Annotated in this window: 108 protein-coding genes, 2 tRNA genes and 3 pseudogenes (2 of these 113 only partly in view); 88 read left to right on the plus strand and 25 right to left on the minus strand. The window is 64.7% G+C overall.

The features are described from left to right. The 15 genes from J2S71_RS09260 to grdD form a co-directional block, all read left to right on the plus strand. On the plus strand, positions 1 to 627 hold the end of the coding sequence (locus J2S71_RS09260) for a V-type ATP synthase subunit I (protein WP_307391152.1). It extends 1392 nt beyond the left edge of the window; 627 of the gene's 2019 nt are visible here — the last part of the coding sequence; its start codon lies off the left edge, out of view; it ends in the stop codon at positions 625 to 627. 1 nt (position 628) lies between these two features. Then, positions 629 to 1102, plus strand: a complete 474-nt coding sequence (locus J2S71_RS09265; RefSeq protein ID WP_021726609.1) for a V-type ATP synthase subunit K — start codon at positions 629 to 631, stop codon at positions 1100 to 1102. A gap of 80 nt (positions 1103 to 1182) precedes the next feature. Further along, positions 1183 to 1779 carry a V-type ATP synthase subunit E gene (locus tag J2S71_RS09270; RefSeq protein ID WP_307391157.1) on the plus strand — a complete coding sequence of 199 codons (597 nt, stop codon included), beginning with the start codon at positions 1183 to 1185 and terminating at the stop codon, positions 1777 to 1779. A 4-nt stretch (positions 1780 to 1783) separates the two neighbouring features. Then, a complete protein-coding gene (locus J2S71_RS09275; RefSeq protein ID WP_307391161.1) occupies positions 1784 to 2755 on the plus strand; it encodes a V-type ATPase subunit in 972 nt (323 codons plus the stop codon). Further along, positions 2748 to 3071 carry a V-type ATP synthase subunit F gene (locus J2S71_RS09280; RefSeq protein WP_021726601.1) on the plus strand — a complete coding sequence of 108 codons (324 nt, stop codon included), beginning with the start codon at positions 2748 to 2750 and terminating at the stop codon, positions 3069 to 3071. The genes J2S71_RS09275 and J2S71_RS09280 overlap by 8 nt, the downstream gene beginning before the upstream one ends. Before the next feature lie 18 nt (positions 3072 to 3089). Further along, the gene (locus J2S71_RS09285; RefSeq protein WP_307391166.1) at positions 3090 to 4862 is read left to right on the plus strand and encodes a V-type ATP synthase subunit A; all 1773 of its coding nucleotides are present in this window, start codon (positions 3090 to 3092) and stop codon (positions 4860 to 4862) included. A 2-nt stretch (positions 4863 to 4864) separates the two neighbouring features. After that, positions 4865 to 6238 (plus strand): V-type ATP synthase subunit B, encoded by a 1374-nt coding sequence (locus J2S71_RS09290; protein WP_021726627.1) that lies wholly within the window; start codon positions 4865 to 4867, stop codon positions 6236 to 6238. 74 nt (positions 6239 to 6312) lie between these two features. Continuing rightward, positions 6313 to 6972, plus strand: a complete 660-nt coding sequence (locus J2S71_RS09295) for a V-type ATP synthase subunit D (RefSeq protein WP_307391170.1) — start codon at positions 6313 to 6315, stop codon at positions 6970 to 6972. 234 nt (positions 6973 to 7206) lie between these two features. Then, positions 7207 to 7584 carry a GrdX family protein gene (locus J2S71_RS09300; RefSeq protein ID WP_021726569.1) on the plus strand — a complete coding sequence of 126 codons (378 nt, stop codon included), beginning with the start codon at positions 7207 to 7209 and terminating at the stop codon, positions 7582 to 7584. Between the two features lie 105 nt (positions 7585 to 7689). Then, positions 7690 to 8970, plus strand: a complete 1281-nt coding sequence (locus tag J2S71_RS09305; protein ID WP_307391174.1) for a glycine/sarcosine/betaine reductase component B subunit — start codon at positions 7690 to 7692, stop codon at positions 8968 to 8970. Positions 8971 to 8979: 9 nt separating this feature from the next. Then, positions 8980 to 10293 (plus strand): glycine reductase complex selenoprotein B, encoded by a 1314-nt coding sequence (grdB, locus tag J2S71_RS09310; RefSeq protein WP_307391177.1) that lies wholly within the window; start codon positions 8980 to 8982, stop codon positions 10291 to 10293. A gap of 128 nt (positions 10294 to 10421) precedes the next feature. Further along, positions 10422 to 11786 carry an alanine/glycine:cation symporter family protein gene (locus tag J2S71_RS09315; protein ID WP_021726593.1) on the plus strand — a complete coding sequence of 455 codons (1365 nt, stop codon included), beginning with the start codon at positions 10422 to 10424 and terminating at the stop codon, positions 11784 to 11786. 283 nt (positions 11787 to 12069) lie between these two features. Beyond that, positions 12070 to 12549, plus strand: coding sequence for a glycine/sarcosine/betaine reductase complex selenoprotein A (grdA, locus tag J2S71_RS09320; protein WP_084620917.1), 480 nt, complete (start codon positions 12070 to 12072; stop codon positions 12547 to 12549). Positions 12550 to 12764: 215 nt separating this feature from the next. Then, positions 12765 to 14312 (plus strand): glycine/sarcosine/betaine reductase complex component C subunit beta, encoded by a 1548-nt coding sequence (gene grdC, locus J2S71_RS09325; protein ID WP_307391182.1) that lies wholly within the window; start codon positions 12765 to 12767, stop codon positions 14310 to 14312. 8 nt (positions 14313 to 14320) lie between these two features. Next, the gene (grdD, locus tag J2S71_RS09330; protein ID WP_021726611.1) at positions 14321 to 15472 is read left to right on the plus strand and encodes a glycine/sarcosine/betaine reductase complex component C subunit alpha; all 1152 of its coding nucleotides are present in this window, start codon (positions 14321 to 14323) and stop codon (positions 15470 to 15472) included. A gap of 140 nt (positions 15473 to 15612) precedes the next feature. Here grdD and J2S71_RS09335 read toward each other — a convergent pair whose 3' ends face one another. From J2S71_RS09335 to yedE, 3 genes are read right to left on the minus strand one after another with little or no spacing between them, the layout of a single operon-like run. Then, on the minus strand, positions 15613 to 15855 hold the full coding sequence (locus J2S71_RS09335; RefSeq protein ID WP_021726607.1) for a putative Se/S carrier protein: 243 nt from the start codon (positions 15853 to 15855) through the stop codon (positions 15613 to 15615). A gap of 5 nt (positions 15856 to 15860) precedes the next feature. Then, positions 15861 to 16067 (minus strand): sulfurtransferase TusA family protein, encoded by a 207-nt coding sequence (locus J2S71_RS09340; protein WP_021726603.1) that lies wholly within the window; start codon positions 16065 to 16067, stop codon positions 15861 to 15863. Between the two features lie 4 nt (positions 16068 to 16071). Then, entirely contained in the window at positions 16072 to 17187 is a 1116-nt protein-coding gene (gene yedE, locus J2S71_RS09345) for a YedE family putative selenium transporter (protein WP_370873240.1), read from the minus strand. Between the two features lie 95 nt (positions 17188 to 17282). Here yedE and J2S71_RS09350 point away from each other — a divergent pair, with 95 nt between their 5' ends. The 11 genes and pseudogenes from J2S71_RS09350 (at position 17283) to J2S71_RS09400 (ending at position 29721) form a co-directional block, all read left to right on the plus strand. After that, positions 17283 to 18449 (plus strand): aminotransferase class V-fold PLP-dependent enzyme, encoded by a 1167-nt coding sequence (locus J2S71_RS09350; protein WP_307391189.1) that lies wholly within the window; start codon positions 17283 to 17285, stop codon positions 18447 to 18449. Positions 18450 to 18563: 114 nt separating this feature from the next. After that, entirely contained in the window at positions 18564 to 19616 is a 1053-nt protein-coding gene (selD, locus tag J2S71_RS09355) for a selenide, water dikinase SelD (RefSeq protein WP_084620918.1), read from the plus strand. 126 nt (positions 19617 to 19742) lie between these two features. Then, positions 19743 to 20213, plus strand: coding sequence for an HAD family hydrolase (locus J2S71_RS09360; protein ID WP_021726562.1), 471 nt, complete (start codon positions 19743 to 19745; stop codon positions 20211 to 20213). Positions 20214 to 20220: 7 nt separating this feature from the next. Continuing rightward, positions 20221 to 21462, plus strand: coding sequence for a glycosyltransferase family 4 protein (locus tag J2S71_RS09365; protein ID WP_307391192.1), 1242 nt, complete (start codon positions 20221 to 20223; stop codon positions 21460 to 21462). Continuing rightward, the gene (locus J2S71_RS09370) at positions 21459 to 23084 is read left to right on the plus strand and encodes an ABC transporter permease (RefSeq protein ID WP_307391196.1); all 1626 of its coding nucleotides are present in this window, start codon (positions 21459 to 21461) and stop codon (positions 23082 to 23084) included. The genes J2S71_RS09365 and J2S71_RS09370 overlap by 4 nt, the downstream gene beginning before the upstream one ends. A 1-nt stretch (position 23085) precedes the next feature. After that, positions 23086 to 24045 carry an ABC transporter ATP-binding protein gene (locus tag J2S71_RS09375; protein WP_307391199.1) on the plus strand — a complete coding sequence of 320 codons (960 nt, stop codon included), beginning with the start codon at positions 23086 to 23088 and terminating at the stop codon, positions 24043 to 24045. Continuing rightward, positions 24035 to 25144 carry an ABC transporter substrate-binding protein gene (locus tag J2S71_RS09380; RefSeq protein ID WP_307391202.1) on the plus strand — a complete coding sequence of 370 codons (1110 nt, stop codon included), beginning with the start codon at positions 24035 to 24037 and terminating at the stop codon, positions 25142 to 25144. The genes J2S71_RS09375 and J2S71_RS09380 overlap by 11 nt, the downstream gene beginning before the upstream one ends. Positions 25145 to 25890: 746 nt before the next feature. After that, entirely contained in the window at positions 25891 to 26616 is a 726-nt protein-coding gene (locus tag J2S71_RS09385; RefSeq protein WP_307391205.1) for a DUF5058 family protein, read from the plus strand. A 2-nt stretch (positions 26617 to 26618) separates the two neighbouring features. Beyond that, a complete protein-coding gene (locus tag J2S71_RS09390; protein ID WP_307391208.1) occupies positions 26619 to 27344 on the plus strand; it encodes a hypothetical protein in 726 nt (241 codons plus the stop codon). Further along, positions 27344 to 28528, plus strand: coding sequence for a M20 metallopeptidase family protein (locus tag J2S71_RS09395; protein WP_307391211.1), 1185 nt, complete (start codon positions 27344 to 27346; stop codon positions 28526 to 28528). The genes J2S71_RS09390 and J2S71_RS09395 overlap by 1 nt, the downstream gene beginning before the upstream one ends. Positions 28529 to 28579: 51 nt before the next feature. Continuing rightward, positions 28580 to 29721: pseudogene (locus tag J2S71_RS09400) on the plus strand (M20 metallopeptidase family protein). 211 nt (positions 29722 to 29932) lie between these two features. Here the strand turns inward: J2S71_RS09400 and J2S71_RS09410 are convergent. Beyond that, entirely contained in the window at positions 29933 to 31666 is a 1734-nt protein-coding gene (locus J2S71_RS09410; protein ID WP_307387966.1) for an IS1634 family transposase, read from the minus strand. 273 nt (positions 31667 to 31939) lie between these two features. On the opposite strand from J2S71_RS09410, the pseudogene J2S71_RS09415 reads away from it, so the two are divergent. The 7 genes and pseudogenes from J2S71_RS09415 to J2S71_RS09445 form a co-directional block, all read left to right on the plus strand. After that, a pseudogene (locus J2S71_RS09415) lies at positions 31940 to 32188 on the plus strand (hypothetical protein); the annotation flags it as partial. Positions 32189 to 32528: 340 nt separating this feature from the next. Continuing rightward, positions 32529 to 32623: transfer RNA gene (locus tag J2S71_RS09420), tRNA-Sec, on the plus strand. Positions 32624 to 32707: 84 nt separating this feature from the next. Beyond that, positions 32708 to 34117, plus strand: coding sequence for an L-seryl-tRNA(Sec) selenium transferase (gene selA, locus J2S71_RS09425; protein WP_307391219.1), 1410 nt, complete (start codon positions 32708 to 32710; stop codon positions 34115 to 34117). Continuing rightward, on the plus strand, positions 34114 to 36009 hold the full coding sequence (selB, locus tag J2S71_RS09430; protein ID WP_307391222.1) for a selenocysteine-specific translation elongation factor: 1896 nt from the start codon (positions 34114 to 34116) through the stop codon (positions 36007 to 36009). The genes selA and selB overlap by 4 nt, the downstream gene beginning before the upstream one ends. 52 nt (positions 36010 to 36061) lie before the next feature. Beyond that, the gene (yedF, locus tag J2S71_RS09435) at positions 36062 to 36679 is read left to right on the plus strand and encodes a sulfurtransferase-like selenium metabolism protein YedF (protein WP_021726616.1); all 618 of its coding nucleotides are present in this window, start codon (positions 36062 to 36064) and stop codon (positions 36677 to 36679) included. 11 nt (positions 36680 to 36690) lie between these two features. Next, positions 36691 to 36930, plus strand: coding sequence for a putative Se/S carrier protein (locus J2S71_RS09440; protein ID WP_021726553.1), 240 nt, complete (start codon positions 36691 to 36693; stop codon positions 36928 to 36930). 103 nt (positions 36931 to 37033) lie between these two features. Beyond that, positions 37034 to 38179, plus strand: a complete 1146-nt coding sequence (locus tag J2S71_RS09445; protein ID WP_021726558.1) for an aminotransferase class V-fold PLP-dependent enzyme — start codon at positions 37034 to 37036, stop codon at positions 38177 to 38179. A 24-nt stretch (positions 38180 to 38203) separates the two neighbouring features. Here the strand turns inward: J2S71_RS09445 and J2S71_RS09450 are convergent, their stop codons facing one another. Continuing rightward, complete coding sequence (locus tag J2S71_RS09450; RefSeq protein ID WP_307391226.1) at positions 38204 to 38878, minus strand: TetR/AcrR family transcriptional regulator; 675 nt, start codon at positions 38876 to 38878, stop codon at positions 38204 to 38206. Positions 38879 to 39144: 266 nt separating this feature from the next. Between J2S71_RS09450 and J2S71_RS09455 the strand changes: the two genes are divergently transcribed. The 3 genes from J2S71_RS09455 (at position 39145) to J2S71_RS09465 (ending at position 41443) form a co-directional block, all read left to right on the plus strand. Then, entirely contained in the window at positions 39145 to 39756 is a 612-nt protein-coding gene (locus tag J2S71_RS09455; RefSeq protein ID WP_307391229.1) for a DUF3841 domain-containing protein, read from the plus strand. Continuing rightward, a complete protein-coding gene (locus J2S71_RS09460) occupies positions 39734 to 40384 on the plus strand; it encodes a DUF3841 domain-containing protein (protein ID WP_021726633.1) in 651 nt (216 codons plus the stop codon). The genes J2S71_RS09455 and J2S71_RS09460 overlap by 23 nt, the downstream gene beginning before the upstream one ends. 153 nt (positions 40385 to 40537) lie before the next feature. Further along, complete coding sequence (locus J2S71_RS09465; protein ID WP_021726567.1) at positions 40538 to 41443, plus strand: selenium metabolism-associated LysR family transcriptional regulator; 906 nt, start codon at positions 40538 to 40540, stop codon at positions 41441 to 41443. Between the two features lie 37 nt (positions 41444 to 41480). Here the strand turns inward: J2S71_RS09465 and J2S71_RS09470 are convergent, their stop codons facing one another. Continuing rightward, the gene (locus J2S71_RS09470) at positions 41481 to 41717 is read right to left on the minus strand and encodes an RDAC family protein (RefSeq protein WP_021726556.1); all 237 of its coding nucleotides are present in this window, start codon (positions 41715 to 41717) and stop codon (positions 41481 to 41483) included. 833 nt (positions 41718 to 42550) lie between these two features. Here J2S71_RS09470 and rimP point away from each other — a divergent pair. The 9 genes from rimP (at position 42551) to rpoD (ending at position 53798) form a co-directional block, all read left to right on the plus strand. Further along, the gene (gene rimP, locus J2S71_RS09475) at positions 42551 to 43006 is read left to right on the plus strand and encodes a ribosome maturation factor RimP (protein ID WP_307391239.1); all 456 of its coding nucleotides are present in this window, start codon (positions 42551 to 42553) and stop codon (positions 43004 to 43006) included. 61 nt (positions 43007 to 43067) lie between these two features. Next, positions 43068 to 44312, plus strand: a complete 1245-nt coding sequence (gene nusA / locus J2S71_RS09480) for a transcription termination factor NusA (protein WP_307391242.1) — start codon at positions 43068 to 43070, stop codon at positions 44310 to 44312. Between the two features lie 49 nt (positions 44313 to 44361). After that, positions 44362 to 46992 carry a translation initiation factor IF-2 gene (gene infB, locus J2S71_RS09485; protein WP_307391245.1) on the plus strand — a complete coding sequence of 877 codons (2631 nt, stop codon included), beginning with the start codon at positions 44362 to 44364 and terminating at the stop codon, positions 46990 to 46992. Between the two features lie 2 nt (positions 46993 to 46994). Next, positions 46995 to 47444, plus strand: a complete 450-nt coding sequence (gene rbfA / locus J2S71_RS09490; RefSeq protein ID WP_021726584.1) for a 30S ribosome-binding factor RbfA — start codon at positions 46995 to 46997, stop codon at positions 47442 to 47444. After that, entirely contained in the window at positions 47441 to 48478 is a 1038-nt protein-coding gene (locus J2S71_RS09495) for a DHH family phosphoesterase (RefSeq protein ID WP_307391249.1), read from the plus strand. Before rbfA ends, J2S71_RS09495 begins: the two co-directional genes overlap by 4 nt. Then, positions 48456 to 49403, plus strand: a complete 948-nt coding sequence (truB, locus tag J2S71_RS09500) for a tRNA pseudouridine(55) synthase TruB (RefSeq protein WP_307391251.1) — start codon at positions 48456 to 48458, stop codon at positions 49401 to 49403. The genes J2S71_RS09495 and truB overlap by 23 nt, the downstream gene beginning before the upstream one ends. A 3-nt stretch (positions 49404 to 49406) precedes the next feature. Next, positions 49407 to 50474, plus strand: coding sequence for a riboflavin biosynthesis protein RibF (ribF, locus tag J2S71_RS09505; RefSeq protein ID WP_307391254.1), 1068 nt, complete (start codon positions 49407 to 49409; stop codon positions 50472 to 50474). Continuing rightward, positions 50471 to 52381 carry a DNA primase gene (gene dnaG / locus J2S71_RS09510; RefSeq protein ID WP_021726596.1) on the plus strand — a complete coding sequence of 637 codons (1911 nt, stop codon included), beginning with the start codon at positions 50471 to 50473 and terminating at the stop codon, positions 52379 to 52381. Before ribF ends, dnaG begins: the two co-directional genes overlap by 4 nt. Before the next feature lie 52 nt (positions 52382 to 52433). Further along, positions 52434 to 53798 carry an RNA polymerase sigma factor RpoD gene (rpoD, locus tag J2S71_RS09515; protein ID WP_021726586.1) on the plus strand — a complete coding sequence of 455 codons (1365 nt, stop codon included), beginning with the start codon at positions 52434 to 52436 and terminating at the stop codon, positions 53796 to 53798. Positions 53799 to 54037: 239 nt separating this feature from the next. Here rpoD and J2S71_RS09520 read toward each other — a convergent pair. Then, positions 54038 to 54112: transfer RNA gene (locus tag J2S71_RS09520), tRNA-Asn, on the minus strand. A gap of 239 nt (positions 54113 to 54351) precedes the next feature. Here J2S71_RS09520 and J2S71_RS09525 point away from each other — a divergent pair. The 18 genes from J2S71_RS09525 to holA all read left to right on the plus strand — a co-directional run bounded on the left by J2S71_RS09525 (position 54352) and on the right by holA (position 71083). Then, a complete protein-coding gene (locus J2S71_RS09525; protein ID WP_040651950.1) occupies positions 54352 to 54999 on the plus strand; it encodes a hypothetical protein in 648 nt (215 codons plus the stop codon). 108 nt (positions 55000 to 55107) lie between these two features. Beyond that, positions 55108 to 55920 (plus strand): ABC transporter permease, encoded by an 813-nt coding sequence (locus tag J2S71_RS09530; RefSeq protein WP_021726623.1) that lies wholly within the window; start codon positions 55108 to 55110, stop codon positions 55918 to 55920. 17 nt (positions 55921 to 55937) lie between these two features. Further along, entirely contained in the window at positions 55938 to 56723 is a 786-nt protein-coding gene (locus tag J2S71_RS09535; RefSeq protein ID WP_021726572.1) for an ABC transporter ATP-binding protein, read from the plus strand. A 3-nt stretch (positions 56724 to 56726) separates the two neighbouring features. After that, positions 56727 to 57797: a glycosyltransferase family 2 protein gene (locus tag J2S71_RS09540; RefSeq protein WP_021726629.1), complete on the plus strand. Its 1071-nt coding sequence runs from the start codon at positions 56727 to 56729 to the stop codon at positions 57795 to 57797. Further along, entirely contained in the window at positions 57794 to 58867 is a 1074-nt protein-coding gene (locus J2S71_RS09545; RefSeq protein WP_021726606.1) for a glycosyltransferase family 2 protein, read from the plus strand. The genes J2S71_RS09540 and J2S71_RS09545 overlap by 4 nt, the downstream gene beginning before the upstream one ends. 213 nt (positions 58868 to 59080) lie before the next feature. Then, a complete protein-coding gene (pyrR, locus tag J2S71_RS09550; RefSeq protein WP_021726612.1) occupies positions 59081 to 59662 on the plus strand; it encodes a bifunctional pyr operon transcriptional regulator/uracil phosphoribosyltransferase PyrR in 582 nt (193 codons plus the stop codon). A gap of 1 nt (position 59663) precedes the next feature. Continuing rightward, positions 59664 to 60599 (plus strand): aspartate carbamoyltransferase catalytic subunit, encoded by a 936-nt coding sequence (locus J2S71_RS09555; protein WP_021726595.1) that lies wholly within the window; start codon positions 59664 to 59666, stop codon positions 60597 to 60599. Then, complete coding sequence (locus J2S71_RS09560; protein ID WP_307391260.1) at positions 60583 to 61878, plus strand: dihydroorotase; 1296 nt, start codon at positions 60583 to 60585, stop codon at positions 61876 to 61878. The genes J2S71_RS09555 and J2S71_RS09560 overlap by 17 nt, the downstream gene beginning before the upstream one ends. Further along, complete coding sequence (locus J2S71_RS09565; RefSeq protein ID WP_307391263.1) at positions 61869 to 62663, plus strand: dihydroorotate dehydrogenase electron transfer subunit; 795 nt, start codon at positions 61869 to 61871, stop codon at positions 62661 to 62663. Before J2S71_RS09560 ends, J2S71_RS09565 begins: the two co-directional genes overlap by 10 nt. An 11-nt stretch (positions 62664 to 62674) precedes the next feature. Continuing rightward, complete coding sequence (locus tag J2S71_RS09570) at positions 62675 to 63583, plus strand: dihydroorotate dehydrogenase (RefSeq protein ID WP_307392471.1); 909 nt, start codon at positions 62675 to 62677, stop codon at positions 63581 to 63583. Beyond that, positions 63577 to 64302 (plus strand): orotidine-5'-phosphate decarboxylase, encoded by a 726-nt coding sequence (gene pyrF / locus J2S71_RS09575; RefSeq protein WP_021726571.1) that lies wholly within the window; start codon positions 63577 to 63579, stop codon positions 64300 to 64302. The genes J2S71_RS09570 and pyrF overlap by 7 nt, the downstream gene beginning before the upstream one ends. 199 nt (positions 64303 to 64501) lie before the next feature. Then, a complete protein-coding gene (gene mihF, locus J2S71_RS09580; RefSeq protein WP_040651952.1) occupies positions 64502 to 64810 on the plus strand; it encodes an integration host factor, actinobacterial type in 309 nt (102 codons plus the stop codon). Further along, the gene (gene gmk / locus J2S71_RS09585) at positions 64811 to 65374 is read left to right on the plus strand and encodes a guanylate kinase (protein WP_021726599.1); all 564 of its coding nucleotides are present in this window, start codon (positions 64811 to 64813) and stop codon (positions 65372 to 65374) included. A gap of 9 nt (positions 65375 to 65383) precedes the next feature. Beyond that, positions 65384 to 65677 carry a DNA-directed RNA polymerase subunit omega gene (locus J2S71_RS09590; RefSeq protein WP_021726614.1) on the plus strand — a complete coding sequence of 98 codons (294 nt, stop codon included), beginning with the start codon at positions 65384 to 65386 and terminating at the stop codon, positions 65675 to 65677. Further along, positions 65677 to 66954, plus strand: a complete 1278-nt coding sequence (gene thiI, locus J2S71_RS09595) for a tRNA uracil 4-sulfurtransferase ThiI (RefSeq protein ID WP_021726561.1) — start codon at positions 65677 to 65679, stop codon at positions 66952 to 66954. The genes J2S71_RS09590 and thiI overlap by 1 nt, the downstream gene beginning before the upstream one ends. Positions 66955 to 67064: 110 nt before the next feature. After that, on the plus strand, positions 67065 to 67706 hold the full coding sequence (locus J2S71_RS09600) for a helix-hairpin-helix domain-containing protein (RefSeq protein WP_051332980.1): 642 nt from the start codon (positions 67065 to 67067) through the stop codon (positions 67704 to 67706). Position 67707: 1 nt separating this feature from the next. Next, positions 67708 to 70098: a ComEC/Rec2 family competence protein gene (locus tag J2S71_RS09605; protein WP_307391267.1), complete on the plus strand. Its 2391-nt coding sequence runs from the start codon at positions 67708 to 67710 to the stop codon at positions 70096 to 70098. 28 nt (positions 70099 to 70126) lie between these two features. After that, positions 70127 to 71083 carry a DNA polymerase III subunit delta gene (gene holA, locus J2S71_RS09610; protein ID WP_307391270.1) on the plus strand — a complete coding sequence of 319 codons (957 nt, stop codon included), beginning with the start codon at positions 70127 to 70129 and terminating at the stop codon, positions 71081 to 71083. A gap of 39 nt (positions 71084 to 71122) precedes the next feature. Here the strand turns inward: holA and J2S71_RS09615 are convergent, their stop codons facing one another. From J2S71_RS09615 to istA, 4 genes and pseudogenes are all read right to left on the minus strand, one after another. Continuing rightward, positions 71123 to 71782 carry a transposase gene (locus J2S71_RS09615; protein ID WP_051332981.1) on the minus strand — a complete coding sequence of 220 codons (660 nt, stop codon included), beginning with the start codon at positions 71780 to 71782 and terminating at the stop codon, positions 71123 to 71125. A gap of 125 nt (positions 71783 to 71907) precedes the next feature. Beyond that, on the minus strand, positions 71908 to 72102 hold the full coding sequence (locus J2S71_RS09620) for a hypothetical protein (RefSeq protein WP_307391273.1): 195 nt from the start codon (positions 72100 to 72102) through the stop codon (positions 71908 to 71910). A gap of 1 nt (position 72103) precedes the next feature. Beyond that, complete coding sequence (locus tag J2S71_RS09625) at positions 72104 to 72868, minus strand: ATP-binding protein (RefSeq protein ID WP_307391276.1); 765 nt, start codon at positions 72866 to 72868, stop codon at positions 72104 to 72106. A 379-nt stretch (positions 72869 to 73247) separates the two neighbouring features. Then, a pseudogene (gene istA, locus J2S71_RS12360) lies at positions 73248 to 74396 on the minus strand (IS21 family transposase); the annotation flags it as partial. Positions 74397 to 74742: 346 nt separating this feature from the next. Here istA and J2S71_RS09635 point away from each other — a divergent pair. From J2S71_RS09635 to J2S71_RS09645, 3 genes are all read left to right on the plus strand, one after another. Continuing rightward, complete coding sequence (locus tag J2S71_RS09635) at positions 74743 to 75816, plus strand: PTS transporter subunit EIIB (RefSeq protein ID WP_307391279.1); 1074 nt, start codon at positions 74743 to 74745, stop codon at positions 75814 to 75816. 128 nt (positions 75817 to 75944) lie between these two features. Then, positions 75945 to 78251 (plus strand): 5-methyltetrahydropteroyltriglutamate--homocysteine S-methyltransferase, encoded by a 2307-nt coding sequence (gene metE / locus J2S71_RS09640; RefSeq protein ID WP_021727035.1) that lies wholly within the window; start codon positions 75945 to 75947, stop codon positions 78249 to 78251. Between the two features lie 154 nt (positions 78252 to 78405). Continuing rightward, positions 78406 to 78738: a CAT RNA binding domain-containing protein gene (locus tag J2S71_RS09645; protein ID WP_021726947.1), complete on the plus strand. Its 333-nt coding sequence runs from the start codon at positions 78406 to 78408 to the stop codon at positions 78736 to 78738. Positions 78739 to 78805: 67 nt separating this feature from the next. On the opposite strand, the gene rpsT is transcribed toward J2S71_RS09645, so the two are convergent. Further along, positions 78806 to 79069 carry a 30S ribosomal protein S20 gene (gene rpsT / locus J2S71_RS09650; RefSeq protein WP_021727013.1) on the minus strand — a complete coding sequence of 88 codons (264 nt, stop codon included), beginning with the start codon at positions 79067 to 79069 and terminating at the stop codon, positions 78806 to 78808. Between the two features lie 135 nt (positions 79070 to 79204). Here rpsT and lepA point away from each other — a divergent pair, with 135 nt between their 5' ends. The 6 genes from lepA to amrS all read left to right on the plus strand — a co-directional run bounded on the left by lepA (position 79205) and on the right by amrS (position 86781). After that, on the plus strand, positions 79205 to 81016 hold the full coding sequence (gene lepA, locus J2S71_RS09655; protein WP_307392475.1) for a translation elongation factor 4: 1812 nt from the start codon (positions 79205 to 79207) through the stop codon (positions 81014 to 81016). Beyond that, positions 81013 to 82068 carry a tRNA dihydrouridine synthase DusB gene (gene dusB / locus J2S71_RS09660; protein WP_021726970.1) on the plus strand — a complete coding sequence of 352 codons (1056 nt, stop codon included), beginning with the start codon at positions 81013 to 81015 and terminating at the stop codon, positions 82066 to 82068. The genes lepA and dusB overlap by 4 nt, the downstream gene beginning before the upstream one ends. Beyond that, positions 82055 to 83368 (plus strand): coproporphyrinogen-III oxidase family protein, encoded by a 1314-nt coding sequence (locus J2S71_RS09665; RefSeq protein WP_021726983.1) that lies wholly within the window; start codon positions 82055 to 82057, stop codon positions 83366 to 83368. The genes dusB and J2S71_RS09665 overlap by 14 nt, the downstream gene beginning before the upstream one ends. Positions 83369 to 83563: 195 nt before the next feature. Next, positions 83564 to 84367 (plus strand): YwaF family protein, encoded by an 804-nt coding sequence (locus J2S71_RS09670; RefSeq protein WP_021726991.1) that lies wholly within the window; start codon positions 83564 to 83566, stop codon positions 84365 to 84367. Positions 84368 to 84493: 126 nt separating this feature from the next. After that, positions 84494 to 85933: an AmmeMemoRadiSam system protein A gene (gene amrA / locus J2S71_RS09675; RefSeq protein ID WP_021726933.1), complete on the plus strand. Its 1440-nt coding sequence runs from the start codon at positions 84494 to 84496 to the stop codon at positions 85931 to 85933. After that, positions 85930 to 86781, plus strand: a complete 852-nt coding sequence (gene amrS, locus J2S71_RS09680; protein ID WP_021726943.1) for an AmmeMemoRadiSam system radical SAM enzyme — start codon at positions 85930 to 85932, stop codon at positions 86779 to 86781. The genes amrA and amrS overlap by 4 nt, the downstream gene beginning before the upstream one ends. A 70-nt stretch (positions 86782 to 86851) precedes the next feature. Here amrS and J2S71_RS09685 read toward each other — a convergent pair whose 3' ends face one another. After that, entirely contained in the window at positions 86852 to 87247 is a 396-nt protein-coding gene (locus J2S71_RS09685) for a flavodoxin family protein (protein WP_021727032.1), read from the minus strand. Positions 87248 to 87430: 183 nt separating this feature from the next. On the opposite strand from J2S71_RS09685, the gene J2S71_RS09690 reads away from it, so the two are divergent. Then, positions 87431 to 88423, plus strand: coding sequence for a YdcF family protein (locus tag J2S71_RS09690; protein ID WP_307391293.1), 993 nt, complete (start codon positions 87431 to 87433; stop codon positions 88421 to 88423). 15 nt (positions 88424 to 88438) lie between these two features. Here the strand turns inward: J2S71_RS09690 and J2S71_RS09695 are convergent, their stop codons facing one another. Beyond that, positions 88439 to 88882 (minus strand): YunG family protein, encoded by a 444-nt coding sequence (locus tag J2S71_RS09695; protein ID WP_021726980.1) that lies wholly within the window; start codon positions 88880 to 88882, stop codon positions 88439 to 88441. Positions 88883 to 89237: 355 nt separating this feature from the next. Between J2S71_RS09695 and J2S71_RS09700 the strand changes: the two genes are divergently transcribed. Both J2S71_RS09700 and J2S71_RS09705 read left to right on the plus strand, forming a co-directional pair. After that, a complete protein-coding gene (locus J2S71_RS09700; RefSeq protein ID WP_021727005.1) occupies positions 89238 to 89579 on the plus strand; it encodes a hypothetical protein in 342 nt (113 codons plus the stop codon). 113 nt (positions 89580 to 89692) lie between these two features. Continuing rightward, the gene (locus J2S71_RS09705) at positions 89693 to 90271 is read left to right on the plus strand and encodes a sugar O-acetyltransferase (protein ID WP_021727018.1); all 579 of its coding nucleotides are present in this window, start codon (positions 89693 to 89695) and stop codon (positions 90269 to 90271) included. A 404-nt stretch (positions 90272 to 90675) separates the two neighbouring features. Here J2S71_RS09705 and J2S71_RS09710 read toward each other — a convergent pair whose 3' ends face one another. The 3 genes from J2S71_RS09710 to J2S71_RS09720 form a co-directional block, all read right to left on the minus strand. Continuing rightward, positions 90676 to 91758: a B12-binding domain-containing radical SAM protein gene (locus J2S71_RS09710; protein WP_307391302.1), complete on the minus strand. Its 1083-nt coding sequence runs from the start codon at positions 91756 to 91758 to the stop codon at positions 90676 to 90678. Then, positions 91683 to 92189 (minus strand): cobalamin-dependent protein, encoded by a 507-nt coding sequence (locus J2S71_RS09715; RefSeq protein ID WP_307391305.1) that lies wholly within the window; start codon positions 92187 to 92189, stop codon positions 91683 to 91685. The genes J2S71_RS09710 and J2S71_RS09715 overlap by 76 nt, the downstream gene beginning before the upstream one ends. A 335-nt stretch (positions 92190 to 92524) precedes the next feature. Next, positions 92525 to 94114: an IS3 family transposase gene (locus tag J2S71_RS09720; RefSeq protein WP_307387982.1), complete on the minus strand. Its 1590-nt coding sequence runs from the start codon at positions 94112 to 94114 to the stop codon at positions 92525 to 92527. 81 nt (positions 94115 to 94195) lie between these two features. On the opposite strand from J2S71_RS09720, the gene J2S71_RS09725 reads away from it, so the two are divergent. After that, positions 94196 to 94702, plus strand: a complete 507-nt coding sequence (locus tag J2S71_RS09725; RefSeq protein WP_021727016.1) for a LabA-like NYN domain-containing protein — start codon at positions 94196 to 94198, stop codon at positions 94700 to 94702. Between the two features lie 273 nt (positions 94703 to 94975). Here the strand turns inward: J2S71_RS09725 and J2S71_RS09730 are convergent, their stop codons facing one another. Further along, positions 94976 to 95821, minus strand: coding sequence for a DeoR/GlpR family DNA-binding transcription regulator (locus tag J2S71_RS09730; protein WP_021726944.1), 846 nt, complete (start codon positions 95819 to 95821; stop codon positions 94976 to 94978). Positions 95822 to 96080: 259 nt separating this feature from the next. Between J2S71_RS09730 and J2S71_RS09735 the strand changes: the two genes are divergently transcribed. The 3 genes from J2S71_RS09735 (at position 96081) to J2S71_RS09745 (ending at position 98453) form a co-directional block, all read left to right on the plus strand. Continuing rightward, positions 96081 to 96530 carry a PTS sugar transporter subunit IIA gene (locus J2S71_RS09735; RefSeq protein WP_021727025.1) on the plus strand — a complete coding sequence of 150 codons (450 nt, stop codon included), beginning with the start codon at positions 96081 to 96083 and terminating at the stop codon, positions 96528 to 96530. A gap of 77 nt (positions 96531 to 96607) precedes the next feature. Next, a complete protein-coding gene (ulaA, locus tag J2S71_RS09740) occupies positions 96608 to 98071 on the plus strand; it encodes a PTS ascorbate transporter subunit IIC (RefSeq protein WP_040652285.1) in 1464 nt (487 codons plus the stop codon). 94 nt (positions 98072 to 98165) lie between these two features. After that, positions 98166 to 98453, plus strand: coding sequence for a PTS sugar transporter subunit IIB (locus tag J2S71_RS09745; protein WP_021727009.1), 288 nt, complete (start codon positions 98166 to 98168; stop codon positions 98451 to 98453). 6 nt (positions 98454 to 98459) lie between these two features. Here the strand turns inward: J2S71_RS09745 and J2S71_RS09750 are convergent, their stop codons facing one another. Together J2S71_RS09750 and J2S71_RS09755 are read right to left on the minus strand one after the other, a co-directional pair. Further along, on the minus strand, positions 98460 to 98897 hold the full coding sequence (locus tag J2S71_RS09750) for a flavin reductase (protein WP_021727001.1): 438 nt from the start codon (positions 98895 to 98897) through the stop codon (positions 98460 to 98462). Positions 98898 to 99034: 137 nt separating this feature from the next. Further along, the gene (locus tag J2S71_RS09755) at positions 99035 to 100528 is read right to left on the minus strand and encodes a hypothetical protein (protein WP_051333004.1); all 1494 of its coding nucleotides are present in this window, start codon (positions 100526 to 100528) and stop codon (positions 99035 to 99037) included. Positions 100529 to 101191: 663 nt separating this feature from the next. Between J2S71_RS09755 and J2S71_RS09760 the strand changes: the two genes are divergently transcribed. The 5 genes from J2S71_RS09760 (at position 101192) to J2S71_RS09780 (ending at position 105905) form a co-directional block, all read left to right on the plus strand. Beyond that, a complete protein-coding gene (locus tag J2S71_RS09760) occupies positions 101192 to 101416 on the plus strand; it encodes a beta-eliminating lyase domain protein (RefSeq protein WP_021727011.1) in 225 nt (74 codons plus the stop codon). Between the two features lie 153 nt (positions 101417 to 101569). Next, the gene (locus J2S71_RS09765; protein WP_021727028.1) at positions 101570 to 102628 is read left to right on the plus strand and encodes an NAD(P)-dependent alcohol dehydrogenase; all 1059 of its coding nucleotides are present in this window, start codon (positions 101570 to 101572) and stop codon (positions 102626 to 102628) included. A gap of 81 nt (positions 102629 to 102709) precedes the next feature. Further along, on the plus strand, positions 102710 to 103705 hold the full coding sequence (locus J2S71_RS09770; RefSeq protein WP_021727019.1) for a CobW family GTP-binding protein: 996 nt from the start codon (positions 102710 to 102712) through the stop codon (positions 103703 to 103705). Positions 103706 to 103918: 213 nt separating this feature from the next. Beyond that, on the plus strand, positions 103919 to 105490 hold the full coding sequence (locus J2S71_RS09775) for a DUF438 domain-containing protein (RefSeq protein ID WP_307391320.1): 1572 nt from the start codon (positions 103919 to 103921) through the stop codon (positions 105488 to 105490). A gap of 124 nt (positions 105491 to 105614) precedes the next feature. Further along, the gene (locus J2S71_RS09780; protein ID WP_021726945.1) at positions 105615 to 105905 is read left to right on the plus strand and encodes a type II toxin-antitoxin system Phd/YefM family antitoxin; all 291 of its coding nucleotides are present in this window, start codon (positions 105615 to 105617) and stop codon (positions 105903 to 105905) included. Positions 105906 to 105972: 67 nt separating this feature from the next. On the opposite strand, the gene J2S71_RS09785 is transcribed toward J2S71_RS09780, so the two are convergent. Both J2S71_RS09785 and J2S71_RS09790 read right to left on the minus strand, forming a co-directional pair. Continuing rightward, positions 105973 to 106581 (minus strand): HAD hydrolase family protein, encoded by a 609-nt coding sequence (locus J2S71_RS09785; RefSeq protein ID WP_021727029.1) that lies wholly within the window; start codon positions 106579 to 106581, stop codon positions 105973 to 105975. A 16-nt stretch (positions 106582 to 106597) separates the two neighbouring features. Next, positions 106598 to 106777 carry an HAD hydrolase family protein gene (locus J2S71_RS09790; protein ID WP_021726981.1) on the minus strand — a complete coding sequence of 60 codons (180 nt, stop codon included), beginning with the start codon at positions 106775 to 106777 and terminating at the stop codon, positions 106598 to 106600. A gap of 288 nt (positions 106778 to 107065) precedes the next feature. Here J2S71_RS09790 and J2S71_RS09795 point away from each other — a divergent pair, with 288 nt between their 5' ends. The 3 genes from J2S71_RS09795 (at position 107066) to J2S71_RS09805 (ending at position 111853) form a co-directional block, all read left to right on the plus strand. Further along, the gene (locus tag J2S71_RS09795) at positions 107066 to 108871 is read left to right on the plus strand and encodes an ABC transporter ATP-binding protein (protein WP_307391326.1); all 1806 of its coding nucleotides are present in this window, start codon (positions 107066 to 107068) and stop codon (positions 108869 to 108871) included. Beyond that, the gene (locus J2S71_RS09800; protein WP_307391330.1) at positions 108872 to 110614 is read left to right on the plus strand and encodes an ABC transporter ATP-binding protein; all 1743 of its coding nucleotides are present in this window, start codon (positions 108872 to 108874) and stop codon (positions 110612 to 110614) included. It begins immediately after the preceding gene. 330 nt (positions 110615 to 110944) lie between these two features. After that, entirely contained in the window at positions 110945 to 111853 is a 909-nt protein-coding gene (locus J2S71_RS09805; protein WP_307391333.1) for a CPBP family intramembrane glutamic endopeptidase, read from the plus strand. Between the two features lie 150 nt (positions 111854 to 112003). Here the strand turns inward: J2S71_RS09805 and J2S71_RS09810 are convergent, their stop codons facing one another. Next, positions 112004 to 112645, minus strand: coding sequence for a transposase (locus J2S71_RS09810; RefSeq protein WP_307389112.1), 642 nt, complete (start codon positions 112643 to 112645; stop codon positions 112004 to 112006). Between the two features lie 7 nt (positions 112646 to 112652). Then, positions 112653 to 113090: a transposase gene (locus J2S71_RS09815; protein WP_307389114.1), complete on the minus strand. Its 438-nt coding sequence runs from the start codon at positions 113088 to 113090 to the stop codon at positions 112653 to 112655. Between the two features lie 350 nt (positions 113091 to 113440). Here J2S71_RS09815 and J2S71_RS09820 point away from each other — a divergent pair, with 350 nt between their 5' ends. Next, positions 113441 to 114298: an NAD(P)H-dependent amine dehydrogenase family protein gene (locus tag J2S71_RS09820; protein WP_307391337.1), complete on the plus strand. Its 858-nt coding sequence runs from the start codon at positions 113441 to 113443 to the stop codon at positions 114296 to 114298. A gap of 133 nt (positions 114299 to 114431) precedes the next feature. On the opposite strand, the gene J2S71_RS09825 is transcribed toward J2S71_RS09820, so the two are convergent. Continuing rightward, positions 114432 to 114702, minus strand: partial view of a DUF3592 domain-containing protein gene (locus tag J2S71_RS09825; protein WP_307391340.1) — the final stretch only. Its footprint extends 494 nt past the window's final position; only the last 271 of its 765 coding nucleotides appear in the window; its start codon lies beyond the right edge, outside the window; it ends in the stop codon at positions 114432 to 114434.

Raw genomic sequence — 114702 nt, forward strand, 5'->3', positions numbered from 1 at the left:
CTCTTTGGTGTCATCCACCTGTTTGTGGGCCTGGGCATCAAGGGGTACGAACTGCTCAAGGATGGGGACGGGCTGGGGTTCGTGGGCGAGGTCCTCTCGTGGTACCTCCTGCTCGTCGGCCTCATCTTCATGCTGCTGCCCACCGACCTCTTTGCCTCGATCGCGGGGTTCTCGGTGGCGCTTCCCGGCTGGGTGGCCACGCTGTCCAACGCGTGTGCGGCCGTGGGTGCCATCCTGGTGGTCCTCCTGGGCAGCCGCGACTCTGCCAACTGGGGCGTGAGGATCGCGTCGGGCCTCTACGACCTCTATGGGGTCACCGGCTGGCTCTCCGACCTGCTGTCCTACTCGCGCCTTCTGGCCCTGGGCCTTGCGACGGGCGTCATCGCCAACGTCGTCAACATGATGGCGGCGATGATGGGGCCCACCCCCCTGGGCATCGTGGCCTTCGTGCTCATCTTCGTCCTGGGGCACACGCTCAACATCGGCATCAACATGCTCGGTGCGTACGTGCACACCAACCGACTGCAGTTCGTCGAGTTCTTTGGCAAGTTCTATGACGGTGGCGGTGAGGCGTTCGCGCCCTTCGGCACCAGCCATAGGTATGTAGAGATTCGAGAGGAGTCATAACATGAGTCTGGGAATGGTTCTCGCTTTGCTTGGCGCCGTGCTGGCGACGGTGGGAGGCGGCATCGGCTCCGCTTGGGGCGTCGGGCTGGCCGGACAGGCCGCCTCGGGCGTGACGGCGGAGGATCCCGAGCAGTTCGCCAAGGTCCTGATCCTGCAGCTGCTGCCGGGCACCCAGGGCATCTACGGCCTGCTCATCACGTTCGTGACGCTCACCAAGATCGGCGTCCTGGGTGGCACTGCCGTCACCGACACCAACACGGGCCTGCTGCTCATGCTGGCCTGCCTGCCCATCGCCATCGTGGGCCTCATCTCCGCCTATCACCAGGGCAGGACCTCCGTCGCCGCCATCGGCATCGTGGCCAAGCGCCCCGACCAGTTCGGTAAGGCCATGCTGTTCCCCGCCATGGTCGAGACGTACGCCATCCTGGCCCTCCTCGTGAGCATCCTCGCGATCTCGAACATTGCCGTCATCTAGCCAGCGTGCTGGAGCGCGCCGGCACGGCGTCCCCATCCGTGGTTTCTGACAAGGCCTACGCAGGAGAAGAAGGTTTATACATGGCAGGAATTGAAGCGATTGTCGCGGCTATCGCCCAAGAGGCGGATGAGTCCGCTCTGCACATCGTGGCTGACGCCGAGGATGCCGCGCAAAAGACGCTCGATGCCGCCCATGCCTCTGCCAAGGGGGAGCTGGAGGCCGAGCGTGCCAGGCTTGCCGATGATGCCGAGCTGGCACGGCGAAGGACGAAGTCCAAGTGCGACATGATCGTGGGGCAGCGTCGCCTTGCCAACAAGCAGGCCCTCGTCCAGTCCGTTCTGGAGAGGGCCAAGGACGAGCTGCGCTCCCTGGAACCAGACGCCTACTTTCCCATGCTGTTGCAGTTGGTTGGGCGCTATGCGACGTCGGGGACCGGCACGCTGCTGCTCTCGGTCGCCGATGAGGCGCGCATGCCACCCGACTTCGAGGAGCGCGCGAACGCCCTCGTGCGTGAGAGGGGCGGCTCCCTCAAGGTGGAGGGCGTGGACGAGGACCTTGGCGGCGGATTCATACTGCGCTACGGACTCGTCGACGTGAGCTGCACGCTGGACGCCCTCTTTGCCGAGCGTGCGGACGAGCTACGCGATCGTGTGGCGCAGCTGCTCTTTCAGGAGTGAGGCCATGAGGGACTCTGACTACATATTCGCGGTCGCCAGGATTCGCGTCCTGGAGAAGGGGCTGCTGTCTCCGGAGGACATCCGGCAGCTGGTGGCACTCAAGGACACGAGCGCGGTGCTCTCGTTCCTGAGGGGCCGCGGCTGGGGGGACGGCTCACAGGATGCCGATGGCGCCCACATGCTGAGGACCGAGGAGGCCAAGGTGGACGCCTCTATACAAGACCTCGGTCTCGACCAGCGCCTTCTGGAGGTCCTCGACCTGCCCGAGCGCTACCACAACCTCAAGGTTGCCATCAAGGAGCTCTCGTTTGGCACCGTCGTCCCGGAGGCCTACTATTCCCTCGACGGGTTTGGGAGGGGCGAGCTCACGCATGCGATCTCCGCGCAGGAGTTCTCGCTGCTGCCGGATGACATGGCGCGCGCTGCGCGCCGGGCCCTGGATGTCATGGCTGCGTCATCGGACGCCCAGTGGTGTGACGTCATCCTGGACAAGGCCTGCCTCCAGGCGATGGCTGCCGCCGCGGCCTCCTCGGGAAGCGATCTGCTCGTCTCATATGTGCAGATGTTTGTGCAGAACGCAGACCTCAAGATCGTCCTGAGGGGGGCACGCACCGGCAAGGGGCGGCGCTTCCTCGAGGAGGCGACCTGTCCCGTCGAGGGCATGGACACGAGCGCCCTCATCCGCCATGCCCTGACAGGGGAGCAGGAGCTGTTGGACTATCTCGACGATTCCGATCTTGACGCCGCCGCATCGGCCATCAGGAAATCCTCGGCCTCGTTCGAGCAGTGGTGCGAGTCGCGCCTCCTGGACGTGCTGAAAGGGCAAGGCTCCAACATCATGTCGCCCGGTCCCATCCTCGCGTTCGTCCTGAGGAGACATGCGGAGATTCGCAACGTGCGCATCCTGTTGACGGCGAAGGCGAATGGCTTTGGGGATGACGCGGTTCTCGAGAGGATGTGCATAGCGAATGGATAGGATTGCCGTGCTAGGTGACTACGACAGCATCTATGGCTTCGGCGCCCTTGGGCTGGAGGTCATTCCCGTCTCTCCGGACGACCCTGACGCCTCATCGAAGCTCGAGGGCCTCGTGGAGGCTGGCTACGGCATCATCTATGTGACCGAGGAACTGGCACAGGTGCTGTCTTCGACGATCGCGGCCTATCGGGAGCGGCCGCTCCCGGCAATCGTGTCCATTCCTGGCATCAAGAACAATACCGGCAGCGGCGTCGAGGCCGTTCGGCACAGCGTCGAGCAGTCGGTTGGCAGTGACATTCTGTTTGGCAGCAAGTAAGAGGAAGGCGGCCACCCTATGGGTAGCACGGGTGTAATCAAGAAGGTTGCGGGCCCCCTCGTCGTCGCGTCGGGCATGCGCGACGCGAACATGTTCGATGTCGTGCGCGTGAGCGAGGAGAAGCTCATCGGCGAGGTCATCGAGATGCACGGCGACGAGGCGTCCATCCAGGTGTATGAGGAGACGCAGGGGCTGGGTCCCGGCGAGCCCGTCGTCTCGACGGAGCGCCCACTCTCCGTCGAGCTCGGTCCCGGGCTCATCGGCTCCATCTACGACGGCATCCAGCGCCCCTTGGACAAGCTCATGGAGACCACCGGCAGCAACCTCCTGGGACGTGGCGTGAGCGTGCCGGCCATCGACGAGGAGAGGCTCTGGGAGTTCGTGCCCACCGCCAAGGTGGGCGATGAGGTTCAGGAGGGCGACGTCATCGGCACCGTCCAGGAGACCAAGGTGGTCTCTCATAAGATAATGGTCCCTACTGGAAGGCGGGGCACGGTTACCGAGATCCAGGCTGGATCGTTCACCGTGCGTGACGTCGTTTGCACCCTTTCGCGCGATGGCGTGCAGGAGGGCCTGACGATGGCCCAACACTGGCCTGTGAGGCAGGGGAGGCCCTACGCCACGAAGCTCCCGCCGAACATGCCCCTCATTACCGGCCAGCGCGTCATTGACGCGTTCTTTCCCATCGCCAAGGGCGGCGTGGCCGCGGTTCCCGGCCCCTTCGGGTCGGGCAAGACGGTCATCCAGCACCAGCTGGCAAAGTGGGCCGAGGCGGACATCGTCGTCTACATCGGCTGCGGGGAGCGCGGCAACGAGATGACGGACGTCCTCAACGAGTTTCCCGAGCTCAAGGATCCCAAGACGGGCGAGTCGCTCATGGAGCGCACCGTGCTCATCGCCAACACCTCGGACATGCCCGTGGCGGCGCGCGAGGCGAGCGTCTACACGGGCGTCACCATCGCCGAGTACTTTCGTGACATGGGCTACTCCGTTGCCCTCATGGCCGACTCCACCTCGCGTTGGGCCGAGGCCCTGCGCGAGATGAGTGGCCGCCTCGAGGAGATGCCAGGCGAGGAGGGCTATCCCGCCTACCTGGGCAGTCGCCTGGCACAGTTCTATGAGCGCGCCGGCCGTGTCATCTCGCTCGGTTCCGAGGGACGTGAGGGGCAGCTCTCTATCATCGGCGCCGTCTCGCCCCCGGGCGGTGACATCTCCGAACCCGTCTCCCAGGCCACCCTGCGCATCGTCAAGGTGTTCTGGTGCCTCGACAGCGAGCTTGCCTATCAGCGCCACTTTCCGGCCATCAACTGGCTGAGCAGCTACAGCCTCTACCTTGACAACATCGGGCCCTGGTTCTCGAAGAACATCGCGGAGGACTGGATGGACATCCGGCAGAGGCTCATGAGCCTGCTGCAGGACGAGTCCTCCCTCAACGAGATCGTCAAGATGGTGGGCATGGATGCCCTGTCACCCCAGGACCGCCTCAAGATGGAGGCCGCCCGCAGCACGCGCGAGGACTTCCTGCACCAGAACTCCTTTGACGAGGTCGACACCTACACCTCGCTTCCGAAGCAGTACTACATGATGAAGCTGGTCCTGGCATTCTACGAGGAGGGCGTTCGTGCCCTTGAGGGTGGCATGGACATCGAGCGGCTGGTGCACATGGATGTGCGCGAACGCATCGGGCGCTACAAGTACACGCCCGAGAAGGATTGCGAGCTGGAGTTCGAGGCCGTCAGGGATGCCCTCTCCACGGAGATTCAGAGCATCGCCAACGAGCAGGAGGATTAGCCATGGCCACGGAGTATCGCACCATCCAAGAGGTTGCCGGCCCACTCGTCCTGGTGAGCGGCGTCGAGGGCGTCACCTACAACGAGCTGGGCGAGATCACGCTCGCCGACGGCCAGACGCGCCGTTGCAAGGTCCTTGAGGTCGATGGCACGAACGTTCTCGTGCAGCTCTTCGAGTCTTCTACGGGCATCAACCTCTCCGACAGCAAGGTGCACTTCCTGGGCAGGGCAATGGAGTTGGGCGTCTCCGGCGACATGCTCGGACGCGTCTTCGATGGCGTGGGCGGGGTCATCGACGGGGGTCCGGAGATCCTTCCGGAGACACGCATGGACATCAATGGTCGACCCATGAACCCCTATGCGCGCTCGTATCCCTCCGAGTTCATCCAGACGGGCATCTCTGCCATCGATGGCCTGAACACGCTGGTCCGTGGCCAGAAGCTGCCGATCTTCTCGGCCTCGGGCCTGCCCCATGCGCAGCTTGCCGCACAGATCGCGCGACAGGCCAAGGTACTTGGCACCGAAGAGGAATTCGCCGTCGTCTTTGCCGCCATGGGCATCACCTACGAGGAGGCACACTACTTCGAGGAGTCCTTCAAGGAGACGGGCGCTATCGATCGCACGGTCCTGTTCGTGAACCTTGCCAACGACCCCGCGGTCGAGCGCATCTCCACGCCGCGCATGGCCCTGACGGCCGCGGAGTACCTTGCGTTCGAGAAGGACATGCACGTCTTGGTCATCATGACCGACATCACGAACTATGCCGACGCCCTGCGTGAGATCTCCGCGGCGCGCAAGGAGGTTCCGGGAAGGCGTGGCTATCCCGGCTATATGTACACTGACCTTGCGCAGATGTATGAGCGGGCGGGACGTCAGCATGGCAAGAGGGGGTCAATCACGATGATCCCCATCCTGTCCATGCCCGAGGATGACAAGACGCACCCGATTCCCGATCTGACGGGCTATATCACCGAGGGTCAGATCATCCTGAGCCGCGAGCTCTACCGCTCGGGCGTGACGCCGCCCATCGACGTCCTGCCCTCGCTCTCGCGCCTGAAGGACAAGGGCATCGGCGGGGGGAAGACCCGTGCCGATCATGCTGCGACCATGAACCAGCTCTTCGCCGCCTATGCGCGCGGCAAGGAGGCCAAGGAGCTCATGGTAATCTTGGGTGAGGCCGCCCTGACCGACATCGACCTCATCTATGCCAAGTTCTCCGAGGAGTTCGAGGCGCGCTACGTCTCGCAGGGCAACGAGACGGATCGCGGCATCCAGGAGACCCTCGACCTCGGCTGGGATCTCCTGCGCATACTTCCTCGCTCCGAGCTCAAGCGCATTCCCGATGCCATGCTCGACGAGTACTACGAGAAGGACTAGAAGGACTAGGCCCTCGCGTACCGACCACCGAGGGGCGGTACCGGGAGTCTCACGAGGCATGAAGGAGGTGGAGGATGCCCGGAGCACAGGTCAACCAGACGCGCATGGAGCTCTCGCGCCAGAAGGGGCGACTGGCGACGGCCGTCAAGGGCCATCGTCTGCTCAAGGACAAGCGTGACGAGCTGATGCGCGAATTCCTCGATCTGGTGCGTGTGAACATGGAGCTGCGGCGGAGGGTGGAGGACAAGATCGCCGATGCCAACCGCAATCTCGCCTTGGCCAAGTGCACCATGTCGGAGGAGGTCCTCAAGGAGGCCTTGATGGCCCCTAGGCAGGAGGTCTATCTCACGTCGAGCACACGCAACATCATGAGTGTGAACGTGCCGGTGTTCTCGGTGCAGACGAGGACCTCGGACGAGAATGACATCTACTCGTACGGTTATGCGTTCACCTCGAGCGACCTTGACGGCTCGGTGCGCATGCTCGCAGAGATCCTGCCCGACCTGCTCAAGCTCGCCGAGGTGGAGAAGTCGTGCCAGCTCATGGCTGCCGAGATCGAGAAGACGCGCCGTCGCGTGAACGCCTTGGAGCACGTCATCATCCCAGAGGCGCAAAAGAACATTCGCACGATCGGCATGCACCTCGATGAGAGCGAGCGCAGCACCCAGGTGCGCCTCATGAAGGTCAAGGACATGGTGATCAAGGATGCCCGCCGCGACAAGCACGTTGCCTGACGGGTCGGCTTCGTGACGGCGTGAGATGTGCAAGGCCTACCACCGTGCCCGACTTCGTGCCCTGTCGTGTGGCCCCCGCTTTGGCGGGGGTTTGCGCACCCACTCGGCCATGCGGCGCTACCGCTCGTCGACTCAAATGGAAATATGGTGGCAATCGATTAGAAATGCTTCTATACATTTTCTATTCTAATGACAGTGAAGATTTCTAATATCCAAGGAGCGCACTGCAGGCAGATGGGATATGTCGTGGTCACGAACAATCCACTGGTCTTGTTGGAGCTTTCGGGAGACCATACGGTTGACTTTGCTGAGCAGACCTACCTCGAGCTGCTTGAGCGGGTACGTAGCATGGTGCACGAGGGCTCAAGGATCCTGAGCCATCCCCAGGCGGGAGGCGTTCAGTCCGGAGAGACCCCGTATCGCTCCATCCTTGTCCAACCGGTGCATGGCCCGGTGGATGTGGACTCGCTCAAGCTGATCGAGTCGGCCATAGCCGCGACGCGCAAGTTCCAGAACAAGACGCCACTCTACAAGGAGGGCGTGAGCAGGGATTTCCAGGTTGTTGACCTTGCGCTCATCAGAAGCGGAATCGAGTCGGCCGATGCCATGTAGGAAGCGTGCGCCTGGCCATCCCACCCGCTCGCGCGGCCACGAGCCAACCGGCCCACCTTTTTTCGCATGTGCCCATAGGCTCCCATAAAGGAGGAGGTAGTCAGAGTGAAGTTAGAGTTGGGAAGGATACACGTCGAAGACGTGGTCTTCGCAGACAAGTCAAGGATTGACGCGGGTGTGCTGTACGTCTCGAAGGATGAGCTTACGCCTATCGTGCTTTCGGACGAGCACCTTGAGGCCGTCGAGTTCGACATAGCAAAGCCCGGCGAGTCCGTGCGCGTCACTCCCGTAAAGGACGTCATCGAGCCTCGCGTCAAGGTCGAAGGTTCCGGTGGTATCTTCCCTGGGGTCATCGCAAAGGTCGACACCGTGGGAAGTGGCAAGACCTACGCCCTCAAGGGCATGGCGGTCGTGACGGCAGGCCCCATCGTAGGATTCCAGGAGGGCGTCATCGACATGAGCGGCCCTGGTGCCGACTACACACCGTTCTCCAAGACGCTCAACCTGGTCATGGTCTGCCAGCCGGTCAAGAACATCGAGCGGCACGAGTACGAGCAGGCAGTGCGCTTTGCCGGCCTCAGGGTGGCCACCTTCATCGGTGAGCTTGCGCGCGAGCTCACGCCCGACGAGACCGAGACCTACGAGACGCCCGACATCGTGGAGGGCATGAAGGCCTACCCGGATCTCCCACGCGTCGGCTACGTCCAGATGCTCCAGAGCCAGGGTCTCCTCCACGACACCTACGTCTATGGGGTGGACGCCAAGAAGGTCCTTCCCACCATGCTGTATCCCACCGAGGTCATGGATGGTGCCATCGTCTCGGGCAACTGCGTGAGCGCGTGCGACAAGAACCCCACCTATGTCCACGAGAACAACGGCGTCGTGGAGGAGCTTTACAAGCAGCACGGCAAGACCATCAACTTCGTGTGCCAGATCGTCACGAACGAGAACGTCTACCTTGCCGACAAGGAGCGCTCGTCCAACCAGACCGCCAAACTGTGCCACATGCTGGGCCTGGATGGTGTGGTCATCTCGCAGGAGGGCTTCGGCAATCCCGACACCGACCTCATCATGAACTGCAAGAAGATCGAGGCCGAGGGCATCAAGACCGTCATCATCACCGACGAGTACGCAGGCCGCGACGGCAAGTCACAGTCCCTTGCCGACGCCGACCCGGCGGCTGACGCCGTGGTGACGGGCGGAAACGCCAACGAGGTGATCGTCCTGCCAAAGATGGACAAGGTCATCGGGACCCTCGCTTACATCAACAAGATCGCCGGCGCCTCGGAGAGCACGCTGCGCGAGGATGGGAGCCTTGAGGTCGAACTACAGGTCATCACCGGCGCAACCAACGAGACGGGCTTCGGCTACCTGAGCGCCCGATAGGAGGTAGGCATGGCAAAGTTGAGGATAGTTCACTACATCAACCAGTTCTTTGCCCAGATTGGCGGTGAGGAGAAGGCTGACTACCCCCTGGAATACCGCGATGGCAAGTACGTGGGTCCGGGACTGGCGTTCATGCAGGCATGGGGTAACGAGGCCCAGATCGTCGGCACCATCGTATGTGGCGACAGCTACTTCGGCGAGAACATCGACAAGGCGACGTCCGAGGTCGTGGAGATCGTCAGAAAGGCCAAGCCCGACCTGTTTCTGGCTGGTCCCGGCTTCAATGCCGGACGCTACGGCGTAGCCTGCGCCACGGCCTGCGCCGCCGTCGAAGAGCGGCTGGGCATCCCCACGCTCACGGGCCTCTACGTGGAGAACCCTGGCGTCGACATGTTCCGCGACAAGATCTACATCGTCTCTACCAAGAATAGTGCCGCCGGCATGCGCGGCGCCGTCAAGGTCATGGCGCCGCTCGCGCTCAAGCTTGCCCGTCACGAGAGGATCGGCGCCTCGGTGGAGGAGGGCTACATCCCCCGCGGGCAACGCGTCAACTTCTTCGAGAGAGAGCGTGGCGCAAGGCGCGCTGTCGACATGCTCATCAAGAAGCTGGGCGGGCGTCCGTTCGTCACGGAGTATCCCATGCCCTCCTTTGACAGGGTGAATCCTGTCTCTCCCGTCACGGACCTCTCGCACACAAAGGTGGCCCTCGTGACCTCGGGTGGCATCGTGCCCAAGGGCAACCCCGACCACATCGAGAGCTCAAACGCCTCCCACTTTGGTGAATACGATATCACGGGCGTCATGGACCTCACGTCCGATGCCTATGAGACCGCCCACGGCGGATACGATCCGGTCTGCGCCAACGAGGACGCCGACCGCGTCTTGCCTGTCGACGTCATGCGCGACCTCGAGCGCGAGGGGGTCATCGGCTCTCTTCACAACAAGTTCTACACTACGGTCGGTAACGGCACCGCCGTCGCATCCGCAAAGAAGTTTGGTGGGGAGATAGCCCAGAGGCTCAAGGAGGACGGTGTCCAGGCCGTCATACTCACCAGCACTTGAGGCACCTGCACTCGTTGCGGCGCAACGATGGTCAAGGAAATCGAGCGTGCGGGCTTCCCCGTGGCTCATATGTGCACGGTCACGCCAATCTCGATGACGGTTGGGGCAAATCGCATCGTCCCGACGATTGCGATTCCCCATCCTTTGGGCGACCCCTCCCTGGATGCCGACGACGAGAAGAAGCTCCGTCGCGAGCTCGTCGAGAAGGCCCTGGGGGCGCTTGGGACCCCCATCGACAAGCAGACGATCTTCGAGGACTAACAGGGCCTACGGGCGGCGCATCGGACAGCCTGGTGCACCGCCCGCAAGCTCTGGGCTGACCCTGACGCGTGCCCCCAAAGCTCAGCCATGTCCTGGCATGGGAGGCACAGACCTAGGAAGGAACCCACATGGATGCACTTAACAGCACGGTGCTTCAGATTTCCGATGTGATCTGGAACGGCCTTCTGCTCTGGCTGCTTGTCGGAACGGGCGTCTTCTACTCCATCCGCACCAGGTTCGTCCAGGTGCGGCGCTTTGGGGCCTCCATGAAGAGGGCGTTTGGCGACCTCAACCTCCACGGCGAGAAGGCGGGAAGCGAGGGCATGAGCTCGTTCCAGGCGCTTGCGACGGCCATTGCCGCCCAGGTGGGGACTGGCAACATAGCGGGATGCGCCACGGCGCTCGTCTCCGGCGGCCCAGGCGCCATCTTCTGGATGTGGATTGCCGCGTTCTTTGGCATGGCGACGATCTTTGGTGAGGCGGTCCTCGCACAAAGGACCAAGACGCGCGATGCCAGCGGAAGCGTCATCGGCGGACCGGTCTATTACATAGAGAAGGCCTTCAAGGGCGGGTTCGGAAAGTTCCTTGCGACGTTCTTTGCGGTGGCCATCATCCTTGCTCTTGGCTTCATGGGCAACATGGTTCAGTCCAACTCCATCAGCGCGGCGTTCAACTCCGCGCTCGACGTCCCCACGTGGATCGTGGGCGTCATCGTGGCCGCCATCGCCGCGTTCATCTTCGTCGGCGGCATCGGCCGCATCGCGTCGTTCACCGAGAAGGCAGTCCCCCTCATGGCGGGACTCTACATTCTGGGTTGCGTCGTGGTCCTGGCCCTCAACTGGCAGGCCCTGCCCGGTGCCTTTGGTTCCATATTCGTCTGTGCCTTTGACCCCCAGGCCGCCGGCGGTGCCGTTGCGGGCATCACGGTTCGCCAGGCCATCCGCTACGGCGTCGCACGCGGCCTCTTCTCCAACGAGGCCGGCATGGGCTCCACCCCTCACTCGCACGCCATCGCAAAGGTTGACAGGCCACAAGACCAGGGCGAGGTCGCCATGGTCGGCGTGTTCATCGACACCTTCGTGGTCCTTACCCTCACGGCGCTTGTCATCCTGTCGTCCGGCGTACTCGACTCCATGATCGCAAGCGGCGTGACTGGCGTCGCCGTGGCGCAGGGCGCCTTCGACAACACCTTCGGGAGCTTTGGCAACATCTTCATTGCGGTGTGCCTCTTCTTCTTTGCCTTCTCGACGATCATCGGCTGGTACTTCTTCGGCGAGCAGAACATCAGGTGGCTGTTTGGTAACAAGATGGTCAAGATCTATGCCGCCATCGTCACCGTCCTCATCTTTGTGGGCTCGCTGCTCAAGGTTGAGCTGGTGTGGAACCTCGCGGACCTCTTCAATGGCCTCATGGTCTTCCCCAACCTCCTGGCCCTGCTTGCGCTTTCGGGAATCGTGACGAAGATCGCCCACGACAGGGACGCAAAGCCGTAGTACCGTTCGCCGCCAATCATGTTTCTTGAGCCGGTGGCAAAAGGTTTTATAATCGCGATAGGTATTTTTTGGGATAGAATGTGCGCAAAGCAGAGGAGGGGGAGTTTTCGCAGGTTTTTTGGTGCATGGGGCGCATGAGACAACGGGACGGACACATGTGCCAGAGGACTGCGATTTGTGTCCAAGATGGGCAGGTTCTCCGCTCAGTTTGGGCTCTAGCCGGTCTGCCTGGGCTGGCTTAGGCATAGTTAACAGCAGGCTTGGTCTATGAGAGGAGGAAAAGATGGGCAAACTCGATGGTAAGAAGGTCGTTGTCATTGGCGATCGCGATGGCGTTCCCGGCGAGGCAATTTCTGCCTGCGCCGAGACCGCTGGTGGCGAGATTGTGTTTTCCTCGACGGAGTGCTTCGTTTGAACTTCCGCTGGCGCAATGGATCTTGAGAACCAGAAGAGGGTCAAGGAGTTCGCAGAGAAGTACGGTCCCGAGAACGTTGTCGTTCTCGTTGGTGCCGCAGATGGCGAAGCTGCCGGACTCGCCGCAGAGACGGTTGAGAATGGCGACCCCACGTTCGCAGGTCCATTGACGGGAGTCCAGTTGGGACTCGCTTGCTACCACGTGGTTGAGCCGAACGTCAAGGCATGGTTTGACGCCGATGTCTACGACGAACAGGTCTCCATGATGGAGATGGTCCTCGATGTTGACGATATCGTCAGCGAGATGACCGACATTCGCTCTGAGTTCTGCAAGTATCCTCTGGATTAAGCAGGGATGGGCGTGTGCTTGTCATCCGAGGTCTGAGGGGGGTGGCGGTGCGTGCCGCCGCCCCCTCGTATTAGGTGTTTCAGGCTCCCCAGGGCTCGCACGACGCGGGGGCCTTTGCACGTTTGGCACGACGGTTCTGTTCGCATTGGAAGTCAAGTCCTGAGTCTCGCGTGCGGGCATGGGGCCCACGGCGGGAGAGGGGAGCGGAGGAGTAGATGAAGAGCGTCATCAAGGGAGTGAGCTATGTCTTGGCCCACACGCCTGGCATGGTTGTCCACAACGGCACCACGCAGACGACCGAGCGTGTGGTCAACCCGGAGAGCGAGTATCTCAAGGAGCTGCCCAGCCACCTGCGATCCTTCGAGGACAACCTGAGTTACTGGCCCAATCAGGTCTACATCGGCAACAAGAACCCCAAGGAGCTCGAAGGCGTCGAGTTCCCCTACTATGACAAGCGCTGCGACGTCACGGACCGCTACGGCAAGTACGGCCAGATGATGCCCGAGGCCGAGTTCTATCTCCTCATGCAGTCCGTGGACATGTTTGACCTCATCGAGCTCGACCGCGACTTCGTTGCCGCCCACAAGGACGAGCTCGCTGCCAACCAGGTCATCGACGAGGGCGTCATGAGGCGCGTCAAGGAGGGCGTCGAGCTCTCCAAGGTCCAGGAGATCGTGGGCAACGGCGAGGGCGAGGGCCTCTACATCGATGACACGCTCGTCGGCTGCGTGAGGCGCGCCCACGACATCGACAACAACCTCTCCGCCGAGTACATGCTCGAGAACCTCGCCACCAAGGCCAGCGATGTCCTCGCCATGCTCACCGCCATCAAGAACGCCGGCATCTCCAAGGATGACGTCGAGTACGTCATCGACTGCTGCGAGGAGGCCTGCGGCGACGAGAACCAGCGCGGCGGCGGCAACTTCGCCAAGGCCGCGGCCGAGATCTGCGAGTTCAACAACGCCACCGGCTCCGACGCCCGTGGCTTCTGCGCTGGTCCCACCCACGCCATGATCGAGGCTGCCGCCCTCGTTGCCTCCGGTGCCTACAGGACCGTCATGGTCTCCGCCGGTGGCTGCACCGCCAAGCTCGGCATGAACGGCAAGGCACACGTCGAGAAGGGCCTGCCCATCCTCGAGGACATGCTCGGTGGCTTTGCGGTCGTCCTCACCCAGGACGATGGCGTGAGCCCCTACATCGACCTCGAGCACCTCGGCCGCCACACCGTGGGCACCGGCTCCGCCCCCCAGAGCGTCATGCAGTCCCTGGTCTACGACCCCCTGGATGCTGCCGGCCTCTCCGTCACGGACGTGGACAAGTACGCGCCCGAGATGCAGAACCCCGACATCACCAAGGCTGGTGGCGCGGGTGACGTGCCCCTGGCCAACTACAAGATGATCGCGGCCCTGGGCGTCAAGAAGCAGCAGCTCGAGCGCAAGGACATCCCCAGCTTTGCCACCGACCACGGCTTCATCGGCTGGGCCCCCACGCAGGGCCACATCCCCTCCGGCGTGCCTGCCATCGGCGTCGCCCGCGACGAGATCATGGCCGGCAACTGGAAGCGCCTCATGCTCATCGGCAAGGGCTCGCTGTTCCTCGGTCGCCTGACCAACCTCTTCGATGGCGTCTCCTACATGATCTGTGCCAACGACGGCCAGGCCGAGGAGAGCGGTGCCGTCTCCGAGGACGAGGTCAAGCAGCTCGTCGCGAAGGCCATGAAGGACTTCGCCGCCCAGCTCATGGCCGCCTCCGATGCTGAGTAGGTGATCAGATGAGCAAGCTTGAGAAGCAGGTCGCCGAGGCCTTCCTCGAGATGGCCAATGGCCTCGAGAGCGGCCAGTTCGGCAAGAGGCCAAAGATCGCCCTGACCGGCATGGGCAGCGAGCACGGCGAAGAGAACGCCATGGCCGCCGCCGTCGAGGCCGCGGGCAAGGGCGTGGACGTGTACTACATCGGGAGCCTCGAGCACGAGGGCGTCACCACCGTGCACGTGGCCAACGACGACGAGGGCCACGAGAAGATGGACGAGCTGCTCGCCTCTGGCGAGGTGGATGGTGGCGTCACCATGCACTACCCGTTCCCCATCGGCGTGTCCACCGTCGGCCGTGTCGTGACCCCGGGCTTCGGCAAGGAGATGTTCGTGGCCAACACCACAGGCACCTCGAGCGCCGACCGCATCGAGGGCATGATCCTCAACGCCATCGCCGGCATCGCGACCGCCAAGGCGACCGGCATCGAGGATCCCACCGTGGGCATCCTCAACGTGGACGGTGCCCGCCAGACCGAGATGGCGCTCAAGGAGCTCCGGGACGGGGGCTATGGCATCACCTTCGCCGAGTCCTCCCGCGCCGACGGCGGTGCCGTGATGCGCGGCAACGACGTCCTGCGTGGTACCCCCGACATCATGGTGACGGACTCTCTCACGGGCAACGTCCTCAACAAGATGATCTCCGCCTTCACGACAGGTGGCTCGTTCGAGTCCACGGGCTATGGCTATGGCCCGGGCATCGGCCGCGGCTACGACAAGCTCGTGATGATCGTCTCGCGTGCATCCGGTGCCCCCGTTCTCGCCAACGCCCTGGTCTTCGCCGCGCAGCTCGTGCGCAACAAGGTCTTCAGCGTGGTGGCAAAGGAGTTCGAGGCGGCTGACAAGGCGGGCCTCAACGACATCCTTGCCAAGCGCCGCGAGGCCGCCAAGCCCAAGGCCGAGGAAGAGGAGGTCAAGGCCCCCGAGAAGGAGCCCTGCGGCGCCTCCATCCTGGGCGTCGAGGTCATGGATCTCGAGGATGCCGTCAAGGTCCTCTGGAAGAACGGCATCTATGCCGAGAGCGGCATGGGCTGCACCGGTCCGGTGGTCATGATGGCCGAGGCCAACCACGACAAGGCCTATGACCTGCTGAAGCAGGCGGGCTACGTGGGCTAGGCTCACCGTATCGCAGTTCGCTTGGAGCCCCCGTCATCACTCGATGGCGGGGGCTCCCTCTGTCCGTTGGTGACCAGAGGCGCCGCTTTCGGATGCCTCCAGGAGCGGCGCTCGTGGGTCCTTGCGGGGGCTGGGCCTTGCTAGTCCTCGCGGGCGAAGACCTTGCGGTAGCCCTCCTCTTCCTCCTCGAAGATGCCCTCCACCTCCTCGGGCATGGTGGGCACGGGACAGGGCCTCTCCCCCTCATAGCGCACGCAGGTGCCACAGCTGCTGCTGAGCGCCCGAGGGACGGGGCCCATCCTCGCCGACCACCCAGCCTTCTGGCACAGGCCATGAAAGCGGATTGCCCCGAAGTGGGAGTAGAAGAGGGCGACGTAGCGCATGGGCGCTACTTGGTGAGGGTGAGGGTGGTCGAGCCGTCCTCCTCGGTGGCCTCGACCGCATAGCCCTGGCTCGTGGCGAAGCGTGTCACGTTCTCCTTGGCCGCCACGGCATCGACCAGGACGGTGAGCTGGGCGGGGGAGGACTTGAGGGCGTTCCTCGTGAGGACGACGGGCTCGGGGCAGGACAGGCCGCGTGCATCGATGACATCCATGGGGCTACTCCTTGGCTTTGCCGTAGGTGTTCGCCACGCCGATGAGCGCGACGACGACGATTCCGATGATGACCGCCACCATGCCGTTGGGGGTGGGACCCTTGCCGCTGGCGGCGAGGCCAAAGTTGTGCGCGAAGGCGGCGCCCACGAAGAGGCCGAGGATCGCCGTGGCGCTGTCGGTGTTGCCCTCGCCGGAGAGGACGAGCTGGCGCAGAGGGCAGCCGCCGAGCAGGACGCAGGCGAAGCCGGCGAGGAACATGCCGAGGGCGTTCCAGAGACCGTCGGTGTGGGCGACGGGCTGGTCGGCAAAGCCGGGGTTGAAGAGGGGCGTTCCCGTCGCAGCGCCGATGATGAGGTTGCACACGAGGGCGCTCACGAGGATGGCCACGAAGCCGAGGATGAGCTTGGTCTCGCGGAAGAGGACGAGGTCCCTGATGCCGCCCACCATGCACAGGCGCGTACGCTGCGCGAGCGCGCCCACGACGAGGCCGGCGACGAGGCTGATGGCGATGGCGGCGTGGAGGGCACCCGGGCCCTCACCGGTCGCGGTGAAGTGGATGAAGTCGGGGGCAACCACGAGCAGGACGAGGAGGGCGATGACGGCGATCGGCAGAAGACCGCCCTCCAGCTGGGGCATCCTGTGGCTGCGTCCGAGCGAGTACCCCTTGTTGAGGAAGAACACGCCACAGAGGATGCCGCAGACGAAGCCGACGAGGCCGAGGATGGCGTTGAGGTCGCCACCTGCGAGGCGCAGGATCATGCGGAAGGGGCAGCCAAGGAACATCAGGCAGCCCACCATGGCGAAGAAGCCAAGCGCGAACCTCGTGATGGGCGCGGAGCCGCCGCGCGGGGCGAACTCCCTGTGCGCGCAGGCCATGGCCAGGCTGCCCAGGATGAGGCCGATGATCTCGGGCCGGATGTACTGCACGGCGGCAGCCTGGTGCAGGCCCACCGCACCTGCCGTGTCGCGCAGGAAGCAGGCGATGCAGAAGCCCATGTTGCGGGGGTTCCCGAACAGGACGAGCAGCGCCGCGATGATGCCAATCACGATGCCCGCGCCGACGATCGCATACCTCTCCCTCTTTGCCGTTTCCACCGTTCCCTCCTTCGATCGAAGAATTTCAACCTTGTATCAATTCTATACCTTTATTATGGATATGATTACTTTTCGTGTCCGCAGGCGGTGAGTGGGGGAGAAGCGGGGGTGGAGTGCCCATGAGCATCTATCTTGACAATGCTAGCACAACATTTCCCAAGCCCGAGGTGGTGCCCCAGGCGGTCGTGGACTACATGACGCGGATGGGCGCCAACGTGGGACGCGGGTCATATGGGGAGGCCTATAGGGTCGAGTCGATGGTCTACGAGACGCGCGAGCTCATCGCAGGGCTCTTTGACGCGTCCGACTGTCGCAACGTGGCCTTCACGCGCAACGTGACGGAGGGCCTCAACGCCCTCATCAAGGGCTATCTCCACGCGGGGGATCACGTGATCGTCTCCTCCATGGAGCACAACGCCGTCATGAGGCCCCTCGTCCAGGTGGGGCGCTGGGGCGTCTCGTTCACACGGGCGCCCTGTGACGGGACGGGTGCCCTCATCCTGGATGAGCTGGAGGGCTGCCTGCGTCCCAACACAGTGGCCGTCATCATGCTGCACGCGAGCAACGTGACGGGCACGGTCATGCCCGCCGCCGAGGTAGGCGCCTTCTGCCATGCCCATGGGCTGCGCTTCTTCCTGGATACGGCACAGTCGGCGGGGGTCATTCCCGTGGACATGGGCTCCATGGGCGTCGATGCCGTTGCCTTCACGGGCCACAAGGCGCTGCTGGGTCCCCAGGGGATAGGCGGCCTCGTGCTCGCCGAGGACCTGGTGGGCCAGCTCGAGCTGCTCGTGACGGGTGGCACGGGGAGCATGAGCCACAGGGAGGAGACACCCAGCTTCATGCCCGATCGCATGGAGGCCGGCACACCCAACCTCCCGGGCATCGCCGGCCTGCACGCCTCGCTGGGCTGGCTGCGCACGCGGGGCATCGACTCCGTGCGCGGGCACGAGCTTGCGCTGGTGGGACGCTTCCTCGAGGGCGTCCGGGCACTTGAGGCGAAGGGCCTCGTGCGTCTTGTGGGCAGGCACGACTGCGAGGGCAGGGTGGGCGTCGTCTCCGTGGCGACGCCCCAGGCGGACGCGGCCGAGGTGGCGGGTCTCATGGAGGAGCGCTTTGGCATCCTCACGCGGGTGGGTCTCCACTGCGCCCCTTCGGCGCACAGGACCTGTGGCACCTACCCCGCGGGGACCATCCGCTTCTCCTTCGGCTTCGCCAACGACGAGGACGACGTGGATGCCGCCCTCGCTGCGCTCGAGGCGTGCTGTCGGGATCAGGGCAGGTAGACGGTGGCCCCTCGTGGGGGAGCTGTGTGGGATTGGGGGTAGGGGTAGGGTTCAGAATGTATCGGGTATTATAAATGTGATTAGTAGTATTTATAGAGGGAGGTGGGGACAGGTATGTCCACAAAGGAAGTCAGGCTCACCGAGCTGACCAAGGCGGCCGGTTGAGCCGCCAAGCTGGCACCTGGTGCCCTTGCGCAAGTTTTGCGCAACCTGCCCAACCTGCGTGATGACCGCATGCTCATCGGCTACGACACGGCGGATGACGCCTGTGTGTATCAGGTGAGCGATGACCTCGTCCTCATCAACACCGTCGACTTCTTCCCGCCCATGGTGGATGACCCGTTCACCTTCGGCCAGATCGCGGCGGCCAACGCCCTCTCCGACGTGTGGGCCATGGGCGGCACGCCCACCATGGCCATGAACCTCCTCTGCTTCCCCAACTGCCTTGACGTGGAGGTGGCGGGCGAGATCCTCGCTGGCGGCTCCGACAAGGCCATGGAGGCGGGCTGCACCATCGCCGGAGGGCACACCATATCGGATGACGAGCCCAAGTATGGCATGTGCGTCACGGGCTTCGCCAAGCCCGAGGAGATCCTCGCCAACGCCGGCGCCCATGAGGGTGACCTCCTCGTGCTCACCAAGGAGATCGGTACGGGCGTCCTCACGACGGCCATCAAGGGCGGCGAGATCACCGACGAGCGCCTGGAGCGCCACGTGGTCGACAACATGCGCACACTCAACAAGTACGGTGCGGAGGCGGCTCGTGGGCTCAAGCTCCACGCCTGCACGGACATCACGGGCTTTGGCCTAGCCGGTCACCTCTGTGAGATGGCCGAGGGAGCGGGGCTCACGGCCACGCTCCATGCGAACAGGGTGCCCCTGCTGCCGCGTGCCCTCGACATGTCGCGTATGGGCATGCACCCCCAGGGCACCTATAACAACCGTGGCTACTTCATGGACCGCGTGACGTTCGACGAGGGTGTCGACCAGGCGCGTGCGGACCTCATGTACGACCCGCAGACCTCGGGTGGCCTGCTCTTCGCCCTTCCCGAGATCGATGCCAACCTGCTGGTGGACCGCCTGGGCCTGCAAGGCATCCGCGGCGCCATCGTGGGCGAGTTCGCGCCGCGCGAGGAGGGCGCTCCCTTCGTGCGTGTGGTGCGGTAGCGCGTAGCATGTCTTGAGCAGGTGGAAAGGCCTGCTTGCGTTGCATGGGGGTCCCCGGGCGCTGACAACGCCCGGGGACCCGTGACGCTTCCTATTTCGGGGGGACGTGGCTAGGAAGGTGAGGGAGTGATCACGATAGAGGTCCCCGCACGAGGGACGCTGAGGATTTCCAAGCTGGTCCTCGACTACAACGGCACGATTGCCATGGATGGTGCCCTTGCGCGTGGCGTGAGCGAGAGGATCCATCGCCTGTCTCGTGCCATTGGGGACATCGTCGTCGTGACCGCTGACACCTATGGTACGGTTGCGCGCGTATGTGCGGAGCTCCCGGTACGCGTCGTCACCTTCCCATCTGGGGAGGCTGCGGGCGAGAAGGCTCGCATCGTGCAATCCCTGGGCGGCGAAGTCTGCTGCATGGGCAATGGCTATAATGACAGGCTCATGTTCGACGCGGCGGCGCTCTCGATTGCCGTCATGGATGCGGAGGGGACGTCTGCGGCGCTTCTGCCCCATGCCGACATCCTGGCGCGCAGCGCAGCGGAAGCGCTCGATCTTCTGCTCAACGTCGACAGGATGCGGGCGACGCTCAGGGGGTAGGAGGCCCATGCGCATACTCAACGTGACGGCCCAGAAGCCGGACAGCACGGGAAGTGGTGTCTACCTCTCCGAGCTGGTGCGAGCCGAGGTCGCCTTGGGCCATGAGACGGCCGTGCTCTGTGGCGTCGCCGCCACCGACGAGGTGACCTCGCTGCCCACACGGACGGCGCTCTCCTGCGTGCGCTTCGAGACCGAGGGGCTGCCCTTTTCCGTCTGTGGCATGTCGGACACCATGCCCTATTCCTCGACGCGCTACCGCGACCTCACCGAGGGGCAGGCCGAATGCCTTGAGCAGGCGTTTCGCAGGGCGATCCGCAGGGTCGTGGGCTCCTTCCGGCCGGACCTCATCGTCTGCCACCACCTCTTCCTCGTGACCTCGCTCGTGCGCGAGGAGGTGCGCTCCTGCCCGGTGGTGGGCATCTGTCACTCCACGGGCCTCAGGCAGCTGGCCCACCACGCCCTCGCCTCACGGGGCCCCTGGGGCGAGGCGCTCGAGGGGCGCATCCGCCGCGACGTCGCTGCGCTCGACGCCATCTGCGCCCTGCACCAGGAGCAGGCGAACCAGATCCAGGCCGCCTTCGACTGCGAGGCAGGCCGGGTGTACGTGATCGGCACGGGCTACAACGCCCACATATTCTCGCCGGACGCGTCCGTCGAACGCCGAGCCGGTGCCGTGGTGTATGCGGGCAAGATCTGGCGGAAGAAGGGCGTGGCCTCCCTGATCGAGGCCTGCTCCCACATCGCTCCCCACGAGCCTGCGGCGCCGCTCTCGCTGACGCTCTGCGGTGGCCGCAGCAACAACGAGGGGGAGTACGAGGGCATCGTGCGCGCCGCCGCGGTGGCACCCTGGCCCATCGAGCTCGTCGGACGGCTGAGCCAGCGGGACCTGGCCCGGCGCTATCGCGAGGCCGAGGTCTTCGTGCTACCCTCCTTCTTCGAGGGCCTGCCTCTGGTGACCATCGAGGCTCTGGCTTGCGGCTGCAAGGTGGTCATGACCGACCTTCCCGGCATCAGGCCCTGGGTCGCGGAGAACCTTGTGGATGCGCCCATCTGGTGGGTGAAGCCACCGCGCATGGCCAGCGTGGACGAGCCCGTGCCCGAGGACCTTCCTGCCTTTGCGGGAAGGCTCAAGGCAGCGCTCCTCGCGGCTCTGGCGACACCATCCACGCCCTGTGACACCACGGCCCTCTCGTGGGAGAGCGTCTGCGAGCGCCTGCTGGGCATCGTGGGAGAGGGGCAGTCCTCATGAGGGAGCGACGGATCCCCTCGCGTCTGCTCTCGGTCCTCGCCTGCCTGGTTGCCGTCGGCAGCGTGCTCCTCTTCGTCGCCTACCCGCTCCTGCGCATGGTTGCGCAGGTGTTTGCGGGGGGCCTCAGCCTTGCGGACTGTGGCGAGGTCCTCTCCTCCCAGTTAGGCGTGATAGGGGGGAGCGTGGGCGTGGCGGCGCTTGCCGCCTGTGCCTCCACGGTGCTTGCCTTGGCAATCGCCCTGGTCATTGCCTTTGGCAACCGCATGCTCGGCCGCCTCATGGTGGGCGTTGCCACCATGAGCATCATCTCACCGCCCTTCGTGGCATCGCTCGCCTACATCATGCTCTTCGGGCGGCGCGGCCTCGTCACCCACGGCATCCTCGGCCTCGACGTCTCCCCCTATGGCTGGCAGGGCGTCGTCGTCATGCAGGTGCTCTTCTTCTCGGCGATCAACGTCCTCATGCTGGCGAGCGTCCTGCGGCGCCTCGACGGCCGCCTGCTCGATGCCGCCCGCGACCTCGGTGCGTCGGCGGGACGAGTGCTGATGGACGTCGTGCTGCCGCTTCTGGCTCCCACGATGCTCTCCTGCGCCCTGCTCACCTTCGTGCGGTCGCTCTCGGACTACGGCACCCCGGTGGTCATCGGTGGCAGCTTCGAGACGATCTCGTCCGAGATCTACCTGCAGGTCGTGGGCTACTCCGACCTCGGCACCTCGGCTCTGCTCAACCTCCTGCTCATGGTCATCGCCATCATCGTCTTCATGGGCTACGGCAGGCTGGGCGTGCGCTCCGAGCGGCTGGTCGCGCCGGCGGGCGCCCGCTCGGCAGGGGAGGGGCGACCCCTGCGCCTGGGTGGCCCCCTGGGCGTCCTCGCCTACGTGCTGGCCCTCCTCTTCCTCGCCTTCATGGCCGTGCTCTATGCGACGATCGTCCGCACTGCCTTCTCGAGCGGCATAGGCTGGGCTGCGCAGCCCTCCCTGGCCAACCTGGAGCACCTGGCGAGCTTCAACCTCGCAAGCCTGTGGCGCAGCCTCGCCTATGCGGGCCTTGCGGCCGCCCTTGCCACCCTGCTCGCCATGGTGATCGCCTACTTCGTGCACCGCCGCAAGGTGGTGGGCGGGGGTGTGCTGGAGTTCCTCGTCACCCTCCCCTACCTCATCCCAGGCACCTGCTTTGGCCTGGGCTACCTGCTCGCCTTCAACTCGCTGCCGCTCAAGCTCACGGGCACGGCGGCCATCATCGTGCTCGTGCTCGTCTTCAAGCAGCTTGCCATCTCGGAACAGACCTTCTCCCAGTCCATGGCGCAGATCAGCCCCGAGCTCGACATGGCCGCACGCGACCTGGGAGCCTCGCGCCTGGGGGTCTTTGCGGACGTGATCGCCCCCAACCTGAGCGGCGCCACCCTGGTGAGCCTCGTGAACGTGTTCTCCTCGTCCATGGTCGCCTACGGGGCGGTGCTCTTCCTGGTGAGCGCTGGCCACAAGATCGCCGTGTTCGAGCTCTTCGATGCCCTGAGCGGGGGCAAGTACGGTGCCGCGGCCATGATGTCGGTGGCCATCCTGGCCGTGACCCTTGCCGTGAACGCGGGCCTCACGCTTTCCGTCGGCACAAGGAGGAACTAGCATGCTCTTGGAGATACGCGGCCTCAGGAAGGGCTTCGGCGAGCGCACCGTCATCAGGGACCTGGACCTCTCCGTCGAGCGGGGCGAGCTCGTGTGCCTGCTGGGCTCGTCGGGCTGTGGCAAGACGACCACCCTGCGCATGGTGGGCGGCTACCTGGACGCGGATGCGGGGTCCATCCGCCTCGATGGGCAGGACATCACCCGTCTGCCCCCGGAGGCGCGCCCGGTGTCCACCGTCTTCCAGTCCTACGCACTCTTCCCTCACCTCAACGTGGTGGAGAACGTCGCCTATGGCCTCAAGTTCCAGAGGCTGGGGAAGGCGGAGGCGCGCAGGCGTGCCCTGGGGATGCTCGAGGCGGTGGACATGGCAGCCTATGCCGAGGCGCGCGTGAGCGAGATCTCCGGCGGTCAGCAGCAGCGCGTGGCCCTGGCCCGCTCCCTGGTGCTCAATCCCAAGCTCCTCCTTTTGGATGAGCCCCTCTCCAACCTGGATGCCGCCCTGCGCACCCGCATGCGCGCCGAGATCAAGGGCATCCAGCGCTCCTTCGGCGTGGCCATGCTCTTCGTGACCCATGACCAAAAGGAGGCCATGACCTTGGGAGATAGGGTGGCCATCCTGCACGATGGTAGGCTCGAGCAGGTCGCGTCTCCCGAGGAGGTCTACAATCATCCAGCCACCGAGTACTGCGCCCGCTTCCTCGGAGCGCTCAACTCGCTGGTATGGCAGGGAGAGGCCGTCCACTTCCGCCCCGAGGACGTGTGCGTGCGGACGGGTGGCTCCCTTACGGGGACGGTCGTCTCCAGCGTCTTTCTGGGCGACCGGCGCGAGTGCACGGTGGACGTGGCGGGGTCGCTCGTCATGCTGCGTACGGACAAGGACCTAGCGCCTGTTGTGGGAAATGGCATCTCCTTCGACATAGTACGGGAAACGACATGGAAGGATGGGACGCATGAGGACTGACATCTCCAGGAGGGCGCTCGTTGCTGGTGCCGTGGCGCTTGTCCCCACCCTGGGACTGGCTGCCTGCGGTGGCGCCACGACGACAAGCCCCAAGGGGGAGCAGGGCAGCGAGGATACGGGTGGCAACCCCCTCGGTCTGCATTCCGACTCGGGCAAGACCCTCAAGGTGGTTTGCACCAACGAGACGTACAAGAAGCTCTTCGACAAGTTCACCGCCGAGGTGGGCCCGGCCGTGGAGTTCGTCTCCATGTCCTCGGGCGAGGTGCTCTCCAAGATCAAGGCCGAAGGCGGCGCTCCCACGGCCGACCTCTGGTTTGGCGGTGGCATCGACTCCTTCATGAGTGCCAAGGACCAGGGCCTTCTCGAGAAGGTGGACTTCGACGCGGCAGCCGACTTCGCCACGGGCTTCAAGGACGAGGGCAACCATTGGTTCTCCAAGGGCCTCACCATCGTAGGCTTCATCGTGAACGATGACATCCTCGCCGAGAAGGGCATGGACAAGCTCAGCTCATGGGCGGACCTCACCGACACGAGCCTCAAGGATGAGATCCTCATGTCCACCCCGGCCGTCTCGGGCACCAACTACGCGGCGGTTAACGCCCTCCTGCAGAACATGGGCGAGGATGCGGGATGGAGGTATCTCGCTGCCCTCAACGAGAACATCCCCTACTACACCAAGCGTGGCTCCGATCCCTCCACGCGCGTCGCTGCCGGCGAGGCCGCGGTGGGCATCACCTATATCGATCACACGCTCGATGAGACCCTTGCGAGCGGCAGCCTCGAGCTCGTCTATCCCAGCGAGGGGCTCCCATACATGCCCGACGGCGTGGCGGCCTTCGCGGGTGCCGACGACCTGGACGATGCCAAGCTCTTCATCGAGTGGCTCTTCTCGAGTGACGAGAACCTCCAGACCCTCGTGGCGATCGACCAGAAGAGTACCATCCTCTCGGTGCTGCCCAAGACCTCGGGCATCGAGGCGGACTACAGCTCCGAGCAGCTCATGCGGGAGGACCTCTCGCTCTTTGGGTCACAGCGCGACGACATCCTGGCCAAGTGGTCCGAGATGACCTCGGGCAAGGAGGTCAGGAGCGACACGTAGGGGGGCGATTCCGAGCGGGGAACACCCTCAACCCTGATGTAGGGACCGGCCACACGAGCTGTGGTCGGTCCCTTCTTTGCGGGTCCGTAAAACAAGAACAAAGAACAGATCTAGTCACATTCTTCTTCTCGCTGCCCAAACTACTGCTATCTGAATTCTATCCTGGTCATTTTCGATGTTGAGGGCTTCTGGGACTACTGACATTATCGCCCCTGCTGCCATACCCATAATGGCTCTGCCATCCGGTCCCGCGACTCCGGGGGCGCAGGGTCCGGGTCGCTTGATGTGGCTACTGCTAGGTATGTAATGGTTTGGATTATAAAACAACAGCTATAAATGTATATCGTGTGGAGAGCAGTCATCATTCAGGCACCGTTGAGGTGAGATTTCACCCACGCTTGGCGCGAAGCTCCAGCTCACAGGACAGAGCTTTGGCAAGTTGATTTAGAGTATCTATGACGATTCGAAAAAGCTATCTGTCCGTCTTGGCCCTGGGCGGGTTTCCGCAATGAGAGGGCGTCGGGCACATCAGCTCTGACTCGCCAGCGGCCCGTTCGGTCGACGGGCGCCACGAGACGGATCTGACGGAAACCCCAGGCGCACCTGTCCGCCAAAAGGCGAGAGAGGTCAGCATCCGATTGTCTGTCGTGTCGAGAGAGACGGAAGGGGGGCGCGGCCAATCCAGACGCTATCGAGATGCATCCTTTGAGCATGCAGCCTATGGAGAGAGTCAGGAGGAGGAATCAATGGACTATAAGGTGCTTGCAAACTCATGGCCACTATGGCTTGCCGTGATTCCTGTTGCGCTCATAGAGATCTATCAGGCATATATGTTTGCGAAGAGGTCGCGCGAGGCGGGTCCGGCAGTGGGACTCTCGAAGAAGGAGGCCGACGAGGCGTTCAAGGTCGGCATGCGTTCTGCCATCGGGCCTGCACTGGGTGTCTTTGCGGTCATGCTTGGTCTCATGGCCGCCATCGGTGTGCCGCTTGCATGGCAACGCCTGTCGATCATAGGTGCCGCACCGACCGAGCTTGCCGCCGCAACGATGGCCGCAAAGGCCCAGGGCGTCGAGCTTGGCAGTGAGGGCTACAGCGCCATCAACTTCGCAAATGCCGCCTGGGTCATGGCACTTAACGGGAGCGCATGGCTTCTCACCTCCGGGCTCTTTGCTGACAAGCTGGACAAGGTCTCCAAGAGGGCTATGGGCAACAATGCCAAGACACTTGGCATCTTTACTATCGCCGCAACGACGGGTGCCTTCAGTTACATGTGCTTCAGCCAGGTTATTACCGGTCTGGATCCGGCGAAGCGCGAGGTCCTTGCCTCGGCGGTTGCAAGCTTCTTCATCATGATAGTGCTGGAGAGGATCGCCAAGAACCATCCCAAGCTCGGAGAGTGGACGCTTGGCATAGCCATGTTCTCCGGCATGGCCATCGCCGTCATCTTCAAGCATCTCGTGATGGGAGCTTAGATATGGACGAGAAGAGTGTGACCACCCAAGCGGGCGGTGCCGACGATTCTGTGGGGAGTACGTTCGACGAGCAGTACACGCGGTCAATCATTCGGTATGGCCGTGCGACGAACCTCATAGCCATCGCGCTATGCTTCATACCTGCCATAGTCATATGGTTATACTACGGCTATCTTCCGCCCCTCAATGACATACTCTCGGGCTGGGGTCTTATCGCATCAATTTATCTGGTGTTCTCATTCATCGAGCCCATATCGTACTATCCGGTCGTCGGTCTCTCCGGTGTGTACATGGTGTGTCTCTCGGGCAACATAGCCAACGTGCGGATCCCCTGTGCGGCCATGGCACAGAAGGTCCTCGGCACCACGCCGGGGACGCGTAAGGCCGAGTTGGTGTCCACCTTGGGCATCGCGGGGTCGATTATCACGAATCTGCTCCTCACGACGCTTGCCGCGATTGCGGGCGCAGCCATAATGTCAGTGCTCCCGTCCGTCATCATCGAGGCGCTTGGCTATGTGGCACCGGCGATTTTTGGCGCGATGTTCGGCATGCAGGCCGCGAAGAACATCAAGTATGCCGCCTTTGCCGCCATTGTCGCCGTCGTGGCGCTTGGGATTCTTAACGTACCAGCTTACGTCGCAGTTCCTCTCCTGGTTTTTGGGACGGTTGCCTTTGCGATGCTTACCGACAACAGAAAAGGGGAGAGCGTGGGGAAGGGGGCAGTATAATGCTTCGGGCCGAGGAGATCAGGCAAGAGGCCAAGGATGTGATGAAGGAGGTCATCAGGTGGCGCAGACATCTGCATGAACGCCCGGAGGTGGGGTTTGATCTGCAGGGTACCATCAGATTCGTCTGCTCGGTGCTCGATGACAATGGCATTGAGTACGATGCATGCCCAGAACGCTCGTACGTCGTTGCCTACGTCAACAGAAGCGGCAAGGGCAAGGTGGTTGCTGTCCGTGCCGACATGGACGCCCTCCCCGTGCAGGAGGAAACGGGGCTGGCCTTTGCGTCCAAGGTGGCCGGCAGGATGCATGCCTGTGGCCATGATGCGCACACCGCGTGCCTGCTAGGGCTGGCAAAGCTCCTCAACAAGCACAAGGACAACCTGAATGGGTGCGTCAAGCTTCTGTTCCAGCCTGCCGAAGAGCTGGGCACAGGCTCTCCCGTCCTCATCGAGGATGGCGTTCTTGATGACGCCGATGAGATCATTGGCATGCACAACGGGAATCTCGGTGATGGGGCGACACCGGGTGACATGATCTTCTCGGATGGCCCAATGATGGCGACGATGGACAAGTTCACTCTGACCGTCAAGGGGCAGGGTGCCCACGGGTCGACGCCCCAGCACTCGGTTGATCCCATCACTATCACCTCGTATGTCATCGCGGGGCTGCAGGAGATCGTCTCGCGCGAGATTGACCCGCGCGATCCGGCTGTCATCTCGGTGTGCTCGATACATGCCGGGAAGACGTTCAATGTCATTCCCGATTGCTGCGAGTTGGCAGGTACCACCCGCGTCTTCACGAACGAGATACGCGACTACGTCGAAAGAAGGATCGGCGAAGTGGCCGAGACGGTAGCCAGGGCATATCGGGCAGATGTCGAGTACAGGTTCTTCCGCCAGCCGCCTCCCCTCGTCAATGACAAGGGGGTTTCAGACAGGCTCATCGAGGTATCACGCGAGCTGTATCCGGATAATACCCTCACCATGCAGAGACTCTGCATGGCGGGAGAGGACTTCGCCTGGTACCTGCAGAAGGTGAGGGGGTCGTTCTTCTTCCTCTGCAATCCGCTGTCGATTGAGGGTAAGTGTTGGCCGCATCATAGCTCGAAGTTTGCCATCGACGAGCAGTACCTCGATAGGCCTTTGGGCGTCATGGCCGGCTTCATCATGAGGGAACTGCAATAGGCCTCGGGGAGATGATATGGCATGGATGTCAAGTCAGAGGTACGGGACGTGATGAGCGAGGTCGTCAGCTGGAGACGCCACCTCCACGAGCATCCCGAGACGGGGTTCGATCTGCAGAGCACCCTACGATACGTGCATGAGCAGTTGGACGACATGGGCATAGAGAACGCGGTGAACGCGGGGCATTCGTATGTCATAGGTTGGATAAACAAGGATAAACAGGGTAAGACCGTAGGGCTCAGGGCCGATATGGATGCCTTGCCCGTGCAGGAGGACACGGGGCTCCCCTTTGCCTCCAAGGTGGCCGGCAAGATGCATGCATGTGGGCATGACTCCCACACTGCAATGCTGCTCGGTGTCTCCAAGGTGCTCAATATGCACAGGAACGAGCTCGATGGTCGTGTCAAGCTGATCTTCCAACCAGCAGAGGAGCTGGGCACTGGGGCCAAGGTCCTTTGCGAGGATGGCGTCGTGGATGATGTGGACGAGATCATCGGCCTGCATGGCGGCAATATAAGCGAGGAGGCCGCTCCCGGTGACCTGGTTTTCTCCACGGGTCCCATGATGGCGACGATGGATCGCTTTACCATCAAGGTGATGGGTAGGGGCGCGCATGGATCCACTCCACAGGACTCTGTCGACCCCATCGTGGTTTCTGCGCACATCATCATGTCCTTGCAGGTAGTCATCAGCCGCGAGAAGGACCCACGCAACCCCGCAGTCATCTCGCTTGGCGTCATCAACGGCGGCACTGCGTTCAACATCATTCCCGACATCGTGGAGATCGAGGGCACGGCACGTACGCTCACAAACGAGGACCGCGACTTCATCGAGAGGAGGATAGGCGAAGTCGCGGAGGAGGTTGCGAAGGCCCTTCGTGCCCGGATTGAATACACGTTCTTTCGTCAGCCGCCTCCCGTCATCAATGACCGGAAGTCGCCCAGAAGCTGATCGACGTCTCTAGGGATCTCTATCCCGATGATACGCGCATCATGTCCCGCCCAGTCATGGGTGGCGAAGACTTCGCGTGGTATCTAGAGAGGAAGCCGGGCGCGTTTTTCCTCCTTGCGAATCCTCTGGAGGTGAATGGAAGACTCTGGCCGCAGCACAGCTGCCACTTTGCCCTCGACGAGAGCCTATTCCACAGGGGAATGGAAGTGATGGTCGGTTTTGTAGAGAGGGAGTTGACTTAGACGCCACCTTATGCATTACCTTTTGTCAACTTTGTCGCCGGAAGCACGCTCGTGCCTGATGTGATCGATACGCATGGAAGTGCTCACGCCACCGGCGAAGAATCTGCTCGATTGTCGTCGCAGGGCTTATGATGACCATGGTAACCCATTTTCCGCAGCTAGATAGCAAAGACAGTACTGGTTAGCTGCGGTTCTGTTGATGGGTGGCTGACTATCCTCTGTGTTGGAGCGTTAGCCTATTTGCCTTAGCTAAGACCTGTTTGGCCTGCTTGGTTGTGAGGAACTTGAGCTTGAGCTCCTCGAGGCCACAGGAGGCGGCCAGGGCGTCAGACTCGTCCGTCCTGTGGTCGAACACCCACCAGTTGGAATCGAAGTTCGTGGCTGACATGGCCTTGATCTCACGTCTTATGTGGGCCGCGGGGACACCCGTCTGGCACTGCAGGATCCGAAGGATCGTGAGGGCCACGAAGCACGTGAGGAAGTGGGCCTCTATATGGGCGTCCGTCCAGACGTAGACGGGCCTGGTCCTGAGCTCTGACTTGGTGAGTTTGAAGGACTCCTCTATCCGCCAGAGCTCCCGGTAGGCATCGAGTATCTTCTCGTCCTGCCAGTCTGTCTCGCTTGTGACGACGAGGTAGTAGCCGTCCAAGTCCTCTGCCTCCCTGATGGCATCCTCATCCAGGGAGAGCTTGCGGGCATCGGCAATAGTGCCCGTGTCCCTGTCGAAGGTGAGGCCCCTCACGTACTTTGCCGCCCCATGGGCCTCATGGGCGCTGAAGGCGGCGGGGCTTTTAATGAGCGTGCGTGCCCTCTCGATCACCTTGGCCCTGTCGTGGCGGGCACGCTCCTGGTACTTCCTTGACCAGAAGCCGACGTACTTCACGGGAATCCTTATGTCCTTGGGCTTTCCGCCCTTCGTATCCCCTGCCTTGATGTGGCAGGCCTTGAAGCCCTGCTTGCTCTTGATCTTGAAGTCGTCTCCCATGTGGCGGTAGCCCTGGTCGTCCGTGAGCCACCTCTTCAGGGCGGCGTCCGACTTGGTGCCGCGTGCCGACTGGGAGAAGACGAAGCCGTCCCCCCTGGCCACGGCCGCCGCTATGTTGTCCGACGAGTTGAGGCCCTTGTCGGCGACGGCTATGAGCCTGTCCATCCCGTAGTCGCGCTTGAGGTCGGAGAGCACGGGGATCATGGTCTGGGCGTCTGGGGTGTTGCCCGAAAACTTCCTGTAGCAGATGGGGATGCCCCTCTCGTCCTGCAGGAGCCCCATCTGCACGATCGGGCTCCTCCTGTTCTCCTTGGAGACCCCGCGCTTCCTCAGCTCGTCCTGGGCGTCGCTTTCGAAGTAGTAGTTGGTGACGTCGTAGTAGACGCAGGACATGTCCCTCATGCCCGCGGCCGCTATCCGCCTGTTCATGGAGGAGACGACCTTGTCCTTGGCCCTCGCGAGCTCGTCTAAGGCCCTGTAGAGATCATCGTCCGTGAAGTCGCTCTTGAAGAAGTACCTCTCCCTGTTCTGCCAGGCTGCGCGCTTGGACCCTGGCCCTAGGATCCGCTCTGTCACGAGCAGCCTCGTTACGCTGTTGAGGTCGTATGCCACGCTCCTGCCGCGCAGGTAGTTGCGCAGCACTTGCTCGATCCCCAGGGCGCTGTAGACGGCAAGCGCGATCGCGCACCCCAGGTTCTTCCTGTTGGTCCCCCTCCTGTCGATCTTCTCCAGGGGGTGGATCTCGAGGGGAAGAGCCTGCTCGCCCTCTTTCTTCTCGCGAGTCATCTCAAGGGCCTGGGCCCGTCCCCACTCGATGGGGTCTTGATGCTCCTCCTCGAGCTCGTCGATATAGCCCAAAGACCTCACTTGGCGCTGCTTGGTCTTCTTGCCGACCCGGTAGCTCTCACATACAGAGAGCTTCACCCGTCCGTTCCTCTGTGGGGTCCTCTTCAGAAACATCTTCCGCCCCTCCGCTCTCGAAGGCCACCCCATATATTAGCACATACAACACAATACAACGCGCATAACATTCTATAAACTTGACAAAAAAGTAAAGCCCATCCGGGCTGCTTGGAGTAGGTGTCCTGCGCTCTATTCAGGATTTGTTGCTGCGGAAGAGTGGAGGAGGATAGGCGAAGTCGCGGAGGAGGTTGCGAAGGCCCTTCGTGCCCGGATTGAATACACGTTCTTTCGTCAGCCGCCTCCCGTCATCAATGACCGGAAGTCGCCCAGAAGCTGATCGACGTCTCTAGGGATCTCTATCCCGATGATACGCGCATCATGTCCCGCCCAGTCATGGGTGGCGAAGACTTCGCGTGGTATCTAGAGAGGAAGCCGGGCGCGTTTTTCCTCCTTGCGAATCCTCTGGAGGTGAATGGAAGACTCTGGCCGCAGCACAGCTGCCACTTTGCCCTCGACGAGAGCCTATTCCACAGGGGAATGGAAGTGATGGTCGGTTTTGTAGAGAGGGAGTTGACTTAGACGCCACCTTATGCATTACCTTTTGTCAACTTTGTCGCCGGAAGCACGCTCGTGCCTGATGTGATCGATACGCATGGAAGTGCTCACGCCACCGGCGAAGAATCTGCTCGATTGTCGTCGCAGGGCTTATGATGACCATGGTAATATTATTATGACGGATGGATTTCAGAACAGTTCGGAAGGGAAACCGTAGGGGCGTGCCGCTGGCCACGTCATGAAGAGGTTGACCGTCGGCGAACCTGGTTCCATTCGTTCCCCTTTCTTTGGGCCATTGGTGGATTGACAGTGTCAAAGAGCGTGAACTACCATTTCGCCATGGCCTAAGGCAGCAAGGCTGACTGGGAGTAGATGGGTGACTGGTGTGCCCTCTGGTCTTCAAAACCAGTATGGGCAGGAAACTGCTCGGGTGGGTTCGATTCCCACATGCTCCCGCCATATGCGAAGGGGACGCTGAACGCCTGGGGTTCGGCGTCCCTTGCTCTATCCCGACACGTCCGTCACGAGATGAGGGGTACACGGATGGTGGACCACAACCTATTGCGCAGGATTCCCAAGATGGACGTGGTGTTGGGGCAGGAGTGCATCGCCCAGCTCCTTACGGAGGCCTCCCCGGAGCAGGTCAAGGCCTTCGTACGTGACGAGCTCGAGGGTCTGCGCAGGCGAGTGCTCGCAGGTGAGGTCACCTCCGTGTCCGAGCCCGACGACCTCTGCGAGGTCATCGCCCGTGACTTCAAGCGCAGGGGACCCTATCACCTGCGTCGCGTCATCAACGCCACCGGCATCGTGCTGCACACCAACCTCGGTCGCGCTCCCCTCGGCCGCGAGGTGGCCGAGCACGTGGCGGATGTCGCCTCGGGCTACTCAAACCTCGAGTACGACCTCGACGCCGGCGAGCGCGGCTCGCGCTACACCCACCTCGAGCGCCTCATCTGCGAGCTCACAGGTGCCGAGGATGCGATGGTCGTCAACAACAACGCCGGTGGCGTCTTCCTCATGCTCGACACCCTCTGCAAGGGGGAGGGCGTGGCCGTCTCCAGGGGCGAGCTCGTGGAGATCGGCGGCTCCTTCCGCGTGCCCGACATCATGGCTCGCAGTGGCGCCCGTCTCGTGGAGGTGGGCACCACCAACAAGACGCACCCGACGGACTACGAGCACGCGATGGCCGAGCAGGGCGTCACCACCCTGCTCAAGGTTCACACCTCGAACTTCGTGATGCGTGGCTTCACCGAGAGCGTCTCCGTGACCGAGCTCGCGGACCTGGCACGGCCCTCCGGCGCCCTCGTCCTCTACGACGTGGGGTCCACCTTCCTCTTCCCGGGCGAGGCCTTCGGCATCCCGGGCGCCCAGACGGTGCGCGGCGCCCTCTCCGAGGGGGCCGACCTGGTGAGCTTCTCGGGCGACAAGCTGTTGGGCTCTGCCCAGGGCGGCCTCATCGTCGGCCGCCGCGCGCTCATCGAGAGGATCAAGAAAAACCCCCTCACGCGCATGCTCAGGATCGACAAGCTCTCGCTGGCCGCGCTTGAGATGACGCTGCAGCTGAGCCGCAGCGAGCGCAGCGCCAAGGAGCAGGTGCCCACCCTCAGGATGCTCGCGATGACGCGCGAGGACTGTCACCGGCGGGCGCGCGCCCTCGCCGAGGCGCTTGAGACGGGGGTCCCTACCGCCGAGGTAGAGGAGGTCGAGCTCGAGGACGAGGCGGGTGGCGGGTCGCTCCCGGGCGTGGAGCTGCCCGGGGCTGGTGTGGCCGTGAGCCTCCCGGGCCTCTCCGCCCGCGAGCTCGAGCTGCGTCTGCGCGGGAGCGCCACGCCCATCATCGTACGCGTGAAGGATGGGCGCGTGTGCCTGTCGGCGCGCACCCTCCTTTCGGGCGACGTGGAGGAGGTCATCCCCGTGCTCGCCGACATCGCCCAGGGGGTGGAGCGGCCATGAAGCACGTCATCATCGGCACGGCGGGCCACGTGGACCACGGCAAGACCTGGCTCACGAAGGCGCTGACGGGCACCAACACCGACAGGCTCAAGGAGGAGCAGGAGCGGGGCATCACCATCGACATCGGCTTTGCCCAGCTCATGCTCCCCAACAACCAGAGCGCAAGCATCATCGACGTGCCGGGGCACGAGGGACTCGTGCGCAACATGATCGTGGGCGCCACGGGCATGGACCTTGTGCTCCTCGTGGTGGCCGCCGACGAGGGCTTCATGCCCCAGACGCAGGAACACCTGGAGATCCTGCAGCTCCTTGGCGTGGAGACGGGCATCGTCGTGCTCACGAAGTGCGACGCCGTGGACGGGGAGTGGCTCGAGGTCGTGGAGGCCGACGTTCGCGACCATGTCGAGGGGACCTTCCTTGAGGGGGCGCCCATCGCCCGCGTCTCCGCGCTCACGGGGGAGGGCATCGATGACCTCAGGCAGCTCATCGCCCAGATGGTGGAGCACGCCGTCCCCAAGAACACGGAGCGCGCCTACCGCCTGCCCATCGACCGGAGCTTCTCGAAGAAGGGCTTCGGTACGGTCGTGACGGGCACGCTCGTGGATGGCACGCTGCGGGTTGGCGACAAGCTCGAGGTCTATCCCACCCATGTGATGACGCGCGTGCGCGACCTGCAGAACCACAACGAGTCCGCCCGAGAGATGTATGCGGGGATGCGCGTCGCGGCAAACCTCACGGGGGTCGAGCGTGCCGACGTGCGTCGCGGACGCATCATCGCACAGCCTGGCACCGTTGAGGTCACCAGGCGTGTCACCGTCCAGCTGCAGCTTACGAGCGATGCCCCCTTCTCGGTCAAGAACTCCTCGTCCCTGCACTTCTTCACGGGCACGCAGGAGGTCGTGGGCAGGGTGCGCCTGCTGGAGACGGACGAGATGCAACCGGGTGAGACGGGCTTTGCCCAGCTCTCGTTCGACGAGGACGTCTCGGCTCGCAACCATGACCGCTTCATCGTGCGCTTCTTCTCGCCCATGGTGACCGTGGGAGGCGGCAGCATCCTGGACATGGCCTCCGGGAGGCTGAAGCGCAACAACGAGGATGTCATCGCACGCCTGCGCTCCCTTGCGGGAAGCGCCACGCAGCGGGTCGAACAGCGGGTGATCGACGCCCGTCTCGCGCCCCTGCCACGGCAGGCGCTGTCGGTGATGGAGAACCTCTCTGCGGCCGAGACCGACCAGGTCCTTTCGCCCCTGCTCGACGAGGGCCGCATCCTTGCGGTGGGAGAGGGGCTCATCTCGGCCGTCTGGTTCGATCGCCTGAGGGACAACGTGCTCGACGTCCTGCGTGGCTACCATGCCGCCCACACCCTCGAGAGGGGCATCCGCCTGGGCGAGCTGCGCGAGCGTGCGTTCTCGAGCTGTCCCGAATCCGCGGATGCCCTCATCGCCCGGTTCAGGGACGAGGGCCTCATCGAGATGGGCGGTGGCTGCGTGTGGCTGGCGGGCTTCGCGCCGAGCTTCAGTGCGGAGCAGAGCAGGCTCTACGAGCGTGTGAAGGCGGCCTTTGACGAGACGGGGTACGAGGCGCGGGGCAACGACGAGGTCAGGGTCGCGCTGGGCGTTGACGCGCAGCCCTTTGCCGAGGTGTTCGCCCGGTTGCTGGCCGATGGGACCATCGTTGCCGTGACGAGCGACTCCTCGGTGGGTGGCGATGCCTATCGCCGGGCGCTCCAGACGTTCCGCTCGATGTTCGAGTCCGATGATCGGGTCACCATCGCCCAGTTCAGGGATCGCCTGGGCATCTCGCGCAAGTTCGCGCAGCTGCTCTTGGACTCCTTCGACAAGGCGCGCATCTCCAAGCTCGTGGGGGACGCCCGCGTCCTGTTGGGCTCATAGGTGCTAGCGTGTCATAGGCTGCCTGCGGGCAGCATAACGAGAGGAGAATGGTATGGCACAGAAGATTTCGGTTGACGCGATGGGGAAGGAGTGCCCGATTCCCGTCGTCATGACCCTCAAGGCCATGAAGGGGCTCACCGAGGCCACGACGGTCGAGACGATGGTCGACAACAGGACGGCGGTGGGGAACCTGCAGCGCCTCGCCGAGGAGAAGGGCTGCACCTGCTCGGTCGAGGGGGACGATGGCGCCTTCACCGTGAGCATCGAGGTGCCCGAGGGCGGCATCAGCGAGGGCGACGACCAGGCCTTCGTGGCCTCCTGCACCCCCCAACGCAAGAACGTCGTGGTGCAGATCGCCTCCGACACCATGGGCATCGGCGCCGATGACCTGGGCAAGCAGCTGCTCAAGGGCTTCATCTACGCCCTCGCCCAGCTCGATGATCCTCCCGCGACCGTCCTGCTGTACAACGGCGGCGCTCACGTCTCCTGCGAGGGCTCCGACTCCCTCGAGGACCTCAAGGCCCTCGAGGATCGTGGTACCGAGATCCTCACCTGCGGCACCTGCCTCGACCACTACGGCATCGCGGACAAGCTCAAGGTGGGTGGCGTGACCAACATGTACACCATCACCGAGAAGCTCGCCCAGGCGAGCCTCATCATCCGCCCCTAGGCGGCCGCCGCATGGCGATACGGAGAAGGCCCCAGCTGGTGATCTCGTTCGCGACCACGACGGCCGCCATGGCCGCCGAGGCGTACTTCAAGGAGCAGGGGCTGCCGGGGCGGATCATCCCGCTTCCCCGCGAGGTGTCCGCAGGCTGTGGCCTCTCCTGGAAGGCCGACCTCGCCGACGAGGCCACGCTCACCGAGGCGCTCGATGTTGCGGGCATCGCCTTCTCCGGCGTGCACCACGTCACCATCTAGCTCGCCCATGGTGCCGGCTGCCTGCGGTCTTTGCAGGCAGCCGGCACGTCCCTCGTGCCATCGGGCGCGCTGGTGCTCTCACCCAACCTGAAAGGTGGATCCCATGATCTATCTCGACAACGCCGCGACCACGATGCGCAAGCCCGATTGCGTGGTTGAGGCCGTGACCAGGGCGCTCACCACCATGGGAAATGCTTCGCGCGGGTCGCACGGCGAGGCCCTCGCCGCCTCGCGGGTTGACTTTGCCTGCCGCCAGCAGCTTGCGCGCCTGTTCGGCTGTCCCCGTCCCGACCACGTGGCCTTCGCCCCCAACTCCACCGAGGCCCTCAACGTGGCGCTCATGGGCACGCTGAGGCCGGGCGATCACGTGATCACCACGGTGACGGAGCACAACTCGGTCCTGAGGCCCCTCTACCGCCTGCAGGCGGAGCGCGCGGTCGAGCTCTCCTTTGTGGGCGTCGACGAGTTGGGGCGGGTGCGGCTGGAGGAGTTCGAGCGGCTCGTGCGTCCCAACACGCGCGCCATCGTGTGCAATCACGCCTCCAACGTGACGGGTAACCTGCTCGACCTCGCACCCGTGGGCCGGGTGGCCCGCGAGCACGGACTCCTCCTCATCGTCGACGCCTCCCAGACGGCCGGCGTCATCCCCATCGACATGGATGCCATCGGCATCGACATCCTCTGCTTCACGGGCCACAAGGGGCTCATGGGCCCCCAGGGCACCGGTGGCCTCTGCGTGAGGGAGGGCGTGGAGATCGAACCCCTCAAGGTGGGTGGCACGGGCGTGCAGTCCTACTCCAAGATCCAGCCCAGGGAGTATCCCACCCGCCTGGAGGCCGGCACCCTCAACAGCCATGGGTTGGCGGGCCTCTCGGCAGCCCTGGACTACCTCGAGGAGGTGGGGCCCGACACCATCGCGCGCCACGAGCGCGCCCTTGCGGAGTCGTTCTATGAGGGCGTGCGCGCCATCGAGGGCGTCCGGGTGTACGGGGACATCGTGCTGCCCGACCATGGGCCGCGCTGTGCCGTGGTGGCCCTCAACGTGGGCGACTACGAGTCCGGCGAGGTCTCGGACGCCCTGGCCCAGGACTATGACATCGCCACGCGCCCCGGCGCACACTGCGCCCCCCTCATGCACGAGGCCCTCGGTACCGTGGAGCAGGGCATCGTGCGCTTCAGCTTCTCCTGGTTCAACTCCTCCGACGAGGTCGAGGCGGCCGTGCAGGCGGTCGCGGAGATCGCGGGATAGGCCCGCAGGCGGAGGCGCCCTACGTCAGGATGCCGGGCGCCGGTCCAGCCCCAGGATGAGCACGACCGCATCCAGGACTCGCTCCGTGAGGCTCTGGATGCGCTGGTCGGTTGGCTCTGTCCCCATCAGGCCCGTGAGGACATCATGGTAGTAGCTCACCGTGATGTCGTTCATGAGCTCGATGCGCTCCTGGCTGATGCCCAGATCGCTCGCGCAGGGCTCGAGCACGCTCAGGTTGCGCTCATGGAGGTTCCCCGAGAGGACCATTGAGAGGACGGCTCCGCTGAGGTGGTCGAGCTGGTTGGGATAGATGGAGTAGTAGCGCTTGACCACCTCGTCCAACATCGAGCTGCTGGCCCCGAAGAAGAGGCTGTTGAAGATCTCAGGCTTGCGGAAGGTGAAGAGGCAGAACTGGCGCCAGCTCCAGAGGTAGGTCTCGAGGGGCGTGTCATGGGGGATGTCGTTGTCAACCAGCGACCGGCAGTAGCTCTCGAGATATCCCACGAGCGAGAGCTGCACGAGCTCGTCCAGGTTCTGGAAATAGAGGTAGAGCGTGGCGCTGCTATAGCCGGTGCCATTGGAGATCTTCCGTATGGAGACGTTGGCGATGCCGTCTTGGTCTATGGCCTTGCGCGTCGCGCTGATGAACGACGCGATGATGGCGCGACGCTCCTCTTCGGTGTAGCTTGTTCTGCCCATGATTCGTCTGCCTGTACGTTTCTCGGGATGTCCGGTCGTAGGTTCAAGGTACTTCGCTAGCTTCTTATGTCGTCATGTATGTTAATTGTAATCGTTATAGAAAAATATAATGCAACCGGGGCTCATGACCTCTCCGTTTCGACCATCCACACACTTTGATGCCACGAACTACCGGCCACTCTATATCATAAGCATGTTTGTGGTCCGTGAGAGCGCGATTGGGCGCCCACCGCTCTGGTGGCGCGTGAGCAAGAGGGAGCTGGCCTATGACTACGACCCCAACGATGTCCTCACACCAGACTCCGGACGTCGTCACCTGCTGGACGCGTCAGGTGCCCCAGGTGGTGGAGGAGATCGAGAGGACGGGCCGCTATGTGGTGCGCGAGGAGTACGTGCGTGCCAAGAACGACACCATATCCGACTATTACCTGGGGCTATATCGGTGGTACACCCACGGGTGCCGGCGCCTCGTCGACATTCCCGCCGACGCGGACCTCCCCATCTGGCTGGCGCTCACCCCATCGGGACGTCTGGGCATGGTGGAGGGAACCGTGTCCCTTACGCTTGCGGTGCCACGCGACCACCTCTTCGTCCTGGACTATGACAAGTGGGGCTATCGTGTGAACGACTGGTACGTGCCGTTGGACGAAGCCGACGAGCAGCGCCACAACGAGGAGCTCGCCCGCGTGGGCGTCACCAACGAGTCGCTGCTCTTCACCAGCGACAAGGGCAACTTCTATCCTGCGCTCAAGCGGAAGATCGAGGCAAGCTGGCAGCGGGTGTTCTCCTCCGCGAACGAGGACATGGAAAAGAACGTGGGAACGATCTGGGAGATGCGGAAGGAGTGGGTCATCGATGTCGAGCGATGGCATGGGTAGCGAGGCGCATGGCGCCTCTGCCACGAAGGCTGACACCATACGCCTCTGGACCGCCCAGGCGCAGGTCGTGCTTGACACGCTCGAGCGCGAGGGTGTCTATCGCGTGAAGATGCGCTTCGTGGACCAGAAGTTCGGCGACACGGCGTGGATCTTCAGGAAGGCGTACCAGTTCTACGTGCATGGCGCAGAGCGACTCGTGCCGCGTCCCGAGGGCAGCGAGTCGGCTATCTGGTGCTACCGCAACGCGCGTTGGGCGACGATGGACGAAAACTGCACGCTCCTGCAGCTTGAGGTCCCACGTGACCAGGTGGTGCTCTTCGACCTCAGGAGCTGGAACCGGATCCTCAACCTTCAGTACATCCCCCTGGACGGCGAGGACGAGCACCGCTGGCGGCATGAGCTCAAGGAGCAGGGCATCACCAACATGAACAAGGTGTTCCAGACGCCCATGTACCCGTTCCTCAGGCGCAAGGTCGAATCCAGCTGGGAGCGCCTCTTCACGTCCGCGCAGCACTGTGAGGACGAGTACCTCCAGGCGGGGCTGTGGGAGCTTCGCCCCGAGTGGATCGTGCTCAGGGTGGGCTTTGGGGGAGACTTCACCCCCTATGCCCAGGGGCATGGAGCATAGGTGCGAAGCGCGTGGAGGGGCTGGTTCTCAGGTGGTGCCACAACGATGGCAGCATATCGGACGAGCTGTGTCTATACTTATCCATATCCAGTTGATTGACGGCCCTGCATGGCCTGGGCCCCCATAACCGTCGGCGGAAGGGTATAGGCATCCATGGATTTCAAGCAGCTCCAGTCCTTCGTGACGGTCATCCGGTACGGGAGCTTTACGAAGGCGGCGGAAAGCCTCTCCATCTCGCAACCCACCATCTCCACCCATGTCCGTGCCCTTGAGGAGGAGCTGGGAACCCCCTTGGTGCTTCGGACGGCCAAGCATGTGGAGCTTACCCCCCAGGGCAATCGCGTGTTCGAGCAGGCCGTCACGATGCTCGCCATGCGCGACCGCATGCTCGAGGTCATGCAGAGCCGCGAGCGCAATGCCATCTATCTGGGCACCTCCTCCATTCCCTCGGCATACATCCTGCCGGAGGCGCTGCCGGAGTACGCGCGCCTGCACCCAGAGATCCGCTTCCTGATATACCAGCATGACAGCCAGGACATCGTCAGTGGGCTGACCGAGGGCGTGTACGACGTGGGCCTCACGGGCATGCCAGCGGACGAGCCATCGCTCGAATGCGTCGCCTTCTGCAAGGATCACATGGTCATCGTCACCCCTCCCGACGAGCGCTTCTCAGCGTCGCAGGGCGCCCCGATGGAAGTCGCCCAGAGGCTTCTGACCACGGAGCACATGGTCATTCGCAATGAGGGGAGCGGCAGCCGCGCAACCATGGACAGCATCCTCGACGGCATGGGCATCACAGACGAGGCGCTCGACATCGTGGCGCGCGTGAACGACCAGGAGACCATCAAGAACCTGGTCGAGAGCGGCTTTGGCATCACCGTGGTATCGTCGCGCGCCGTGCGCGACCGTGTGGCCGCAGGGCGGCTCCTCCAGTTCGAGATTCCGTGTCCCGCCGCGGAGCGCATGCTCTATCTGGCCTATCGCAAGAACTCGCTCTTTGACGAGCACGCCCAGGACTTCGTGACCTTCCTGCGTCTCCACTATGCCAGCGAGGGCTGAGGGGCCGTGGGGCGTCCCGTGCGCCTCTCGCCAGGTCTTATGGGTCCATCACCCAGAACGTCGTGCCCAGCGTATCGAAGGCCACCTGCACGTGACGTGCGGCAAAGAACGCCTTGATCCTCTCCTTTGCCCCTGAGAGGTCCTCGGGGCCAGCCTCGAGGGAGAAGGTCTGCCCACCACAGGCATCATGCAGGTGCACGGTAACGGCAGGAAACGTTCCCGCCAGGGACTTCTTGAGATCGATGACGTCGTCGAGGGGAATGACTCTACGCATGACCCTCCTTCTCGTGGGTTGGGATGTGGGGGTTCTACCCGTTCGCGATGCCTGCTAAGCTGGTGACGGATCCGATGCCACCGTCCCCGTCCGTCCCGTGCGCGTCTGGGTGCGCGTTTGGGCCCCAAGTGCGTGCTGCCTCGACTCGTCCTATGGCGTCCGTACCGCTCATGCCCTTGTCTAGGGTGCCATTGACCGGTTTTTTGGTTTGTGAGGCGCGGAATCCTGGTGCTCAGGGCGAAGACACCGCGCACTTCGGGCCTTATCGCTCCCATGGGGTGGCCTTTGCGCGGGCGCGGGTGGGTTCTGGCAGATGAGTCATGGTCCTGTCATGGTTCTCATGGGGCGGCTCACGCGCTTTCGTCAGCGGCCTTGCCGTGTACGCTAGGGGGTGCTTGGAACAGGACGATGGGAGGCATGTGGGCGCGTGCGAGGAGATGAGGGCGACCTGTCACGTGGCGCGCTTGGGATGCCCATCGTCAACCTCCGTCCCGTTGGCCTGGGACCCCTTGCGGGGTCCTGAGCGCTGGGTGGCCCCTGCAGGCGCTGGACCTCTTTGGCGGCGAGATCGAAGCGCACATCATCAGGAGGCAGTGCCCGGTGGGAGAGCTCAGGGCACCTGTTCGCCGAATATGTCGGTACGAGCGGGGGTGGCCAGGAGGGGCACGTGACGCACCGGGTCGTGTGCAAGCTGTGAGCGCTTGACTTGAGCTGGGCGGATGCTACAGTAGTCACATAGCAGGATCGTAGTCGTAGGAAGTGGGGCAGAACGCTTGCCCCGCTTCCTTTTGTATGAAGCGCGTGTTGGAGGGACTGTGGCACCAGAATCGCTCGTGAGAGAGCTGCTCGGCGTCCTCGAGAAGAGGGCGCCCGAGCATGGCGTGGACATCGTCGACCTCGAGGTCGTGGGATCCAGGAGGGCGCCGGTCGTGCGCGTGCGCATCGACCATGCCGACGAGGGTGCCCCCACGATCACGCTGGACGAGATCTCGGCCGAGACCAGCTGGATCTCGGACGCCATCGACGAGGTGGATCCCATCGAGGGGCCCTTCACGCTCGAGGTCTCCTCTCCCGGCATGGCTCGCCCGCTGCGCAAGGAGCGCGACTTCGCGCGCTTTGCCGGCCAGACCGTGAGCCTCACCACCACGGCCACCGAGGGGCGGCGCCGCTTTACGGGCATGCTCGGGGGGATGCGCGACGGCAGCGTCATCCTCACGGTGGATGGCGACGAAGTCGCCATCCCCTTTGCCGAGGTGAGGTCCTGCAAGATCAAGCCGAGCTTCGAATAGCCCGCACGGCATGTCGCACAGAGAGCGGGGTCGCAGGTCGGCCCCAGGGAAAGGAACACATATGGCATCAGAGATGATGGAAGCGCTCATGGCGCTCTGCGAAGAGAAGCACATCGACCAGCTCGAGCTCATCGATCGCCTCGAGGCCTCGCTCGCCGAGAGCTACGCCAAGGTGCTCAAGCTTCCCTTTGGCGCGCGCGTCACCATCGACCGCGCCACGGGCAAGGTCTACGTCTACGAGCTCGAGCCCGATGACGACTCCATGGACGAGGAGGGCAACTACACCCACTTCTTCGAGAAGGACGTGACACCTCGGGACACGAGCCGCATCGCCGCCCAGCACGCCAAGAACGTCATCAGCGAGATGGTGCGCAACTCAGCCCGCGAGCAGATCTTCGAGGAGTTCTCCGAGCGCATCGGAGACATCATCACCGGCACCGTGCTGCAGACCACGCCCGACTTCGCCATCATCAAGATCCGTGAGGGCGTGGAGGCCGAGCTGCCCTACTTCGACCTCAACCGCTTCCCCAACGAGCGCAACGAGCGCCCCCAGGGTGAGCGCTACATGCACAACCAGCGCATTCGCGCCATCATCATCGACGTGCGCGACCCCAACAGCAAGGAGCAGCCCGTCTCGGGCTCGCGTCAGCGCCCCACGATCGTGGTGTCGCGTACGCATCCCGACCTCATCCGCAGGCTCTTCGAGCTCGAGGTCCCGGAGGTCTACGAGGGCGTCGTGGAGATTCGCTCCATTGCCCGCGAGCCGGGCGTCCGCTCCAAGGTGGCCGTCTCCTCCATTGACGATCGCCTGGACCCCGTGGGCGCCTGCGTGGGACCCAAGGGCAGCCGCGTGCGCACCGTGGTCTCCGAGCTGCGTGGCGAGCGTGTGGACGTCGTCCTGTGGAGCGACGACCTCGCCACGTGCGTCGCCAATGCCCTCTCCCCGGCGAGGGTGAGTCGCGTCATCGTGAGCGACGAGGACAATCATGCCACGGTCATCGTACCGGACGACCAGCTCTCCCTGGCCATCGGCAAGGAGGGCCAGAACGCCCGCCTGGCCGCCCGTCTCACGGGCATGCACATCGACATCAAGAACGAGACCCTCGCGGCCGACATCCTGCGTGAGATGCCCCAGGAGGTCGTCGAGGAGGGCGAGGAGGGCGAGCAGCGCTGTGAGTACGTGGGGCCCACGGGCATCCAGTGCCGCAACATGGCACGCCCCGGCTCTCGCTTCTGCGGCATCCACGAGAAGCTTGCACAGATGGGAGACGCCCCCGTCTCCAGCGACCCCGACTCTCTGATCTAGAGCTTCGACTGAGCGTATCCGCAGAGAAGCTAGGGAAAGGCAAAACCACATGGCAAAGACCCGTGTACATGACCTCGCCAAGGAATATGGCATGACGAGCAAGGAGATGCTCGCGCACCTCTCCGACATGATGATCCCGGCCAAGTCGGCATCATCCACCCTCGAGGATGCCTACGTCTCCATCGTGCGCAAGAAGCTCAAGCCCATCCTCGAGGCGCGCGCCGCAGAGATCGAGGCCCAGAAGAAGGCGGCCGAGGAGGCCAGACGCGCCGAGGAGGAGGCCGCCCGCAAGAAGGCCGAGGCCGAGCGCCTGGAGGCCGAGCGTCGCCGCGAGGCCGAGCGTGCCGAGGAGGAGCGCCGCCGCCTGGAGGCCGAGCGCGTCCGCAGGGAGGCCGAGGCCAAGCGCGCCGAAGAGGAGCGCCTGCGCAAGGGGGAAGAGGAGCGTAACCGCGTGCATGACAACGCGCCGACCTCCGCCCCCTCGTTCTCGAGCCTCCTCGATCAGATCGCCCAGCAGGAGAAGGTCCTCAAGGAGCAGGCTGCTGAGAAGTCGGCCAAGAAGAGGGAGCGGCCTGCGCGCGAGGGCAGGGGCAGACGTCGCGGCAGGTCGGACAACTACCGCTCCCATGGTTCCGGCGAGGCCATCCCCACCCCCCCGTCCGATGGCGACGGCGAGGGTCGCGGTCGCGGTCGCAAGGGGGGCAAGCGCGGCAAGGGCGAGGATCGCTACAGCCGTATGGCCCGTGAGGCCGAGGAGTACACGCGCGAGCAGCGTCATGTCTTCGAGGAGGCCCGCGAGGCCGTCGAGGAGGCGTCGCGCGAGTCCACCGGCAGGCGTAGGAAGCGCAAGGAGCGCCGCCAGAGGCAGCAGGAGGAGGCCCGCGAGGAGGAGCGCATCCAAGAGGCCCTCAAGAACGACCAGGACCTCTCGCAGCTCGACACGGCGAAGGTTCCCCAGGGTGCTACGGTCGCCGATCTCGCCAAGCTGTTGGGCGTGCCCGCCAACGACATCATCAAGCGGCTGTTCCTGCTGGGCACCCCGCTCACCGTCACGGAGTCCATGTCCGACGAGCTCATCGAGCTCGTGGCCGATGACCTCGGCGCGAACGTCAAGATCATGAGCAAGGAGGAGGAGAACTCCTTCACCTTCTACGATGACCCGGCCGACCTCAAGCCCCGCCCACCCGTGGTTACCGTCATGGGCCACGTCGACCACGGCAAGACGTCGCTTCTGGATGCCATCCGCCACACCGGCGTGGCGGAGGGCGAGGCCGGTGGCATCACGCAGGCCATCGGCGCCTCCCAGGTCCAGATCAACGGCCGCACCATCACGTTCATTGACACCCCCGGCCATGAGACCTTCACGGCCATGCGCGCCCGCGGCGCCAGGGTGACCGACATCGTCATCCTGATCGTGGCGGCGGATGACGGCGTGATGCCCCAGACCATCGAGTCCATCAACCATGCCAAGGCCGCCGACGTGCCCATCATCGTGGCCGTCAACAAGATCGACAAGCCCGGCGCGGACCCCACCCGCGTGCGCCAGGAGCTCACCGGACACGGCGTCATCCCCGAGGAGTGGGGCGGACAGAACATGTTCGTCGACATCTCAGCCAAGAAGCATCAGAACATCGATGCCCTGCTCGAGGCCGTCCTGCTCGAGGCCGACGTGCTCGAGCTCAAGGCCAACCCCGACACCTTCGCCTCGGGCAACGTCCTCGAGGCCAAGCTCGACCGGGGTCGTGGCTCCGTGGCGACGCTGCTCGTGAACCGCGGCACGCTACACGTGGGCGATGCCATCGTGGCCGGCATGTGCTTTGGCAAGGTCCGTGCCATGGTCGACCCACACGGTGCCAGCGTGAGCGAGGCCAAGCCCTCCGACCCCGTCGAGGTGCTGGGCCTCTCGAGCGTCCCCATGGCGGGCGACGAGTTCCGCGTGTTCCAGGACGAGCGCGACGCCCGCTCGCTCGCCGACGAGCGAGCCCTCAAGGCCCGCATCGAGGAGCAGAACAAGGTCAGGCACGTCACGCTCGAGAACCTCTTCTCCACGATGGCGGATGCCGACGTCAAGGAGCTCAACCTCATCATCAAGGCCGACGTCCAGGGCTCCATCGAGGCCCTCAAGGACTCGCTGGACAAGATGGACCAGAGCGAGGTGCGCATCAACACCATCCACTCCGCCGTGGGCGCCATCACCGAGACCGACGTCACCCTCGCCGATGCCTCCAACGCCATCATCATCGGCTTCGGCGTGCGTCCCGAGGCCAAGGCCCGTGCCGCAGCCGAGCGCCAGGGCGTGGAGATCCGCACCTACAGCGTCATCTACAAGGCCATCGAGGACATCGACGCCGCCCGCATCGGCATGCTCAAGCCCACCGAGGAGGAGCACCAGACGGCCACCGTGGAGGTGCGCAACACCTTCAAGGTGCCCAAGGTGGGCATCGCCGCCGGCTGCATGGTGCAGGATGGCGAGGTCTCCCGTGACGACCTCTGCCGCCTCGTGCGCGACGGCATCGTGGTCTTCGAGGGCAGGCTCGCCTCCCTCAGGCGCTACAAGGACGATGTCAAGAGCGTCAAGGCCGGCTTCGAATGCGGCATCAGCCTCGAGAGCTTCCAGGACATCCACGTGGGTGACGTCATCGAGAGCTACCGCATCGAAGAGGTAGCCCGTACGGAGTAGCCATGAAACAGAACAGGAACTCGCGCAGGGTCAACCAGATCGCCCGCGAGAAGCTCGCCAGCATCCTCCTCCTTGAGGTGTCAGACCCCGACCTCGCGCTCGTGACGCTCACGGGCGTGGAGGTCTCGGTCGACAAGAGCGTGCTCAAGGCGTACGTCAGCTGCGACCACGACCGCTACGAGCCCGTCAGGCAGGCACTCGAGCGAGCCCGGGGCCGCGTCCGCAGCCTGTTGGGCCATGCCTTGGGGTGGCGCGTGACGCCCGAGCTCATCTTCGAGATCGACACGACGGCGGACGAGGCGGAGCGCATCGCCCGTGCGCTCGAGCATGCCCCCGCCACGCTGGCGGTGGAGAAGGACGAGGCGGGCTACCCCATCACCACCCACAGGGACGAGCCTGTGCCCTCGGGTGAGGCGGACGGGAACCCGAAGGGGGATGAGCAGCCCGTATGACACTTCGCGTCACCCCACGGCAGACGAAGGTGCTCGGACGCATGGCCGCCCTCATCGAGGACAGCCCGACCATCGCCATCTGCGCACACACCTCGCCCGATGGCGATGCCATAGGGTCGGGGCTTGCGCTTGCGATGATCATCCGCGCGCACTGCCCCCACTCCCAGGTGACCAACCTCCTGGCCGATGATGCGCCGGTGCCGCGCATCTACCGCTTCCTGCCGGGCGCGGACGGCTTCGTGCGCGCCCGGGACTACCACGAGGACCCCGACCTCTTCATCAGTGTGGACCTCTCCAGGGACAGCCGCCTGAACGAGGCGGAGGTCGTCCTCGGGCGCTCCGCCCACCACGCCATCATCGACCATCATCCCTGCACGTCGCATACGGGGGATGTCGCCCTCATCCGTCCGGATGCCGCCGCCGCAGGCGTCCTGGTGACGGAGTTCGCGCAGCAACTGGGCGTGACGCTCACCCCCGCCATGGCGCAGTGCCTCTTCTGTGCCATCACGACGGATACGGGGCGCTTCCAGTACCAGAACGCCGACCCCGAGGCCTTTCAGGTGGCATCGCTCCTGGTGGACGCCGGTGCCCGCCCGTCCGAGGTGTCGCTCAACGTGTATCAGAGCTTCTCCCTGTCCTACCTGCACCTCGAGGCCGCTGTCATGGCGCGCATCACGACGTTCGCCCAGGGTCGCATCGCCTACAGCTATGCCACGGAGGAGGACTTCGAGCGCACGAACGCCCAGCTGGACGAGTGCGACGGCCTCATTGACGTCGTGCGGAGCGTTGCCGGGGGCGAGGTGGCGCTCTTCCTCAAGGAGGTGCCGGGCGGCCATGTGCGCGGCAACCTCCGCTCCAAGAACGACCTCGACGTCTCGCTCGTTGCCGCCGAGCTGGGCGGTGGCGGTCACAAGGCCGCCGCGGGCTTCACCTTCGACGGCGAGCTGGGGGAGGCCCTCTCGGCCGTGCTGCCGCTACTGCGCTCGCTCTTCGATGACGAGGGGCCCTCCCGTGCCACGAAGGCCGAGGCATAGGGTGCGCAGAGGTCCCGCGAAGATCAACCGCATCATTGCGCTCGACAAGCCCCTGGGCATGACCAGCCACGACGTCGTGGCACGCATGCGCCGTGCCGTGGGAGAGCGCCGCGTGGGCCATGCGGGCACGCTCGACCCCGCTGCCACGGGCGTGCTTGTGGTGGGCATCGGTCAGGCCACGCGCCTCCTGGGCAGGCTGGCGCTCGACCGCAAGGGGTATGACGCCCGCATCCTCTTCGGGTCGGAGACTGCGACGGAGGATGCCGAAGGGGAGGTCACGCATACGGCGCCCGTCCCATACGAGCTGCGCGACGAGGCGTGCGCCCGCTCGGCGCTCGACCGCATGATGGGACCCCAAAGTCAGGTGCCTCCCGCATACTCGGCCATCTCCGTCAGGGGCAGGCGCGCCTACGAGGTGGCGCGCAGCGGCGGACACGTCGACCTCGCGCCTCGCGGCATCGAGGTCTTCGAGGCGACGCTTCTGGGCATTGACGGGTCGCAGGGTGTCGCGTGGGACGTCCACTTCGAGGTCTCGAAGGGCACCTACGTGCGGAGCCTCGCGCGTGACCTCGGGCGCGCCGTGGGCAGCGCCGCACATCTCGCTGGCCTGAGGAGGACGAGCGCGGGTGTGGTGGCGCTCTCGCAGTGCGGGGCGCTCCCCGCCCTCGAGACGGGCGGCCTGTCGGCGCTCGATGCGTGTACGGTCGACCCCATCAGCGTCCTGGGGGCGTTGCGCCGTGACGTCACGGAGGCGGAGGCGCGCCTGGCATCATGCGGCCAGGCGCTTGCGGCGTCGTCCGACGCCGCCTCGGGCGCGACATGCGCCCTCGTTCATGGGGGGCTGCTGGTCGGCCTGGCCGAGATAAGGGACGGCAGGCTGCGCCCACGGCTCAACTTCCCCCAGGGCATCGAAGGGGTTCGGTAGACCATGGCTGACGTCCGGAGGCTTCTGGTCGACCTTGGCTGCGCGGATGTGCGCGAGTTGGCTGCGCGTGCGACCCCGTCCCCCTTGGCGGACGCATGCCTACGGCATGACCATGGCTTCTATACGCTCTATGGGCGCGGGGGGACGGAAGTCGGGCCTCAGGCACCAGTCTGCGCGTGCATGGGGGGCTTCGATGGCGTCCATCGGGGGCACAGGGAGCTTGTGCGCGCCTGTCATGACGAGGCGCGGCTGAGGGGCGTCATCGCGCTCGCCATCACCTTTGACCCTTTGCCCTCGCTCGTCCTCGAGGGGCGGGCGCATGGACACTGCCTGCTCTCCACCGAGCGGCGTGTCCGGCTCCTGCTGGATGCGGGCATGGATGCCGTCTGCGTGCTGGCGTTTGACAAGACCCTTGCGCATACCCCCTATGCCGACTTCGTCGATGGCCTGCTGCCGAAGGTTGCCCATGTCGAGTCCCTTCACGTGGGCGCCAACTTTCGCTTCGGCTTCGAGGGGGCGGGCACGCCAGCGGCGCTCGCGCGGCTGGGCCAGGCGCGGGGGTTCTCCGTCCACATCCACGACCTGCTGGCGCAGGGTGCAGCACCCGTCTCGTCCACGCGTACGCGCGCACTGCTCGCCCAGGGTAGCGTCGAGGATGCCGCACGCCTGTTGGGTCGCCCCCATGTCGTGCATGGGGTCGTCGAGCACGGACGGGGGGAGGGGACCACCCTTGGCTTTCCCACGGCGAACGTGCATGTCGATGCCCGACTGTGCCTGCCGGCCGAGGGGGTGTATGCGGGCTTCGTCATCTGCGGTCCCACGGCATGGCCCGCCGCCATCAACGTGGGCGCGTCGCCCACGTTCTCGACACCGCGGGCGTCATTTCTGGAGGCCAACCTCATCGGCTTTGCGGGTAAGCTCTATGGGCGTGAGGTGGATGTGGCGTTCGTCTCGTGGCTGCGGCCCTCTCGCCCCTTCGATTCCACCGTGAAGCTGGAACGTACGGTGCGCTCCAACATCGATTGGGTACGTACCAACCTAGGTGATGATGGGCTGGAGGTGCGCGGATGATAACCGACGAGGACAAGGAGCGCGTGCGCCAGGCCACCGACATCCTGCAGCTGGTGGGCGAGACGGTGGAGCTGCGCCAGCGTGGGCAGGACTTCTGGGGCTGCTGCCCCTTCCACCATGAGAAGAGTCCCTCCTTTCACGTGAACCCCCAGACGGGCCTGTGGAAGTGCTTTGGCTGCGGCGCGGGGGGCGACGTCTTTGCCTATGTCATGAAGCGCGAGAGCCTCGACTTCCCCGATTCCATCCGCTACCTGGCAGAGCGTGCCGGCATCGAGCTCACGGAGGAACGGGGGAGCCAGCGCAGGGGTCCCCGCCGCAACCGTCTCATGGAGTGTCTCGCCGATGCGGAGCGCTTCTTTGGCACCTACCTCATGCGAGGCAGGGGGGAGGGCGCCGCTGCCGCCCGGCACTACCTGGCGGGCAGGGGCTTTGGCTCTGCCGTGTGCAGGCGCTGGGGCCTGGGCTATGCGCCGGGGCATGGCATGCTCGTGGCGCACCTGACGGCCCAGGGCTTCACGCCCCAGGAGATCCTCGCAGCCGACCTCGCCCTCTCAGGATCCGGACGGCTGCGCGACCGCTTCTTCGACCGGGCGATGTTTCCCATCCACGACGAGCAGGGCAAGTGCATCGGCTTTGGTGGGCGCGTGCTCACCGATGCCAAGCCCAAGTACCTCAACACCAAGGACACGGCCGTGTTCCATAAGGGCAAGCACCTCTTTGCCTTCGATCGCGCGCGCGACGCCATGGTGTCCACGGGCACGGCCATCGTCTGCGAGGGCTATACGGACGTCATCTCCATGCACGAGGCGGGCCTCACCAACGTGGTGGCGGCGCTGGGCACGGCGCTCACGCTCGATCACGTGAAGATGATCTCGCGCTTCGCCAAGAGCCGCATCATCTGCATGTTCGATGGCGATGCGGCGGGGCAGCGCGCGGCCGAGCGCACCGTGCAGTATGTGGACAAGACGAACCTTGAGCTTCTGTGCGTGGTGCTTCCGGGCAACATGGATCCGGCGGAGTACCTTGCCGCCGAGGGCGCCGACGCCCTCAGGGGGCGCCTGGATGCCGCACGACCGCTCATGAGCTTCGTCTTCGAGCGGCACCTCGAGCGGTATGACCTCTCGGTACCGGGTCAGCGCGTCGCGGCACTGGATGACCTTGCGGCGCTCCTGTCCCCGCTTTCCGACTCCATCCTCCTGAACGAGTATGCGACGCAGCTCGCGGGTCTCGTAGGCGCCAATATGGAGGAGACGCGCCGTCGCATTCGCTCGGCGGGTGCCAAGGCCCGCTCGCGCACGCAGGCATCCCTGGGACAGGGGCGGTCCGCCGAGGACGAGCCCCCGGCGAATGCCTATGGGCCGTATGTCTACGAGGGGGACGAGCTGGGTGGAGAGGGGACCGCCCCCGCCGGTGTCCCTCCCGCGATGGAGCCTGCCGTCACGTTCTCCGATGAGGAGCGCCGCCAACTCGATGCCGAGCGCGAGCTGTTGTCGCTCATGACCACGGACCTTGCCGTCGTGCGACCGCTGGGGGAACGCATCGGCTCGCTCTCATGGGCGGACGGGCGCCATGAGTCCATGGCCTGGGCCATGCTTGCCACGCCGATGGATGCCGCACCGCACGACGTGGTGCGCGCCGCCGAGGGCGTGGTGCCGGAGGCCCCGCAGATACTCTCCTCCGGGACGCTCGACGTCACGTCTGACATGTCGACCCAGCAGAAGGCCGCCTTTCTGGTGGACGTCATCGAACTCTGGGCGGACCGTCGCAGGGTGCGGCAGATTCAGGCACAGCTCAAGGCACTGGGTGCCGGTGAGCCGAGACAGGAGGCCCGCGACCTCTTCGCCGAGGCCACCACGATCCAACGGCGCATCAACGAGCTCGTGACGCAGCTTCCCGTGCGTGTGTAACGTCGGGAAAACGGGTATCATGGATAGGCTCTGACCCATAGAAAGGAAACTCGTGGCCAAGAAATCCGCCTCCGCAGCATCCACCCTCCCCGACAGGCTCCAGGGCGTCGCCGATACGCTGATACAGCAATCCGCATCCAACGGCCACAAGGTGAGTGAGGATGACATCCAGATCGCCCTTGCCGACATCGATGTCGATGACGAGGAGCTGTCCGCTCTCTACGACCAGGTCCGTGCCAAGGGCGTGGAGATCACCAGCGAGGTCGAGAGCCAAGACGATGCCACAGGCCCCTCAGACGAGGATGACCTCGAAGGTTCGGACGACCTCGATGACGATCAGGGGCTCGCTGACGACGAGGAGGACGTCCGTCGCAACGAGGCGCGCGAGGAGGCCCGCGCGGCCAACGAGATCCTGCGCAGCACATCCAAGAACAAGCAGCGCAAGCGCTCCAGCCGTGCCCGTGCCCGTCGCACGGACGCCTCCACCGTCATGCTCACGGGCGACCCCGTGCGCATGTACCTCAAGGAGATCGGCAAGGTCGACCTGCTGACCGCCTCCGAGGAGGTCCATCTGGCCATGAAGATCGAGGCGGGCACCGAGGCCGCCGACAAGCTCGAGGCCGCCGAGGATGGCGAGATCGAGCTCACCCGTGCCGAGCAGCGGCGCCTCATGCGCATCGAACAGGTGGGCCTCGAGGCCAAGCAGGCCCTCATCAGCGCCAACCTGCGTCTGACCGTCTCCATTGCCAAGCGCTATGTTGGCCGTGGCATGCTCTTCCTCGACCTCATCCAAGAGGGCAACCTCGGTCTCATCCGCGCGGTCGAGAAGTTCGACTACACCAAGGGCTTCAAGTTCTCGACGTATGCCACGTGGTGGATTCGCCAGGCCATCACGCGTGCCATCGCCGACCAGGCACGCACCATCCGCATCCCCGTGCACATGGTGGAGACCATCAACAAGCTCGTGCGCGTCCAGCGCCAGCTCCTCCAGGAGCTGGGTCGCGACCCCACGCCCGAGGAGATCGGTGAGGAGATGGGCATCACGGCCGATCGCGTGCGCGAGATCCAGAAGATCAGCCAAGAGCCCGTCTCGCTCGAGACGCCCATCGGCGAGGAGGAGGACTCCCAGCTGGGTGACTTCATCGAGGACTCCACGGCCGTGGCCCCCCCAGAGGCGGCGAGCGACTCCATGCTGCGCGAACAGCTTGAGCAGGTGCTCGATGGCCTGGCGGATCGCGAGCGCAAGGTCATCAGGTTCCGCTTTGGGCTTGAGGACGGCCATCCGCGCACGCTCGAGGAGGTCGGTCGCGAGTTTGGCGTCACGCGCGAGCGCATTCGCCAGATCGAGAGCAAGACGCTCGCAAAGCTGCGTCACCCGTCCCGCTCCGGCCGCCTCAAGGACTTCATGGAGGACTAGTGCCGCCCTCACATGCAGATGCCACGAGGAAGTCGTACACCATGAGGAGTCGTATGCAATTGCATACGACTCCCTTTTTACAAATGTGCAGGTAAAAGACTTGTTGAGAGAAATCCGTATGATTATATCGTTAGAATTCAAACAAGATAATGCGAACGACTTATACGGGAGACCCACGTGAGAGACATGCATGGAGCGTTTGGAATGAAAAAAGACGGCCGAAGCCGTCTTGAAGTCTCTGGCTCCCCGGGCAGGATTCGAACCTGCGACACGCTGATTAACAGTCAGCTGCGCTACCGCTGCGCCACCGGGGAATGTGTGTGGTTGTGCATCGCACGAGCAATAACTATAGCGGTTCGCCGGATTCTTGCAAGGAGAAATTCGGCTCCAGCGTGCGCCCTTAAAACATCCACGAGTCGCATGTGAGGGCACGGACCCGTGGCCAGTCATGTCGGGTGTCTCTATGTCTCCATGCGCCACATGGCCCACGCGTAGTCACCGCCCCCTGCTCTGACGATTGCTACCATTGCCCCAACAGTGAGGGAGAAGAAGCATGGCAGATCAGGCCTCGAGGCAAAACAGAAAGCGCCTCCTCATCTCGGGGATGCTTCTTACCGGAATTTTATTGTATATGATGGTCCGGTTTTACTTTTTGTGCCTCAGTCTCCAACTAGAGTCGACAGGCTCCGTGCAGCAAACCATAGACCACCATGGGAGCTTGCTGATGGTCATGGGCGAGTTGCTCATGCTTTCGACCATTCTCTGTGGATGCACGTTCTACAACGTGCGTAAACTATATTTCCAGAACGAAAGGGTGCCGACAGGGCTTCTCGTGGTGAGCCTTGCGCTCCTGTCGATGGCATGGCTGGCCATAGTGGTGAAGACCGGCAGGCTCGTCTATCCCATCAACGGTCTGCCTGTCGTCACAGGCGACAGTCTCAAAACGACTTTGGCCGAAATCTATGCACTATGGCATGCGTGCGACATCCTGCTGGGGCTGTTCATGATCTCCTGGTCCGGGTTGGTATCACATTCCTTTTGGAAGTACAGCGGGGCGGCTGTTGGTTTGATGCAGATGCTCTGTACATATTTCGCTCAAGGCATGAAGCCGATCCCCTTGTCGATGGCGATCGCCCTCTCGACGATATGGTTGCTAAGACGTGGCCTGTCCAGCGTCAATGACCTCTTTCCCACCATCTGATTTCACAGGCCGCACGCGAGGGCACGGGCGGGCAAGAGGCGCTGTGCTACCATGATTCGAAGTGTTTCACCATGCGAGCGTTCTCGCCGAGAGGCCCACGGAGGGACTTTGGAAGCTACAGCGCAGATCTCCGCCAAGGATGCCTGGTATTCGTCGGGTAAGAAGGACTGGTTCATCCTCAGGCAGCTCGTTGCCAAGGACTTCAAGCTCAAGTATCGCCGCAGCGCCCTGGGCGTCGTGTGGAGCGTGCTCAACCCGCTGCTCATGATGCTCGTGCTCGTGGCGGTGTTCGGCTCCTTCATGGCCAACCGCGACCCCGGCATCGGTAACTTCGCCGTCTACCTCATCCTGGGCAACACAGCCTTCCAGCTCATGAGCGACTCCACGACACAGGGCATGACATCCATCATCACGGCGGCACCGCTGCTCAAGAAGGTCAAGGTCAACCGCTACGTGTTTCCCGTGCAGAAGGTCCTCTTCGCGGGCGTCAACTACGCATTCTCCATCATCGCCATCGCGCTCGTCATGGTCGTGGAGCGCACGCCCATCGGCATCACCGTCCTGCTGTGGCCCTTCGCGCTCGCTACCCTCATGATCTTCAGCATCGGCGTCTCACTGCTCCTCTCCGCGCTGTCGGTCTTCTTCCGTGATGTCATCCATCTGTGGGGCGTGGTCATCACGGCCTGGATGTACCTCACGCCGCTGTTCTACTCCATCACCATCCTGCCCGACTGGCTGCAGCGCCTGGAGACCTTCAACCCCATGTACGTCTATGTGACCTACATCCGTGAGGCCGTGCTCTACCAGCGGGTTCCCTCCCTCGGCCTGCATCTTGCCTGCCTCGTGTTCGCCGGCTTCTTCCTGCTCGTCGGCTATCTGGTGTTCCACCGCCACGAGCACAAGTTCATCCTGTTCATCTAGCGCCCAAGGGGGCCTTCGTGTCCGATCAGAGCGTCCATCCCAAGCCAGAGATTCCCTCGCCCGGCGCCGAGACCATCATCGACGTCGACGGCGTCTCGATGATCTTCAACATCGCCTCCGAACAGTTCAACTCCCTCAAGGAGTACTTCATCGCCCTCATGCGCCACGAGCTCAAGTTCAAGGAGTTCCGCGCGCTTGACCACATCAGCTTCCAGGTCAAGCGGGGAGAGGCCTTTGGCCTCGTGGGCACCAACGGATCCGGCAAGTCCACCATGCTCAAGATCATCGCGGGGGTGCTTGAGGCCTCAAGGGGCAGCTGCACGGTCAAGGGGACCATCGCACCACTCATCGAGCTGGGCGCTGGCTTCGACATGGAGCTCACGGCCAAGGAGAACATCTACCTCAACGGGGCGCTCCTGGGCTATCGTAGGGAGTTCATTGATGCGCACTTCCAGGACATCGTGGACTTCGCCGAGCTTCAGGACTTCATGGACATGCCGCTCAAGAACTACTCCAGCGGCATGGTCGCCCGCATCGCCTTCGCCATCGCCACCATCACCGAGCCGGACATCCTCATCGTGGACGAGACGCTCTCGGTGGGCGACTTCCTCTTCCAACAGAAGTGCGAGCGTCGCATCAAGGAGCTCGTCGATGCCGACAACGTGACGGTGCTGCTTGTGAGCCACGACATCGAGCTCGTGGAGCGCATGTGCGACCGTGTCTGCTGGATCGAGAAGGGCCACGAGCGCATGCTCGGCCCCACCGATGAGGTCTGCGCGGCATACCGGAGCCTAGGGGAGTAGGCCATGCCGCGCATCTCCGTCCTCATCCCCATCTACAACGTCGAGGACTACCTTGAGGAGTGCCTATGGTCACTCCGGAGGCAGAGCTTTGGCGACTTCGAGGCGCTGTGCATCAACGACGGCTCCACCGACTCCTCGCGTGCCATCATCGAGCGCTTCTGTGGGGAGGATCGGCGCTTCCGCCTGGTGGACAAGCCCAACTCCGGCTATGGTGCCTCCATGAACCGAGGCCTTGCCGAGGCGGCCGGCGAGCTCATCGCCATCCTCGAGTCCGACGACATCATGTATCCCATGGCACTGGGAGAGCTGACGGGTGCGCTCGATGGTCACGGTGCCGAGGTGGCCAAGGGGAGCTTCACGTTCTATTGGTCCCAGGATGGCGGCAGGGATGTCCCTTGGGATGGCATCCCGTCCGACCTGTGCGACAGGCTGGTGGACACGCGCATCGACACGCGCATCTTCCGGCAGAAGGCCTCCATCTGGAGCGGCCTCTATCGGCGTGACTTCCTGGATGGGCACGACATCCGCTTCCAGGAGTCCCCCGGTGCGTCCTTCCAGGACACATCCTTTGCCTTCAAGGTGTGGAGCTGTGCGGACGCCGCCACGTTCATAGAGCGGCCCATCATCCACTACCGCCAGGACCGTGAGGCGTCCTCCGTCAACTCCACGGGCAAGGCCTACGCCATCTGCGGCGAGTACGCGCATCTCGAGCGCTGGTTGGGCGAGCGGCCTGCTGACGGGCATACGGACACGCTCTGGACCGAGTTCCAGGTCTCGCGCCTGAACGCCTACCTCTGGAACCTCGACCGTCTTGACGCCGGCCTGCGGGTGGGGTTTGCCGAGCAGGCCGCCCAGGAGTTCGCGCGCAGCCGCAAGGACGGCACGCTCGACCTCTCGCGTCTCGACGGCTGGAAGCGCCTCAACCTCGAGCGCCTCATGGCCGACCCCGCAGGCTATGTTGCCGTCCGCAACCGCTCGACGGATGCGGGGACGGCGGACAAGCTTCGCTTCTGCCTGCGCCTCGGGGGCCTTCCCGCCCTGGTCGAGGTCCTGAGGGCAAGGCGGGGCGCATGAGCGGGCCACGCATCTCCATCATCGTCCCCGTCCACAACGCCGAGCGCACGCTGGGGAGCTGCCTCGACTCCCTGCTGGCGCAGACCTTTGGGGACATCGAGGTCATCTGCGTCGACGATGGCTCGCAGGACGCCTCGCTGGCGCTGCTGCGAGACCGTGCCAGGCGCGAGGGCCGCGTGCGCGTGCATCACCAGGAGAACGCTGGTGTCTCCGTGGCGCGCAACGTGGGCATGCGGCTGGCACGGGGCCAGATCCTGATGTTCGTCGACGCGGATGACGAGCTGGTGAGCGAGGCCTGTGCGCGCGTGAGCGCCGTCTTCGACCGCGAGCGTCCCGAGGTGCTCACCTTTGGCCTGCGCTGTGTGCCCGCAGAGGCGGCACCGCTCAGCCTGCGCAGGGAGCTCTCCCCGCGCGCCATCACGTACGACGGCTTTGGGCCCGCCCTGCTCTTCAAGGAGCATGCGCGTCCCTATGCGTGCCGGACGGCCGTGAGCGCCTCGTTCGTGCGAAGGTGCCGCATCGGCTTCGAGCCGGGGCTGGCCCTGGGCGAGGACCAGGTCTTCTACTTCGTGGCCTATCCACTGTCCGCCAAGACCGTTCTCATGCCCGACGAGCTCTACCTCTACACCATGAACGAGCGGTCCAAGACGCACGAGTCCCAGGCGGGGCGCGAACGTCTGCTGGCCAAGCTCGACCAGCACCTGCGTATGGTGGAGGCCATTCTGCGCGAGTGGACGGATCGCGGCCTTGCCGGCAGGTGGGATGCGGAGCTCGTGGAGTGGATCTTGGACCTGCTCATGCTGGACGTGAGCAAGCTCCCCCCCGTCGACCAGCACCGCACCTACGCCCGTCTCGTGGAGGACCTCAGGTCCTACCTCGGGCGCGAGGACGTCGCCTCGTGCCTCGTGCGGGCCCCGTCGCGCACCTGCGCCCGCCGCATCGAGCGGGCGTCGGTGGACCCCGCCTCCAGCGCCCGCGTCTTCTCCCGCCTTGACCTGCCCGTCTTCTACCTCATGCGCCGTGGGCTCGTGCGCTGCCTCGAGCGTGTCTGGATGCGCGTCCGCACCTAGGCACCCCCACGCCAGCCACGTTTCTTCGCCACATGCGATTTCTTGCCGCGCGAGGCTCCCGCTCGTGTATAGTCGTGGTGTCCTTTAAGCGTGGTACGAGATGCCCGCAAGGCCAGAGGAGCACTGCCCCTCACAGAGCGAACCCTCGCTCATGCCGGTGTCTGGTATCGCGTCATCGCGCGGCTGGGCACTTCTTCTTGAGAGGGGACGCTCATGGAACACGGCAGGTGTAAGGCAACCATCATGGACGGGGCCACCATGGCTCGCGTGGAGGTGCGCATCGCCCATGAGGTGATAGAGCGCAACGAGGGCTCCTCCACCATCGCCCTGGTCGGCATCATCCGCAGGGGGGAGACCCTCGCGCGCCGCCTGGCGGATGACATCGAGCGCATCGAGGGCGCACGTCCCCCCATCGGCTCCCTGGACATCAGCTTCTACCGCGATGACGTGCAGCGCGCCATCGCGCCGGTGCTGCATGCCACCAACATCCCCTTCGACATAGACAAGCGCGACATCATCCTCGTGGATGACGTGCTCTTCACGGGGCGCACCGTGCGCTCCGCCCTCAACGCCCTCATGGACTATGGCCGCCCCCAGAGCGTGCAGCTGGCCGTGATGGTGGATCGGGGCCATCGCGAGCTGCCCATACGTGCCGACTACGTGGGCAAGAACGTGCCCTCCTCACACGAGGAGGACGTGCGCGTGCTCGTGAGGGAGCTGGACGGTCGAGATGCCGTCGAGATCTGGACCGGCGACGTCACGGGTGGCGCGCGCGCCGAGGGGGGCGAGGCATAGGATGCTCTCCGTCAGGAACCTCGTCGACACCTACAGCCTCACGGCCGATGACATCACGCAGATCCTGGACACGGCCGCCTCGTTCGAATCCATCAACAGCCGGGCCATCAAGAAGGTGCCGGCACTGCGCGGGCGCACCATCGTGAACCTCTTCCTCGAGCCCTCCACGCGTACCAAGAGCTCCTTCGAGCTGGCCGAGAAGCGCCTGTCGGCAGACAGCCTCTCCATGGGCGGCCCCACGAGCTCCGTGGTGAAGGGCGAGAGCCTCGCCGACACCATCCAGACCATCGACGCCATGAGCGTGGACATGTTCGTGTGCCGTGCGCGCCTGGCGGGCACGCCGCAGAAGATCACCGAGAACACGGACGCCGTGGTCATCAATGCCGGCGACGGCAAGCACCAGCATCCCACGCAGGCCATGCTCGACCTCTACACCATGCGCAAGCACTTCGGCCACCTGGATGGCCTGAAGGTGGCCATCGTGGGCGACCTCGCGCACAGCCGCGTGTGTGGCTCGCTCGCCCCGGCACTCAAGACCATGGGCGCCGAGGTCACGCTCGTCGGCCCCCCCGCGTTTCAGGTGGATGATCCAGACTGGTTCGACTGCCCTCAGACCGCCAGCCTCGATGGCGTCATCGAGGGGATGGACGTGGTCTATATGCTGCGCGTGCAGCTCGAGCGCATGGAGGGCGCAACGATTCCCTCCAAGCGCGAGTACAACCGCCTCTATGGCTTGGACATGAGGCGCGTGGGTCGCATGAGGGATGACGCGATCATCTGCCATCCCGGCCCGCTCAACCGTGGGATGGAGATCAATGCCGATGTCGCCGACTGTGCGCGCTCGCGCATCCTCGAGCAGGTGAACGCGGGCGTCCTCACGCGCATGGCCGAGATGTACCTGCTTCTGGGAGGAGAGGGCAGTGGCGTATCTGCTTAGGGGTGCCCATGTGGTCGACCCACAGCTCGACCTCGATGGCACCTGTGACGTCCTCATCGACGGCACCAGGATCGCGGAGGTGGGCGAGGGCCTCGAGCCGCCCGCCGACGCCGAGGTCATGGACTGTGCGGGCCGGTACCTCGTACCGGGCCTCGTGGACATGCACGTGCACTTCCGCGACCCCGGCTTCGAGTACAAGGAGACCATCGAGACGGGCAGCCGTGCGGCGACGCACGGTGGCTTCACCGATGTCGCCACGATGCCCAACACCGACCCCGTCACCGACTCCGGGGCCGAGGTCCGCTATCAGAAGGACCATGCCCGCCAGGCCGGCCTCTGCCACGTGCGCCCCATCGGCGCCCTCACCGTGGGGGAGCGGGGCGAGGCGCTGGCCGAGATCGGCGACATGGTCATGGAGGGCGCCTGTGCCTTCTCCGATGACGGCCATGGCGTGCAGAGTGCGGGCATGATGCGCACCTGCATGGAGTACGTCTCGCAGTTCGACCGCGCGGTGCTGGCGCACTGCGAGGTCAACTCGCTCACCGCCAACGGCGTCGTCAACGAGGGGCGCGCCTCCACGCGCCTCGGCATGTTCGGCTGGCCGGCCCTGGGCGAGGAGCTGGAGATCGAGCGCGACATCGAGCTGGCCCGCCTCACGGGCTGCCCCTTCCATGTGTGCCACATCTCCACGGCCCGCGGGCTCGAGGCGGTGCGGCGCGCCAAGGAGGAGGGCCTCGCCATAACCTGCGAGGTCACGCCCCACCATCTCTTCCTCAACGAGGACGACATCACGGATCGCTACGACACCAATCTCAAGATGAACCCGCCCCTGCGCACGTGCGAGGACATGGACGCCCTGCTCGAGGGCATCGTCGACGGTTCCATCGACTGCCTGGTGAGTGACCACGCGCCCCATGCCCGCCACGAGAAGGAGTGCGAGTGGGAGATCGCCTCCTTCGGCATCATCGGCCTGGAGACCTCGCTGCCCCTCATGCTCACGCACCTCGTGGGTCCCAGGCGCATGAGCTGGCAGCGTCTCATCGAGGTCATGGCGGTCAATCCCCGTCGCATCCTGCGTCTGGACGAGGTCAAGGCGCAGCGCGGCTCCGCTGCGGACCTCACGCTCATCGATCCCACGAGGAAGGTCACGATCACGGCGGGCTACTTCCAGAGCAAGTCCAAGAACTCCGCCTTCCTGGGGCGGGAGCTCATGGGTGTTGCAACGGACGTCTTCGTGGACGGTAGGCGCACGCTGGCGGACGGTGCCGTATGTCAGTAGGGAGCGCGGCCGTTGGCCTCCACGGCTTCGAGGTCGTCTCCAACGGCGAGGTGGCCGAGGGCGTGTTCCGTCTCGTCCTTCGGTCCCCGGATGTGGCGCGCTCCATCGTGCCGGGGCAGTTCATGAACCTCAGGGTGCCGGGAGACGCATCCCACATCCTGCGCATCCCGCTCTCGTTCTCCCATGCGGACGCGCAGGCGGGAACGGTGGAGGTGGTCTACGCCGTCGTGGGGGAGGGCACGGGGCGCCTGTCCCTCATGCGCGCAGGCAAGCGCTCCGACCTCATCGGCCCTGCCGGCACCGGCTGGCGCGGGGGCGCCTCAGGCCGCGCCCTGCTCGTTGCCGGAGGTGTGGGCGCACCGCCCCTCGTGGCGGCGGCGGGCATGCTTGCCAAGGAGGGCGCGGCATTTGATGCCATCCTGGGCGCCCAGAGCGCCTCCAGGCTCTGGGGACGGGAGTGCCTGCTGGAGCTGGGTGCCGGCACCGTGACGACAACCACCGATGATGGCACCGCGGGGCTCAGGGGCCTCACGACCGACGCCATGGCGCAGCTGCTGGCGGCCAGGACGTATGCCCAGGTCTACACCTGCGGCCCTGCCCCCATGATGGCGGGCGTCGCACGGTTGGCGGCAGTGCATGACATTGCCTGCCAGGTCTCCTGCGAACAGCTCATGGGCTGTGGCTTTGGGGTCTGTGCCTGCTGCAACGTGCGTGCGGCGCACGGCGGCTACAAGTCGTGCTGCACGGACGGCCCCGTCTTCGATGCCCGGGAGGTGGTGCTGTGAGTGCGGTGAGCATGGCCGTCAACCTGGGCGGTGTCAGGATGAAAAACCCCCTCAACACGGCCTCGGGCACCTATGGCTTCGGCAATCAGTTCGAGGGGTTCTATGATGTCTCGTGCCTGGGGGCCATCACCTGCAAGGGATGCTCGGCCGTACCGTGGGAGGGCAATCCCGCGCCTCGCCTCGCCGAGGTGCCGAGCGGCATGATGAACTCCGTCGGCCTCGCCAACCCCGGCATAGCGGCCCTCGCGCACGAGGGCGCAGCCTACCTCTCCGAGCTCCGTTCCAGAGGCACGCAGGTCATCTGCCAGGTGATCGGCCACTCCATCGAGGAGTATGTGCGGGCTGTGGAGCTGTACGAGGAGTTCGCCCCCTTTGCCAGTGCGCTCGAGCTCAACATCAGCTGTCCCAACGTCTCGGCGGGCGGCGCCGCCATGGGGTCGACCCCCCGGTCGGCGGCCGAGGCCATGCGCGCGGTGCGGCCGCACACCAGACGCCCCGTCATCGTCAAGATGGCCCCGCACGACGTGGCCGAGATAGGCCGTGCCCTCGAGGATGCCGGTGCTGACGCCCTCTCGCTCATCAACACCATCCCCGCCATGGCCATTGACGTCCACACGCGCAGAAGCAGGCTCGCACGTCCCACGGCGGGGCTCTCGGGCCCCTGCGTCCACCCCATCGCCGTGCGCATGGTATGGGAGGCCTCCCGTGCCGTCAGCATACCGCTCTGCGGCATCGGTGGCGTGGCGTCGGGCGAGGATGCCGCCGAGTTCATCCTGGCCGGCGCCACGGCCGTCTCGGTGGGCACCGCCAACCTCTATGACCCCACGTGCGCCCCCCGCATCCTGGACGAGCTGAGGGAGTGGGCGGCCTCGCAGGGCGTCCGTGACATCAACGAGCTGATTGGAGCCTTCGAATGCTAGACGAGAGGCAGGCACGCGACAGCATCATCGTCGCCCTTGATTGTGGGGCCCAGGAGGCGAGAGAGCTCGCTGGGCGCCTTTCGGGCAGGGTGGGCTGGGTCAAGGTGGGCATGACCCTCTACTACGCCGAGGGGCCCTCCATCGTCGCCGCCCTGCACGAGGTGGGGTTCAAGGTCTTCCTGGACCTCAAGCTGCATGACATCCCGTTCCAGGTCCATGGTGCGGCCTGCGCCGCCTCGCGTGCCGGCGCGGACCTCCTCTCCATCCATGGCCTGGGCGGCCCTGCGATGGTCAGCGAGGCGCGCGCGGGCGTGGAGGAGGAGGCGTCCGGGCGAGCGGAGCGCACCCGTCTCGTGGCCATATCCGTGCTCACGAGCATGAGTGCGCAGGCGCTGGCCGAGATAGGCATCGCCTGCTCGGTCGAGGAGGAGGTGGCACGTCTCGCACGCCTCTCCGTGGGGGCGGGGTCCGATGGCATCGTCTGCTCGCCGCAGGAGGCCGCGGCGATGCGCACGCTCCTGGGCCCCGAGGCGCTCATCGTGACACCGGGCGTGAGGCCAGCGGGCGCTGCGACGGGCGACCAGCGGCGCGTGGCGACGCCGGCGGCCGCCATCGAGGCGGGGGCATCGAAGCTCGTCATCGGCAGGCCCATCACACGGAGCGCGGACCCCGTCCGCGCCATTGGCGCCATCGTCGAGGAGCTCCTGGGGGTGGCATAGGACCTTCAGGTCCCGACCTTTTATTTTACTTTAAGGGTATTTTTGTGAAGTTAGGGCCCCACATCGGGCTTTTTGGGCCTGGCGATTGAAAAAGCGCCCGTCAATACGCACAATGCTTGCTTGTACTGCCTTGACCTGCTATTCTCGTCACGGCAGATACGCGCAACTGCGTATGTGTAACCCGATGTTTGGAGGAACCATGGCACTACCTCAGCTTACTGATGAGCAGCGTAAGGCAGCCCTCGAGAAGGCCGCGGCCGCGCGTCACGCTCGCGCTGAGCTTCGCGAGAAGATCAAGAAGGGTGAGACCTCCCTCGAGGACGTCCTCGACTCCGATGACCCCATTGCTGCCCGCATGAAGGTTTCCGCCCTCATCGAGTCCCTGCCTGGCTATGGCAAGGCCAAGGCCACCAAGGTCATGGACGAGCTGGGTATCTCTGCTACGCGTCGCGTCAAGGGTCTGGGCGCCCGCCAGCGCGAGCAGCTCCTTGGGGTTCTCTCCAAGTAAGTGGGCCAGACGCCTCGACTCTTTGTCATCTCTGGGCCGTCAGGCGCCGGGAAGGGCACGCTTCTTGCGCGCGTGCGCAAGCGTCATCCCAACCTGGGCCTGGCGGTTTCGGCTACTACGAGGGAGCCGCGCCCAGGCGAGGTGGATGGTGTCTCGTACCACTTCCTGGACGAGGAGGAGTTCTCCCGTCGCGTGCGCGCGGGTGAGTTCCTCGAGTGGGCCAACGTGCACGGTCATCGCTATGGTACGCTCAAGGGCGACGTGGACGCCCTGCTCGCCTCGGGTACGTCGGTCATCCTCGAGATCGATGTCCAAGGCGCCCTCAACGTGCTGCGCCTCATGCCCGATGCGGTCCTCATCTTCATCGAGCCGCCGTCGCTCGAGGAGCTGGAGCGACGGCTGCGCCAGCGCGGCACCGAAGACGAGGGCCAGCTGCGGCTTCGGCTCAGGAACGCCCGCAGCGAGCTTGAGCTTGCCGACAAGTACGACGAACGTATCGTGAACGATGACGTCGATGCCGCCTCCGATAGGCTGCTTCAAATAATCCGCTCATACGAAGGATAGGGGACTCCCATGGCCGTTACCAAGCCTGAAATTGACAACCTTCTCGAGCATACGGAGCACAATCCCTTTCTTCTCTGCTCCATTGCCTCCAAGCGCGCCTGTGACATCAACAGCATGATTCGTGGCCAGCACCTCCGGGTGACTGCCGTTCAGGAGTTCGACGACATCACTCCGATCGTCTCCGGCAAGGATACCGTCTCCGTCGCCATGGAGGAGATCGAGGAGGGGACGCTGAGCTTCGTGCGCGAGGACTTCGACCGTGACATCAAGGGCTCCAACGAGCGTGTCGAGCACAACCTCTGATGAGCGACAGGGTCTGCCTCGTCCACTACCATGAGATCGGGCTCAAGGGAAAGAACCGTTCGACCTTCGAGCGTCGGCTCGTCACCAACCTGCACCGGGCGCTCAGAGACCATCCTGTACGCGCCGTCAGACGCATCTCGGGCCATGTGCTCGTGAGCGTCGACGGGGGGCAGGCGACGCCCGAGATGGCGCACGTGATATCCCGCGTGCCCGGCGTCGCGCGCGTCTCTCTGGCCTACCTATGCACGTTGGACGAGGAGGAGTACTGCGCCGCGGCCGTCACGGCACTGCACGAGGCGGGGGAGTTCGACTCGTTCAAGGTCCACGCCCGTCGCTCCTCCACCGCATACGGCCGCCATACGCTTGAGATCAACCGACTGGTGGGAGACGTGCTCTGCCAGGAGTTTCCCACCAAGCGGGTCCAGATGCACAAGCCCGACGTCACGGTCTGCGTGAACGTGATCAACGCGAGCGTGTACGTATATGCCGCGAGCGGCCCGGGCGTGGGCGGCCTTCCCGTGGGCACGGCCGGCAAGGTGGTCACGCTGCTCTCCAGTGGCTTCGACTCTCCGGTTGCCACCTGGATGGTGGGACGCCGCGGCGCCGTGTGCGTGCCCGTCCACTTCTCGGGTCGTCCCATGACGCCCGACACGAGTGAGTGGCTCTGCCAGGACATCATCAATGCACTGGCGCCCTCCGGTATGATCGGTCGTCTCTATGTGGTGCCCTTTGGCGAGCGTCAGCGCCAGATATCCCTGGCCGTGCCCCAGAGCCTGCGCATCATCACCTATCGGCGCGTGATGTTTGCCGTAGGCGAGCGCGTCGCCCGGCTCGAGGGGGCAAAGGCACTTGTGACGGGCGAGTCGTTGGGCCAGGTCGCCTCGCAGACGCTCGACAACATCGCCGCGGTCAACGAGACGGTCTCCCTGCCCGTGCTCCGCCCGCTCATCGGCTCCGACAAGCAGGAGATCATGCGCCGTGCCCAGGAGATCGGGACCTTTGAGCTGAGTTCGCAGTCGGTGGATGACTGCTGCACGCTCTTCATGCCGCGTCGCCCCGAGACGCACGCGCGCCTGCGCGAGGTGCACGAGGCGTGGGACTCCTTCGATCACGATGCTATGATCGACGGTCTGGTGGCCTCCACAGAGTATGTCGACTTTGACCAATGCCCCAGCTACAAGCCACCACAGGAGCTCAAGGAGCGCCACCCTGCGCTTGCGCCGCGCCCATGGCAGGGCAGAACGCCGCAGACTGGCGCAGAATCGGCCCGATTTTAAGCCGCCACCTGAGAATCTCGATGTGTTCTCGCCTCACCATGGTGTGAGGAGGTGTTCGTATGGCCCAGAGGACACGAGGAAGGTCACGTCGAAGGGGATGGCGTGCGGGGGTGGCACTCGCCGTAGCCGCCGCCGTGGCAGTGGGTGCGGTCGTCATCTGGCGTGCGGGTGGCATGACGGATGGCGCAGAGCTTGTCGAGCACCGGGCCGAGGCGTCTTTCGACGACGCGGAAGCGGCGACGGTGCCACGTGACGCACCGGTGGGCACCGACAACGGTGCCACACAGGATCCCGCCACGCTGGTGGTTGATGTTGATGGTGCCGTCATGTCGCCCGGCGTCTACGAACTTGCTGCCGAGGGAGCCCGCGTGCGCGATGCGATAGCGGCCGCCGGGGGCCTGGCAGAGGACGCGGACACCACACAGCTCAACCTCGCGACCCTGCTCCAGGATGGCCAGAAGGTGCATGTCCCCCGCATGGGGGAGGCGCCGTCTGCGAGCCCGACCACGGACACTGCAGGCCGGACGAACGCCGCCCCCTCCGGCTCGTCAGGTTCGACCGCCCCGATCAACATCAACACGGCAGGCGAAGAGGAGCTCAAGCAGCTCCCCGGCGTGGGGGATGCCACGGCGGCGGCCATCGTCAGGGATCGGCGGGAGCACGGGCGCTTCGCATCCGTCGATGATCTCATGCGCGTCTCGGGCATAGGGCAGAAGAAGCTCGAGAAGCTCCGTCCACGCATCTGCGTCTAGCATGGAACGCCCCGTCAGGCCCTCCGTGCCACCAGCCCTGGGAGCCCTCGCGTGCGTGCTCGCGGGCGAGCAGCTCCTGCTGCGGGACATGGTCGTCCCTGCGTTCGGGCTGTGCCTCCTTGCGCTGCCGGCGGCCGGCGCATGCGTGCTGTGGGGCTGGCGCCGAGGGACGGCGGTGCGGACGGCACGCAGCGCGGTCGCATTGACGGGGGCTCTTGTTATGGGCTGCGCGCTGGGCGGCATGCGGGCCGAGGCCGATGCCATGGTGGCCAGGCGCCTTGGGGACATTCCGATATCGAGCTGTCGCATAGAGGTCATCGGCGACCCACGCATCAGCGCCGCGGGTGGCCTGAGCTCCCGCGGAAGGGTGCACCTGCCCGATGGCGCCACCGCTGACGTGTGGCTGGGCCTTCCCGAGGAGGCTCAGCGTGGCAGCACGCTCTCGTGCGTGGGACGCTTTGCGCCCAATGAGGATGACGCATGGGGCATGACGTCCGCAGCCCAGGGCATCATTGGCCGCGTGCGCGTCGTGAGCGTGCGATCCGTCCAGATGCCCTCGGGACCCTATGGCCTCATCCTGCGTCTCAGGCAGCGGATGGTGCGGGCGATGGGCGCAGGCGAGAGTGGGGAGGGGGCGCTCGTCGCGGGCAGCGTGGGCGGCTACGCTGCGGCACTGTCATCCTTTGGGATCGATGGGGACTGTGCCCGTGCGGGCGTATCGCACCTTGTTGCAGTGTCCGGCGGTCATCTCGTCATCCTCACGTGGCTGATCATGGCAGCGCTCTCGCACACCCGGCTGCAGCCTGCGCCGCGCATCGCGCTGTTGCAGGTTGCCTGCGGCCTCTTCGTGCTCTTCTGTGGGCTGCCCGTCTCTGCGGTGAGGTCCTGGGCCATGTGTGGCGTGGCCGGGGCGGCGCAGCTTGTGGGACGCAGGTCGCATGGCACCTCTGCCGCGGCCCTTGCGGGCCTGGCGCTCGCCCTGCTCGACCCCGCCGTCTCCGGCCAGCTCTCCTTCCTCCTGTCGCTCGCCTCCGTCCTCGCGCTCTGCCTCTTCGCGCGCTATGGGGCCTATGCGCTCGAGGAGCTGCTGGTACCCCGAGCGTTGCGCCGAACCGTGGCCCATCTCCCCCGTGCGGCGAGGGCTCCGCTCACGACAGCTGGCGAGGCCGTGCGTGACACGGTGGCGGCGACGCTCTGCTGCCAGGTGGCCACGCTGCCGCTCACCATCCAGGCATTCGGCCAGGTCTCGCTGGTGGCGCCCCTTGCGAACCTGGTGCTGGGCCCACCCTTTGCACTCATGATCGGGTCGGGCGTCCTGGGATATGCCGCCGCGACGGTTCCCCCGCTGGAAGGGGTGGCGTTCGCTCCCGCGCGATGGGTGTCACGGGCTGTGCTGCGAGCCGTACGCCTGCTGGCGGGCATGCCCTGTGCGAGCATCCCAGCGGCCCCTCATCCGTTGGCAGTCACGGTGGTTGTCGCGACGTGCGCATTGGGGCTCTACCTCACCTGGCCGCATGTCAGGAGGCGCGCAGTGGCTCGGGCACTCGCGCTTGGGCTTGCCATCCCAACGTTCGTCGTGGTGCAGGGCAGCCTGTTGGCCCCCGCACGCATCTGTGTGCTCGACGTGGGGCAGGGCGATGCCATCCTGATCCAGGACGGCCCCCATGCGCTGCTGGTGGATACGGGATCCGACGCCTCGGCCGCCCATGGCCTTGCGAGGCTGGGCGTCCTCAGGCTCGATGGCGTGCTCCTCACCCACCTGCACGATGACCATGTGGGAGGGCTGGACGAGCTTGCGGTGCCGCTTGGGAGGCCTGAGGTTCTGGTCGCCCGCGGTGTGGCACCCTCCATGGGGGCTGAGCTGCGGGAGGCCGTGCATGTCGTCAGCGGTGCCGACCCCGTCGAGGTGTCTTGGGGGGATGCCATCCACGTGGGACGGTTCACGCTCGTGGCCATCTGGCCACGGGGGCGGGTCTCGGGCAACGAGAACCGGGACTCTCTCGAGCTTGCGCTTTCATACGATGCGGACCGCGATGGCGTCATCGATTTCACGGGACTCCTCACGGGGGACGCGGAACGGGACGAGACGGCCGCAGCCCTGCAGGCGGCGCACCTGGGCAGCTTGGACTTCCTCAAGGTGGGCCACCACGGCTCACGCGTCTCGCTCTCGCAGGAGCTGGCATCGCGCCTTTCACCTGGCGTCGCCGTGGCATCGGCCGGGGAGGGTAACGAGTATGGGCATCCCGACCCCACCTGTGTCTCGTTGCTCAAGAGGGCTGGGGCGAGCTTCTACTGCACCAAGGATGTGGGCACGGTCACGCTCCTGCCTCGGGAGAGGGGCTGCCTCGTGCGCACGGAGCGAGGTGCGGAGAGGGGCGGCGATGTGTCATAGTGGACGGGTGAGAGGAGAGGAGAGATCCATGGCACAGCGCACGTTGCTTCCCGCATACCTCATCGTGGGCGAGGACGAGCTCAAGAGCCGCACCGCCCTCACGCGGCTCAAGGGCAGGCTCGACGAGGGGCTTGCCGCCTTCAACCTGGACGAGCATGCGGCTTCGGGAACCCTCGAGGCGCAGGCCGTGCTCATCTCGCTCAACACGCTGCCTGTGGGAGATGGCTTTCGCCTCGTGGTCATCGAGCGCGCGGAGCGGCTTTCCAAGTCCGTGAGCGAGGCGCTCGTCGCGTATCTGAAGAATCCCAACGAGGGCTGCGTGCTGTGCCTGGTGGCCTCGAAACTTGCCAAGAACACGCGCCTCTACAAGGCCGTCGCGGCCGTGGGCAGGCAGGCCATCATAGACTGCACGCCCAAGAGACGCTGGGAGCTGGCCCCCCTGGTGCAGAGCCTCGCCCGCGCACATGGCATGCGGATGGGCGAGGCTGCGGCAGGCGAGCTCGTGGGCAGGGTGGGGGAGTCCACTACCCTGTTGGACACGCAGGTGAGGAGCCTTGCAGCCCTCAAGGGGGATGCCGGCGAGATCACGCTTGAGGACGTGCGCGCCCACGTGGCGCGCGTGGCCGAGGTCAAGCCCTGGGACTTCCTGGATGCGCTCTCCCAGCGCGACCTTCCCCGCGCCCTCGAGCTCTACGGGCTCATGGACAATCCCTCCGAGGTCGCACTCACCTCACTCGTGGAGGGGCGCCTGCGCGAGCTGATATGCGCCCGGAGCCTGGACCGGCGCGGCGAGGGCGGCTCGCTGGCAACGGCCCTGGGCCGCGCGCCCTGGATGGTGAAGCACCACCTTGGTTGGTCGCGTCGCTTTGGTGCCGGCGAGCTCGAGCAGGCGCTTGCCGCATGCGCCGCCTGCGAACGGCGCCTCAAGGGGGGGCTCGACCAGAAGACGGCCTTCCTGGAGCTCATGGCAGTCGTCTGTGCCTGACGACGTTCCTCGACACTAAAAAGAGGCTCTTTACGGTTTCTAGTGGGTAGCACATGCCAGCTTCTTCTGGGCCGTGAGGTCCAGACGGCCCAGCCTGAGGAGGATCATCGTCCTGAAGTGGGCGATGCTCCTGAAGCCCCTGGCGGCGCTGCGGACCGACTGGACGACAAAACTGAGGCCTTCCAGGAACGAGTCGGTCGAGCCCCTCTTCCACCAGTCGGGGATGCCCTCGCGCTCCTTCCCGAGCGTCCTCGCCACGGTCTTCATCTTTCGGACATTGGAGTGCATCATCCACGAGCAGAGGCGCTCCAGGGCCCTGGCCGCCGACCCCCTGTCGGGGCACGGGTAGACGTCCTGCAGCGCCTCTCCCATCTGGCAGGCCCTCGCCGTCCTGGGGCGGGTCCTCGCGGGGTCGGGCTCCTCCCCCGTCGCGAGCTGGCGCTCCGTGAGGCTCTCCCTCCGCTCGGGCCAGACGCACTTCGTCCCCGCGAGCTGCCGGCGCCTCTCGGCGGACTCGCGCCTCCCCTGGCACCTCACGTGGTCGATCGCCCTGTTCGGGAGCTGCACCGCGTGGGACCTGCCCGCGGCCTGGGCGGCCCGGGGCGCGGCGCGGCGCGCGATCGTCCCGTGCTGCCAGACGCCGGGGTGCCTCCAGGCCCTCTCGCACGTGTCGCAGGCGCCGCACCTCCCGTGGCACACGGGGCACCCCGCCGCCTGGTGTGTTTAGTCAAGCCCCAGTTTCGGGAATGTGCACGCATTTCTTTCGGGTCCGTGCACGAAACTTTTGCGGGTTTGCGCACGGACCCGCCGACCCTTGCAACCTCCTAGAACGGGACCTCGCGGACGCCGGGGTCCGGCGGCGCAGGGGGCCCGGTCGGCCCCAGCTCCTCCGGGTCCGCGACGCACTCGGGGCAGTCGAAGCCCCTGCAGAGCGTCACGACGTCGTGGTGCTCCAGCACCCATTCGTCGAGGTCCCAGATGGGGCACGAGGCGCGGCGCGCCCCGGGCTTCTCCCTCACGTCACTCGCCTCCCTTCCCGAGCATCAGCGAGTTCTCCAGCCTGTGGCTGGGCCCGCCGAACTCCACGAGCCTGCCGTGGCGCGCGACCCTGTCGACGATCGCCGCGGCCAGCTCGTCGCCCGCGAGGACCGTGCCCCACCTGGAGAACTCCACGTTGGTGGTGAACACGATGCTCCGGCACTCGTAGCTGTCGGATATGACCTGGCAGGGCGGCCGCGCGCCGTCCACGTCGAAGGGCACGTGGCCGAACTCGCCCAGGATCACCAGCCGGGCCTTCGCGACGTCCGCGAGAACCCTGTCGAGCGTGCCGTCGCGCTTCGCCTTCCCGAGGGCGAGCACCAGCCGCGCGGTCTGGTAGGACCGCACGGGGGTGCCGGCGGCCACGGCGGCCATGCCAAGGCCTATCGAGGCATGCGACTTGCCCCTGCCCGTCTTCCCGAAGAACACGAGGTCCTCCGCTGCGTCCACGAACGAGAGGCTGCGCATCTCGTCGGCGCCCCAGCCGTCTGGGAACCTGACGTTGGGCCAGTCGAAGCCCCCGAGCGTCTCGGGGACGGGGAACCCCGCCTGCCTGAGGAGCCGCCCGCGCTTGGCGCGCTCCCTGTGCGACAGCTCGTCCTCGAGCAGCGACGTGCAGGCGGCGAGCTGGCCCGGGGTGGCCCTGCCGAGGAACGCGTCTATGGAGTCGCAAGATATGAAGAGCGCACGCGCGCACGCGCGGAGGAGGCCCTCGGCCTCCGACCTCTGCCTGCTGCCAGGCTGCATCGCCGGCGCCCCCCTCCACCAGCCCGAACGCGCGGTCGTAGGCCCCGAGGTCGACGTCCTCGCCGTACTCGCGGCGCGCCTCCCCCGAGGCGATGCGCGCCGCGGAGAGGCCGACGGTCGCGGCGTCTATGCCGCCCGTCGCGGACAGGGACTCGGCCATGGCCTCGACGGCGCTGGCGAACCCGTGGGCGCCGGCCTCGTCCCTGAGGATGCGCAGGTCGCGCCCCGGGCCCGGGGCGTCCTCGCCGTCCAGGTGTGCGACGAGCTCGCCGGGCAGGGACATCCTCACGATGCCGTCGCGCCAGCCGGCGGGCCTCATGCACAGCAGCTTGAGCTGCAGCATGGGGTCCGACGAGTCGGCTGGCGCGTCGCCCCACTCCCGCTCGTAGGTGGCGACCACCTCGCCGGTCTCCTGGTCGACCACCGTGACGTCGAAGGCGCCGAGCGCGACGTTGGCCTCCCTGCGGGCGTAGGCGGGGCCCGCGGAGTAGCGGTGGACGCCGCCCATCGTGAACACGCCCTGCCTGCTGCACCTGCGGACCTCCCACCTCGCGCACGAGAAGGCGGCGGGCGGCAGCTCGCGCAGGGCGGCCCTGTCCTCCTCGAACAGCTCGGGCTCGGGGGTGCCGAGGCGGTAGTGGGGCTTGTCGCTCATGTCCAGGCAGTCCGCGAGCAGGCGCCGGTCGAAGGCCCTGACGTCGTGGAAGCTCGGGACCGGGACGAAGGCGTCGCGCCTGTGGCAGCCGACCTCGTTCTCGACGTTGCCCTTCTCGTTGCCCGAGTAGGGGTCGGCGAGGGCGTGGTCGAGCCCGTAGTGGGCGGCGAACAGCCTGAAGAGCTCGCTGGTGCGCACCTCCCCGCACACCCTCCTGCCGACCTCCGTCGCGTTGTCGAGCACCGCGCGCGCGGGCACGCCGCCCACGAACGCGAGGACGCCCGCGAGCCCCTCGCGCACGCACTCGGCGGCCTCGCCCCAGAAGACCTGCGTGAGGCCCACGTCGGGGTGCGGGAAGCTCACCGCGAGGCAGTGGCCGCGCGTGAGCGCGCCCCTCACCCCGGAGTCCGCCTGGCCGAAGTCGACCTGGCACTCGCCGGCGAGCCAGTCCAGCTGCAGGAAGCCCTGGGCGTCCCTCTGGTCCGCCTCGCGGGCCATCTCCCCGCGGCGCCTCCTCACGTACCTCTGCACAGTCGAGTACGACCCGTCGTAGCCCTCCTCGTCCCTCAGACGCACGTACACGCGCACGGCCGTGTGGCGCTGCCTCCTCCAGTGCCTGGCGTCGTCGGCGAGCCACCTGTCGATGGTGCCGGCATAGGGCGCGAGCAGCTCGCTCTCGCCCCCCGTCCTTCTGGGCGGCTCCGGCGACAGGTCCTCCATGTCCCTGTGCTTGCGCACCGTGGGCTCGGACACGCCGGCGGCTCGCGCGATGTCAGCCACCGAGACGCCTCTCCTCCACATCCTCCTGATGTCCTCGATCTTGTCCACGCCGATCATCCTCTCTTGGCCTCCTCGTGTCGAAAACGGACGCATCGACAAAGGTAGGCCACATCAACGGGTGGTCGGCGTGCCCATGCACACATGCGAAAGATTTTCGTGCTCAGACCCGAAAGACTTCGGTGCTCAAACCCGCAACTGAGAGGCTATCAAACACACCTGGCCCCTCCTGTGGGCCACCCCCACGTGGGGCTCGTCCTGCGCCCCCTCGCGCTCCCCGAGCCAGACGTCGGAGACCTCCCGCTCGTCCCCGGGCCCCGTCGACCTCTCGAAGGGCCTTGCCGGCATGCCTGCCCGAGCATCCACATCGCGCCTCCGGGACGGAGCCTCCAGTCGGGGGAAGCCCTACCGTTCGGAGGCCACGCCCTCAAGGGGCGCAGGAGTGCTGCCCACCAGAAGTGACGAAGAGCCGGTTTTATTAGGCATCGACCTCTTGGAGCCACGGCTTCCAAGGATGGCACCTCCTCGGAACGATCAGAGCAGCAGGGGAAGCAACGCTCTGATACGGGAGGCAAAGATGGCAGACAACGAGAGAATCGCGAAAAAGGTCCTCGCCGCAATCGGCGGCAAGGACAACGTCACAAGCATCGCGCACTGCATGACAAGGCTGAGGATCAACCTCAAGGACGAATCGGCCCCCGACGACGACAAGATCAAGGCAATCAAGGGCGCCCTCGGCTGCCAGTGGTCCGGCGGTCAGTACCAGGTCATCATCGGCCAGAACGTCCCGAAGGTCTACGATGCGATCGTGAAGCTCGGCGTCTCTGCCGGCGGCGCAATAGACGAGAACCTCGACACCAATCTGCCGAAGAAGCCTTGGAGCGCCAAGCGCGTCGGCCAGGCAATCCTTGACTATCTTTCCAAGACCATGGTCGCTGCTATCCCTGTCATGATGGGCGCTGCCATGTTCCGCACAATTGCTGTCATCGCTGGTCCCGGCATGCTCAATCTCTGGGCAGCAGATTCTGATATCTACAACCTCTTCTACAACTGGATCTACGATGCAGGCTACTACTTCATGCCAATATATCTGGGATACTCGGCAGCACAGCAGCTCGGCTGCCCGAAGATGCTCGGCATGATGATGGGCGGCGTCCTGATCGCTCCTGACTTCGTGAACATCGTCACGGCAGCAGCCGAGACCGGCCAGACCTTCACGTCGATCTATGGCATCCCCGCGATGCTCAACATCTACTCCTCTACCGTGCTTCCGATTCTTCTCTGCATGCCGGTGCTCTGGCAGGTCGAGAAGTTCTTCAAGCGTGTCATCCCCGACATGCTTTCCACGGCCTTTGTGCCCTTCCTCACGATGTTCGTGATGGTCCCTGTGGGCCTCTGCGCTCTTGTTCCGATTGGCTCTGTCCTCGGCAATGCAATCGGCGACTTCATGTTCTCGTTCGGCAACGGCGAGGATACAGGCGTTGCAGACAGCGGAACGTGCCTCTTGTCGTCCTGACAATGCAGCTTCCGTCCATAGTCTCACGCTATATCTTGAGGCAGCGAATAGATAATAGATATTATTCAGACGATACCTGCATGCTTATACTCTGATGCGAAGAAAGGACATCGAGTGAAAGGCAGCTCATGAAGACGACCATAGTCGGATATCCCCGCATCGGACAAAAACGCGAACTCAAGCGTGCGGAAGAAGCCTACTTCAAGGGGCAGCTCGGCAAGGACAAGCTTGCCGCAGAGGCAGCCAGGCTCAGAGCCGAGAACCGCACCGTGCAGCTCGAGTGCGGGCTCGACCTTGTACCGGTAGGCGACTTCTCGCTCTACGACAACGTCCTCGATGCTGCCATGATGCTCGGCGCCGTGCCGGAGCGCTACCAGAAGCTCGGCCTCGATGCCCTCGATACCTATTTCGCTATGGCTCATGGCTACCAGGGCACGCACGGCGATGTGCATGCCCTCGCAATGAAGAAGTGGTTCAACACGAACTATCACTATCTCGTACCCGAACTCGAAGAAAGCATGGAGCTCCACCTCGTGCCGGATGCCCTGCGTGGCCAGATCGGGGAAGCATGTGCTGCGGGGCTTGCAGCAGAACAGCTCAAGATCTCCGTCGCGGGCCCCTTCACGTTCCTGAAACTTGCCCAGCTGCCCAAGGGTGCCGACGAGAACGTATGGGCAAAAAAGATTGCTTCTGTCTATGCGGAGCTTCTGGCGCTCGTACCAGAAGGTGCCTGGCTCGAGCTCGACGAGCCCTGGCTCGTACATGACATCAGCAAAGAGGATGAGATGCTCTTCGTGAGGATCGCCCGCACCCTCTTGAACCAAAAGCACAGCTGCAAGATCCTGCTTCAGACCTATTTCGGCGACATCCGCGATATCTATGGGACTGTCACGAAGCTCGGCTTCGACGGCATCGGCCTCGACTTCGTCGAAGGCACGAAGACCGACGAGCTCGTCTCGTCCGGCTTCCCAAAAGATACCGTCCTCTTCGCCGGCATCGTGAACGGCAAGAACATTTGGCGCACGAACTACCGCCAAGCCCTCTCGCATCTGAAGAGCCTTGCACCTGACAGCAAGGTCGTGCTTTCCACAAGCTGCTCGCTTCTGCATGTGCCCTACACCACATCCGCCGAAACCCAGCTCGAACCTGACCGCTTGAAGCATCTCGCTTTCGCCGAGGAAAAGCTTGCAGAGCTGAATGAGTTCCACGTTATCCTGGACCGTGCGGCAGGCAGCGGCACGAGCGTAGAAGGGCTACTCGACAGTCCAGCATCCGACCCTGCCCTCGCTGCCAACGATGCACTCTTCCATGAAGGGCACGCAGCACCGAACAAGGCCGTGCACGAACGCCTTGCCACCCTCACCGAGGAGAGCTTCCATCGCACACCCGCCTTCGCTGAGCGCGAGAAAATCCAGCACCGAGAGCTGGGGCTGCCGCTTCTTCCGACCACGACGATCGGTTCCTTCCCCCAGACGAGCGATGTGCGCGCAAGCCGCAGGGCCAAAAGAAAAGGTGAGATCTCCGAGGAGCAGTACGACGAGTTCATCAAGGGCAAGATTGCCGACTGTATCAAGCTCCAGGAAGAGCTCAGTCTCGATGTCCTCGTGCACGGCGAGTACGAGCGCAACGATATGGTCGAGTACTTCGGCGACAATCTCGAAGGCTTTCTCTTCACAAACAACGGCTGGGTCCAGTCCTACGGCACGCGCTGCGTGAAGCCTCCCATCATCTGGGGAGACATCTGGCGCAGCCATCCCATTACGGTCGGCTGGAGCACCTATGCGCAGAGCCTCACGGACAAGCCCGTGAAGGGCATGCTGACCGGACCCGTCACGATCCTGAACTGGTCCTTCCCGCGCGAGGACATCCCGCGCCGCGAGAGTACGCTCCAGATCGCCCTTGCTATCCGCGACGAGGTCCTCGACCTCGAGCGTGCAGGCATCCGCATCATCCAGATCGACGAGGCAGCCCTGCGCGAGAAGCTGCCGCTACGTAGGAGCGATTGGCACAGGGAATACCTCGACTGGGCCATTCCCGCCTTCCGCCTCGTCCATAGCGGCGTGAAGCCTGAGACACAGATCCACACCCACATGTGCTACAGCGAGTTCTCTGACATCATCCATGAGATTGACGAGATGGATGCCGACGTGATCACGTTCGAGGCATCGCGGTCGAACCTCTCGATCCTCAAGAGCCTCACAGAAGCAGGCTTCAGGACCGAAGTCGGCCCCGGCGTCTACGACATCCACTCGCCGCGTGTGCCCTCCAAGGAAGAGATCGTCGATGCTCTCCACCGCATGCTCGAGCACATCCCGAAAGAGAAGCTCTGGGTGAACCCCGACTGCGGCCTCAAGACGAGAGGCACAAAGGAGACGGTGGCAAGCCTCAGGAACCTCGTGGCTGCTGCGCACAAGGTCCGCGCCGAGCTCTCCTGACAGCCTGTATATACGTCCACGTCAGCGCCCTCTCTGCAGACATCTCTCAGGGAGGGCGTCTGTTCTGTGCCTACCATCAGCAGAATGCTCTTTCTCCGCCCGCAAGGGCCTTCGCTACAATGCAGGAGCCATCGTTGTCGGACCGAAAAGCTCCATGCGCGTCATCAAGAGCATCAACAACAATGCCGCCATCTGCGCCGACGGCAAAGGGCACGAGCTCATCGCGCTTGGCACTAGCTTCGGCACGATACCGCGCGAGATTCCGCTCTTCGACATCAAGCGCACGTTCTACGGCATCGATCCCAAGTCTTTGGGACTGGTGAGCGAGCTTCCAGAAGACGTGCTCGAGTTTGCGGCACAGCTCGCAGACCTTGCCTGCACGAGCATCCACATCGCGCCTCCAGGACGGAGCCTCCAGTCGGGGGAAATCCTACCATTCGGAGGCCACGCCCTCAAGGGGCGCAGGAGTGCTACCCACCAGAAGTGACGAAGAGCCTAAAAAGAGCCCCCCGGATGTCCGGGAGACCCTGCGACTGCGGTGTGTTGTGGGCGATCTACCTGAGTGAGTTCACAAGCCTCTGGACGCCGCTCTTGCGCCCGGCGGCCTGGTTCTTGTGGATGATGCCCCTGGAGGCAGCCTTGTCAAGCAGGCGGTTAGCCTGGTTGGCATACTGCTGCGCATGCTCGGCGTCGCTGTTCTCGACGGCCACGCGCACCTTCTTCACGGCAGTCTTGAGCTCGGAACGGACGGCCTTGTTGCGGACGCGTGCCTTCTCGGCAGTGATGATGCGCTTCTTCTGAGACTTGATGTTTGCCACGTGCGGTTCCTTTCGCATTCTGACTCGTGAGGCCTCTATCTGATGGGGACGGACGTGGGGTGCCCGTACCCGACACGGCGAGGTCAGCTCCGGAAGTATAGCATGGGCCTGGGGACTTACGCTATCATCAACGCCATGAACAACAACGACACCTCACATATCCGCAACTTCTCGATCGTTGCGCATATAGACCATGGCAAGTCCACCATCTCGGACCGCATCCTCGAGCTCACGCACACGGTGGAGGAGCGTGAGCTCACGAGCCAGATGCTCGACTCCATGGACATCGAGCAGGAACGTGGCATCACCATCAAGTCCAACGCCGTGCGCGTGGAGTACGACGCGGACGATGGCCAACGCTACCAGTTCAACCTCATCGACACGCCGGGTCATGTGGACTTCACCTACGAGGTCTCGCGCTCCCTGGCTGCCTGTGAGGGCGCCGTGCTCGTGGTGGATGCCACCCAGGGCGTGGAGGCCCAGACCGTCTCCAACGCCGCCTTGGCCATGAACGCCAACCTGGACATCGTGCCCTGCATCAACAAGATCGACCTGCCCAGCGCCCATCCCGAGGAGGTCAAGCGGGAGATCGAGGACGAGCTGGCCATTCCCGCCGACGATGCGGTGCTCGTCTCGGGCAAGACGGGCGAGGGCATCCACGAACTCCTGGAGGCCATCGTCTATCTGGTCTCGTCGCCCACGGGCGCTGCGGACGCCCCGCTCAAGGCCCTCATCCTGGACTCCTACTTCGATGAGTACCGCGGCGTCATCGCCACGGTGCGCGTGTTTGACGGGCACGTTCGCAGGGGTGACCACCTGCGCATGATGGCGCTGGGCGACAGCTTCCTCTGCGACGGCGTGGGCTGCAGGCGTCTGCTCGAGACGCCCCTCGACGAGCTGGGCGTGGGCGAGGTGGGCTTCGTGGTCACGGGCCTCAAGGACACGGCCCTCGTGAAGACGGGCGACACCATCACTTCCGAGGGCCATCCCTGTGCCGAGGCCTGCCCCGGCTACCAGGAGGCCAAGCCCATGGTCTACACGGGACTCTTCCCCATGGACAACAAGCAGTGCGAGAACCTCCGCGACGCGCTTGAGAAGCTCAAGGTCAACGACCCCTCGCTCGTGTGGACGCCCGAGACTTCGGTGGCGCTGGGCTTCGGCTTCCGCGTGGGCTTTCTGGGGCTGCTCCACATGGAGGTCGTCAAGGAGCGCCTCGAGCGCGAGTTCGCGCTCGACCTCATCGCCACCTCGCCCTCCGTCAACTATCACGTGTACAGGACGGATGGCACCATGGCGGAGGTCACGAGCCCGCAGGACCTGCCTGACGTCACGCGCATCGACCGCATCGAGGAGCCCTACCTCAAGGCCAAGGTCATCGTGCCCCCCACCTTCATGGGTGCCGTCATGCAGCTGGTGGTGGAGCATCGCGGCGAGTGCGGCAACATGGTCTACCTCTCCGAGAAGTCCGTTGAGATGCACTTCGACATACCGTTGGCCGAGCTCATATTGGACTTCTTCGACCAGCTCAAGAGCCGCACAAAGGGCTATGCCTCGCTCGACTACGAGATCGGCTCCTATCGCAGGAGCGACCTCGTGAGGCTGGACATCCTCTTGGCGGGTGACGAGGTGGATGCCCTCTCGTTCATCGTGCACAGGGACAAGGCCTACGGGATGGCCCGTCGCCTCTGCGACAGGCTCAAGGACATCATCCCGCGCCAGCAGTTCGAGGTGCCCATCCAGGGTGCCATCGGCAACAAGATCATCAGCCGCTCCACGGTGCGCGCCGTGCGCAAGGACGTGCTGGCCAAGTGCTACGGCGGCGACATCTCGCGTAAGCGCAAGCTGCTCGAGAAGCAGAAGGAGGGCAAGAGGCGCATGAAGGCCATCGGCTCGGTGGAGGTGCCGCAGGAGGCCTTCCTGGCCGTGCTGAAGGTGGATGACGCGTGACGCCCCTGGAGCTGCTGCGGGCCTATGGCCCCGCCGCTGACCTGAGCACGGGGGTCGCACCCTTTGCGTCCACGCTCGGGGACACCCTGGGCGCGCGCCTTGCCCACAACCCCTTCCTCATGGCACCCATGGCGGGCGTCTCCGACGGGGCGTACCGCCTGATGGCGCGCGCTGGCGGAGCGGCCCTCGCCTACACCGAGATGGTCTCTGTGGCAGGCATCCACTACGGTGGGGAGAAGACATGGGATCTCGTATATCCCATCGAGGGCGAGCCTGACATTGCGGTGCAGCTCTTTGGCAGCAGGCCGGAGCAGTTCCGCGAGGCCGCCGCCGCCGTGCAGCAGCGCCTGAAGGAGCGCCTCGTGCTCATCGACGTCAACATGGCCTGTCCCGTACCCAAGGTCACGCGCAAGGGCGAGGGCTCGGCGCTGCTGGACGACCCCAAGCGTGCCACGGACATCGTGCGGGCCTGCCTGGCCGAGACAACGGTACCCGTCACCTGCAAGATCAGACGGGGACGCCGGGCGGGCGAGGAGGTGGCGCCCGAGTTTGCCCGTGCCATGGAGGCGGCGGGCGTCTCGGCCCTTACCGTGCACGGGCGGACGGCCTCGCAGCTCTATCGGGGCCAGGCGGACTGGGATGTGGTGGGCCGTGTCGTGCAGGCCGTGAGGGTGCCGGTCATTGGTTCGGGGGACGTCCTGAGCGCCGAGCGCGCCGTGCGCATGCTGCGGGAGACGGGGGCCACGGCCGTGATGGTGGCCCGCGGCTCCTATGGCAACCCGTGGCTCTTTGGCGAGGCCCGTGACATCCTTGCGCGGCGCGAGCACCACGTGCCCACGCTTGCCGAGCGTCTTTCCGCGCTGGAGCTCCAGCTCAGGCTCCTTGATGCCACAGGTGCCCACATGGCACGGGGACGCAGCATCGCCGGCTGGTATCTCAAGGGCCTGCCCCATGCCACCTCGTGGCGCGGGCGCTTCATGGGCTGCACGTCGATCGAGGAGTTCGTCGAGCTGTGCCAGGAGCTGCGCGAGGTGGCACATGAGGTGGGCTGAGCGCTATCATCGGCGCCGTGCCGAGGCCCTCTACCTGCACGTGCCCTTCTGTGCCAACAAGTGCGCCTACTGCGACTTCGCCTCGTGGGCGATGCCTGAGGGCGATCCGCTCATGGATGCCTATGCGCGTGCACTGCGGGCCCAGCTTGCGGAGCTTGGCGGGCTGGGGATGCTGGACGGCATTGGGACGGCCTACATCGGGGGCGGTACGCCCACGCTGTTGGGGGCGCGCGCACTTGCCTCGCTCGTGGCAGGCATACGGGAGCTCTGCCCTCACGTCGTCGAGCTCAGCGTGGAGGCCAACCCCGATTCGCTCTCCGACGAGGTGCTGGCGGCGCTGGTACGGTCTGGCGCCACGCGTGTCTCCATAGGCGTTCAGAGCCTGCATGACCAGGAGCTGCATGCGCTGGGCCGCATCCACACGGCCCGCCAGGCGTGCGAGCGGGTGGGCGCGGCCGTGGAAGCGGGCCTTGACGTCTCGTGCGACCTCATGTGCGCCATACCACACCAGACGGATGCCAGCTGGCGAGACTCCCTCGGGGGCGCACTCGAGCTGGGTGTGGACCATGTGAGCGTGTACCCGCTCGCCATCGAGGAGGGCACGGCCCTGGCACGGCGCGTGGGCGCGGGCGAGCCCGCATGGAACGACCCGGACGTGCAGGCGTCCCGCATGGAGCAGGCGGCGCGCAGGCTCGCTGCGGCAGGGCTCGTGCGCTACGAGGTTGCCAGCTATGCGCGTCCCGGCAGGACGTGCGCCCACAACCGCATGTACTGGACGGGAAGGCCCTACCTGGGGCTTGGTACGAGCGCGGCCTCCATGCTCACGCGCGAGGGCTACGGGCTGCTGCGCACGCGGTGCCCCCAGCTGCCCGAGGCGCCTGCCGGCGCGGTGCGCGCGCGGCTCACCGTCACGACGGGGCGACGCGAGTTGGCGGCTCATCCCGCTCTGGACGCGCTCTCCTTCGACCTCGAGTTCCTGGGGGAACGGCAGGCACTCGCCGAGGATCTCATGTTGGGCGCGCGGCGCTCCTCGGGTATGGCCCCCGCGCTGGCGTGCGCGGCAGAGGACGCCTTTGGCACGACATGGCAGGACGTGCGGCGCGTCGCCCTCGACCGTCACCTCGTCCGCGCCGCCTCCGATGGGGCGCTGGTGCCCACGGAGGCGGGCTGGCTTTTGGGCAACGAGCTCTACGGGCTCATGTGGGGCCTGGCGGATGGTGACGTCCGCCAGACCCCTAGCTGCCGATGCAGGGGCAGCTGGCCCAGGCGCGCGTCGCAGCGAGGGCATACGACCCTGTAAGGGCATCGCTACCCGACATACCTCAACGTGTACGTCTCCGCCGATTCGCGCGACGTCTGCCCAGTTGACGGATTCTGGCATCAATGGAAACGTACACTTTGAAGTGGTCCGCCATCGAGACAGCGACCGTAACGCGCCGAGAAGCTGATGAGGACCCCGACAGGCGCTCGCGACGGGGTGGAGGGGAGGCCACAGATGGCATCTGGGTTGCTCGATGCCTTCTTCGTGCCCGAACCCGTCCTGCTCGAGCGGGGTCACGGCTTTGCGCTCTTCGGTCCGGAGCATCGTATGGCGCTTGGCATCTGTCTGGTCTGCGCCGGACTGCTGGTGCACCGCTACACGTGCCTCCCCAAGGGGCTGGCATGGGGCCGCCCGCGTCGGCGCATGCTTCTGGCATTGGCCGTGATTCCCCTTGCCCTGCTGGCCTCACGCGATGTGGCAGCTGCGGTCCTGGGGCTGCTGTCACCCATCTTCTGGCCGCTTCACATCTGCAACTTCTGCGAGTACTTGGCGCTTGCCTTTGTCCTCACCTGCGATCGCCCCGCTGCGCACGTGGTGGGCGAGCTCTTCTTTGCATGGAGCGCGACGGGCGCGTTGGCTGCCCTACTGTTTCCGGGATGGAGCTACTGCCCCCTGTGGACCTATGCCTCGCTGGGAGGATTTGTCGAGCATACGCTGCTCTTGGTCATGGTCTGGGCGCCTGTTCTGGGTGGGGACTTCGTGCCCCGTAGGTGCCACCTCTGGATTCCGCTCGTTGCCGCCATCGTGGGTGGTGCGCTGTTCCGTCCGTTCAACGCCGCCTTTGGCACCAACTTCTTCTTTGTGACGCACCCGCTTGTGGGCACGCCGTTCGAGTGGTTGTCGGACACCTGGGGCAATCCGGGCTACCTCGTGCCGTACCTGCTGCTGTCCTGCCTCCTGTGGGCCGGCTGGCATGCGCTGGCGGCTTATGTCAGCCAATGTGGTGGCAGGGGTCTGCGCCGGACGGACCCTCGCTGAGGTGCTGGAAGAGCGTCACGTACGGACAGGGCTGCACGACGCACCCCTGATTGGTACCGTTGGCGTCGTTCGTCCCTCTCCCGCCATGCGGCGTGCTAGGCTCATCATAGTGAGAGGGGAGTTGCCATGGCAATCGTCGCTGCATTTGCAGTTCCGCATCCGCCCTTGATCATCCCGGCCGTGGGTCGCGGACAGGAGCGGGGCATCCAGGCCACCATCGATGCCTATATGGAGGTAGGGCGCCGTGTTGCCGCGTGTGCGCCCGACACGCTCGTCATCTCGTCGCCGCACTCGATCATGTACCGAGACTACGTCCACATCTCTCCCGGTGCCCATGCACGGGGCAGCTTCGCACGATTCGGTGCGCCAGAGGCCGCCTACCAGTGTGACTACGATCGGGAGTTCGTGGACGGCCTCTGCGATGCGGCGGAGGATGCCGGTCTCCCTGCCGGCACGAAGGGGGAGCAGGACCCCGCGCTCGATCACGCGACGATGATCCCGCTCCACTTCGTCTGGAGGGCATGGCCCGAGGGACGGCCGCGTCCCAAGGTGGTGCGCATGGGAATCTCGGGCCTCTCGCCAGCGGTTCACTATCGCTTGGGCCAATGCGTCCAGAGGGTGGCCGACGCGCTGGACAGGAGGGTCGTCTACATCGCTTCGGGTGACCTGAGCCACAAGCTCACGCCCGACGGCCCGTACGGCTTCGCACCCGAGGGCCCCCAGTTTGACGAGAGGATGCAGGACATCTTTCTCACGGGCAACTTCCTGGAACTGCTTGCCATGGACGCGAGCCTGGCGGAGCGTGCTGCCGAATGTGGGCTGAGGAGCTTTCAGATCATGGCCGGTGCCCTTGATCGCACGGCGGTATCCGCGGAGCTGTTGAGCTACGAGGGGCCGTTCGGCGTGGGCTATGGGGTGGCTGCGTTCACACCCATGTCCGCGGTGGGCGCCGACCAGGAGCGCGACTTCCTCGAGCAGTACGAGGACTTCCATGCGAACAGGATGGCCGACCACAAGGCACGCGAGGACCTGCTGGTGCGGCTCGCGCGCCTTTCCATCGAGAGCTACGTGCGGGATGGCAGGCGCATCGACCCTCATGACCCCAACGACGTAGCGCCCCTGGGCGGCCCTCTGCCCGCCAAGCTCTACAAGACGCGAGCCGGATGCTTCGTCTCGCTCAAGGAGGACGGCGAGCTGCGCGGCTGCATTGGGACGATCCTTCCCACGCGGGCGAGCCTGGCAGAGGAGATCTGCGCCAACGCGATCAGTGCGGCCACGCGTGACCCGCGCTTCTCGGCCGTGCAGCCCTCGGAGCTGTCCGAGCTTGTCTACGACGTGGACGTGCTCACGACGCCTGAGCCCATCGAGTCCATGGATGAGCTCGACGTGAGGCGCTATGGCGTGATCGTCTCCACGTGCGACGGGCGGCGGGGGCTGCTCCTGCCCGACCTGGATGGTGTGGACTCCGTTGAGGACCAGGTGGGCATTGCCGCACGCAAGGGTGGCATCGACCTGGATCATGATGACTGGTCGCTGGAGCGCTTCAAGGTCGCGAGGCACACATGAGCGCCCTGCGCGCCACCGCGGTGTGCCACACCTGTCCGCGCTCCTGCTCCATCCCCACGGGCGGCGTGGGGTTCTGCCGTGCGCGACGGAACGTCGACGGGACCATCACGGCGGGCAACTACGGACGCGTCACCTCGCTAGCCGTCGATCCCGTGGAGAAGAAGCCCCTGGCGCGCTTCCATCCCGGCTCCCTGCTGCTGTCGGTGGGGAGCTATGGCTGCAACCTGAGGTGTCCCTTCTGCCAGAACCATCAGATCGCACAGGCGGGGGAGGATGACGTGCCCTGGCGGCAGGTGTCGCCCAGCCAGCTCGTCGAGCTTGCGTGTGCGGAACGGGACCGCGACGGGCGCGTGATCGGCATCGCCTACACCTACAACGAGCCCCTGGTGGGGTGGGAGTACGTGCGCGACTGTGCGCGGCTGGCCCATGAACACGGCCTCGTCAACGTGCTCGTGTCGAACGGCTACGCGCATGCCGAGGTGATAGACCAGCTGGTTGGCCTCATCGACGCGGCCAACATCGACCTCAAGGGCATCACGCCCCGCTTCTGCGACGAGTGTGGCTTCGACCCCGCCATCGTGCGTCAGACGATAGCGCGACTCGCCGCGGCGGGCGTTCACGTCGAGGTGACCACACTCATCGTACCGGGAAGGAGCGACACGCCCGCAGAGATCGCGACCATTGCGCAGTGGCTGCATGGGACCAGCGATGACATCGTCTACCACGTGACACGCTTCTTTCCCTGCTGGCACCTGCTGGACGTGCCACCCACACCTGTGGAGAAGGTATACGAGCTGGCTGATGTGGCACGTCGGTACGTCTCCCACGTGTGCGTGGGGAACTGCTAGGGACGATGCGCATCGATCCTGCCCCAGGCCATCGCGGTGCCGGGGTAGGCTGGCACCGCTGCGCCAACCGCTAGGCCACGAATCGCGCGGCGAACTCCCTGACCTGGCCCTCGGCAGAGTCGACGGCGCCGCTCCTGAGGTAGAGCGTCGTATCCTCCACGGTGATGCCCCTGGCCTCGAGCTCCTTGCGCATGAGGTCGAGCGCGTGCTTGGACAGCCACGAGGTGGAGAAGAGCACGGCCCTGCCCACCTTGCTGGCGTCGAGGGTGCCGAGGTAGGAGGACAGGTTCCTGTCAAGCCCGTAGGCGTAGAGCGCGCCACCCACAAAGAGCACATCGACGTGGTCGGCGAGTGCGGCGTCGGGCGCATCGGTGGAGATGGCCTCGACGCCGGCAGCGCGCGCGATGGTGTCGGCAACGGCCTTGGTCTTCCCGGATCGGGAGTAGTACCTGACGGCAACGGTCATGCTGATCCTCCTTCTCTCGCTTGCAACGCTCACGATTGTACCCGGCTGTCGGGTGTCTGTCCGTGCAACCGTGCTGGCACGGACTTTCCATGTGCATCCTTACAAAGGGGTAAGCTCCCCGTCACCCTATCCCATGGCTCGGAGTGGCCTCCTTCGCTACCATCTCCTGAGAGGAGGTCCCCCATGTCCACCATCCTGTTCGTCTGTCTTCCAGCGCTTGTGTTCTCCGTGCTCTTCGTCCGGTCGTACGCCCGCGAGCCGCGGCAGTTCCGAAATGCGCTCTACCTGCTTGCGGCTGTCATCTGCCTGCTCGGTGCGGGCATCGTGCTGCTCAGGAACCAGACCTGGCTCCTCCTCGTCATCTTTCTGCTCATCTTCCTCTTTCCCCTGGTCGCAGTCGTCCTCCTGACGATCAACGGCGTCACCGTGGTGAGGAGGGAGGGCCGCTCCGTGACGAACGCCCTGCCGTTCATGCTGGCCGCGTTCATCCTGGTGCTCTATGTCTCCTTTCCCATCCTGAGCGGTCTGGGCGAGCCAGGGTGGCTCGTGACCCTCGGCGAGCTCTTCGTGTTCGAGGGCCTGTGGTTCTCGTTCACCCTGGTCGCACTGTTTCTCTACTCGTGGCTGTACCGACGCCTGCCCAAGAGGCGCCTCTATGACTACATCGTCATCCATGGCGCGGGACTCGTGGGCGACAGGCCCAGCCCGCTTCTGGCCGGGCGCATCGACAAGGCCATCGAGCTCTGGCACGATCAGGGAGGGCATGGGGTCATCGTCGTCTCGGGCGGGCAGGGGCCGGACGAGGTGGTCTCGGAGGCCCAGGCCATGCACGGCTACCTCGTGCGCCATGGGGTTCCCGAGACGGCCATCCTCGATGAGAATCGCTCGACGAACACGATGGAGAACCTGCGCCTCTCCAAGGAGCTGATGGACGGGCGCTCGTCGGGCCGCCCGTACCGCTGCGCCGTGGTCACGAGCGACTTCCACGTGTTCCGCTGCGTCGAGTACGCGCGCAGGCTGGGCATCGCCGCGGATGGCGTCGGCAGCAGGACGAGCAGGTGGTACTGGCCCGCGGCATTCATCCGTGAGTTCGTTGCCATCACGCGGGAGCACTACAGCCCCTATGTCGTCATCGCCTGCCTGTGGGCTCTTGTCACGCTCATGCGCCTGCTGTAGCGGCTTGCAAATCGCTCAGAGCCCAAGTGCCGCGTCCAGGCGTACCTTGAGGAGCTCGTAGCGTAGGCGCTTCTCGTCCTGGGAGAAGTGGGCCTTGCGCGACTGCTCGGGGTTGTCCGCGTAATCGAGCACTTGGTCTGCGAACTGCTCGCTCGTGAGGTCGAACGTGCGGCCGCGCACCACATTGTAGCAGTGGAAGTTGCCGTCTGCGAGCGGCACGCCATGCACCCTCCCGCCAAAGATGTCCTGGGCAAGGAAGGCTGTGATGGAGCACTGGCCGAGCGTCCGATTTCTGGGCGACCACCGGTCGCGCATCCTGGGCGCGCAGGTCTCCGCGCACCAGACGCCGTCGAGCAGGTCGTAAAGCTCCCGTGGGGTGCGGATGGACGCATAGCGCAGGTTGGTGGGCGCCACGTCCGCCTGCTCCCAGCCAAAGAAGTGGTAGCGCATGAGTCGCATGGGGGGCTCCCATCTGCCGTGCGGCCAAGGTGAGACGAGCTGGTGACATGCTACATGAGTGCGCAGCCGTCGGCCTCGTCAGGTCCATGGCCTGGTTGTTTGGGCCTCCCGACATTCGGCCAGCCATGCGACGTCGCATTTGTGGTGGGCAGCGGCAACATCTTCTTCGATGTCGCGTGTCAGGCGTACCTTCCCGACATCGTCCAGGAGGACAGGCTCGTACAGTCGAACGGCGCCTCGCAAACCGCAAATGGGATGGCGACGTTCGGAGCGTCTAACACTGGGGGAACGTGGGTATGGAGGGTAGGGAGCTCGTTTATCTCAGGTCTTTGGAACTTCGTGATGGAGGCGCCTCATGTCCGTCGACCTTGGTCGCATCGTGGGTCTCGTGGTGTGTGTGTCGGTCGGTGCGTATCTCCTCTGGGTCTCCCTCAAGCTCGTCAGGACGGGGGACGTCAGCCTGATACACGACTACAACTACGGCAACGTTCCCACGAGCAAGCGCCCCGAGTTTGCGAGACAGGCCGGTCGGCGCATGCTGCCTATGAGCATGACCTGCCTGTTCATGCCGCTCGTCCTCTGGCTCCCCATGGAGTGGCTTAGCGTCGTCGCCGTTGCGGTTGTCGTGGCCATGCTGGTCGAGGGCATCCTCCTGTGTCGCGTGGTCATGCGGTACAGCGGCTCGCTCTTCAGTTAGGGCGTGGCACGTCGAACGCACCTACGGAGAACGGTGCGTTCGACGTGTAGAATCACACCAGTCCGGTGTGAACCTGTCCCCTCACAAGAGGACAATCCGAGAAGGGGAAGAGCATGGGCACTGACAGGGATGCCCGTACCGAGCTCGAGCGGCTTGAGGCGGGGGACATCTACCACTACGACGCGCCCGAGATTGCCGCGCGGAAGGATCGCGCAAGCGCGGCCTGCGCGAGACTCAACGCCTGTGACCCCCTTGACGCCGAGGCCAGGGACGTCGCCGCGCGCGACCTCCTCGGCCCCTGCGGCGTCGGACTCGACGTGCAGCCCGGCTTCCAGTGCGACGTGGGCACCAACATCAGCTGCGGTGACCGCTGCACCTTCAACTTCAACGTGACGATCCTCGATGGGGCACCCGTGACCTTTGGCGACAACTGCATGGTGGGACCTGGCTGCCTCATCTCCACGACGGGGCATCCGCTCTCGGCGGCGGGCCGTCGCGACCGCGAGGCCTATTCCAAGCCCGTGCATGTGGGCAGCGACGTCTGGCTTGGCGGGAACGTCTCGGTGATGCCCGGCGTTACGATTGGCGACAACGTGGTGGTGGGGGCGGGTGCCGTGGTCACCCACGACATCCCCTCCAACTCCCTGGCGCTGGGTGTGCCGGCGCGCGTCGTGCGCACGCTGGAGGAGTAGGCCTCCGTCTGCGCCGCCGGCGGCGCAGACGGAGGCCTTCGACCCCGCTATCAAGGCCCTCGAGCCGGGCATCGTGATCGACTGGCTGTCTCGCTTGTCGGAGTCATCTCCTCGTGCGGTGGACCCTCTTCGTTCAGGATACCCAACCCTGTGCCGCGCGGGACGTGCGGCATCAAGGATCACTCATCATGCGGGTGGTTAGGACTCTTGAAGGAGCGAAACGGTCCCAAGTGCGCGCTGGGGCGCGTGCTCGTGGTGTGTCGGCAGCGTCCATTGCCAGCAAACAGCCAGGATTTTTGTCCGTAAGGGAGTCGAAGTGGCTCCGATTGACCGCGCAAGCCCCTTTGAGCCCCGATGTCAGCACGCACTTGGGGCCGTTTCGCTCCCATGCCGCCATGCGACGTCTATGACAGCGCCTCCCTCGCGAGGGTGATGGCACCCGTGATGGCACCCGTGACCACCCCCAGGGCGAGGGCGGCGGCATCAAGTGGTCCGAGGCCATGTCGCGCGGGCCCGGCCTTGGGCTCCCGCCCGCCCTCGCTGGCGAACATCCAGGGCGCATGCCTGAGGAAGTGGTAGTAGCTTCCCCGCGCCACCCTGCTCGCGATGCGCACGGCCACGCCTCCCAGGCGCGCGACCACGGCCAGCCCGAGCATGGAGATTCCCTGGTCGCGCCCGTGGCGTCGCCACTCGTCGATGGCGTGCCCAAGGGTGTAGAAGGCGTCGGCACAGACGAAGAACTCCATCTCGAGGCCCCACGGCGAGAGGTGCTTGGGCTGGAACGTGGCGTTCATCATGTCGAACGATTCCCAGTCGCGCTCGTCGCGCACGAGCATGCGACCCTCCCGCTGGTACTGGTCGTAGGTCGCCGTGCCGGGGAACGGGGTGAGGATGGCAGGCTGCAGCTTGCTCGCGCCGATCTCCCTCGCGAACTCCACCGAGCGCATGATGTCCTTGTGCGTGTCGGTGTCGATGCCCAGCACGATGCTCGCGATGAGTTGGATGCCGTGGTCGCGGCAGGCGGCGCCGGCCCGCCTGATGTCTTCGACGCTCTGGTGCTTGTCGACCTCGTCGAGGGAGGCCTGGTTGAGCGACTCGATGCCGATGAGCACCCAGTTGAGGTTCGCGGCCGCGAGCAGGTCGAGCAGCTCCGGGTCTTTGGCCATGTCGGTGCGCCCGAAGAAGAACGTCTCCCTGAACTGCAGGTGCTCCGCGACGATGCGTCGGCAGATCTCCTTGGCGCGCCCCTTGTCGGCCGTGAAGTTGTCGTCCTCGAAGTTCATGTACTCGAAGCCCATGGCCTTGTAGTGCCTGATCTCGGCTATCACGGAATCCACGCTGCGCTTGCGGTAGGGGTGGAACATCCGCGTGGTGGTGCAGAAGGCACAGCGGAAGGGGCAGCCGCGCGAGGTCATGACGTCGGCCGCGTCGCAGGGGGTCTTGAGCACCGAGTAGTCCGGCCAGGGAACCGCATCGAGGTCGAGCACGGGCGCGCATTCGACGACGGGCTCGGTGCGGCGGCCCTCGACGACGTCGAGAATCGTATGCTCCCCTCGCCGACGAGCACCTGGTCGGCGTGTGCGAGCGCCTCCTCGGGCAGGGCCGAGGCGTGCAGGCCTCCGATGAGGACGCGGGCGTGGCCCTGTGCATGGAAGCGGTCGGCGATGTCATAGGCGCGGGGCGCATTGGATGTCATCGTGTAGAGGCAGGCCACGTCCGCCCACCCGTACAGCCGCTCGTAGTCGACCGTGCCACGCAGCTCCTCGTAGACTTCCACCTCATGGCCCGCCCGACGGACGATGCCGGCGAGGATGAGCGGGCCGGTGATGGCATCGCGTGTGCCGTAGAGGGACGACCCCCACCGGTAGACGGGCGATCTTCTCAGCGTCGACGCCGGGGTGATGAAGACGACCCTCATGAGACGCGCCTCCCCGTCGCACCTCTCTCGGGTGGCAGGTACCCTCTGGGCCAGAAGCGCCACCCATGGACTTTGCTCGATTCCATTCCCACTTTCCCTGGGCCCCATACGCGAAATGCGTGAACAGCACGCATTTTTTGCGAGTGGAAAGTTCCTGGTAGAAAGGGTGGTGACATGATGGTGAACGGCGAGGAGGGGTTGTGCGGACGCGCGAAGCCCGTCACACGGGTCGACTCTAAAGGACATATATGTATGTTATGGTCGGTTATGGTTGGGCATGGCGGAGTATAAGCCATGCCGCTTTAGGGCCGGTACCGCTTTTCCGTACCTTGCTGCTAGGCTGCGAGGCCCAAGCTCTGCCTGTATTGTAGGGGGCTCATCGAGCCCAGCGAGCGCTTGATCCTCGTCTTGTTGTAACGCTCTATATAGGCGTCTATCCTCTCCTTGAGCTCATCCAACGTGACGCCCGCCCAGTCCCTGCCATAGAGCATCTCGACCTTCATGGTGCCGAAAAAGCCCTCCATGCGGGAGTTGTCAGGGCTGCACCCCTTGCGCGACATGGAGCGCATGATGCCGGCCTTCTCGCAGATGGAGATCCACTCGGGCCAGCGGTAGTGGCAGCCGCAGTCCGAATGGATCACGAGATGGCGGCGCTCCTCGTCTGTCGTAGTGGCCAAAGCCGCCTTGAGCATGGAGTTGGCCATCTCGGCGTTGGGCGAGGTCGAGGTCGTCCAGCTTACGATGGCGCCGTCGAAGCAGTCCAAAACCGGGCTCAGATAGAGCTTGCCGGCCGGTATCGAGAGCTGCGTGACGTCGGTGAGCCATAGGAAGTTGGGAAGTCCGGCTTCGAAGTCCTGGCAGACCTTGTTGCCGGGGTGTTCCGAGACCTCGCCCTTGTAGGAGCTGTAGGCCTTCCCGGGCTTTGCCTTGCCGTGCGCCTCGAGCTTCTCCTCAGCCATTATTCGCCCTATCCTGCGCTCGCCGATGACATGTCCTCGTGCCTCGAGCTCGTCGTGGATGCGGCGCCTTCCGTAGGCGCCGTCGTTGGCGTTGAAGACGGCGCAGACCAGCTCCCGCGCCCCGGCGTCCCTGTCCCCGGCGGCGATGGCCGAGAGTTGGTACTGGTGGCTCGATCGGGCCATGTCGAGCGCCGAGAGAAGCTCGCACAGCCTCCATTTGGGGCGCAGCGACTCAATCAGCAGAGTCTTCTCCCTGTTCGTGAGCTCGTTTGCCGGGTCGGCGCCCGTCCCTTTTCCCAGGATCTCGAGGGCGCCCTCCAGGATGTCGCGCTTGAGCTCGAGTTGGCGCAGCTCTTTCTCGAGTTCGGCCTTCCTGGCCTCGAGGGCATCTATTTCTGTCTGCGTGACGGGAGCCGCTCTGGCGGCTCCGGCGTCGGACGCGCCATTTGAGACGGCGTTGCTTGTGTCGGGCATCGGGGGCTCCTTCTCAGGCAATAGCTCTCGCTTCCACTTGTAGAGGGTACAACGCGTGGAGCCGACCTCGTCGGCGATCTGTTGCGCGCTTCCGGCTCGTCTGACAAGCGCTGTCACGGCTTTCTGCTTCTCTTCGAGAGTGAACGTCCTGGGCTCGGCTGTCCGCCTCTCGCCAGGTGCCAGCTCGTCTATCCACTCTCTGAGCTTTTGCGTACTTCCGGGGTATCCCAGCTCGCGTCTCGTATAGGCGTTGCAGCGGCCGTGCTCCAGATAGTGGTTGACGGCGGCCCGCCTTTGCCCTTCTGAGTAGCGTTCTAGGTTGCGCCCCCTGAGCGCGCCTCCGTTGTCCTGCCATTCCCGATACCATCCTACAAGCTGTGCCCGGCTTGGATATCCCAACTCGCGTATCGTAGCCGTGGCTTTAAAACCATACTTGATATAGAGCTCGACCGCTCTTGTCCTCTGCTCAAGGGAGTACACGCCATCCTCCAAACATCATCGTTTGGTACGGATTTCCGGTACCGGCCCCTTTTTGACAGTTTAATGTTCTGAGACACCACGGGAGGAGCCCACATGCGCGTGGCCGTTTTTGTCGATGGGGCAAACTACACCTACATGCAGAGGAATCTTGGGTGGTATGTCGACACCAGGAAGCTCTTGGACTACTGTGCGCGCTTTGGGACCATAGATGACGCCTACTACTACACGGGGACGGACGCCTCCTCAGACTCGCAGCAGGGGTATCTGACGGCCCTGACACATATGGGATATGCGCTGGTAACCAAGCCGGTCAAGGTGATCTATGACTCCGAGACCGACAGCTCGATACGAAAGGCCAACCTCGACGTCGAGATCGTGCTCGACATGTTCACCACGATTGACACATATGACATGGCCGTTCTGGTGAGCGGCGACGGCGACTTCAAGAGGGCGCTGGAACTCCTGAGAGCCCGCGGGAAGAAGTTCAAGGTCATAGCCACAGATGGTCTTGTTGCCCGAGAGATTCGCGGCATCTGCGGCATGCACTACGTCAAGCTCGAGGACATCAGGGACGAGGTCGAGAAGGTCGAGAGGGGCTAGCTGCCCCCATGCGAGTATGGGTGGGTTCATGTGGCCTCCCTTTATCCCATGGCCCTGTCGGTGACGGTTCCCGGCGGCCTCCATACCTGGGCCGCCGCACGCTTCGTCGATGCGGCCAGGTGTTCTGCCTCCGTCGTGTTCCTGAGGAGCGTGACGTCTGGCGGAAACAGGACAACCTCATCGAGATCGAGGCCGAGGGCGATGACGAGAGGGGGACGTCGTGGGGATCCTGGCAGACATCGCTCAGGAGAGGAAGGGCCAGACATGACCGCGCTACTTCGAATCGTCGGTACGGTACGCCTGTAGAGTTGGAATCCCCCTGCGCTGGAGCTTCACAAGCACGTCTGGGTTCTGGGTGTCCGTGATGATGCCGGTGAAGTCATTGAGCGAGGCAAAGCGATAGAGTCCCTGGCGTCCGAACTTCTCCTCGTCAGCCAGAAGGAACTTGAACGATGCGTTCTGCACGACACGCGACTTCACGGCACCGTCATCGAAGCTCTCCGCCAGAACGGCGTTGCGGCCGAGGTCGATTCCGTTGGCGCCTACGAAGGCCTTGGAGAACAGTATGGGCTCGAGCAGGCTGACGGTGGCCGACCCCACGAAGCCGGTGAGGTCCTGGTTGAGGAAGCCGCCCGTGGAGAGCGCCGTGATGTTGGGGTGGTTGGCCACCGCGCGCATGACGTCGATCATGTTGGTGGTGAGGATGGCGTGCTTGTCGCTCTCGGCGAGGAGCCGTGCGAGCAGGACGTTGGTGCGGGAGACGTCGAGGAAGATCGAGTCGCCGTCGTTGATCTCCATGAAGGCGCGCTTGGCCACGGCAAGCCGTCCGGCCCCGCTGCCCGCGAGGTCAGGGATGTGTTTGGTGGGGAAGGCGTCCTCAAGGGAGCGGGGATCTTGCCTTGTCGTATCGCCGTCGCTGCCGTTGGCGGTCACAGAGCCGTCCAGCCGCACCGCCCCCCCGTACACACGTTGGCACTTGCCTGCCTTTACGAGGGCCTGCAGGTCCTTGCGGATGCTCTCCACGCTCACGTCATAGTGGCTGGCAAGCTCGTCGACGACGACGTGTCCCTCGCGCTCGATGGTGGCGAGTATCTCCGCGCGTCGCTGCCGTTGGAACATGTCTCCTGCGTGCCTCCTGATTGGGTGCTGCTGGGTGATGGGATGATGCCAATCATACCTTTTCCTCCCGTTTTTGACGCAGGATGGCCTCTGGGTCGCTAAGACAGTAAGCGGAATCTGGATTAAGTGGTAGCAATAAAGCGGTAAATGGTAATAAATCTTGTAATCAGTAATAAACAGTAATACTGTGATAGCGCAAGGGGAGTTCGTGTCGTGGCTCCCCGCCCACAGAACTCCCAAGGATGAAGGGAGGATGTCCATGAATGCCATGGCAGAGGTGCTCAAGCGCGAGAACGTCCAGATCGTCGATGCCTGCCAGGACTGGAAGGACGCCGTGCACGTTGCCGTCCAGCCCCTGGTCGACCAGGGGTATGTCACGGCCGGCTACATCGATGGGATCATCTCCAACGCCGAGGAGTATGGCCCCTATTTCGTGATCGCACCCGAGCTCGCGCTCCTTCACGCCCGACCCGAGCAGGGCGTCATCAGGCGTCAGCTTGCGGTCAGCGTGGTGCGCGCCGGCATCGTTTTCAAGGAGGGGGCCCAGCCCGTGCATCTGCTCGTCACCCTTGCGGCGACCGACCCGGATGGTCACATCGAGGCGATGAGGACGCTTGCGACCATGTTCTCCGACCCAGCAAGCATCCGGGCCATCATCGACGCCAAGACGCCCGATGAGATATACGAGCTGTTCACGAGGGACATCTGACCCCACGATTCGCTGGTGCAGACCGTTCCGACGACCTGCGTGCCGTCGAGGCACAAGACCCAAAGATGGGAGAGCACATGCCAGTTCTCGAGTTCATCGTCAACATTCTGTCAACCCCGGCGATTCTCGTCGGCCTGCTGGCCCTTGTGGGCCTGGTGCTGCAGAGGAAGTCCCCCGAGGACGTCATCAAGGGGACACTCAAGACGATCGTCGGCTTCCTCGTCCTGACGGCTGGGTCCAGCTTCCTCCAGTCCGGCTCGCTGCTGGCCTTTGGCGAGGTCTTCAACTACGCATTCAACATGCAGGGGGTCGTGCCCAACAACGAGGCGGTCGTGTCCGACGCCCTCCAGAACTTCGGTACCGACTCCGCCATCATCATGGCCCTTGGCATGATGCTCAACATCGTCATCGCTCGCTTCTCGCGTTGGAACTACATCTTCCTGACCGGACATCACACCCTCTACATGGCGTGCATGCTCGCGGTCATCCTCGGCGGGGCGGGTCACCTCACCGGCTGGATGCTGTGGGTCGCCGGCGGCTGCCTCCTTGGGTTTGCCATGGCCCTCTCTCCGGCCTACTGCCAGGTGACGTTCAGGAAAGTCACCAAGTCCGAGGGCGTGGCGCTCGGTCACTTCGGAGGCGTCGGCTACTGGCTTGCCGGCCGCGTGGGCTCGCTGTTTGCCAACGACCCCAAGCGCAGAAGCACCGAGGAGATGGGGTTTTCCAAGCGGCTCGTCTTCCTGCGTGACACCACCGTGTCCATTGGCATCACGATGGTCGTGTTCTTCCTGGTCGTCACTGGCGTCGCGGTCGCCCGCGGCATCCTAGCGGCCGTGCCGGCCGGAACCACCGCCACCCAGCTCGCCACCGACTACCCTGACTTCCAGTATCTGGGGAACCTCCTCAACATAGGCACCGAGACCAAGACCAACTGGATCGTCTGGGCACTCACTTCCGGACTGTCCTTTGCAGGCGGGGTCTACATCATCCTCTCCGGCGTGCGCCTGATCATCGGCGAGATCGTCCCCGCGTTCAAGGGGATAGCCGACAAGCTCGTCCCCGGCGCCAAGCCTGCCTTGGACTGCCCCGTCGCCTTCACCTATGCCCCCAACGCCGTCATCATCGGCTTCATCGTCTCCTTCCTCGGAGGCCTTGTCGGCCTCTTCGTCCTCGCCGGCATCGATGCCGCGATCGCGCCCGTCGCCCTCATCCTACCCGGCGTCGTACCCCACTTCTTCTGCGGGGCAACGGCCGGCGTCTTCGGCAACGCGGAGGGCGGCATCAAGGGATGCGTCGCCGGTGCCTTTGCCCACGGCCTGCTCATCACCTTCCTGCCTGCCATCTGCATGCCGGTCTTCTCCGCACTCGGATATGTCGGCACGACCTTCTCTGACGCCGACTTCTCTTGGATGGGCATCGTCTTTGGAAACGTGGTGAGCGTTGCTCAAGGCGGCTTCCTGCTCGCCCTCTGTGCCCTCGTCTACCTGGCACCCATCGTCTACAACCTCGCGATCCCCAAGAGGGATGCCGTCGCGGAGTAGCCGAGGTACGGCATGCTGCTCAAGGTTTGCATACGGGGCCGATGGCCTCAGGTATCGGTCCAACCACCCAATCCATGGCAAGGAGGAACAAACAATGCCAGACATCAACAAGATCATGTGTGCGTGCGGATCCGGCCTCGGATCGAGCCTCATCGTCCACATGAACACCGAGGAGGTCCTCAAGGAGCTGGGCGTCAGTGACGTCGAGGTCGTGCACTCTACGATCTCCGACATCCATCCCGGTGCGGCCGACCTCTTTGTGGTCGGTGGTGACCTCGGGGACTTCATCGAGGGCGTCGGTGACGACCAGAAGATCGTACTCAGCAACATCCTCGACAAGGAGGAGCTCAAGACCAAGCTCAAGGAGCGCCTCGACCTCTAGGTCCATTTACTCCTCGAGAATCTCGGGCGGATAGAGCGAGAGCTCCTTCCGCTGTCGGTAGACCACCCTGCATTCGAGCGTCAGGGGGAGCTCGGCGATGCCGGGGACGCTGACCACGTCGGAGTCGACGAGGGAGAGGCTGGCCAATGCGACCTCGTCGCCTCGCTTGCTGCCGCAGATGCCGACGACTCTGCGGTCGAGGTCACCCACGGGGGTTGACGTGAACTCGGGACTTTTGTCGAGAAGGGCGACGGTCGAACGGTGCGTCCTGACATAGGCCACGAAGACGGGCCTGTTCCAGTTGGTGCCGAGCGTGCCCCAACCGATGGTCATGGAGTTGACCTTGTCGCCTGCTTTGTTGGTGAGAAGGACGCCCTTGGGGATTGCCCTGTCGATCTGGTTGGCGTAGTCGCTCACGTTCTCGATATGCTGCTTGCGTACCATGTGTGTGGACCTTTTCGCCATCCGCCGGAACTTTGTCCCCGGATGCGCCCCCATCTTTTGACTTCCAGTTTAGGACTCGGTTATAGATATATGGGTGTGATTGGCCGCGTGCCTCTCGGAGTGGTGATGGCCTGATCCTAGCCGATGCCAAGCAGTTCCTTGAAGAAGCTTACGATGTCGTCCCACCAGGAGCCGCCGTCCGTCTTAGAGGCGTCATCCGGTCCGATGGGCGAAGCCGCCTGGGCGCTGTCGTCTCCCATGGAGAAGTCGGTGTCGGTCCCGTACTGGCCGTCGAAGTCGGAACGGTCGATCGTCTCGGTCGCGAGGGCGCCTGCGCCCGACGCGTCGTAGCTCGTGGAGTAGCTGCCCCTGACCGTGACGGTGACGTCGGACGTACCCCGGACGAGGACGTTGCCTGACGCATCGACTATCGTTACGGCATTGCCATCGCCATCGACCACCTTGCCACCCTCGGCCACGGTGAGGTTGGTGAGCGTCGAGTCGGCCGAGACGACCCATGTGGACGTGCCGTCGACGTCGACGCTGATGGGTGCGTCGCTCGTGCTTGTCGCACTCGCGTTCTCTATGATCGTCGCCGCACCGGTCCATATGCTGCCCTCGGTCAGGTATGCGGTGACGGAGCTGATGGTATCAGCGGAGATGGTGCCCCTCAGCGTCTGTCCGATGCCTGTGAGGGTGACCGTCGCGCCGTTGGAACCGGCCGTTCCCCAGCCGTTGGAATCGTTGCCCTCGGCCTGCAGGAGGTTTGCTGCGCTGGAATCGAAGTCGAGCGTAGTGTTGGACAGGACGATGCTCGCCGTCGTGTTGGTGAGGTAGAACATCGAACCGGAGCTGATGGCGCTCCTGAGCGTGGAGTTCGCCGCCTGGAACGAGGCCGCCTCGCCCGTGGTCGACTCGGCGTCGCCCGAGGTGGACTGATAGATGATGATGCCGTCGGCAATGGGGTCCGAGGCGGTCTTATCGGTGATCGTAGACTCGAGCGTCGAGTTGTTGATCAGAATGGTGTTGAGCCCCTCCATGCCGGCGATCTGGCTGCCCGTCGCGGTTCCCGTGACGTTATTGACCTCGATGTCTCCGGTCGAGTAGAGCAGGGGAGAGCCCGACCCGGCCGTCTGGAGGCTCGAGTCTGTAAGCGAGATGTCACCGCCGCCGCGGTCGGTCGCGACGGAGGCGCTGTGGTCCCCCTGCGTCGAGATGTCCATCTTGTTGGCGACGATCGTGCCCCCATAGGTGGCGTCCAGCCCGCGGGAGTTTCCGGCGCTGGTGGTGATGGCGTCATCGTTCGCGTAGACGGTCGCCCCATCGGTCGCAAAGATGGCATTGGAACCCTCGGAGTTGGCGTTGAGTCTGCTCGAGGATACGTTTATCTGCGAGCCTGTCCCAACGCCCAGCAGGATGGAGTTCAGCCCATAGAAGTTGCAGCTGTCCCCGTTGGTGTCGTCTCCCGACTTGTCCAGGCTCCCGTTCGTGATGGCGAGTATGCCGCCGTTCTGTGCGAGCGCCACGTTCTGGCCGGCATCGGTTGCCGAGGAGGACTCGCCCTCAGAGCTGACGGACTCCCCGTCTGCGGTAAGCACTCCCGAATAGCTGCCGTTGTAGTCGAAGGTCATGGTGTTGGCGCCGCCAGGGCCGCCGGAACCTGCATCGTCACTGGGGGGTGCACCGCCGGGAGCCGTCCCCCCGTTGGGTGCAGGGCTGCTGGAGGTCGTGCCTTGCGAACTGCTTGACGCAGACGACGACGTGTCGCTCTCGGCTGCGAATGCGCCGGTTGGTATCAGTGAAAGCACAAGGGCTCCCGTCACGACTGCCATACCAGCACGCCGGACCAAATCGTTGCAGTCCCTGTTGCTGTTTTTTGTTGTCATGGCTCCCCCCTCGCCGTGGTCGACCCTGGAGGCAGGGCGTGGCCGATGAGGGTCTTGTACCGTTGTCCGGGATCGCCTTAGCGGCTTAAGACTCAGGTAACACCTTCGGGTCACGATGCTGTACGTAAGCTGGAAGGAAGGTGGAAGGGCTAGATGCCCTATCGCTTCATGTCGTGACCCTAGCGTGCCTTGGAGACGACCGTCTCCGTCGAGGTGTGACGGCAGCATGGAAGCGCCTGCGCGTCCGTCACCCCTCGCTCGTGCGCTGGGCAATCTTGAGGTAAGCCTCACACTTCGTGGCATCCATCCGGCATGCCTCCTTGCTACCCTTCGATACGAGCCAACCTCATTGACAGTTCTGCTGTTTGAAAAGCGCGATCATCGACACGGCGCTCGTCCCCTGGCAGGGTGTGGTGGCTTGCGGAACTCGATGGGCTCTCCGAGACCTGCCACCGTTATGACATGAGGCTGTTCGTGGACGGTGCGCGCCTGGCCTACGCGCTCGCCGCAGATGGGAACGACGTGACGCTCGCCGACCTGAGTCGCCTGCCAGATGGCCGCACGATCGTGCGCGTCGCGACCATCTGGGCGATGACGCCCGAGGACGTGGACGCGCTTGTGGCGGCTCTGTGAGGGATGGAAGGCTCCGTCTCGGCCCTTGGCCTTCTGTTGTTTCCAACCCGTTTCGGATGGTAGACTCATAACGGTTTTTTAGCACGTTCAGGGGACGTCCTGCGACCGTTCGGAAGCGGAATCAGTGCTTTTCAAAGAGAAAGAGGGTGTTTCATGAAAGGTTACGCAATGCTCAGGATCGGCGAGTCCGGTTGGATCGAGAAGGAGACGCCCAAGTGCGGCCCGCTCGATGCCATCGTCAAGCCGCTCGCCGTCGCCATCTGTACCTCCGACGTCCACACGCTGTGGGAGGGCGCGCTCGGCGACCGCCACGACATGATCCTCGGCCACGAGGCCTCCGGCGAGGTCGTCGAGGTGGGCTCCGAGGTCAAGGACTTCAAGCCCGGAGACCGCGTGCTCGTTCCCGCCATCACCCCCGACTGGAACTCCCTCGAGGCCCAGGCCGGCTATTCCATGCACTCCGGCGGCATGCTGGCCGGCTGGAAGTTCTCCAACTTCAAGGATGGTGTCTTCTCCGAGTACTTCCACGTCAACGACGCCGACGGCAACCTCGCCCTCATGCCCGAGGGCATGGATCCCGCCGATGCCTGCATCCTCTCCGACATGGTCCCCACCGGCTTTCACGCCGTCGAGCTCGCCGACGTGCAGTTTGGCGACGTCGTCCTCGTCATCGGCATCGGCCCCGTGGGCCTCATGAGCGTCGCCGGCGCGGCCCTGCGCGGCGCCTCCCGCATCATCGCCGTGGGCACGCGTCCCGTCTGCATCGAGGCGGCCAAGGGCTATGGCGCCACCGACTTCGTCTCCTACAAGAACGGGCCCATCGACGAGCAGGTCATGGAGCTCACCGGCGGCAAGGGCGTCGACCGCGTCTGCATCGCGGGCGGAACCGTGGAGACCTTCGAGCCGGCCATCAAGGCCCTCAAGGCTGGCGGCAAGATCGGCAACGTCAACTACCTCGGCTCGGGCGATTACATCAACATCCCACGTGTGGAGTGGGGCGTCGGCATGGGCCACAAGGACATCCGTGGTGGCCTCATGCCCGGCGGCCGCCTGCGCATGGAGAAGCTTGCCAGCCTCGTCTCGTCCGGCCGCCTCGACCTGCACCCCGAGGTCACGCATGCGTTCCACGGCTGGGACCACCTTGAGGAGGCGCTCTTCCTCATGAGGGACAAGCCCGCCGATCTCATCAAGCCGGTCGTCGTGATCGACTAGCTCGTCTCGCCTGTCGGGGGCCATCGCCTCGTGCGGTGGCCCCTTCTTCATGCCGCTCGCGTCCCCAGGGGGTATCGCATAGTGAGGGTCCTTGTCGTCTCGGGATTTTTGGGCGCGGGCAAGACGACGTTCATCCAGGAGCTCGTGCACCGCACGGGCAAGGACGTCGTTATCTACGAGAACGAGTACGGTGAGGCCGATGTCGACGCCAGGCGCCTGAGGGCCGACTCGGACATCAAGGTGTGGGAGTCGGCCGAGAACTGCATCTGCTGCTCGGGTAGGCAGGACTTCGCCACCTCTGTGCTCACGATCTCCAACACGCTCGACCCCGAGTACCTCATCGTGGAGCCTACGGGCGTGGCGCGGCTCGGTCGCGTGATGAAAAACCTCGTGCAGGTGGTCTGGGAGCGCATCGAGCTTCTGGCGCCCGTCACCATCGTGGATGCCGGTGCCTGGGAAGCGCAGCGCAGAAACGCTCCCGAGGTTTTTGACGACCAAGTGGGGAGCGCCGCGACCATCGTCGTTTCGAAGCTTGGCGTCATCGGTGCCGAGCGAGCCGCCATGGGGCTGGCGGCAGAGCTCAACCCAAGTGCGGAGCTTGTGGCCAGCGCCTGGTCCGAGCTGCCGGACGAGTGGTGGGCATCCCTCCTGACGCGAGGCTTAGGCTGTAGCTCCAACGTGGACGCGGGTGCCGGCGGCAAGGAGGACCCCGAGGCCGACGAGCTGGAGACCATGGCGCTCGAACATGCGAGTCTCCCCACGTTGGGTCACCTCGCATGGGTTCTGGACGCCTTGTCAGCCGGCGTCTTCGGACGGCTCGACCGTGCCAAGGGTGCCCTGCCCTGCGGCAATCAGTGGCTGCGCTTCGATTTGGTGGAGCGCGCCTGGGCAATCACGGGGGCGGACGAGGCCGAGGAGGCCCGCTGCGTCTTCATCGGGCGTGACCTCTACCGCAGCGGTCTGCGCGAGGTGTTCGTCCCGGCGCTCTGGCGCGACGATGCCGAGATCCACCACGAGCATCACCATGAGCACGAACAGGGGCATGACCATCGTGGACACCACGAGAAGGAGCGTTGAGCGTCGCTCATTGCCCCTGATGTGCCCGTACGGGTGGGCAGCCGGCTCGGTGCCCTGGCGCCCGTTGCGCAACCTCAACGCAAGCTCCTCCGAATAAATGGTACTGTTTTAATAGGAATTTATCCGCGGCATGCGTAGGCGCTTCATCCTCTGGGTAGAGTAAGTTAAGACAAACAAAACTCGTCCGAGAACGCCCCACGGAAGGAGCCACGGATGAAGCAGCGCACAGAGAGCATGGCCAGCCACGTGCCCACCGCCGACATGGACAAGCTCAGGTTTGTCCTCGAGGTCAAGCGGGCATACAACGAGGGATCCATAACGCTCGAGGAGGGGCGCCGTCGTCTGCGCGAGAGGGTCGACTCCATCAAGCCCTACGAGGTTGCCCTCGCCGAGCAGGAGCTCGAGGAGTTCGAGGAGGGGCAGTGCCAGAAGGAGGACATCCAGGGCATGCTCGACCTCTTCGAGGGGCTCATCGACCGCTCCCGTCCAGATCTGCCGGCAGGCCACCCCATCGCCCGCTACTACGCCGAGAACGACGAGCTCGAGAAGATCTGCCTCTCCATAGAGGACCTCGTCCAGTACCCCGTCATCAAGAACCAGTGGCTCGAGATCTATGACCGCCTGCGCGCGTACAAGCGCCACCTCTCACGCAAGCAGAACCAGCTCTACTCCGTGCTCGAGCGCAAGGGCTTCGACCGCCCCACGACCACAATGTGGACGCTCGACGACTTTGTCTGGGACGAGATCGGCCAAGCACGCGAGCTCCTAGACGACGGCGACGAGGACGCGTTTGTGGCGATGCAGCCGACGCTCGTGGCCGACCTCCGTGACCTCATCTCCAAGGAGGAGAACGTCCTATACCCCACCTCGCTCATCATGCTCAGCGAGGATGAGCTCGCCCAGATGGACTCCGGTGACCGTGAGATCGGCTTTGCGTGGATCGATGCAGGCGAGAAGAGCCCGGAGCCGGCACGTCCTGCTCAGGCTGTCGACACGCCCACCGGCGGCGACCTCTCGCAGGACCTGCTGGCGCTCCTTGGCAGGCATGGCCTGGGCGGTGTGACACCCACGTCCAAGCTCCATGTGGCCGAGGGCTCGCTCACGCTCGAGCAGATCAACCTCATCTACCGGCACATGCCGGTCGACCTGTCCTATGTGGACGAGGACGAGCTCGTGTGTTTCTACACCGACACCAAGCACCGCGTCTTCCCACGCAGCAAGAACGTGATCGGCCGTGAGGTCATGAACTGCCACCCGCGCAAGTCTGCGCAGGTCGTCCGCGAGATCATCGACAAGTTCCGCGCTGGCGAGCAGGACAGGGCCGAGTTCTGGATCAACAAGCCCGACCTGTTCATCTACATCACCTACCTCGCGGTGAGGGACGAGCAGGGAAACTTCCGCGGCATCCTCGAGATGATGCAGGACGGCACGCACATCCGCAGCCTCGAGGGCTCGCGGACGCTGCTCACCTGGAGCGAGGAGGAGCATGGCAAGACGGGGGAGGAGGCACCCGCGCCCGAACCCGAGCCGTCGCCCTCGTCACCCTCCGCGTCCGTCGCCGCCATCAACGGAGACACGAGGCTCCAGGACCTCCTCACAAGTCATCCCTGGCTCAAGCAGGAGCTCCCGAAGGTGAACGGCAAGTTTGCTATGCTCAACTCGCCGCTGGCTCGCGTGGTGATTCCCAAGGCGACGGTAGGGATGATGTCAGAGCGCTCGGGCATGGGCATGGACGAGCTCATCAGTGCCATCGAGACCCTTATCCGGAAGCACGAGGGCAGCTAGGTAGGTGTGCGAGTAGCACGACGACCTTCTGCTCAATGCGACGAGATCCATAGTACAGACACTTTTCCAAAGTAGCTACACTTGATACTACATAGCTACTTATAGATAGAGGAAAGGTGCTGTCATGGGGGACACGCCGAAGCCCGTGGGAGTGCGGGAGGCAAAGAATCGCTTCAGCGAGCTGGCATCTCAGGTGAACGCGTCGGGTCATGCGCTCGTCGTGCTCAGGAACAACCGACCATGGGTGACCATACAGCCCGCAGATGCCGTATGCGCCGAGAGACGCGCACGCTTGGCGCGACTGCGTGCGCTCACTGATGCGATTGACCAGGGTATCGCGACAGAGCCAGAGTGGAATCCCCCACTCTCGGATCGCGACCTTCTGGGTGAGGAGAGGATGAGTCGTCTTGGATAGGGTGCTTCTGAACACCAATATCGTTCTTGACTATCTGAGCGCCCGACGGTGGAATCTCACCTGCAGCTTACCCTGGGAAGAGCCTCTCGAGCACCTGTAGCACGCCATCCTCGTCATTGGAGGGACAGGTTCTGTTCGCGACGGCCTTCACGTCGTCCGTGGCATTGTCCACGGCATAGCCAACGCCGGCATACCTAAGCATCTCGATATCATTGCCGCCGTCCCCAAAGGCGACAACCTGGCTGGCATCGATGCCCCAACGCGTTGCAAGGCGTTCCACCCCCGAGGCCTTGTGGCATCCAGGGATGATGATGTCGATGGAGCCATGTCCGGACGTGGTGGGAACCATAAGGCCGCCAAGCTCCCTGCTGAGCAGGTCGTGATAGGCCATGGTCTTCTCGTTGGGCACCTCGACGAAGAACTTGATGATGGCGTCGTCCACCGCGCGGAAGTCATCGACCCACTCAAGGTGGTGGTACCACGTCCACATGTAGTCGCGCCACGCCTGCGTCACGGCCCCGCGCTCCACGTAGGCGCTCCTCACTCCGCACATGACGCCGCGCGTCTCGTCATGGTGGTGAATCCAATCGATGACCGTCTTGGTGGCCTTGGGATCGACCTCTCCTATGAAGACCACCTCGGGACCATCTTTGACGAAGGAGCCGTTCTCAGCCACAAAGGCCAGCTCCTCGTCATAGCCAGGAAAGAAGTCCCTCAGCAGCCGATATTGGTTTGCCGCTCGCCACCACGAAGTGGCAGCCCACCTCCTGCATGCGGGCAAGGACGGGCCCGAAGCGATGCTCGTCGATCGTGGTGTCGCTTCTACAGAACGTGCCGTCCATGTCGACGGCCACCATCTTGACATTCGGCATGTGCACTCCCCTGCATGAGCCCTTTTTGTCTAGGTTAGCGTATCTGGCACGGTGGGACTTTGATGCAACGCCCTTTGACCTTGAGGAGGGCCATGCTGTGGGCGGGTGTGCGACCCAGCGCGCATGGCTCGCCCGACATGCGTTGGCGGAGGATCGGATGCGAGGCGATGCATCCGGATGATGACAAGAATGTGGGGTTGCCTACCAGAGTAGAAAGAGTTAAGTTACTAAAGGTTAACTATTGTGCCGGAAAGGAGCCGTGGCGCCATCGTCTGCAGGGGAGTGAACATGTCGGGAGCCAAGGGGAACAAGGACGGAACCATAGGACGTATCCTGGTGTTTGCGGGAACAAGGAGGCCACTGGTCATCATCGGATGCATGCTCGTTGCCGTGTCGATGGTGTTCACCATGATGCCCTACGTCTACATCTGGCTGGTGGTGCGCGACCTCGTCTCGGTGGCCCCCGACTGGGGGCGTGCCACCAGCATCGCTGGCTACGGCTGGTCGGCGTTCTGGTTCTCGGTCGTGGGCATCATGGTGTACTTCGCGGGCCTCATGTGCACGCACCTGGCAGCGTTTCGCATGCAGTCCAACGTGCGAAAGATGTGCACTGATCGGCTCATGCACGCCCCTCTCGGCTACTTTGACATGCATGCCTCGGGCCTGCTGCGCCGTCGCATCGACAAGATGAGCGCCAACATCGAGCAGCTCTGCGCACACAACCTCGCCGACATCTCGGGCACCGTGGTGATGTTCGTCGCCACCGTGGTGCTCCTCTTTGCCTATGACTGGCGCATGGGCCTTGCCTGCCTGCTGGCCGTGATCATATCGTTCGCGTGCATCTTCTCCATGATGGGGCCGGACAAGATGCAGTTCATGAGCGTGTACCAGGACGCCCTTGATGACATGAGCCACGCGACCACCGAGTACGTGCGTGGCATCCCCGTGGTGAAGGTATTCCAGCAGACGGCCCACTCCTTCAAGGCGCTCAAGGTCTCCATCGAGAGGTACGGCGATCTTGCCGACAAGTACCAGCGTACGGTCTGCGAGGTTCCCCAGAGCATCAACCTCACCTTCATCGAGGGGGCCTTCGTGTTCTTGCTCCCCGTCGTGATCCTGCTTGCACCCGGCGCGCTTGCTGCGGGCGACCTCGCCGGCCTTGTGACGGACTTCGCGTTCTACGCGATCTTCTCGGCCATCATATCGACGGCGCTCTCCAAGATCATGTTCGCCGGCGGCGGCATGATGCAGGCCAATGACGCCCTCAGGCGCATCGAGGAGGTCTTGGACGCGCCTCAGATGACGGTCGCCGACAACCCCCAGGCGCCCCAAGGCAATGACGTCGAGTTTCGTGACGTGCGCTTCACCTACGAGGGTGCGGGGCACCCCGCCCTCGATGGCGTCTCGTTCAGGGCCCCCGCCGGCTCCACGGTCGCGCTCGTTGGGCCGTCCGGTGGCGGCAAGACCACGGCCGCCAGCCTCGTCCCCCGCTTCTGGGATACCGACTCCGGGTCGGTGCTCGTTGGTGGCGTCGACGTGCGTGAGATGGACCCGCATGTGCTGATGGACAACGTGGCCTTCGTCTTCCAGAACAACCGGCTCTTCAAGTCCTCGATCCTTGATAACGTACGTGCCGCGCGCCCCGACGCGACGCGCGAGGAGATCGGCAAGGCGCTCTCGGCGGCCCAGTGCGACGACATCATCGCCAAGCTCCCCGACGGCGTCGACACGATCATCGGCACGAGGGGAACCTACCTCTCGGGTGGTGAGCAGCAGCGCATCATCCTTGCCCGAGCGATCCTCAAGGACGCCCCCATCGTCGTGCTCGACGAGGCCACGGCCTTTGCCGACCCGGAGAACGAGCGGCTCATCCAGAGGGCCTTCAAGCGCCTGGCACAGGGCCGCACGGTGATCATGGTCGCCCACCGGCTCACGACCGTCGTGGGTGCTGACAAGATCGTGGTCCTCGACCACGGGCATGTGGTCGAACAGGGATCGCATGAGGGGCTCGTCGCCTCAGGCGGTCTCTATGCGCGCATGTGGGCTGACTACCAGACGGCCGTCTCGTGGAAGATCTCGAAGGGGGTGGCCTAGATGTTTGGCGAGAGGTTCAAGAGGCGCTTCGCGCTTACCGACCAGGGCGTGACCAACGTGAAGAAGGGCGCGCTGTGGACCATCGCGGTCAACCTCATAGACTTCGCGGGCATCGTGTTCCTCTACCAGCTCATGGCGCAGCTCGTGATGGCGCTCACCGAGGGCGGGGAGCTACCGTCCATCCTGCCCTACGCAGCCCTGCTGGTCGCGTTCGTGGTGGTGTCGTTCCTCGCCCACAAGCAGCAGTACTTCAACACCTACGGCACGGTCTACCACGAAGTGGGAATGCTGCGCATCAGCCTTGCCGAGCGCCTGCGCAGGTTGCCGCTGTCCTTCTTCATGGGCCGCGACCTTGCCGACCTCTCCGAGACCATCATGGGCGACGTGGACGCCCTCGAACATGTGTGGTCGCATGTCCTGGGCTACCTCTACGGGGCCTACGTGTCGACGGCCATCGTGGCCGTGGGGCTGTTCGCGTTCGAGTGGCGCCTCGCCCTTGCGGTGCTCTGGAGCGTGCCCTTGGCATTTGGACTGCTCTTTGGCCTGCGTAGGGTGACGCTCGAGAGCCAGAGGGCGGCGCGTGCCGATTCCCTCGGGGTCTCCGACGCGATCCAGGAGACGCTCGAGAACGTCCGTGAGATCCGTGCCACCAATCAGGAGGAGCGCCATCTCGACGGGCTGCGTAAGAAGATCGATCATGCGGAGGCCAGCCAGACCGCAAGCGAGCTCAAGACGGGGCTCTCGGTCAACGCCGCGTCGGTGATCATGCGCATGGGCGTTGCCACCACCGTCGTCGCGGGGGCCGCCCTCATGCTCTCCGGTCAGATCGGCTTCATGGTCTACTTTGCCTTCCTGCTCACGGTCACGCGCATCTACGCACCCTTCGACCAGGCGCTCGCCCTCATCGCCGAGATGCTTGCGTCCGAGGTCGCGGCCTCGCGGCTCCAGTCCATCTACGACGAGCCCGTGGCGCGGGGGCAGGAGGCGTTCGCGCCCGCCGGTCACGACATCGTCTTCGATGACGTGGGCTTTGCCTACCAGGGCGAGCGCGTCCTCGACGGCGTGAGCTTCACGGCGAGGGAAGGTGAGGTGACGGCCCTCGTAGGTCCGTCGGGATCGGGCAAGTCGACCTGCGCATGCCTTGCGGCGCGCCTCTGGGATGCGAGCTCGGGCACGGTGCGCGTGGGCGGCGTCGACGTCTCGACAGTGGATCCCGAGGTCCTTCTCGCAGACTATGCCGTGGTCTTCCAGGACGTGACGCTCTTCGACGATACGGTCATGGCCAACATCCGTCTGGGTCGCAAGGATGCCACCGACGAGGAGGTCCTCGCTGCGGCACGCGCGGCCAACTGCGACGGCTTCGTCGGGCAGCTGCCCCAGGGCTACGACACCGTGATTGGCGAGAACGGCAGCCGTCTCTCTGGCGGAGAGCGCCAGCGCATCTCCATCGCGCGCGCTCTGCTGAAGGATGCGCCCATCGTCCTGATGGACGAGGCCACGGCCTCGCTTGACGTCGAGAACGAGACCCAGGTCCAGGAGGCTCTCACGAGGTTGCTCGTGGGCAAGACGGTCCTCGTGATCGCGCATCGCATGCGCACCGTGGAGAACGCCGACAAGGTCGTCGTGCTGGGCAAGGGCAGGGTCGTCGAGGAGGGCTCCCCCGCCGAGCTCAGGGCACGGGAGGACGGAATGTTTCGTCGCATGTCAGAGCTGCAGCAGCAGTCTGCGGGCTGGAGCATCTGACCGTCACGCCGTGGGTCGGCCGTTCGTCCCGTTCGTGGTCTGCCTCCCACTCGCCGACGCACCGGAAGGTGCAGGGGTAGATGGGGGAGAGCCATCAGGGGATATCGCAGCGAGGCTTCCATGGCGGATGCGACCAGCCCCTCCAGAACCTCATGACGATTCCAGTCACGGTCTCGAAATCGTCATCCTCTGCGGAGGGTCAGGGAACAACGGTGGCATAATGAGGTCGCATGCGGGCAGCGCCATGGCCCCACGGCGCCCCGTCGCCCTCCTCTGCCGGGCGATGCGGCGTCTCCATGCCAGCGAGGGCCTGAGGAGAGGAGGCCGGCGATGAGAAGACGTCTCGTCATCTACCTGGTGGTGACCTTCGGCCTCACCTGGGGGCTGTGGATTCCGGCGGGCATCGCCACCGGATCCTTTGCCCAGGGGCTGGGCTCGTCGGTCCTCATGGTGGCGCTCACGACTCTGGGGATGTTCTGTCCCCTGGTGGGCGCGCTCGCCGCCAACGCGGCGTGCGGGAGGGCCGAGCGCCTGGACTTGGGCCTGCGCCCCCAGATAGAGGGCCATGTGCGCCCCTATCTTGCGGCATGGTTCCTGCCGACGGTGGTCACCCTGGCGGGCTGCGTCGTGTTCTTTGCGGTCTACCCCCAGCTTTTCGACCCATCCGCCTCATACTTCGCCGAGGCCGCGCGGGCATCGGGCTACGCCGACGGCAGCCAGGTTCCGCTGCTGCTGGCCACGCAGCTGGCGACCACCATCCTCATCGCCCCCTTCATCAACATGATTCCCGCCCTTGGCGAGGAGGCAGGGTGGCGGGGCATGCTGTTCCCCACGCTGTGCGAGCGCCTGTCGTCACGTGCGGCCGCCCTGGTGGTGGGGGCCATCTGGGGGCTGTGGCATGCGCCCATCACCATGATGGGGCACAACTTTGGCATGGGCTATCCGGGCTTCCCCGTGCTGGGGATCCTCTCGATGGTCGTGTTCTGCACGAGCCTGTCGCTGTGCCTCTCGTACCTGCGCATGCGCACGGGAAGCGTGTGGTCGTGCGCCCTCGCCCACGGTGCGCTCAACGGGATCGCGGGCGTGGGGGTCTACTTCTGCCTGGACGGCGTCATCCTCACGGGACCATCGCCTGCCGGCATCGTCGCGGGCATCCCGCTCATGGCGTTGGCCGTCCTGTGCTGGACGAGGCTTGCCACCATCCACAATGAGGGCGGCTCCTCCCGTTCACATGCATGAGGGTGGGCCCCCTGTCCGCAGGTCCCTCCGCAGGGCCCATGGCATGCCGCATGCGTCCCCTCTCCTCGAAGGGTTGCGCACGCTCGGCGACTCCCTTCGCCCGCCCACCGGAATCTGGGAACATGGCCCCCAAGCTCGCGCATAACCCCCTCACTCCCTCCGCTCCCGGAAGCCGTCGTCGAGCAGCCCCAGCAGGCCGTCGCCCGGCCCGGCCTCGCGCAGCAGCTCCTCGACGCGCTCGCGCTGCCTGACCCTCGCCCCCGTGCGCGCCCTCGGGCTCGCGACGCGGGGCTGCGGGCCGAACGAGGCCTCGAGCTCGGCGCGGGGGACGTGCGGGGCGGCCGCGACGTCGGCGGCGAGCGCGGACGCCGGCGCGGGGCCCCTGTGGCAGTACCTCCAGCTGAACTCGTCGCACACGCCCTGCAGCCTCGCCCGCGACAGCCCGTGGAAGGTGCCGAGGGCGTACGCCTTGAAGTCCGATATCACGTGGTGCACGAGCGCGAGCGAGGAGGCCGGGTCCGACGCGTCGAACGGGCGCTGGTCGAGCCCCGGCCAGCCGCGCAGGCCGGCGGTGACGCCCTGCCACATGTCGGCGCGGACGTGCGAGAGCACCCCCACGTGCTCCTCGGCGAAGCGCGAGTACGCCCCGCCCGCCGCGTCGGGGACGACCCTGAGGGCGCACGTCCCGGGGCCGCCCCGGCCGCCGCGCGACACCGCGCAGATCATCGGCTGCCTGGTGGTCCCCCTGCCCACGGTCCCTGCGGCCGCGGCCCCCACGAAGAAGTCGTCCACCTCGGCCTCACCCGAGACCCGGCCGAAGGCGCCCCAATCCGGCGGACATCGCGCCGCGCAGCCTCAGGACCACGTATCGCGCGGTGGTCTCGCTCGTGCCCAGGGCGCGGGCCAGCTCGGCGGCCGAGACGCCCCTCTTCGAGCCGGCGACGAGCCGGAACGCCAGGAACCACTTCGGCAGCGGCAGCCTCGAGCCCTGCATCGGGGTCCCGGAGGTCACCGAGAACTGGAGCCTGCAGCGGGTGCACTGCCGCTTCCTCGGCCTGCCCGCTACGGGGCTGCACCTGCGGTTGCCGCACCTCGGGCAGACCCAGCCGCCCGGGAAGCGCAGCCGCATCAGCCCCTCCTCGCACGACGCCTCGTCCCCGTGCCTCGCGACCCAGGACAGGAGGTCCCCGCCGCCGCCGTCCGCCGCCGCCACCATCCGCGCGCTCATGCTCGTCATGCCGCCCAGCCCCTCTCGACGCCCTCGCCCTGCGGCACCGATTGTGCGACGGGGGCGCGACACAAATTAGCTGCCCTTATGCGCGAGCTTGGGAGCCATGTCTGGGAATACCTGGCGATGGGGGCAGTGCCGCCCTTTGTTCAGGCATGCGACGGAAGGGGTCGGTATGGGACGCAGGCCAATCAGGGTCGTCCAGTACGGTTGCGGGAAGATGGCGAGGCACACCCTTCGCTACCTCCACGAGCATGGGGCGCAGGTCGTCGGGGCCATCGACATCAACCCCACGGTCGTCGGCATGGATGCTGGCGACGTCGCGGGGCTTCCCATCAGGTTCGGTGTCAAGGTCAGCGATGATGCCGATCGCGTCCTGGACGAGAGCGCCCCCCACATCCGCGGTCATCGAGCTCTTCAGCCTCCTCACGGACATCGAGCCGATGGTCGAGAAGTGCGTGAGCCGCGGCATCAACGTCATCACCACCTGTGAGGAGTGCACCTTCCCCTGGACCACCTCCTCGGCCGCCACCAATCGCATCGATGCCATGGCCCGCCAGGCGGGCTGCACCGTGGTGGGAGCCGGCATGGAGGACGTCTTCTGGGTGCACATCGTGGGCCTCCTCGCCGGCGCCGTGAACCGCATGGAGCGCATCGAGGGTGCCGTGAGCTACAACGTGGAGGACTACGGCCTAGCGCTGGCGAAGGTGCACGGCGTGGGCCTCACCCCCGAGGAGTTCGAGCGGACGCTCGCCCATCCCGACGAGATCGTGCCCTCCTATGTGTGGAACTCCAACGAGGCGCTCGCACAGCACCTGGGACTCACCGTATCCCAGGTCGTACAGGAGAACGTTCCCTTTGTGGCCGAGGAGGACACCTACTCGGCCACCATGGGCGCCACCGTGCCCGCTGGCAAGGTCATCGGCATGAACACGCGCGTCACCACCAAGACCTACCAGGGCATAGACATCGTCACCTCGCAGATTGGCAAGGTGTATGGGCCCGATGACGGCGACCTCTGCGACTGGAAGATAACGGGCGAGCCCGACACCGTCTTCCATGTGGAGAAGCCTGCGACGGTCGAGCACACGTGCGCCACCATCGTCAATCGCATCCCCACGGTGCTCGATGCGCCCGCCGGGTACCACACCTTCGACGAGCTCGAGCCGCTTCGCTACCTCACGCAGCCGATGATGGTCGACGAGGTCAAGGGGTAGGTCCTCGAATCTCACGCGGGTCACTGCCCCGGTGCCAGCCAGTGCCGAGGCAGGTCGCATGCCCGATCCCCGGCAAGGCGCGGGTTGGAGCGCTGGATGCTCGCCGCCCCTGCATCGTGTGCCGTGCCTGACCCTACAGGCTGTCTCCCCAGCCAAGGGTGGGAGGGTTGGACGTTGGGCCCTCGGATGGTGGGGTGGGGCTCGAGGAGTCGTCAGATGGCAGGGCAGTGGAAGGCGTGACCGCCGCCTCCGACGGGATGGGCGATGCGGGGTTCGTGGTGCTCGTCGTTGTCACCTCGCGACGGACCTCTCGTCCGTCGCTCGTGTGCGTTGTCGTCGTGGTGGTCGTCGTGATGACCTGCCCACCACTGAGAGGCTGGCTGCCCATCTGCGCACATCCCTGG

Origin of the sequence: Olsenella profusa DSM 13989, from assembly GCF_030811115.1 — a bacterium.
GTDB classification, from domain to species: Bacteria; Actinomycetota; Coriobacteriia; order Coriobacteriales; family Atopobiaceae; genus Olsenella_F; species Olsenella_F profusa.

Coding starts and splice junctions, on each gene's coding strand:
- selA (WP_307391219.1), top strand. CDS start 32,708: ATGGTGGACCACAACCTATTGCGCAGGATTCCCAAGATGGACGTGGTG.
- J2S71_RS09375 (WP_307391199.1), top strand. CDS start 23,086: ATGCTCTTGGAGATACGCGGCCTCAGGAAGGGCTTCGGCGAGCGCACC.
- J2S71_RS09800 (WP_307391330.1), top strand. CDS start 108,872: ATGTTTGGCGAGAGGTTCAAGAGGCGCTTCGCGCTTACCGACCAGGGC.
- J2S71_RS09545 (WP_021726606.1), top strand. CDS start 57,794: ATGAGCGGGCCACGCATCTCCATCATCGTCCCCGTCCACAACGCCGAG.
- amrA (WP_021726933.1), top strand. CDS start 84,494: ATGGCAATCGTCGCTGCATTTGCAGTTCCGCATCCGCCCTTGATCATC.
- J2S71_RS09365 (WP_307391192.1), top strand. CDS start 20,221: ATGCGCATACTCAACGTGACGGCCCAGAAGCCGGACAGCACGGGAAGT.
- J2S71_RS09565 (WP_307391263.1), top strand. CDS start 61,869: ATGTCAGTAGGGAGCGCGGCCGTTGGCCTCCACGGCTTCGAGGTCGTC.
- J2S71_RS09815 (WP_307389114.1), bottom strand. CDS start 113,090: ATGACGAGCATGAGCGCGCGGATGGTGGCGGCGGCGGACGGCGGCGGC.
- J2S71_RS09395 (WP_307391211.1), top strand. CDS start 27,344: ATGCTTCGGGCCGAGGAGATCAGGCAAGAGGCCAAGGATGTGATGAAG.
- J2S71_RS09270 (WP_307391157.1), top strand. CDS start 1,183: ATGGCAGGAATTGAAGCGATTGTCGCGGCTATCGCCCAAGAGGCGGAT.
- grdC (WP_307391182.1), top strand. CDS start 12,765: ATGAAGAGCGTCATCAAGGGAGTGAGCTATGTCTTGGCCCACACGCCT.
- thiI (WP_021726561.1), top strand. CDS start 65,677: ATGAGCGACAGGGTCTGCCTCGTCCACTACCATGAGATCGGGCTCAAG.
- J2S71_RS09265 (WP_021726609.1), top strand. CDS start 629: ATGAGTCTGGGAATGGTTCTCGCTTTGCTTGGCGCCGTGCTGGCGACG.
- J2S71_RS09465 (WP_021726567.1), top strand. CDS start 40,538: ATGGATTTCAAGCAGCTCCAGTCCTTCGTGACGGTCATCCGGTACGGG.
- J2S71_RS09700 (WP_021727005.1), top strand. CDS start 89,238: ATGTCCGTCGACCTTGGTCGCATCGTGGGTCTCGTGGTGTGTGTGTCG.
- J2S71_RS09725 (WP_021727016.1), top strand. CDS start 94,196: ATGCGCGTGGCCGTTTTTGTCGATGGGGCAAACTACACCTACATGCAG.
- J2S71_RS09275 (WP_307391161.1), top strand. CDS start 1,784: ATGAGGGACTCTGACTACATATTCGCGGTCGCCAGGATTCGCGTCCTG.
- J2S71_RS09755 (WP_051333004.1), bottom strand. CDS start 100,528: ATGACCTTCGACTACAACGGCAGCTATTCGGGAGTGCTTACCGCAGAC.
- J2S71_RS09540 (WP_021726629.1), top strand. CDS start 56,727: ATGCCGCGCATCTCCGTCCTCATCCCCATCTACAACGTCGAGGACTAC.
- dnaG (WP_021726596.1), top strand. CDS start 50,471: ATGATAACCGACGAGGACAAGGAGCGCGTGCGCCAGGCCACCGACATC.
- J2S71_RS09805 (WP_307391333.1), top strand. CDS start 110,945: ATGAGAAGACGTCTCGTCATCTACCTGGTGGTGACCTTCGGCCTCACC.
- J2S71_RS09300 (WP_021726569.1), top strand. CDS start 7,207: ATGGGATATGTCGTGGTCACGAACAATCCACTGGTCTTGTTGGAGCTT.
- J2S71_RS09695 (WP_021726980.1), bottom strand. CDS start 88,882: ATGCGACTCATGCGCTACCACTTCTTTGGCTGGGAGCAGGCGGACGTG.
- J2S71_RS09795 (WP_307391326.1), top strand. CDS start 107,066: ATGTCGGGAGCCAAGGGGAACAAGGACGGAACCATAGGACGTATCCTG.
- J2S71_RS09555 (WP_021726595.1), top strand. CDS start 59,664: ATGCTCTCCGTCAGGAACCTCGTCGACACCTACAGCCTCACGGCCGAT.
- J2S71_RS09735 (WP_021727025.1), top strand. CDS start 96,081: ATGAATGCCATGGCAGAGGTGCTCAAGCGCGAGAACGTCCAGATCGTC.
- J2S71_RS09820 (WP_307391337.1), top strand. CDS start 113,441: ATGATGCCGATCGCGTCCTGGACGAGAGCGCCCCCCACATCCGCGGTC.
- J2S71_RS09315 (WP_021726593.1), top strand. CDS start 10,422: ATGGATGCACTTAACAGCACGGTGCTTCAGATTTCCGATGTGATCTGG.
- J2S71_RS09775 (WP_307391320.1), top strand. CDS start 103,919: ATGAAGCAGCGCACAGAGAGCATGGCCAGCCACGTGCCCACCGCCGAC.
- J2S71_RS09460 (WP_021726633.1), top strand. CDS start 39,734: ATGTCGAGCGATGGCATGGGTAGCGAGGCGCATGGCGCCTCTGCCACG.
- holA (WP_307391270.1), top strand. CDS start 70,127: ATGGCACAGCGCACGTTGCTTCCCGCATACCTCATCGTGGGCGAGGAC.
- J2S71_RS09690 (WP_307391293.1), top strand. CDS start 87,431: ATGTCCACCATCCTGTTCGTCTGTCTTCCAGCGCTTGTGTTCTCCGTG.
- J2S71_RS09765 (WP_021727028.1), top strand. CDS start 101,570: ATGAAAGGTTACGCAATGCTCAGGATCGGCGAGTCCGGTTGGATCGAG.
- lepA (WP_307392475.1), top strand. CDS start 79,205: ATGAACAACAACGACACCTCACATATCCGCAACTTCTCGATCGTTGCG.
- J2S71_RS09280 (WP_021726601.1), top strand. CDS start 2,748: ATGGATAGGATTGCCGTGCTAGGTGACTACGACAGCATCTATGGCTTC.
- J2S71_RS09290 (WP_021726627.1), top strand. CDS start 4,865: ATGGCCACGGAGTATCGCACCATCCAAGAGGTTGCCGGCCCACTCGTC.
- J2S71_RS09410 (WP_307387966.1), bottom strand. CDS start 31,666: ATGTTTCTGAAGAGGACCCCACAGAGGAACGGACGGGTGAAGCTCTCT.
- J2S71_RS09350 (WP_307391189.1), top strand. CDS start 17,283: ATGAGCATCTATCTTGACAATGCTAGCACAACATTTCCCAAGCCCGAG.
- J2S71_RS09590 (WP_021726614.1), top strand. CDS start 65,384: ATGGCCGTTACCAAGCCTGAAATTGACAACCTTCTCGAGCATACGGAG.
- J2S71_RS09715 (WP_307391305.1), bottom strand. CDS start 92,189: ATGAGGGTCGTCTTCATCACCCCGGCGTCGACGCTGAGAAGATCGCCC.
- J2S71_RS09780 (WP_021726945.1), top strand. CDS start 105,615: ATGGGGGACACGCCGAAGCCCGTGGGAGTGCGGGAGGCAAAGAATCGC.
- mihF (WP_040651952.1), top strand. CDS start 64,502: ATGGCACTACCTCAGCTTACTGATGAGCAGCGTAAGGCAGCCCTCGAG.
- J2S71_RS09705 (WP_021727018.1), top strand. CDS start 89,693: ATGGGCACTGACAGGGATGCCCGTACCGAGCTCGAGCGGCTTGAGGCG.
- pyrF (WP_021726571.1), top strand. CDS start 63,577: ATGCTAGACGAGAGGCAGGCACGCGACAGCATCATCGTCGCCCTTGAT.
- J2S71_RS09670 (WP_021726991.1), top strand. CDS start 83,564: ATGGCATCTGGGTTGCTCGATGCCTTCTTCGTGCCCGAACCCGTCCTG.
- infB (WP_307391245.1), top strand. CDS start 44,362: ATGGCAAAGACCCGTGTACATGACCTCGCCAAGGAATATGGCATGACG.
- J2S71_RS09525 (WP_040651950.1), top strand. CDS start 54,352: ATGGCAGATCAGGCCTCGAGGCAAAACAGAAAGCGCCTCCTCATCTCG.
- J2S71_RS09470 (WP_021726556.1), bottom strand. CDS start 41,717: ATGCGTAGAGTCATTCCCCTCGACGACGTCATCGATCTCAAGAAGTCC.
- J2S71_RS09730 (WP_021726944.1), bottom strand. CDS start 95,821: ATGTTCCAACGGCAGCGACGCGCGGAGATACTCGCCACCATCGAGCGC.
- amrS (WP_021726943.1), top strand. CDS start 85,930: ATGAGCGCCCTGCGCGCCACCGCGGTGTGCCACACCTGTCCGCGCTCC.
- J2S71_RS09685 (WP_021727032.1), bottom strand. CDS start 87,247: ATGACCGTTGCCGTCAGGTACTACTCCCGATCCGGGAAGACCAAGGCC.
- pyrR (WP_021726612.1), top strand. CDS start 59,081: ATGGAACACGGCAGGTGTAAGGCAACCATCATGGACGGGGCCACCATG.
- J2S71_RS09605 (WP_307391267.1), top strand. CDS start 67,708: ATGGAACGCCCCGTCAGGCCCTCCGTGCCACCAGCCCTGGGAGCCCTC.
- nusA (WP_307391242.1), top strand. CDS start 43,068: ATGGCATCAGAGATGATGGAAGCGCTCATGGCGCTCTGCGAAGAGAAG.
- J2S71_RS09495 (WP_307391249.1), top strand. CDS start 47,441: ATGACACTTCGCGTCACCCCACGGCAGACGAAGGTGCTCGGACGCATG.
- J2S71_RS09385 (WP_307391205.1), top strand. CDS start 25,891: ATGGACTATAAGGTGCTTGCAAACTCATGGCCACTATGGCTTGCCGTG.
- rbfA (WP_021726584.1), top strand. CDS start 46,995: ATGAAACAGAACAGGAACTCGCGCAGGGTCAACCAGATCGCCCGCGAG.
- J2S71_RS09335 (WP_021726607.1), bottom strand. CDS start 15,855: ATGCGCTACGTCGCCCTCTTCTACTCCCACTTCGGGGCAATCCGCTTT.
- J2S71_RS09645 (WP_021726947.1), top strand. CDS start 78,406: ATGCGCGTCATCAAGAGCATCAACAACAATGCCGCCATCTGCGCCGAC.
- J2S71_RS09445 (WP_021726558.1), top strand. CDS start 37,034: ATGATCTATCTCGACAACGCCGCGACCACGATGCGCAAGCCCGATTGC.
- yedF (WP_021726616.1), top strand. CDS start 36,062: ATGGCACAGAAGATTTCGGTTGACGCGATGGGGAAGGAGTGCCCGATT.
- J2S71_RS09750 (WP_021727001.1), bottom strand. CDS start 98,897: ATGGTACGCAAGCAGCATATCGAGAACGTGAGCGACTACGCCAACCAG.
- J2S71_RS09625 (WP_307391276.1), bottom strand. CDS start 72,868: ATGCAGCCTGGCAGCAGGCAGAGGTCGGAGGCCGAGGGCCTCCTCCGC.
- J2S71_RS09440 (WP_021726553.1), top strand. CDS start 36,691: ATGGCGATACGGAGAAGGCCCCAGCTGGTGATCTCGTTCGCGACCACG.
- J2S71_RS09455 (WP_307391229.1), top strand. CDS start 39,145: ATGACTACGACCCCAACGATGTCCTCACACCAGACTCCGGACGTCGTC.
- J2S71_RS09450 (WP_307391226.1), bottom strand. CDS start 38,878: ATGGGCAGAACAAGCTACACCGAAGAGGAGCGTCGCGCCATCATCGCG.
- J2S71_RS09380 (WP_307391202.1), top strand. CDS start 24,035: ATGAGGACTGACATCTCCAGGAGGGCGCTCGTTGCTGGTGCCGTGGCG.
- ribF (WP_307391254.1), top strand. CDS start 49,407: ATGGCTGACGTCCGGAGGCTTCTGGTCGACCTTGGCTGCGCGGATGTG.
- J2S71_RS09295 (WP_307391170.1), top strand. CDS start 6,313: ATGCCCGGAGCACAGGTCAACCAGACGCGCATGGAGCTCTCGCGCCAG.
- grdD (WP_021726611.1), top strand. CDS start 14,321: ATGAGCAAGCTTGAGAAGCAGGTCGCCGAGGCCTTCCTCGAGATGGCC.
- J2S71_RS09665 (WP_021726983.1), top strand. CDS start 82,055: ATGAGGTGGGCTGAGCGCTATCATCGGCGCCGTGCCGAGGCCCTCTAC.
- metE (WP_021727035.1), top strand. CDS start 75,945: ATGAAGACGACCATAGTCGGATATCCCCGCATCGGACAAAAACGCGAA.
- J2S71_RS09790 (WP_021726981.1), bottom strand. CDS start 106,777: ATGCCGAATGTCAAGATGGTGGCCGTCGACATGGACGGCACGTTCTGT.
- J2S71_RS09340 (WP_021726603.1), bottom strand. CDS start 16,067: ATGGATGTCATCGATGCACGCGGCCTGTCCTGCCCCGAGCCCGTCGTC.
- ulaA (WP_040652285.1), top strand. CDS start 96,608: ATGCCAGTTCTCGAGTTCATCGTCAACATTCTGTCAACCCCGGCGATT.
- J2S71_RS09745 (WP_021727009.1), top strand. CDS start 98,166: ATGCCAGACATCAACAAGATCATGTGTGCGTGCGGATCCGGCCTCGGA.
- J2S71_RS09570 (WP_307392471.1), top strand. CDS start 62,675: ATGGCCGTCAACCTGGGCGGTGTCAGGATGAAAAACCCCCTCAACACG.
- J2S71_RS09390 (WP_307391208.1), top strand. CDS start 26,619: ATGGACGAGAAGAGTGTGACCACCCAAGCGGGCGGTGCCGACGATTCT.
- J2S71_RS09285 (WP_307391166.1), top strand. CDS start 3,090: ATGGGTAGCACGGGTGTAATCAAGAAGGTTGCGGGCCCCCTCGTCGTC.
- selB (WP_307391222.1), top strand. CDS start 34,114: ATGAAGCACGTCATCATCGGCACGGCGGGCCACGTGGACCACGGCAAG.
- J2S71_RS09370 (WP_307391196.1), top strand. CDS start 21,459: ATGAGGGAGCGACGGATCCCCTCGCGTCTGCTCTCGGTCCTCGCCTGC.